Here is a 111,434-nt window from a genome sequence, read left to right as displayed (position 1 = left end):
CGATCTCCTTGTGGCCCGGTGCTCGCCCGGTAAACCTTCTTCGCGTCGGCGCGAGATGTTCCGGACCGACGGATCCGATTATCGCATGCATTCTCAGAGGCGCCGGTCCGGCGCGTGCCATAATCCCCCGGTGACCAGCGACACCGGGGCGCACGGCTCCCCCTCCCAGCCGCGCCCGGTCGCGTTCGCCGTCCTCCTCGTGGTGCTCGGCGCCATCGGCTGGACCGCCGCCTTCGCACTGACTCTCGACAAGTTCAGCGCCCTCGCGAACCCGACTGCGGCGCTCAGCTGCGACTTCAGCCTGCTGGTGCAGTGCAGCGCGAACCTCAACTCCGCGCAGGGCGCGATCTTCGGCTTCCCGAACCCGCTGATCGGCCTCGCCGCCTGGATCGCGCCGATCGTCGTTGGAGCGGGCCTGCTCGCGGGTGCGCGCTTCGATCGCTGGTTCTGGGCGCTGTTCACTGTTGGCTTCGCGCTCGCCCTCGTCTTCGTCGGCTGGCTCATCGCCACGAGCGTCTTCGCCCTCGGCACGCTCTGCCCGTGGTGCATGCTGACGTGGGCGGTCGTCATCCCGGGATTCTGGCTCGTCGCGCTCCGCAGCATTCGCGAGGGCGTCTTCCCCGTCGGCGAACGGCTGCGCCGCTGTGCGGGGGCCGCGTATGGCTGGATCCCGTTCATCACGATGCTCTGCTACCTGGCGATCGCGGTGCTCGCGCAGCTGCGCTTGAACGTCCTGTCCTACCTCTGACCCTCGGCGCGCTCGACGGGGCCTGTGGGAGGCGGCGCCGATCGAGGAGTCGCGCCGCCCGCGCGGCGGAGTCGGCGCTCAGGCCCGCGGACTGCTCGATCCGCGGGCCGCGCCGCCATCAGCGCCCGAGGAGTCGCGCGAAGAAGCCGCCCGCGCCCTGGCTCTTCTTCTCGGGGTGCCCAGGGCACCGGTCTGCGCGCGGCACGCCCCGCATCACGTCGTCGACGTGCTGGCCGCATCCCGCCCAGGTGGTCTTCCCGCAGGTGCGGCAGGTGGTCGCTCGGCACATCTCGTTCTCCTTCGTCCAGGGCTGCCACGGTGACCGCCTCCTCGACGAACTATACCCCCGGGGGTATAGTGCTCGATATGAGAACGATCATCATCGGCGGCGTCGCAGGCGGAATGTCCGCCGCGACCCGACTCCGGCGCCTCGACGAAGACCGCGACATCCTGGTCGTCGAACGGGGCGCCTACGTCTCGTTCGCGAACTGCGGACTCCCCTACCACGTGGGAGGAGTCATCGCGGAGCGGTCCGCGCTCCTCCTGCACACCCCCGAATCGCTCGCCCGACGCTTCCGTCTCGATGTCAGGGTCCGGCACGAGGCCGTCGCCATCGACACAGTCGCGAAGACGGTCCGCCTCCGCGACCTCGAGGCCGGAGTCGAGCGTGCGGAGCCGTACGACACGCTCGTGCTCGCGACCGGCGCGTCCGCGACGTCCGGGGTGGCGGCGGGAGTCGTGCCGAGCAGCACGCTGCGGAGCGTCGAGGACGTCGACCGAGTGATCGCGATCCTCGATTCCGCCCCCGGCCCCCGTCGCGTCACGGTGGTCGGCGGTGGCTACATCGGCCTGGAGGCCGTCGAGAACCTGCTCGCGCGGGGTGCTTTCGTCACGCTCGTGCAGCGTGGGAGCCAGATCCTCTCGCCACTGGACCCCGAGATGGCAGCGCCCGTCGAACAGCTCCTGCGCGACCATGGCGTCGAGGTGCGGCTGGGCGTCACCGTCACCGGTGCCCGCCCCGGCGCCCTCCTGCTCTCGAACGGCGACGAGGTGGCGACCGACCTCGTGCTCGAAGCGAGCGGCGTGCATCCCGAGACCTCGCTCGCCCGCGCCGCCGGGCTCGCCCTCGGGCCGATCGGCGGGATCGCCGTCGACGCCCGGCACCGCACGAGCGACGGCTCCGTGTTCGCGGTGGGCGACGGGGTCGAGAAGACCGATGCGCTCGACGGCCGCCCCACCCTCGTGACCATGGCCGGGCTCGCCAACCGACACGGCCGCTCTGCGGCCGACGCGATCGCGGGGCTGGAGGAGGAACCCGCGACCCCGGCACTCGGCACAGGCATCGTGGGAGTGCTCGGGCTGAGCGTCGCCTCGGTCGGCTGGAACGAGAAGCGCCTGCGCGCGGCGCAACGAGTGCCCCGCGTCATCCACACCCACCCGTCCTCGCACGCCGGGTACTACCCGGGAGCCGAGCAGATGGCGATGAAACTGCTCGTGGATCCTGCTGACGACCGCATTCTCGGCGCTCAGATCGTGGGACGAGGAGGCGTCGACAAGCGGATCGACGTGATCGCGACCGCGATGGCGGGCGGCATCACCGCCTCCGGACTCGCCCGGCTCGAACTCGCCTACGCTCCCCAGTACGGCTCGGCGAAGGACCCGGTCAACATGGCCGGCTACGTCGCCGACAACATGCGCTCGGGAGTCGTGAGCTCGACCCAGTGGCACGAGCTCGACGACCTCCTCGCCACGGGGGCGACGCTCGTCGATGTCCGGAGCGCGGCGGAGTTCGCGGCAGGATCGATCCCCGGCGCCGTCAACGTGCCGCTGGACGAGCTGCGGCAGCGGCTCGACGAGCTGCCCGGCGGCCGCCTGATCGTGCACTGCCAGGTGGGCCAGCGGGGGCACACCGCCGCCCGACTCCTCCTCCAGCGGGGCCGCGACGCGAGCAACCTCGACGGGGGCTACCTGACCTGGAGGGCCGGCGCGGCCGCCTCCGCCCCGATCTCGAAAAGAGACGCAGCATGAACGACACCGACCACGACGGCCGCCTCCGAGACGACGAGGCGGTGCGCAAGGTCGCGAACCGTCTCAAGAGGGCGCAGGGCCAGCTTGCCGCGGTGATCGCGGCGATCGAGAACGGGGGCGACTGCCGTCAGGTCGTCACCCAGCTCGCCGCGGTCTCGAGCGCGCTGGATCGGGCGGGCTTCGCGATCGTGTCCACCGCGTTGCGTCAGTGCCTCCTCGACGAGGACGCGACCGACGGAGGGGGGACATTCACCGTGGACGAGCTGGAGAAGCTCTTCCTCACCCTGGCCTGACGGTCGTCGCGGCTTCCCGATCGCCGTCCCGCGGTCAGCCCGCGGGACGGCGATCGCTCATGCGAACCAGAGGGCGAGCTCGCGCTCGGCGGACTCCGGGCTGTCGCTGCCGTGGACGAGGTTCTGCTGGACCTTGAGCCCCCAGTCGCGGCCCAGGTCTCCGCGGATCGTTCCCGGGGCCGCGGTCGTCGGATCGGTCGTGCCTGCGAGGGCACGGAAGCCCTCGATCACGCGGTCTCCCGCGATCCGCAGGGCGACGAGGGGGCCGCTCTCCATGAACTCCACGAGCGGCTCATAGAACGGCTTGCCCTCATGCTCGGCGTAGTGCGCGGCGAGAAGGGAGCGGTCGGCCTCGACGAGGCGGATGTCGACGAGCGAGTAGCCCTTCGCCTCGATGCGGCGCAGGATCTCGCCGGTGAGGTTGCGCGCGACGCCGTCGGGCTTGACGAGGACGAGTGTCTCCTGGGTGGCCATGGTTCAGAGGTCTCCTTCGATGGGATCGGTGGGCTCCGCGGCGCGGCGCGCCTGAGCGTCGAGGCGGGTCCCGGTAACCATGCAGTAGGTCCAGAGAGCGACGAAGGCCGCGCCGATGGCGAACATGATCGGGACCAGCAGGCCCGAGGCCACGATAACGAACTGCAGCACCCAGCCAACCCGGAAGCCGAGGGGACGTCGAAGCAGCCCGAGGGTCGCGACCAGCGCGACGCACACCACGGCTCCTCCGACGAGCACCACTCCGGGGTCCGCTGCCTTGAGCCCGAAGGCGACCAGCGTGGCGAGGAACACGATGATCGCCTCGAAGCCGAGGACGATCGAGCCCAGGCTCTCGCGCACCGTCCTGCTCCGGCGCGCGCGTCCCGCCCTCACGCGCCGAGCCAGTTCTCGTCGCGCGCCACGGTGAGGGTGCGCCCGACGAGGGTGATCGACCCGGTCACCAGCAGTGCACCCTTGTCGGAGCGGGCGGCGAGGAGGCGGCCCGCCGTGAGCGCGCCGTGCACCTCGTCGGCGACATGCACCGCCTCCTCCGGGAACACAGCGCGAGCGAGGACCGCGAGATCAGCCGCAGGCATCGCCCGCTCACTGGGCGCGGTCGTGACGATGAGCTCGTCGACGACGGGACGCAGCTCGCGAAGGATGCCCTCCGCGTCCTTCTCGGCGAGCACGCCGAGCACCGCGGTGACGCGATCGAAGTCGAAGTAGCGACCCAGCGCGAGGGCGAGGGAGGCGGCACCGTGCGGGTTGTGCGCGGCGTCGACGATCGTGCGCGGCGAGTGTCCGACGACCTGGAGGCGCCCGGGTGAGCTCGCCCCCGCGAAGCCCTCGTCGAGGACGTCTCTGGCGAGCTCGTGCGAGCCTCCGCCGAGGAACGACTCGACGGCGGCGACCGCCACCGCCGCGTTCTCGGCCTGATGATCGCCGAAGAACGGTAGGAGGAGCTGCTCGTAGGTGCGGGCCAGTCCGCGCACCGTGACGAGCTGGCCGCCGACGGCCACCGTCGTGGAGGCCACCGCGAAGTCCGCGCCCTCCACGACGATCGAGGACTCGGTGGCCTCGGCCGCATGCCGGAGGACCGCCTCCGCCTCGGGGGCCTGCTTCGCCGAGACGACAGAGGCGAGCGGCTTCACGATGCCCGACTTCGTGCGCGCGATCTCCTCGATCGTGGAGCCGAGACGATCGGTGTGATCCAGAGCGATCGGAGCGAAGACGGCGACCTGGGCGTCGGCGACATTCGTCGAGTCCCACTCGCCGCCCATCCCGACCTCGATGACGGCGACATCGACCGGCGCGTCCGCGAACGCCGCGTAGGCAAGCACGGTGATCACCTCGAAGAACGACAGCGGCGCCTCCCCCTGTTCGACGAGCTCGGCGTCGGTCATCCGTACGTAGGGCTCGATGTCGTGCCAGTTGTCGACGAGGCTCCGGTCCGAGATCGGCTCCCCGTCGATGACGATCCGCTCGGTGAACCGCTCGAGGTGCGGGCTGGTGAACAGGCCCACGCGCAGGCCGTGGGCACGCAGCAGGCTCTCGATCATGCGGCTCGTGGACGTCTTGCCGTTCGTGCCCGCGACCTGGATGACCGGGTAGGCCCGTTGGGGGTCTCCGAGGATCTCGACCGCGCGGCGGGCGGGCGCGAGCCGCGGACGGACGTTCGCCTCGCCGAGCCTCTCGAGCAGGGTCGCGTAGACGGCATCGGCCGCGGCGCGCTCCTCGTCGAACAGATCAGTCATCGCTCGCCTCGACCTTCTCGACACGGATGATGGCGGTTCCGGCCGGTCCGAAGGTGATCGCGCCTTCGCCGCCCTCGAGCGCGACGGTCAGCGGAGTGAACCCGAATCCGATCGCGAGCGTCTCCTCGGCGATCCACAGCGCATGCGGCTCGAGTGCAGCGAGGCTGGGCTCGTCGAGGACGACCTCCAGCAGGATGCGATCACTGACCTCGAGCCCGGCGGCCTTGCGGGCGTCCTGCACGGCGCGGATGAGGTCGCGGGCGAGACCCTCCGCCTCGAGCTCGGGGGTCGTCGCCGTGTCGAGCAGTACGAAGCCGCCGCCAGGAAGGAGCGCGATCGCGCGATCGTCGCCCGCCGCTCCACCGACCTCGAGGGTCAGCTCGTACTCGCCCTCGACGAGCTTCACTCCCCCGGCCGTGACCACGCCGTCGGCTTCGCTCCAGTCTCCGGCCTTCGCCGCTCTGATGACCGCCTGCACGCCCTTGCCTAGGCGCGGACCGGCCGCGCGAGCCTTGACCGCGAGCCGGGAGGTGACGCCGTAGTCGGCGGCGCTGGAGTCGACGAGCGGGACCAGCGACACGTCCTTCACGTTGAGCTCGTCGCGCAGGATCGCCTCGAAGGGGGCCAGCTCGGCCGCATCGGCCACGACGACGGTGAGGCGCGGGAGCGGCAGGCGCACGCGGAGACCGGCCTGCTTGCGGAGCGAGAGCGCCGTCGAGGAGAGGGTGCGCACGGCGTCCATCGCCTGCACGAGCGCCTCGTCGACCGGGAACTCGGCGGCGTCGGGCCAGTCGGTCAGGTGCACGCTGCGCCCGCCGGTCAGTCCCTGCCAGATCCGCTCGGTGATGAGCGGGAGGAGGGGCGCGGCGACACGGCAGACGGTCTCGAGGACCGTGAAGAGCGTGTCGAACGCCTCCGAGCCATGGCCCTCGGCATCGACACCCTGCCAGAAGCGGTCGCGCGAGCGGCGCACGTACCAGTTCGTGAGGACGTCGGAGAAGTCGCGTAGCGCGGCGGCGGCGAGGGTCGAGTCGAGCGCCTCGAAGTGACCCGTGACGGTCACGATCAGATCGTGCGTCTTGGCCAGCAGGTAGCGGTCGAGCACGTCCTCGGAGTCGGTGCGTCGCGTCGCGTGGTAGCCGCCCTCGGCGGAGGCGTTGGCGTAGAGCGAGAAGAAGTACCACGTGCTCCACAGCGGGAGGAGCACCTGCCGCACGCCCTCGCGGATCCCCTCCTCGGTGACGACGAGGTTGCCTCCGCGCAGGACCGGGCTCGACATGAGGAACCAGCGCATCGCGTCGGAGCCGTCGCGGTCGAAGACCTCGGCGACGTCGGGGTAGTTGCGCAGCGACTTCGACATCTTCTGACCGTCGTTGCCCAGCACGATCCCGTGGCTCACGACGTTGCGGAACGCGGGGCGGTCGAAGAGCGCCGTCGAGAGCACGTGCAGCGTGTAGAACCAGCCTCGGGTCTGCCCGATGTACTCGACGATGAAGTCGGCCGGATGGTGGCTGTCGAACCAGTCGGCGTTCTCGAACGGGTAGTGCACCTGCGCGAAGGGCATCGAGCCGGAGTCGAACCACACGTCGAGCACGTCGGTGATACGGCGCATGGTGGAGCGCCCGGTCGGGTCGTCGGGGTTGGGGCGGGTGAGCTCGTCGATGAACGGGCGGTGCAGATCCTCAGGACGCACGCCGAAGTCGCGCTCGAGCTCATCGAGCGAGCCGTAGACGTCGATGCGCGGGTAGTCGGGGTCGTCGCTCTTCCAGACCGGGATCGGGGAGCCGAAGTAGCGGTTGCGGCTGATCGACCAGTCGCGTGCACCCGAGAGCCACTTGCCGAACTGGCCGTCCTTGACGTTCTCGGGGACCCAGGTGATCTCCTGGTTCAGCTCTTCCATCCGGTCGCGGATCGCGGTGACGCGCACGAACCAGCTTGAGACGGCCTTGTAGATCAGAGGGTTGCGGCAGCGCCAGCAGTGCGGATACGAGTGCTCGTAGCTGGCCTGGCGCAGCAGCCGGTGCTCGGCACGCAGCAGCTGGGTGAGCGGCTTGTTGGCCTCGAAGACCTGCAGTCCGGCAACCTCGCCGATCTGCGGGAGGAAGCGGCCCCCGTCGTCGACGGAGATGATGACGGGGATACCGGCCGCCTCGCACACCTTCTGGTCGTCCTCGCCGTAGGCGGGCGCCTGGTGCACGATCCCCGTGCCCTCGCCGGTCGTCACGTAGTCGGCGACGAGGAGGCGCCACGCGTTCTGCGTGCCCCAGGTCTCGGTGTCGGCGTAGTGGTCCCAGAGCCGGTCGTAGCTGACGCCCTCGAGCTCGCTCCCGCGATGCGTGCGCGACACGGCCGCCAGCGCCTCGGCGGCGTCCGCGTAGCCGAGGTCCTTCGCGTAGGCGCCGACCTGGTCGAGGGCGAGGAGGTACTCGGCCGAGAGCTCGCGCTCCTCCGGCTCGCCCTTGCCGTCGGCGGCGCCGTTCGGGCCAGCGGGCACGACCGCGTACTCGATGTCGGGGCCGACCGCGAGGGCCAGGTTGGTGGGCAGGGTCCACGGAGTCGTCGTCCAGGCCAGCGCCCGCACGGCCGTGAGCTGCAGCGCCTCCGCCTTCTCGCCCACGAGGGGGAACGTGACGGTCACCGTCTGGTCTTGCCGCATCTGGTAGACGTCGTCGTCCATCCGCAGCTCGTGGTTCGAGAGCGGGGTCTGGTCACGCCAGCAGTAGGGCAGCACCCTGTAGCCCTCGTAGGCGAGGCCCTTGTCGTAGAGCTGCTTGAACGCCCAGATCACCGATTCCATGAACGAGGGGTCGAGCGTCTTGTAGTCGTCGTCGAAGTCGACCCAGCGCGCCTGACGGGTGACATAGTCCTGCCACTCTCCCGTATAGCGCAGCACCGACTCCTTCGCCGCGGCATTGAATGCGGCGACGCCCATCTCCTCGATCTGCGACTTGTCGGTGATGCCGAGCTGCCGCTCCGCCTCGAGCTCCGCGGGCAGGCCGTGGGTGTCCCAGCCGAAGCGCCGGTGCACCTGCTTGCCGCGCATCGTCTCGAAGCGGGGGAACAGGTCTTTTGCGTAGCCCGTGAGCAGGTGACCGTAGTGCGGCAGCCCGTTCGCGAACGGCGGCCCGTCGTAGAAGACCCACTCCGGTGCGCCCTCGCGCCGGCGGATCGACTCCTGGAAGGTGTCGTCGGCCTTCCACCAGGCGAGCACCTCCTCCTCGATCGCGGGGAAGCGCGGCGACGGCGTCACTCCGCGGCCGAAGGCCGAGACGTCGGGAGTGGACCCGTCGGGCGTGGGCGGGTTCAAGGGGTAGGTCACGTGCGGTCTCCTGGCAGGGCTGCTGGGCTCCACGAGGACGGCCCGCCCGATTCTCACCTCGGGCCGGGTCGCGGTACCACCTCGCTTGGACCGGTCGTCGGCACCCCCGGAGGAGCGCTCGTCGCCTGTCCCACTCGATCGGCTGTCACGGGCCGCACCCGTCCGGTTCTACTGGGCCTCGGCCGGAGCCTGCGCCGTTCTTCCGAAGACTCACCGGTGATAGCCGGGTCGAAGTCGTCCACCGGATATCCTAGCGCGGCGGGGAGGCCTCGGGCGGGATCGGACGGAGCCCGCCGACGCCGGCCGAGCGGTGGGACCAGCGAGGAGCACGATGATGCGAGGCACGCAACGCGGTCGGCCTCGCGCCTCCTCCCGGTCGATGCTCGAGGACGCGGCGCTCGACCTCTTCGTCGAGCAGAGCTATGCGGGCACGACGATCGAGCAGATCGCGCAGCGCGCCGGCGTCTCGCGCAACACCTTCTTCAACTACTTCGAGTCCAAGAGCGACGTCTTCTGGGTGCTCGTCGACGACCGCCTGTCCGGGTTGCCGGCGGCGCTGGCCGCGATCCCCGCCGAGCGGAGCGTCATGGAGGGACTGCGCGAGGCCCTGCTCGCCGTCGGCGCCGGCTTCGGTCCGGCGACCGTCCCGTGGGTGCTCACGCAGTCCGAGCTGATCGGGAGCGTGCACGAGCTGCAGGCCTCGGCCCTCTCTCGCCTCGCCCGCCAGGCTGCGGTGATCGCCGGCTTCGTGGAGGCGCGCGCCACGCGTCCCCTCCCCTCGCATCTCGCGCGAGCGGTCGCCTACGCGAGTGTCGGAGCCGCCGTGGCCGCGGCGCAGACCTGGGCCGCTGTCGGCCCGACGCGCGGCGAGCTCGTCCCGTACCTCGACGAGGCGCTCGCGCCCGTCTGCTCCGGCTTCGCCCCCCTCGTCTGAGGCGTTGCGGCCCTCCGTTAGAATCGTCACGGCCGCCAGCGCGGCACCATCCAGGCACCATCACCACCGACGCGGTGCCGCCCAGAGCGAACCGGAGAACCATGACCCTCGCCGACCGTCTTCCCGCGAAGCCCGCCCTCGAGGGCCTCGAGGGCAAGTGGGGCCTCGTCTGGCAGACCGACGGGACCTACCGGTTCGACCGCACAGGACTGACCCGCGACGACGTCTACTCGATCGACACGCCACCGCCTACCGCGTCGGGCTCGCTGCACATCGGACACGTCTTCTCGTACACGCACACCGATGTCATCGCGCGGTTCCAGCGCATGCTCGGCAAGAGCGTCTTCTACCCGATGGGCTGGGACGACAACGGTCTGCCGACGGAGCGTCGGGTGCAGAACTACTACGGCGTGCGCTGCGACCCGAGCCTTCCCTATGAGGCCGACTTCACGCCTCCCTTCGAGGGCGGTGACAACAAGAGCAGCAAGGCCGCCGATCAGAAGCCCATCTCGCGCCGCAACTTCATCGAGCTCTGCGAGCGCCTCACCGTCGAGGACGAGAAGCAGTTCGAGGACGTGTGGCGTTCGCTCGGCCTGTCTGTCGACTGGTCGCAGAGCTATCGCACCATCGGCGACGAGTCGCAAGCGGCGTCGCAGCGGGCGTTCCTCCGCGCTCTCGCCCGCGACGAGGCCTATCAGGCACAGGCGCCCACCCTGTGGGACATCACGTTCCGGACCGCCGTGGCCCAGGCCGAGCTCGAGGACAAGGACCAGCCCGGCGCTTACCACCGTCTCGCGTTCCACCGCGAGGGCGGCGAGGACGTCGTCATCGAGACGACGCGCCCGGAGCTGCTCCCCGCCTGCGTCGCCCTGGTCGCGCACCCCGACGACGAGCGCTACCAGGCCCTCGTCGGCACCACCGTGCGCACCCCGCTCTTCGACGTCGAGGTGCCCGTGCTCGCCCACCACCTCGCTCAGAAGGACAAGGGCTCGGGCATCGCCATGATCTGCACCTTCGGCGACGTCACCGACGTCGTGTGGTGGCGCGAGCTCGACCTGCCCAATCGCGCGATCATCGGCTTCGACGGCCGCCTCCTCTCGGAGGCGCCCTCCGCGATCGCGAGCGAGGCAGGCCGGCAGGCCTATGCACAGCTCGCGGGCAAGACGGTGTTCTCGGCGAAGCAGGCCGTCGTGGCGCTGCTCGCGGAGTCGGGCGAGATGCTCGGCGAGCCGCGGCCGATCACGCATCAGGTGAAGTTCTTCGAGAAGGGCGACAAGCCGCTCGAGATCGTGTCCACCCGCCAGTGGTACCTCACCAACGGCGCCCGCGACTCCGCCCTCAAGGAGCGCCTCCTCGAGCTCGGCCGCGAGGTCCGCTTCGTGCCGGAGTTCATGCGCGTCCGCTACGAGAACTGGGTGAACGGGCTCTCGGGCGACTGGTTGATCTCCCGCCAGCGTTTCTTCGGCGTGCCGATCCCCGTGTGGTATCCGCTCGACGGCGACGGCAACCCCGTCTTCGACGCACCGATCGTGCCGGCGGAGGCGTCGCTGCCCGTCGATCCCTCGAGCGATGCCGCGCCGGGCTACACGGCGGAGCAGCGCGGCGTCCCCGGCGGTTTCCAGGGCGAGCTCGACGTGATGGACACGTGGGCGACCTCCTCGCTGACCCCCCAGCTGGCAGGAGGCTGGGAGCGGGACGATGAGCTCTGGCAGCTCGTCGCACCTTTCGACCTGCGCCCGCAGGGCCAAGACATCATCCGCACCTGGCTCTTCTCGACGCTTCTGCGCTCCCAGCTCGAGGATGGCCGCGCCCCGTGGCGCAACGCCACCATCTCGGGCTTCATCGTCGACCCCGACCGCAAGAAGATGTCGAAGTCCAAGGGCAACGTCGTGACTCCGGCCGCGATGCTCGAGCAGCACGGCTCCGACGCGGTCCGCTATTGGGCGGCCTCCTCGCGCTTGGGAACCGACGCGGCCTTCGATCCGCAGAACCCGACGCAGATCAAGATCGGCCGCCGTCTGGCGATCAAGATCCTCAACGCGGCGAAGTTCATCCACGGATTCGCACCGGCCGAGGGCGCCGAGATCACCGAGGCTCTCGACCTGAGCATGCTCGCGACCCTCGACGCCGTAGTGGCGGAGGCGACGGGTGCGCTCGGTCGTTACGACCACGCCCGCGCGCTCGAGACCACTGAGGCGTTCTTCTGGACCTTCTGCGACGACTACCTCGAGCTGGTGAAGGAGCGCGCCTACGGGGAGGACGGCTCCTCCGCGGCCGCCGCGCTGCACCTGGCACTCGACGCCCTCCTGCGGCTCTTCGCACCGTTCCTGCCGTTCGCCACGGAGGAGACCTGGTCGTGGTCGCACGAGGGCTCGGTACACACCCAGCCCTGGCCGGTGGCGACCGGGCTCGGCGGCGACCCCGCCGTGCTCGCGACGGCCAGCTCGGTCCTCACCGCGGTCCGTCGCGCGAAGACCGACGCGAAGGCCTCGCAGAAGACTCCGGTCCGCTCGGCGGTCATCACCGGCCCCGCCGAACTCCTCGCCTCACTGCGTCTCGCCTCCGGCGACCTCGCCGCCGTCGGCCGGATCGCCGAACTCGACTTCGCCGAGGGCGAGGCACTCGCAGTGAGCATGGAGCTCGACGCCGACGCGTAGCGCTCCCCGGGGAGGCGGCGAGTCCGTCGCCTCCCTCCGCACCCACGAGAGGACCCACGGATGCAGCTCGGAACCCGATGGACCGTCGGCGGCACACCTCCGCAGACCCTGCCGGAGCTCGTCGTCACCGCGGTGCGCGCCGTCGAGGACGATCTCGCCGGCACGGCGACCGCCGAGTGGCGCTGGCAGCTGACGTGGCTGGAGGGGAGGCCGGTGGTCGAGCTCGACGACGGGACCACGATCACATACCGCCCCGACGAGGACGCCGCGTACATCACACAGCCGCACGACGCCGACGAGGACGACGATGACTGGGGATGATCGCCAAGCGCCCTAAGCTCGCGGAGTGAGCGCCACCGATTCCGTCGCCGTCCTGCTCGAGCACAGCGTGCTCCCCCACGGCCTCCCCGACTTCGCCGCCGTCGACCCCGAGGCGTATCGCCCCGCGTTCCTCGAGGCGCTGCGGAGGCACCGGGCTGAGATCGAGGCGATCGCCGGCTCCACCGAGCGGCCCACCATCGAGAACACTCTCGTTGCGCTCGAACGCGCGGGGCGCGCCCTGCGCCGCGTGAGCGCCGTCTTCTTCACGGTGAGCGCCTCCGACCGCACGCCGCTGACCGATGCGCTGCAGGTCGAGCTGGCGCCGCTGCTGTCGGCGCACGACGACACGATCACGCTCGACCCACGCCTCTTTGCACGCCTCCGGGCCCTCGCCGAGCAGGCTCCGGAGCTCGACCTCGACGATGAGACCGCCTACCTCCTCGAGCGGAGGATCGCCGGGTTCGAGCGGGCGGGCGCCCTGCTCGACGAGGCAGGCAAGGCCCGCCTGCGCGAGCTCAACGAACGGCTGTCGAGCCTCACCACCCTGTTCGAGAAGGAGCTGCTCGCCGACACCAACGACCGCGCCGTCCTCCTCACCGACGTGGCCGAGCTGGAGGGCCTCGACGCATCCGAGATCTCTGCTGCGGCGAGGGCAGCGGCCGAGCGCGGAGAGCGCGGCTGGCTGGTGACCCTGCCCCTGTACTCGGGGCATCCGTGGCTCGCGCGACTGCGGCGCCGCGAGGTGCGAGAGCGGGTGCTACGCGCCTCCGTCGGTCGCGGCGGCGAGGGCGGGCCGCATGACACGACCGCCGTGCTGCACGAGATCGTCGCGGCGCGAGCCGAGCGCGCACGGCTGCTCGGCTACTCCTCGCACGCCGAGTTCGTCATCTCGGGGCAGACCGCGGGCTCCCCCGAGCGCGTCCTCGAGCTCCTGCACGAGCTGGCAGCCCCGGCCGCGCGCAATCGACGGCTCGAGCTCGATCGGATGCAGGACGTCGCCGACGCCGAACAGGACACCGCAGGTCTCCCTCGTTTCGCGCTCGAAGCGTGGGACCGGGCTTACTACGAGGAGCGGGTGCGCGCCACCTCCTTCGCCGTCGACTCCAGCGTGCTGCGGCCGTACTTCGAGCTGGAGCGTGTCGTGCAGGACGGCGTCTTCGCGGCGGCGACCGGTCTCTACGGCGTCCGGTTCGAGGAAAGGCGCGACCTCGTCGGGCAGAGCGCTCCTGTGCGCGTCTTCGAGGTGTTCGAGGAGGACGGCACGGCGCTGGGCCTGTTCCTCTTCGATCCCTTCACCCGCGACTCCAAGCGCGGAGGGGCCTGGATGACCTCTCTCGCGACGCGGACGTCCCTGCTCGGCACCTCCGCCGTCGTCGTGAACACCCTGAACCTCGCGGCGCCGGGCCCCGGCGATCCCACGCTTCTGAGCCTCGACGAGGTCGAGACCCTGTTCCACGAGTTCGGGCACGCCCTGCACGGGCTCTTCGCGAGCACGCGGTACCCGCGTTTCGGAGGCACGGCGGTGTTCCGCGATGTCGTCGAGTTCCCGAGCCAGGTCAACGAGATGTGGGCACGTCGGCCCGAGCTGCTCGAGGCGTATGCCCGCCACGTCGAGACCGGCGAGGCCCTGCCCGCGGGCACGGTCGAGCGCCTGAAAGCGGCAGCTCTGTGGGGCGAGGGCTTCGCGACGACCGAATACCTCGCCTCCGCCCTGCTCGACCTCGGCTGGCACTCGCTGCACGCGCCCGTCGAGCCGGTCGACGTCGCCGAGTTCGAGCGACGGGTGCTCGAGGAGGTGGGCCTGCTGTTCCCGTCCGCTCCTCCGCGCTACCGCAGCAGCTACTTTGCCCACGTGTTCTCCGGCGGCTACTCGGCGGGCTACTACTCCTACATCTGGAGCGAGATCCTCGACGCCGACACCGTCGAATGGTTCGACGAGAACGGCGGTCTGGATCGTGCCGCGGGCGAGCGGTTCCGCCGCGGGTTCCTCCAGCTCGGAGGCTCGCGCGACCCCCTGGAGGCTTATCGCGCGTTCCGCGGGCGCGACGCCCGCACCGAACCGCTTCTGCGCCGACGTGGACTGGCCTGAGCGGAGGCGCGGGGGACGAGCCACGCGAGCACGATCAGGCCGACCACGAGCCCCCAGAACGCCGAGCCGATCCCTGCGATCGCCGACCCGGAGGCGGTGACGAGCAGGGTCGAGACGGCGGGCAGCCGCAGGGTCGCGTCCTCGACCGACGCCTGCACCGCCGAGACGAAGACCCCCAGCAGCGCGAGCCCGGCGACCGCCTCGATCAGCAGCGGGCTCGCCGAGGACACCAGAGCCGAGGCCGCGCCGGCGACGACCCCGAGCACCAGATAGGAGGCACCCGCCGAGACCGAGGCGATCCAGCGTCGCTCCGGCTGCGGCGACGCCTCCGGCCCGGCGGTCAGAGCGGCGCTCAGCGCCGCGAAGTTGATCGGGACTCCCCCGAAGAGAGCCGAGATGCCAGAGAGCACCCCGGTCGAGACGATGCCCGGACGCGAATGCGCATCGAAGCCGAAGCTCGAGAGCACGGCGATGCCGGGGATGTTCTGCCCCGCCATCGTCACGACGTACAGCGGCAGGCCGATTCCGACCATCGCGCCGATCTCGAACACGGGAGCCACGAACTGCGGAGCCGGCACGAGCGACGCGCCCCGGAGAGCGCCGCCGTCCGTGACGAGGAGGAGGACGATCGCCAGCGCGATCGCGGCCGGTACCGCCCAGCGAGGCGCGAGTCGCACGAGGAGGAGCCAGAGCACGATGACCGGGAGCGCCAGCGCGGGGATCTCGACCGCAGCGTGCACGGGCGCCAGCACGAGCGGGAACAGGATGCCGGCGAGCATCGCGTTGGCGATCGGGCGCGGGATGCGGGCGACGAGCCTCCCCAGCGCAGGCCAGAGTCCGGTGAGCACGAGCAGCACGGAGGCGACCAGGAACGCGCCGACGGCGCGATCGAAGCCGCCGGGGAGGGTCGCGGTCGCGGCGAGCAGCGCGGCACCCGGCGTGCTCCACGCGAAGGTCATCGGCACGCGGTAGCGGATGCTCAGCGCGATGCACAGCACGCCCTGCAGCACGCAGACTGCGAGGAGTCCCGACGCGGCCTGAGCATCGGTCGCGCCCACGGCGACGACTCCGGCCAGGACGATGGCGAACGAGCTCGAGAAGCCGGTGAGGGCGGCGACGATCCCGGCGAGCAGCGGCTGGACCATGGCGAACCTCCCGGAGCGTCGACCGCAGGCTCAGGCCGGCGGGCACACCGGAGGCGCGCATCGCCAGAGTAGAGACCGACCCGACGTCCGGCCCCGCGATCGGCGGGGCCAATCGGAGCGAACTGGCGGTGAGACTCGCCGACCGAGCAGGGTCAGGCGCTCTTCTCCTGTCGACGCGGAGCGTGCGGCACGATCGTCGGCGCGGCATTGTCGAGCACGGCCGCGCGAGTGACGACGACACGCGCGACCTCGTCCGAGGAGGGGACCTCGAACATGATCGGCCCGAGGACCTCCTCGAGGATCGCGCGCAGGCCACGGGCACCGGTCTGGCGCAGCACCGCCAGATCGGCGATCGCCTCCAGGGCGCCACGGTCGAACTCGAGCTCGACCCCATCGATCTCGAACATGCGCTGGTACTGCTTGACGAGCGCGTTGCGCGGCTCCGTGAGGATCTGCATGAGCGCGTGCTGGTCGAGCTGCGTGACGGTCGTCACGACCGGGAGGCGGCCGATGAACTCCGGAATGAGCCCGAACTTGTGCAGATCCTCGGGAAGGACCTCGCTGAAGATGTTGATCTCGTCGTGCTTGTTGTGCAGCGGGGCACCGAAGCCGATGCCGCGTTTGCCCGCCCGTGAGGAGATGATGTCCTCGAGTCCGGCGAAGGCTCCCGCGACGATGAAGAGGACGTTCGTCGTGTCGATCTGGATGAACTCCTGGTGCGGATGCTTGCGCCCACCCTGCGGCGGGACCGAGGCGACCGTGCCCTCGAGGATCTTGAGCAGCGCCTGCTGGACGCCCTCGCCCGAGACATCGCGCGTGATCGAAGGGTTCTCGGCCTTGCGAGCGATCTTGTCGACCTCGTCGATGTAGATGATGCCCGTCTCGGCGCGTTTGACGTCGTAGTCGGCCGCCTGGATCAGCTTGAGGAGGATGTTCTCGACGTCCTCGCCGACATAGCCCGCCTCCGTGAGGGCGGTCGCGTCCGCCACCGCGAACGGCACGTTGAGGCGCTTCGCGAGTGTCTGCGCCAGGTACGTCTTGCCGCAGCCGGTCGGGCCGATCAGGAGGATGTTGCTCTTGGCGATCTCGACCTCGTCGTGGATCGCATCCGCGGCCGTGATGGTGGTGCGGGCCCGCACGCGCTTGTAGTGGTTGTAGACCGCCACCGCGAGAGCGCGTTTGGCCTGCTCCTGCCCGATCACGTACTCCTCGAGGAAGCCGTAGATCTCTTTGGGCTTGGGGAGATCGAACTCGTGGCTCGTCTCCTCGCTCGACTCGGAGAGGCGCTCTTCGATGATCTCGTTGCAGAGTTCGACGCACTCGTCGCAGATGTAGACGCCCGGTCCTGCGATGAGCTGCTGGACCTGCTTCTGGCTCTTGCCGCAGAAGGAGCACTTCAGCAGGTCGGCGCTTTCGCCAATACGTGCCACGGGGATGCCCCACTTCCTTGTCGTGCGTCTGTCGTGCTGAGGTCGGGTCGTGCGCCGGTGTCCGTGGACCCCGGGGGGAGGCGGGCGGTCGGTGGGACGCCCGATCTCTTGTCCGAGCCTAGCCGCTGTCTGCGGGAGGCTCGGCAGGCGGGCCGTATTCGGCCGCCTTCGCGACGCGCGGCGAAACAGGGCGGACGACAAGGGGCCGGGATCCGGATCGCTCCGACTCCCGGCCCTCTTCCGCTCAGGTGGTGGGCGCTCAGACCGTGAGCGCTCAGACCGTGAGCGCCGGGACGCCCTTGCGGCTCGTGAGCACCTGGTCGATCAGGCCGTACTCGAGGGCATCGCTCGCGCCGAGGATCTTGTCGCGGTCGATGTCCTTCTTGACCTGCTCGGGCGATCGGTTCGAGTGGTGCGACAGCGTCGCCTCGAGCCACTCCCGCATACGCATGATCTCGGCGGCCTGGATCTCGATGTCCGAGGCCTGTCCCCCGCCCTGCTGCACGGCGGGCTGGTGGATGAGGATGCGCGCGTTGGGCAGAGCGAGCCGCTTGCCCGGCGTGCCCGCCGCGGTCAGCACGGCCGCGGCGGAGGCTGCCTGGCCGAGCACGACCGTCTGGATGTGCGGACGGATGTACTGCATCGTGTCGTAGATCGCCGTCATCGCGGTGAAGGAGCCGCCTGGCGAGTTGATGTACATGACGATGTCACGGTCCGGGTCTTGGCTCTCGAGCACGAGCAGCTGGGCCATGATGTCGTCGGCCGACGCGTCGTCGACCTGGACGCCGAGGAAGATGATGCGGTCCTCGAAGAGCTTCGCGTAGGGGTCCTGACGCTTGTAGCCGTAGGCCGTGCGCTCCTCGAACGTCGGGAGGATGTAGCGCGAGGACGGCGCGGCCTGCGAGCCGAAGGCCGTTCCGCCGAAGGTGGGTGTGGTCATTGTCTGTTCCTGATCTCTCGGCGCGTCTGGTGGGCTAGTCGTCGGAGGCGGTGCCGCCACCGCCGGCCACGTCGCTCGCGGAGGAGCGGATGTGGTCGACGAAGCCGTAGGCGAGTGCCTCTTCGGCGCTGAACCAGCGATCGCGGTCGCCGTCCTCGTTGACCTGCTCGACGGTCTTGCCTGTCGCCTTCGCGGTGATCTCGGCGAGGCGCTTCTTCATGTCGAGGATGAGCTGCGCCTGGGTCTGGATGTCGGACGCCGTGCCTCCGAAGCCGCCGTGCGGCTGGTGGAGCAGCACTCGCGCGTTCGGGGTGATGTAGCGCTTGCCCTGCGTGCCGGCGGTCAGCAGGAGCTGGCCCATCGATGCCGCCATGCCGATGCCGACGGTGACGATGTCGTTCGGCACGAACTGCATCGTGTCGTAGATCGCCATGCCCGCCGTGATCGAACCGCCGGGCGAGTTGATGTACAAGTAGATGTCCCGCTCGGCGTCCTCGGCCGCGAGGAGCAGGAGCTTCGCGGCGATCTCGTTCGCGTTCTCGTCGCGCACCTCCGAACCGAGCCAGATGATCCGGTCCTTGAGCAGGCGGTCGAAAACACTGTTGGGCATAACCATGTCGGCCATGTATTGCTCCGTTTCAGTTGTCGCTTCGGAGGCGAATCTATCGGACGGCACTCGGCCGACCCTGCCGTGTTCGCCGGGGGCGGAGCGGGAGCCGCCGCTGTTCGCCCGCGGCGGACCGGGCGCTACGACGAGCGAGAGCCGCCCCCGACGGATCGGGGACGGCTCTCGCTCGTCGGCGGTCGGCTCAAGCCGACCGGTGGGGCTACTCGGCGGAGGCGGGGGCCTCGGCCGCGTCCTTCTTCTTGGCCGGCGCGCGCTTCTTCCGAGGAGCGGGCGCGGCCTCCTCCTCGGCGGGCGCCTCGGCCGCGGCCTGAGCGTCGTCGGCAAACTCGGGCTCGTCGTCGGCCAACGCGGTGAAATCGGACAGGTCGACGGCGTTGCCGTCGGTGTCGGTCACCGTTGCCTTGCCCAGGACGATCGCGAGCGCCTTGTTGCGGGCGACCTCGCCGACCATCTGGCCAATCTGGTTGTTCTCGGAGAGGATCTTGATGAACTCGTTCGGCTCCATGCCGTACTGCGCGGCACCCTGGATGAGGTACTGCGTGAGCTCGTCCTGGCTGACCTGGATCTTCTCCTGCTCGACGATGTAGTCGAGGAGGATCTGGGTCTTGAAGGTCTTCTCGCTCGCCTCGGTGACCTCGGCGCGGTGCTCGTCGTCCTCGAGTCGGCTCTCCCCTTCGAGGTGGCGCTGCACCTCGTCCTCGACGAGGGAGGCGGGCACGGGGATCTCGACGAGCTCCAGCAGGGCCTCGACGAGCTTCTCGCGCGCCTGGCCTCCCTGGCCGAAAGTCTTCTGCTGGGCGGCCTGCTCGGCGAGCGACGCGCGCAGCTCGGCGATGGTGTCGAACTCGCTCGCGATCTGGGCGAAGTCGTCGTCGGCGTCGGGAAGCTCGCGCTCCTTGACGGCGGTGACGGTCACGGCGATCTCGGCCTGCTCGCCGGCGTGGTCTCCTCCGAGCAGGGGGGCGGTGAAGGTCGTGCTCTCGCCCGCGGTGAGCGAGTCGAGCGCCTCGTCGATGCCCTCGATCAGCTCGCCGGAGCCGATCTCGTACGAGATCGCGTTGGCCGTGTCGACCTCGACCCCGTCGATCGTCGCAACGAGGTCGATCTGCGCGAAGTCGCCGGTCGTGGCGGGCCGGTCGACCGTGACGAGCGTGCCGAAGCGGCTACGGAGCTTGTCGAGCTCGGCGTCGACATCGGCGTCGGCGACCGCGGCGGCGTCGACGGTGAGGGCGATGCCGGAGTAGTCGGGAACGGTGATCTCGGGACGGACGTCGACTTCGATGGCCAGCTCGAGGTCGCCGCTGAAGTCTTTGTCGCTGGGCCACGAGACGATATCGGCCTGGGGACGACCCAACGGACGCACGTCGCTTTCGCGGACGGCCTCGCGGTAGAACCCGTCGAGCCCCTCGTTGACGGCGTGCTCGAGCACGGCGGCCTTGCCCACACGCTGGTCGACGATCGCCGGCGGGACCTTGCCCTTGCGGAAACCGGGGACGTTGATCTGCTCGGCGATGTGGCCGTACGCGTGCGTGATGCTGGGGCCGAGCTCGTCCGGGGTGACCGAAATCGCGAGCTTCACGCGGGTCGGGCTCAGCTTTTCTACCGTGGTCTTCACGTGAGGGGATCTCCTGTGCTGGTTGGTGTCGGCGCCGTGTGACCGGTCGTCACGGGTCGAGGTCGTCACGATGAGTTCTCGTGGTCGGGGCGACAGGATTCGAACCTGCGACCTCCCGCTCCCAAAGCGGGCGCTCTAGCCAAGCTGAGCTACGCCCCGGATGCGCGGACCGGGGACCGCACGGCGAAAGACTCTCGTCGAGCCCTCCCCGCCTGCCCTCTTTCGCGGCACGCCGAAATGGCCTTCGCAAGTGTACTCCACCCGAGCATGCGCCTTCGGATCATCGCGCCGGACGAGGACCGAACGGCGGAGCAGGTCTCGCGCGATGCCCACGGAGAGAAGACGCTCCCGGAAGCGGCGGTCACGAGAGGCCGCGGGCGTGTACTACGCTGTCCTGGTGCCTGCCGCACGACAGGCCGCGGGGATGTAGCTCAATGGTAGAGCCTCAGTCTTCCAAACTGATCACGCGGGTTCGATTCCCGTCATCCCCTCCACTCCGATGACAAGCCCCTCGACCGGGGCTTTTCTCGTCTGGGCTTCGTCTCCGGCTTTTCTGTCCAGAGACCTTCGCGCTCCTCAGCCCGGCGCGTGGGCGTCACGGTGGTCGTCCGTGTGCGCGAGATACGAGGCGGCGTTGCGAGCGATGCCGGCGCGCTCCTCCTCCGTGAGCGCGCGACGCACCGTGGCCGGGACACCGGCGACCAGCGAGCCGGGCGGGACGACGGTCCCCTCCAGCACCACAGCCCCGGCCGCGACGAGGGAGCCTGCGCCCACGACGGCTCCGTTCAGCACCGTCGAGTTCATGCCGACGAGCGCCCCGTCCTCGATCGTGCAGCCGTGCAGCACGGCGTTGTGCCCGACCGAGACGCCGGCCCCGATCGTCGCGTCGAAGCCCGCGTCGACGTGCACCACCACGCCGTCCTGCAGGTTGCTTGCCGCACCGACGACGATGCGGGCGCGTTCGGCGCGTAGCACCGCGCCGTACCACACGCTCGCACGATCGCCGAGCTCGACCGCGCCGACGAGCGTGGCCCCCGGAGCCACCCACGCGGAGTCGGCGAGGATGGGCGTCCGGCCGCCGGAAAGAACAAGGATGCGGGCTCCCGCGGGGGTCGATGTCATGTCGCTGGTCCTCTCGGTGGGGTGAGGTGCTCGGGCTGCCGGCCGGGAGTCAGCGGCCGGCGCGCAGCCAGGTCAGCACGGCGAGCACGCGCCGGTGGTCGGAGCCCGAGTCCTCGAGCCCGAGCTTCTGGAAGATCGACGTCACGTTCTTCTCCACGGCGCCGACGCCGATGAAGAGAGCCGTGGCGATGCCCGCGTTCGTCCGTCCCTGCGCCATCGCCTCCAGCACTTCGCGCTCGCGCGGCGTGAGCGCGGCCAGCGGGTCGCGGTGGCGCTGCAGAAGGGAGGCGACCACCTGCGGGTCGAGGACTGTTCCGCCCGCAGCGACCCGCTCGACCGCGTCCCGCAGCTCCTCGACCGAAGCCACCCGGTCCTTCAGCAGATAGCCGAGCCGTCCCTCCCCCGAGCCCAGCAGCTCCTGCGCGTAGGTGACCTCGACGTACTGGCTGAGCAGGAGAACCGCCACTCCGGGATACCTGCGACGGATCTCGAGTGCCGCGCGGACGCCCTCGTCGCGGAAGGTCGGGGGCATTCGCACGTCGAGGACCGCGACGTCGACCGCGCCGGGATCGCGGGCGAGGTCGGCGAGCAGCGTCTCGGCATCGCCGTGCACGCCGACCGGGACGAAGCCCGCGTCCTCGAAGAGACGGACCAGGCCCTCGCGCAGGAGCACCGAGTCCTCGGCGATGGCGATGCGGATCGGGGAGTCGGACGACACCCGCTCAGGATACGGCGAGCGGTCGGAATGGCACGTGCACGCCCGCCGTCGTCGGACCGCCGGGCGGGGACTGCAGGGTGAACACGCCCCGCAGTCCGCTGACGCGTCCGTTCACGCCTTCGATCCCGTGGCCGTCGAGCGCGACCGCGCCGCCGACGCCGTCGTCGATCACCCAGGTGTCGAGCCAGCGCTCCCCCGCCGGTGCGTCACGGACGTCGACGTGCACCCAAATGGACCTCGCCTCGGCGTGCTTCGAGGCGTTCGCGAGCAGCTCGGCGACGACGAAATAGACGCTGCGCTCGACCTCGGGCGGAACTCCCACGACCGGATGCTCGACGAGCAGCTCGACGGGCGTGGCGCTGAGGGCCGCGAGCGAGCGCAGCGCTGCCTCGAAGCCGCGGTCCTGGAGGATCGGCGGCGCCACTCCGCGCGACAGCGCCCGGAGCTCGTCCAGAGCCTCGCGGACGTGATCGCGCGCCTCCTCGAGGAGAACGGCGGCCGAGGCCGGGTCTCGTTCCAGGCGTGCACGAGCCGAGCCGAGATCCATCTGTACGCGGAGCAGGCGCTGCTGAGGTCCGTCGTGGATGTCGCGTTCCAGTTGGCGCAGGGCACGGTCCTCCGCCGCGACTGCAGCGCCGCGGGAGGCACTGAGCTCGGCCACCTCGCGCTGGAGCGCCTCCGAGCTCCACGGACCGAGCAGGAGACGGTCGACGAGGTAGCGCGCGAGGGTGAGCCCGCGCGTGAGAAGGGGCAGGGTCACGACGAAGAGAACGGTCATCGCGATGGTCGCCGCGACGACGAGACCGGGAGGCGGCTCGGGCACGTCGACGACGAGCCTCGCGGCAGCGGTGAGGAAGGACGCGAGGCCGGAGTTCGCTCCGGTGCCATCGACCGCCGAGACGACCGTGCCGATCCCCGCCCAGCCCCAGAGCCACAGGAGGATGCCGAAGACCACCGCGATCAGCGGTGCGAGCACGACGGTGTGGAGCAGTGCCAGCCAGTAGTGACCATCGAGGACCGGCCCGTAGAGCGCGAAGGCCGCGGGCGCCACGGAGGCGGGAGGTCGTCGCCACCGGGGACGCGCGATGGCGGGACGGCCGGCGAGCCGGTCGAGACCGACGGCCACCCGCGAGAACCAGCGACTCGCGACGAGGGCGGCCGGCAGGAAGACCAGCCCGATCACGACACCGACGAGCGCGACGGCCAGCCCGAGAAGGAGGCCGACGATGAGGGCACCGACGAGGGCGACAGGCACGGAGAGCGCGAGTGCGAGGACTTCTCGAGGCAACTCGCGCCACAGCCGGACGTAGGCGCGGCTCGCCTCACCGAGTGCGGTCGGTGACGAGGGCATGCGAGCCTCCTCTCCTTGCCTCACCCGTCCCGGAGGCCCGACCGAGCCTAGCCTCGCGGTCACCGGTCGCGCCCGGGGGCATGCCCCCGCCTCCGCGTCGCCCTTCGAGGTGAGCCTGCCCTTCGCTCGACTCAGCCGAGCCTGCGCTTGCTTGCGGCGTGTGGCGATCTGCGTAGTGTTGACGATCAGTCACCCCACGCGAAAGGACCAGACGATGTCCACCACATCCGTCACGCCGCTCACCTCGTCGAACCCGGATGTCGCATCCGGAGTCGCCCAGTTCCTCAGCCCTGTCGTCGTCGAGATGACCGCTCTCGCCGTGAACGGCAAGCAGGCGCACTGGCACGTCCGCGGCGCGAACTTCATCGGCATCCACGAGCTCCTCGACTCCGTCGTCGCCCACGCGATCGAATGGGCCGACCTCGCCGCAGAGCGCGTCGTCGCCCTCGGACTCCCCGTCGACGCCCGCATCCAGACGGTCGCCTCGGGCACCCGCTCGGAGCCGCTCACCCCCGGTTTCCGGCGCTCGGAGGACGTGATCGTCGAGATCATCCGCCAGATGGACATCGGCATCGCGACCGTGAACCTGGCCATCGCCGAGCTCGCCGAGATCGACGCCTCCAGCCAGGACGTCGCCATCGAGATCGGCCGCGGCCTCGAGAAGGACCGCTGGTTCCTCTTCGCGCACGTCAGCGAGAGCTGAGATCGACCCCGCGCAGTGAAAGGCCCGCCGAATCCGGCGGGCCTTTCGCCGTCTCAGCGGCCGTACGTGAGGCGACCGCCCAGGAGGGTCGCGGTGACCGGCATCGACAGGAGCCCCTCCGCGTCGGCCGTCAGCGGGTCGCGCTCGACGATCACGAGGTCGGCCGCATCACCGGGCTCGGGGCGGAGGCGACGCACGCGGTTCGAGGCGATGATCGCCTCCTCGACGCTCACCCTCTGCTCGGGATGCCAGGGCTCGTCGCCGGGTCGCGAGCGAGCGACGGCCGCCGCGATCGCGACCCACGGATCCAGCGGGGCGACGGGCGCGTCGGAGCCGAACACGACCTCCGCCCCCGAGTCGAGAAGCGAGCGCAGCGGGAAGGCGCGATCGGTCTGCCCCGCCCAGAAGCGCTCCGCCACCTCCCGATCGTCGAGAGCGTGGGCCGGCTGGACGCTCGCGGTCACTCCGAGGCGGGCGAAGCGGGGCACGTCGGCCCGACTCACGAGCTGGGCGTGCTCGATCCGGCCGCCGCCGATCCGGCCCAGTGCGTCGAGCGCGAGGGTCGTCGCGGCATCACCGATCGCATGAACGGTCGGGCGGATGCCACCGGCGCCCGCGTACGCGAGGAGGGAGTCGAGCTCCTCGGGGTCGACGGTCAGGACGCCGCGACCGTCGTCGTCGGGATAGTGGTGCTCGCAATAGGCGGTCCGGGTGTTGAGCGAGCCGTCGATCAGCACCTTGAGCGGCCCCATCCGGAGCAGGCCCTCACCCCCCGCGAGCTCATCGCCCGTGCGCAGGCCCTCGGCGAGGGCACGGTCGAGATGGTCGCGGTAGACCCCGGTGTCGACGCGGAGGCTCCGCGTCCCGCGCGCGACGCGGCGCCGCCAGTCGACGGTGTTCTCGCGCATCTCGAGATCGACGACCCCCACGACTCCTCGCGCCGTCGCGCGGAGGGCCGCCTCCTCGACGAGAGCGTCGAGCTCCTCGTCCTCGATCGCGCCGAGGGCGCTGACCAGCTGGAAGCACGGGTCCTCGCGGATCACGTCGTCACCGACCGGCAGCCCGTAGCGCCGACGGGCGGCGGAGTTGACCCACGCGCAGTGCAGATCGCCGCTGACGAGGACCACAGGGCGCTCGGGCGCGACCTCATCGAGGAGCGCCGAGGTGGGGACGTCCGGCCAGAGGCCGTCGCGGAACCCATAGCCGACCAGGGTCGCGGAGACACCGCGCGCCTGCGCGAGCCGAGCGCGTACCGCGGCGACCACCTCCCCCGCCGAGCTCGCCCCCGACACGTCGAGCCGCGGCGCCGTCATGGCCCACTGCGAGACGTGCACGTGCTCGTCCCACAGGCCCGGGAGGAGCCAGCGGCCGTCCAGCTCGCGCACCTCGTCTCCGGCGCCCGCGACGACTCCCGCACCGACCGCGCCGACGCGGCCCTCGCGTAGCAGCACCGACACGGGAGCATCGACGCCGAGCAGCCGCGCTCCCCGCAGCAGCAGACCGCCGCTCACGAGTCCCCCGCCGACGTCGTCCTGACGGCAGGGGTGCGGGAGGCGGTCACGACTGGCACACCGGACACCAGTAGAGCTTGCGCGATCCGATCTCCTCGAGGAGGACGTTCGTGCCGCACACCCGGCACGGCAGCCCCTCGCGCTTGTACACGTCGTTGCGCTCGGCACGATGGCGGACCGCGCTCGCATACTCGCTCGGGGTGAGGCCCCGCCGAGTGATCATCATCCCGGTACGGATGCCCTCGTCGAGCAGCAGCGCCCAGTCGGCCCACAGCGCGCGGGCCACCTCGAGCGGAACCTGCCTGCCCGGCGTGTGCGGATCGAGGCGAGCCCGGTAGAGCAGCTCGGCACGGTAGATGTTGCCGATGCCGCTCACCACCGACTGGTCCATCAGAACGAGGCCCACCGGTGTGGCCGTCCTGCGAAGACGCTCCACGAAGCGATCGCGCGCCTCATCGGAGTCGTCGACCGCAGGATCCGGCCCGAGCCGAGCGAGCAGCGTCTGCACCTGCGCGTCGTCCATCACCTCGCAAGCGGTCGGACCCCGCAGATCGGCGACGGTCTCCTCCGTCTGGATCCGCACTCTCACCGCGCCTACGGGAGGCGGCGGGAACTCGTCGAGGTCGCCGTCGGTCTCGTGCTCGGTCTCGGAGAGGCGGACCGCCCGGCGACGGCGAGGGGCGCCGATGCTGCTTCCCGCCTCGGCGTCGGCGAAGAGCGGCGAGACGTGCCCGAGGAAGTCCCACGCCCCGTACAACCCGAGGTGCACGTGCAGGGTGAGCGGGCCCTCGAGACGCAGCAGGAGGTGCTTGCCCACGGCCATCGACTCCACCACGGTGCGCCCGGTGAGGACGGCCGCGCCCTCGGCGAAACGGCCCTGCGGGCTGCTCACCTCGACGCGATGCCCGACGACGTCGCGCTCGAACTGGAGCGCGATGCGGTGGACGGAATGCCCCTCCGGCACTCAGTCGCCGATCGGAGCGGAGTCGATCACGCGGCCGGCGATCGCTCCTGTCGCCTCGTACTCGGCGAGCTGCGCGATGCGACGAGCGTGACGCTCCTCGAAGCTGAACGGCTCGGCGACGAAAGCGTCGATGAAGCTCGTCGCCTCCTCGACCGAGTGCTGACGCGCGCCGATCGAGATCACGTTCGCGTCGTTGTGCTGGCGGGCGAGCACCGCGGTGCTGAGGTTCCAGACCAGCGCCGCGCGCACGCCGACCACCTTGTTCGCGGCGATCTGCTCGCCGTTGCCCGAGCCTCCGAACACCACGCCGAGCGCCTGCACGCCTGCCTCTTGGTCGCGGACGACCGCGACCGCGGCGTTGATGCAGAACGAGGGGTAATCGTCGAGCGGGTCGTAGGAGGTGGGGCCGTGGTCGACCACCTCGTGGCCCGCCGCACCGAGGTGCTGAATCAGGTGCCGGCTGAAATCCAGCCCTGCGTGGTCCGTTGCGATGTGGATGCGCACGCGCTCGTCCTCCGGGAGTGCCGTCTGAGGCCCGTGCAGCCCGGGCCGGGAGTCAGAGTACCGCGTCAGCCGAACTGCGGATCGCGGGTGCGCGAGCGCTTGAGCTCGAAGAAGCCGTCGTAGGAGGCGGCCATCGCGATGCCGTCCCAGAGCGCGAGCGCCTGCTCACCGCGAGGAGCAGGCGAGATCACCGGGCCGAAGAACGCCACGTCGCCGATCGCGATCACGGGGGTGCCCACATCCTGGCCGACCCGCCCGATGCCGTCGGCGTGGGAGGCGCGCATCGGCTCGTCGTACTCTCCCGAGTCCGCGAACGCCGCGAGCTCGGCGGGAAGGCCGAGCTCGGCGAGCGACTCGGCGATGACCGTGTCCGCGTCGGTCCGGCCGCCGACGTGGATCCGCGCGCCGAGCGCGTCATACAACGGTTTGATGCGCTCGCGGCCCTCGCGCTCAGCGACGGCGGTGACGAGGCGCGTGTAGCGCAGCGCGCGCGGGAGGAATGCGCGGTAAGAGTCATCGACGTCCTTGTCCTCGTTGAGGACCGCGAGGCTCATCACATGCCAGTGCACGTCGAGCTGGCGGGCCGGCGTCACCTCGTCCACGAAACGCGAGGTCATCCAGGCCCACGGGCAGGAGGGATCGAACCAGAAATCGACGGAGGTCATGGCCACCACGGTACGCCGCTTCAGCTCGAAGAAGCCGCGCACTCGTGCCCGTCGCCTCCCGTGCCGCAAGCTGCGGGTTCCGCGACGGAAGGCGCCCGGCTCTAGGGTGGATCGGCGGCGTCCGCACCAAGGCGCCCCGCGGCAGCGCCCGAGACGAACGGATGGAGCACCCTGTGCCAGGAGACAACCTCACGCGGAGCGAGGCGCAGGAGCGCGCCTCGCTGATCCAGGTCCACGACTACGACATCGCCCTCGACCTCACGCGGGGAGCCGAGACCTTCCTCAGCACGACGACCGTGCGCTTCTCGGCCACCGACGGCGCCTCGAGCTTCCTCGACGCGATCACCCGCACGGTGCACTCCGTGACCCTGAACGGCGTCGAGCTCGACCCTGCCGAGGTCGCCGACGGCGTCCGCATCCGCCTCGACTCGCTCGCCGTCGAGAACGAGGTGACGGTCGTGTCCGACGCCGCGTACACCAACACCGGCGAGGGCCTGCACCGCTTCGTCGACCCGGTCGACGGCGAGGTCTACCTCTACACGCAGTTCGAGGTCCCGGATTCACGCCGCGTCTTCGCCGTGTTCGAGCAGCCCGACCTCAAGGCCGAGTTCCGCTTCACGGTCACAGCGCCCGCCACCTGGCAGGTCGTCTCGAACCAGCCCACCCCGGCGCCGGTGCCCGCGGGGGACGGGATCGCGACGTGGAGCTTCGATCCCACCCCGCGCATCTCCTCCTACATCACCGCCCTCATCGCGGGCCCCTACGTCGTCGAGACCGACTCGCTCGTCTCCTCCGACGGCCGCACCATCCCGCTCGGCGTCTTCGCGCGCGCCTCGCTCGCCCCGTTCCTCGACGCCGACTACGTCTTCGAGAAGACCAAGCAGGGCTTCGCCTTCTACGAGGAGAAGTTCGGCGTCCCCTACCCGTTCGCCAAGTACGACCAGCTCTTCGTCCCCGAGTTCAACGCCGGGGCGATGGAGAACGCGGGAGCCGTCACCTTCACCGAGACCTACGTGTTCCGTTCGAAGGTCGCCGACGCCGTCAAGGAGCGCCGGGTCGTCACGATCCTGCACGAACTCGCGCACATGTGGTTCGGGGACCTCGTGACGATGACGTGGTGGAACGACCTCTGGCTGAACGAGTCGTTCGCCGAGTACGCCTCCACCCTCGCCACCGCCGAGGCGACCGAGTGGAACGAGGCATGGACGACCTTTGCCGCGATGGAGAAGAGCTGGGCCTACCGTCAGGACCAGCTGCCCTCGACACATCCGATCGTCGCGACGATCAACGACCTCGAAGACGTCCAGGTCAACTTCGACGGCATCACCTATGCCAAGGGCGCCTCGGTGCTCAAGCAGCTCGTGGCATGGGTCGGCGAGAAGGAGTTCCTCGCCGGCGTGCACGAGTACTTCGTCAAGCACGCGTTCTCGAACACGGAGCTGCACGACCTGCTCGTCGAGCTCGAGGCGACGAGTGGCCGCGACCTCGGTGACTGGGCGGCACAGTGGCTCGAGACCGCCGGGGTCAACACGCTGCGACCCGAGATCGCGGTCGACGAGTCGGGGGCGATCGCGTCGTTCGCGATCCTGCAGAGCGCCATCGAGGAGTACCCGACGATCCGCCCGCACCGTCTCGCGGTGGGCCTGTACGACTTCGACGGCGATCGGCTCGTGCGGGTCGACCGGCTGGAGCTCGACGTCGACGGAGTGCGCACCGAGGTGCCCGAGCTGATCGGTCGCGCCAGGCCCGCCCTCCTCCTCCTCAACGACGACGACCTCGCCTACGCCAAGATCCGCCTCGACGAGCAGTCGCTCGCCGTGGCCATCGAGCACCTCGCCGACATCGAGAGCCCGCTCGCCCGCTCGCTCGTGTGGGGCTCGGTGTGGGATGCGACCCGCGACGCCGAGTCCGCGCCTCGTGACTTCGTGCGCCTGGTGCTGGGCAACATCGCGACCGAGACGGAGTCGACCACTCGGCGCACCGCGCTCAGCCAGTTGGTGACCGCAGCGACGCAGTACGTGGCGCCCGAGTACCGTGCCGAGGTCGTCGAGGAGGCCGGGGACCAGCTGTGGTCGCTGGCCCAGCAGGCCGCGGCCGGCAGCGACGCGCAGTTCCAGTTCGTGAAGTTCTTCGCCGCGATCGCCTCGACGCCGGCGCAGCTCGACGCTGTTCAGGCGCTCCTCGACGGGAGCGCCACGCTCGAGGGCCTCGACATCGACACCGACCTCGGCTGGGAGCTGCTCATCGCGCTCGCCGCCGGCGGGCGGGCCGACGCCGACACGATCGACGCGATGCTCGCCTCCGACAACACCGCGACCGGACAGCAGTCGGCGGCGCATGCGCGCGCCGCTCTGCCCACGGTCGAGGCGAAGCGCGTGGCCTGGGAGTCGGTCACCAGCGACGACTCGGCGCCCAACACGATCGTGCGCTCCACGGGTCTGGGCTTCCGTCGCGTCGCGGACCCGCATCTGCTCGACGCGATGATACCGGTGTACTTCGGAGCGCTCCGCTCACTGTGGGAGTCGAAGAGCTACAAGATCGCGGAATACGTGATCGTCGGGTTCTACCCTGCGGCCTCCCCATCGCAGCAGATCGTCGACGCGACCCGGGAGTGGCTCGACGCCAACCCGGAGGTGCCGGCCCTGCGGCGTCTCGTGATCGAGAACCTCGCCGATGTCGAGCGTGCGCTGAGGGCGCAGGAGCGCGACGCACGGGGCTGACGCTCCGAACAGGGCCACCCGACCGGCATCCCCGGGTCGGGTGGCCCTGTCGTTCAGTCCTGCGGGACCTCGCGCCGCTCCGCTCCGACGTAAGCGGACAACGGCCGGATGAGGGCGTTCGACGCGCGCTGCTCCAGCACGTGCGCCGTCCAGCCGACGACACGGGCCGCAACGAACAGCGGCGTGAAGATCTCGGTCTCGAAGCCCATCAGGCGATAGGCCGGGCCGGAGGGGTAGTCGAGGTTCGGGAGTATCCCGGTGCGCTCCCTCATCGCCGCGGCCAGCGCGTCGTAGAGCTCGATCAGCTCGTCGGCGCCCTCGTGCTCGGCGAGGCGGCGCAGGGAGGCGTCCATCGTCGGCACCCGGGAGTCGCCCGTCTTGTAGACGCGGTGCCCGAAGCCCATCACCTTGCGCCGCTCGCCGAGCGCGGTGCCGAGCCACGCCTCCGCCCGCGCGGGGGCATCGGGACCGATGCCGATCTCGTCGAGCACGTGGAGGACCGCCTCGTTCGCGCCTCCGTGCAGAGGACCCTTGAGCGCGCCGACCGCGGCCGTGACGGCCGAGTACACGTCCGAGAGCGTCGACGTGACCACGCGGGCCGTGAAGGTGGAGGCGTTGAAGGAGTGCTCGGCGTAGAGGATGAGCGAGACGCGGAAGGCGTCGATCACGACCGGAGCCGGAACGTCGCCGAGCGTCATCCAGAGGAAGTTCTCGGGGTAGTCGAGATCGGCGCGCGGCTCGATCGGCTCCTGACCCTGGCGGCGTCGTTGCGCGTAGGCGACGATCGCGGGGAGAGCCGCCCAGAGCAGCACCGAACGCTCGAGGATCGCCCCCGGACCGTCGGCGTCGGGCTCCGGGTCGAGCGCACCGAGAGCGCTGACGGCGGTACGCACGACGTCCATCGGATGCGCCGAGACGGGCAGCAGGTCGATCACCGCGCGCACCTCCGGCCGCAGCGCACGGTGCGCTCGCTCGACCGAGGCGAGGCCCGCGGCCTCCGCGGCACTCGGCAGCTCGCCCTGCCAGAGGAGCCATGTCACCTCCTCGAAGGAGCACCGTGCGGCGAGCTCCTGCACCGGGTAGCCGCGGTAGAGAAGGGAGTTCGACTCGGGGTCGACCTTCGAGACGGCCGTCGTGTCGACGACGACTCCCACGAGCCCCTTGTGGATGTCCTGGTCGGTGGTGCGCATCCTTCGCTCCTTCGCGAGAGAGGGCGACGGCGTCGGATGGCGCCGTCGGGTCGTGCAGTGCGGTTTCGTCCCGCCCGGCTCAGGCGCCGTAGTGCTCGGCGAGCGAGAAGTCGAAGACGTTCTCGTCGAAGCGGCTATAGGCGGCGTAGTCGAGCAGCTCGTAGAGCTCTGCGCGCGTCTGCATCGCCGGCACCTCGCTGCGGAGGGAACCCTCGGCCTTCAGCGTGTCGAGCGCGCGCATCGCCGCCCCCATCGCGATCCGCAGGAGGGACACGGGGTGGATCACGACGTTCACTCCCGCGTCGGCCAGCTGCTGCGCGGTGAACAGCTCGCTCTTCCCGAACTCGGTCATGTTGGCCAGGATCGGCACCTCGACCGCGGCGCGGACGGCCTCGAACTCGTGGAGGTCGCGCATCGCCTCCGGGAAGATGGCGTCGGCGCCCGCATCGACGAGGAGCTTCGCGCGGTCGATCGCGGCAGGCAGGCCGTCGAGGGCACGGATGTCGGTGCGTGCCATGACCACGAGGTCCGGATCGCGGCGAGCGTCGACGGCCGCCGCGATCCTCCGCACCGAGGTGGCCTCGTCGACCACGGCCTTGCCGTCGAGGTGCCCGCACCGCTTGGGATTCACCTGGTCCTCGATGTGCAGGCCAGCGACTCCCGCGTCCTCGAGGGTCTGCACCGTGCGGGCCACGTTCAACGGCTCGCCGAAACCCGTGTCGGCGTCGACCAGCACGGGCAGTTCGGTCATCCGTGCGATCTGCTGCGCGCGGCCGGCGACTTCGGTCAGCGTGGTCAGGCCGATGTCGGGCAGGCCCAGCTCAGCCGAGAGCACCGCGCCCGAGACGTAGACCCCGTCGAAGCCCTTCGCCTCGATGAGGCGGGCCGAGAGCGGCGTGAACGCGCCCGGCAGCTGGAGCAGCTCGCCCGAGGCCAGACGCTCACGGAACGCTCGGCGCTTCTCGGCGGGGGTCCGGGTGGAGTGGAGCATCGGGCGTCCTTCCCTGAAGCGATCGGGCCGACGCGGGCCCTCCTCGAATCTATACGCGGCCGTCCGTCGAAGGGCGAGGTCGCATCGGCCTCGCAGGCAGGCGTCCCGTAGCCTGGAGGGGTCATGCTGCTTCTCGAGACCTCCACTCCCGACCCCGTCGCCGCCACTCTGTCGTTCTTCGACTCCGACGCCTTCTGGAGGATCGTCTGGGTCGTGTCGATCATCGTGGGGGCGCTGATCGCCCGAGTGATCGCGCACTTCGTCGTGGGTCGCGTCGTCGACCAGATCGTCTCGGGAGTCAAGAGACGCCAGCGCGTCGAGGACACTCAGTCGATCGCCGCCTCCCCCCTCGCCGCCGTGCGCGTGGTGCAGCGCACGCGCACCCTGGGCTCGATCCTCAACAACATCAGCTCGATCCTGATCATCGTCATCGCCGTGGTGATGGTCGTGAACACGATCGACAACACGCTCATCGGCTCCTTCGCGCTGCTCACCGCGGCCCTCGGCGCCGGCCTCGGTTTCGGCGCCCAGAACATCGTCAAAGACGTCCTCAACGGGCTGTTCATGGTCGCCGAAGACCAACTCGGCGTGGGCGACGTGGTCGACACCGGGCAGGCCACCGGAGTCGTCGAGTCGGTCGGTGTCCGGGTCACGCAGATCCGGGATGTTAACGGCACGCTGTGGTTCGTGCGCAATGGCGAGATCGTGCGAGTCGGCAATATGTCGCAGGGCTGGTCCCGCGTCATCGTCGATCTCGCCGTCCCTTACGAGACGGACCTCGAGCAGGTGCAGTCCACTGTCCTCGCCACCGCCAACGAACTGGCCGCCAGCAGCCGCTGGCGCGCGAGGATCATCGACAAACCCGAGCTCTGGGGACTGGAGTCGATCGCCGACGACGCTCTCGTCATCCGAGTCGTGGTCAAGACCCGCACCACCGCGAAGGACGACGTCGCGCGGGAGTTGCGGCAGCGCCTGAAGCGCGCTCTGGACGCTCTCGACGTCAAGCTGCCCTCGCTCACCACCGTCGTGCTGCAGGGCTTCGAGGGCGCGACGAGCGTCGGAGGAGCGAAGCCGCCGCGCACCACCCCGTCGCCGGTCGTGACGACCGAGCGCGGCAAGCCCGTCCGCCTCCCCCGCGCTCTGCGTCGCGCGAAGGACGCGCCGGGTGAGGGCGCGACCCCCGAGAAGGGACCGCGATCGTGAGCGGCCTGCAGATCGGCGGCACGCCACCGATGCGGAGCTTCTGGGAGCACATCGGCGGCCGGCCGACCTTTGAGCGGCTCGTGCGCCGCTTCTACGAGGGCGTCCGAGAGGACGACGTACTGTGGCCCCTCTACCCCGCCGACGACCTCGAAGGGGCGATCCAACGCCTCACCGGATTCCTCGAGCAGTACTGGGGCGGCCCCACCACCTACAGCCAGGAGCGCGGCCACCCTCGGCTGCGAATGCGGCACCAGCCGTTCCGCGTGAATCCTGCTGCGCGCGACCACTGGCTGCAGCACATGCGCGTGGCCGTCGACGAGCTCGAGCTCGCTCCCGCCGATGACGCCCTGCTGTGGGACTACCTCGAGCGGGCGGCGCACGCGATGGTCAACACCTTCGAGGAGTAGGCGCGTCTCAGCCCGGAGTCCGTACGAGCACGTGGCCGCGCCGCGACGTCAGCCGCCGCCACGCCCCGCTCTCGAGGACGGCCACCGGGTCGTTCGCCTCGAGGAACCCGAGGGCGAACAGAGCGAAGGCGGCCCCCGCCGGGACACCGTCGAGCCCGTCCAGCGGGCGCCCCCAGATGCTCGACCGCACGCGGCCGACGATCTGCTCTCCTGTCTCTGAGCCCACCGCCCCGGCGATCTCGTCGATCCCGTCGCGGGCCACGCGCTCGAGCATCACGGGGTCCACGGGCTCCCGACGCGTCCATCCGCCGCGGGGAGGAGACACGCCCGCCCACGCACCAGCGGTCGCGTCGTCGCCGTCGGGCAGGGTGACGGGTTTGCCGTCCGCGCCGCCGGGGGCCCACTGCAGGCGGGCGAGCCTGTCCGAGAGGGCGCGGATCGTGACGACCCGGTCGAACGCGGCCGGCTCCGCGAGAGCGAACACACGCAGCCCGAGCACGGTGGCCGAGCGGTCGAGCAGCCCGCGCGGCTGGAGGATCGGCGTGTAGACCGCGAGCACCCGCCCGTCGGCGAGGAGACGGACCGCGCCATCCTCGACGCGAGCCGAGCGACCGAGGAACACCCGGAGATCGGACAGGCTCGGCGGGTCGGCCAGGGAGAAGGACGCAGTCATCGCGTCGATAAACTTACCGGAGGCCGCTCTCCCCACCGCCCACCCCCGGAGGTACCGTGCCCGATCCCCTGTCCTCGTTCCTCACCGCCCTCGACCTCGTCGACTCCGGGGCGCGCACCAGCGAGGACATCTCGACCGGACCGTCGCAGTGGATGCCAGAGGGGCGGGTCTTCGGCGGCCAGGTGCTCGCCCAGTCGCTCGTCGCTGCGGGGCGGACGGTGCAGGACCGCGCCGTCCATTCGATGCACGGCTACTTCCTCCGCCCGGGCGATGTCTCTCTGCCGATCACCTTCTCGGTCGACCGGATCCACGACGGCCGATCGTTCTGCACGAGGAGGACGCAGGCGTACCAGAACGGCCGACCGATCCTCTCGATGATCGCCTCGTTCCAGACCGAGGACGAGGGTCTCGACCACCAAGCGGCGATGCCAGAGGGGGTTCCCGATCCGGAGTCGTTGCCCTCCACGGCGGAGGTCCTCGCCGGAGTCGACCATCCCGTCGGGAGCTTCTGGGCGACGCAGCGGCCTTTCGACGTGCGCCACGTCGAGCAGCCCGTCTATCTCCGGGCCGACCCGCATCCGGCGGCACACCAGAGCGTGTGGATGCGAGCGCTCGGTCCTCTCCCGGACGACCCGATGCTGCATCGCGCGGCTCTCGCCTACGCGAGCGACTACACGATCCTCGAGTCGACCCTCCGCCGCCATGGCGCCGCCTGGACGACGCCTGGGCTGCGCATCGCAAGCCTCGACCACGCGATGTGGTGGCATCGCCCCGCGCGGGTCGACGAGTGGCTCCTCTACGTTCAGGAGGCGCCGAGCGCCTCAGGCGGACGAGGCCTGTCTCTCGGTCGCATCTACTCGCGAGACGGGCGCCTGGTGGCGAGCGTCGCCCAGGAGGGGATGATCCGCGTCCCGTCCGTCTGATTCCGCGGAAGGGCTCATGAGGGGCGGCCCCGGGATGCCGCTCGCTGGATCAACCCCGCTTCGAGAACGCGACCGGCTCTTCGACGTAGGGCGCCCAGATCTGCCGCAGCTCGTCGGGGATGCGCTCCGGCCGGCCCGTGGCGGCGGTCACCAGGACGAGGGTGGTCGCCGCCCGCGTGTAGAGCACTCTCGGTTCCACCCCGCTCGGCGAGAAGAGCTCGTAGCAGACCTCGAGGCTCGCTCCCCCGATCCGGCCGATCCAGAGCTCGACGTCGATCGGCGCGCGCATGTACGGGATGGGGGCGAGGTATTCGATCTCTTGGCGGGCGATCAGGGTGATCGACGCTGCTCCCGGCCGTGCGTCGAGCACCGCCGTCGCCATCCCGCCCGCCTGCGGTGTGTCGGGTCGCCAGAACGCCTGGATGCGCGCCTCCTCGAGGAGACGCAGCATCTCGGCGTTGTTGACGTGCGCGTAGGCGTCGAAGTCGGACCAGCGCAGCGGAATGGCGACGTGCAGTCGCATCAGTCGCGCGTGAGCTTGCGGTAGGCCGAACGGTGCGGCTTGGCCGCATCCGGTCCGAGGCGCTCGATCTTGTTCTCCTCGTACGCCTCGAAGTTGCCCTCGAACCAGTACCAGTTGGCCGGGTCCTCCTCGGTGCCCTCGTAGGCGAGGATGTGCGTGGCGATCCGGTCGAGGAACCACCGGTCGTGGGTGATGACCACGGCGCATCCCGGGAACTCGAGCAGGGCGTTCTCGAGGCTGCCGAGCGTCTCGACGTCGAGGTCGTTGGTGGGCTCGTCGAGAAGGAGGAGGTTGCCGCCCTGCTTGAGGGTCAGCGCGAGGTTGAGGCGGTTGCGCTCTCCACCGGAGAGGACCCCGGCCTTCTTCTGCTGGTCTGGCCCCTTGAAGCCGAACTGGGAGACGTAGGCGCGCGAGGGGATCTCGGTCCTGCCGACGGTGATGTAGTCGTGGCCGTCTGAGACGACCTCCCAGAGGTTCTTGTTGGGGTCGATGCCGCCGCGGCTCTGGTCGACGTAGGAGATGTCGACGGTCTCGCCGATCGTGAGATCGCCGGAGTCGAGCGGCTCGAAGCCGACGATCGTCTTGAAGAGCGTGGTCTTGCCGACGCCGTTCGGACCGATGACTCCGACGATGCCGTTCCGCGGGAGGGTGAAGCTGAGGTCGTCGATGAGCACACGCTCACCGAACTGCTTGTGCAGCTTCTTCGCCTCGATGACCTGCGCCCCGAGTCGTGGGCCTACCGGGATCACGATCTCCTCGAAGTCGAGGACGCGCGTCTTCTCGGCCTCGCTCGCCATCTCCTCGTAGCGGGCGAGGCGCGCCTTCGACTTCGCCTGACGACCCTTCGCGTTGCTGCGCACCCACTCGAGCTCGGTGCTCAGGCGCTTGGCGAGTTTCGCGTCCTTCTTGCCCTGCACCTCGAGGCGCGCGCGCTTCTTCTCGAGGTAGGTGGAGTAGTTGCCCTCGTAGGGGTAGAGGTGGCCGCGGTCGACCTCGGCGATCCACTCGGCGACGTTGTCGAGGAAGTACCGGTCGTGGGTGACGGCGAGCACGGCGCCGGGGTACTTCGAGAGGAACTGCTCGAGCCAGAGCACGCTCTCGGCGTCGAGATGGTTGGTGGGCTCGTCGAGCAGCAGCAGGTCGGGCTTCTGCAGGAGGAGCTTGGTGAGCGCCACGCGACGCTTCTCGCCTCCCGAGAGGTTCGTGACGAGGGAGTCGCCGGGCGGCGTCCTCAGAGCGTCCATCGCCTGTTCGAGCTGCGAGTCGAGGTCCCACGCGTCCGCGGCGTCGATCGCCTCCTGGAGGGTCCCCATCTCGGCGAGGAGGCTGTCGAAGTCGGCGTCGGGGTCCGCCATCGCCAGGGAGATCTCGTTGAAGCGGTCGATCTTCGCCTTGATCTCGCCGACGCCCTCCTGCACGTTCTCGAGCACCGTCTTCGTCTCGTCGAGCTCAGGCTCCTGCATGAGGATGCCGACCGAGTAGCCGGGGCTCAGGCGGGCCTCGCCGTTGCTCGGGGTGTCCAGGCCCGCCATGATCTTGAGGATCGTCGACTTGCCGGCGCCGTTGGGCCCGACCACGCCGATCTTCGCGCCGGGTAGGAACGACATCGTGACGTCGTCCAGGATCAGCTTGTCGCCGACCGCCTTACGGGCGCGCACCATCGAGTAAATGTATTCAGCCACTTGTGTCCCTCAACCGCTCGTACGTTCTCGGAGCCCCGCCCTCGACCCGGGCGCCTCCCGTTCGAGGAGGCCGCCGGCCGGATGTCGCCGGTCCTCGACCGCCGCACGCGAGGGTGCGCGCGGGAGGCTCAGGAGCCGGGGCCTGTTCGAGGATAGCGTCTGCGGCTCCGCGTCCGTTCAGCCTCGGCCACCCGGAGGGGGCGAGATCGCGGCGCTGGCGAACGCGTTCAGTCAGCCAGGGAGACGGTCCGGCCGACGAGACAGGCGCCCGTCGTGATCGGGGCGGCGACGATGGCGCGCACACCGTCGCTCTTGGCCCCGTACTGCCCAATGAGGCAAGCGTCCGACATCTTGACCGACACCTGGACGGAATCGGCCGTGAGCCCGACGGAGGTCTCGTCGGCCGTCAGCTGCATCGCGTCCTTCGAGAAGCCGGCGGCGACGAGCGCGTCGACCACCGCGCGGCCCGGCGCCTCCGGTGCGGGGTCGACGACCGAGTGCAGCACTTGCTCGAAGTAGGGCAGGTTCTCGTCGGCGGTGCCGTCCGGCACCAGTGCTACCGGAGCGGCTGGCGTCTCGGCCGGAGACGAAGCGGCGGAAGTCGGCGTGTCCGTCGGGGTGGGCGCAGTGCAGCCGGCGAGCGGGAGCGCGGAGGCGAGGAGCAGCGTGGCCGCCGACAGGAGACGTGTGGGCGAACGTCGCGCGGCGATCGTCGTCACTCGGCTCCTCCCGGCGGCAGCGGATCTCGCGCCCCAACCCGCTTCACAAAGGGGTGTCGACCGATTCTAACGACGCCTCCCGCTCGCCCCACTCCGGCGATGGCATCGTCGGCGCCCGGCCGGAGGGAGACGCGCCCCACTCGGAGAGTGCCTCCGAAGGAGCCGAGGGCGGTGCCTCCGCGCTCCATCCCACCGCTTCCGGGCCCGTCGACGGAGCCGGGGCGGCAGACCTGCCGACCGTCTTCGAGAAGCTCGTGGTGCCCCAGGCGAGGTCATGGCCTATTCCCTCGGCGTTGACGGTGACGTCTGTGCCGGACTTGCCTCCCGCCTCCCAACTGCGCACGGCGAGACGCCCCGTGACGATGACACGGTCGCCGCGAGCGAGCGAGCCCAGAGCATTGCCGGCCAAGCCGTTGAACGCGTTCACGGTGTACCAGTTGGTCGAGACGTCGACCCAGCGCTGCTCTCCCCGGTCGTAGCGCCTCTGCGCGGAGGCGAGGCGGAAGCTGGTCATCGCGGTACCGTTCGCCGTGTCGATGCTGCGGGGCTCGGTGCCGATGACTCCGATGACGGTCAGTGTGTCGGTCATTGTCGTGTCCTCTCTTGTTCGTCGCACCGTCGCCGGTGCGACGGGCACGGCGCCCGAACGGAGGGGGCTGGTACCGCTCGGGCGCCGCAGAGATAGTGTCGCGACGAGGGGCCCGCCTCCGAGAGAAGGCGGGCCTGTCTGTGGAGAGACCGACGAAATCGCTCCTGTGGAGAAGAGCTGCGAGGCCTACGAAGCGGTGATGTAGGACGAGTAGGACTTGCGGATCTTGTTCACCTTCGGGAGCGCGACCGCGAGGCAGTAGCCCTGGCCGGGGTTCTTCGCGAAAAAGTCCTGGTGGTACTCCTCTGCCGGGTAGTACACGCCCAGCGGCGAGATCTCGGTGACGATCGGCCCCTCCCACCAGTCGGCGGCGCGGTCGCGCGCGGCCTCGAAGAGCTCCTTTTCTGCCTCGGTGGCGTAGAACATCGCCGAGCGGTACTGCGTGCCGATGTCGTTGCCCTGCCGATTGAGCTGACGCGGGTCGTGCAACGTGAAGAAGACGTCGAGGATGACGTGCTCGGGAATCACGTCGGGGTCGAACGTGACGGCAACGGCCTCGGCGTGCCCCGTGCGGCCGGTGCAGACATCCTCGTAGTCAGGATCGGTCGTGCGGCCGCCGGTGTAGCCCGAGACGACGTCGCTCACGCCGTCGAGGACGCGGTAGACGGCATCGAGACACCAGAAGCATCCTCCGGCGAGTACAAATGTGCGCATTGCGTGTGACTCACTTCCTGTCGCATCGACGCATCCGGAACGCCGGACGCGTCCTCGAATCCAACACCCTCCGCCCCGTACGCATTCCGACAGCCGTGAGCGCTGGAATAGAGTCGGCGGGTGAGCTACACCGCCGCCCCCGCCCGCTACGACCGCATGGACTATCGCCGAACGGGACGCAGCGGGGTGAAGCTCCCTGCCCTCTCCCTGGGTCTCTGGCACAACTTCGGGTCCGACCGTTCCCTCGACTCCCAGCGCGCGATCCTCCGACGCGCCTTCGACCTCGGCGTGACCCACTTCGATCTCGCCAACAACTACGGGCCGCCGTACGGTGCCGCCGAGACGACGTTCGGTCGCATCGTCGCGGAGGACTTCCGCGGCTATCGCGACGAGATGGTCCTCTCGACGAAGGCCGGCTACGACATGTGGCCGGGGCCCTACGGCGACGGAGGATCGCGCAAGTACCTGCTGTCATCGCTCGACCAGAGCCTGCGGCGCCTGGGAGTCGACTACGTCGACGTCTTCTACTCGCACCGTCCCGACCCCGAGACGCCGATCGAGGAGACCATGGGCGCGCTCGTCTCGGCCGTCCAGCAGGGCAAGGCTCTGTACGTCGGGATCTCGAACTACAGCCCCGAGCAGACGCGGGCGGCGGAGGCGGCGCTCGCCTCCTTGGGAGTCCCCCTTCTGCTGCACCAGCCGCGCTACTCGCTCTTCGACCGCGCCCCCGAGGAGGGGCTCTTCCCCGTCCTCGACGAGCTTGGCGTGGGATGCATCGTCTTCTCCCCGCTCGCGCAAGGCCTGCTGACCGACAGATACCTCGACGGCTCGGTCCCCGAGGGATCGCGTGCCGCGACCTCGCGGTTCCTGTCGTCGGATCGGATCGATGAGGCCTACCTCGACCGCGCGCGCGGCCTCACCGACATCGCGCGGCAGCGGGGCCAGACGCTCGCGCAACTCGCACTGAGCTGGGTGCTCCGCGTGCCGACCGTGACGAGCGCGATCATCGGTGCCTCGAGCGTCGCCCAGCTCGAGCAGAATGTCGCCGCGCTCGACGCCGGACCGCTCTCCTCCGACGAGATCGAGGCGATCGAGGAGTTCGCCGTGCACGGGACGACGCTCCTCTAGTCGCGATGTCGGTGGTCGCTCCTAGTCTGCGAGAGCACTCGACAGACGGGTGCTTCACGACTGAACGGACGGAAACCGATGTCCCTGTCCACGCTCCACGCGATCCGCATGCCGCCCACTCTCACCCGAGTCAACGGACGACTCTGGCGCGTGAGCTCGGCCTCGGGGGCGGTCGTCGGCCACATCGAGTCGGTCGACGATCCGCAGGGCGAGCGCTTCAAGGCTCGGCTGCTCCGCGCGGGAATGCCGTCGGGAGCCGAACTCGGCGAGTTCTGGAACGTCGACGATGCGATCGAGGTGTTCCGGGTCGCCTGACGCGAGCCGACTCCGAACTGCCGTCGTCGCCCGCCGATCCACCGACGGTCGGCGTGCCGACGCGGAGGTGCCACCCTGCGCCGATAGCGTTCGCTTCATGCAGTGGTGGAACGAGTTCTCGTTGTGGCTTCAGTCGGCCGATGGCCATCAGGCCGTGTTCCTGGCGGTCGTGCTCCTGCTCGCCGTCGTCATGGGAGGCATCGTCGCGGCGGCCGTGTTCCGCGCGTCGATCTCGCGCCTCCTCCGGCAGCAGGATCACGAACGCAAGAACGCGGTCATCGCAACCCTGATCGACGCGGCGGTCGACGCCTCCGCGTGGAACGTGCTCGGCCCGCAGGAGCGGGTCCTGAGCGACCGTGCCAGCGCCCAGGCCGAGACGCACCTCCGCCTTCTGCCGATCAAGGGCTCCGGAGTCGCCGCCAACTGGGCGTCGCACGAGCTTGCCGAGCTGAAGCACTCGGCGACGACCGGAGGCTACCAAACGCACGCTGGCGTCGCTGAGTTCCGAGACCGCCTCGTCCAGTGGCGCGACAAGCCCAACCGCGCCCGCAAGGCGTTCCTGGCCGACCTCGAGCGCTGGCGGTTCTCCGAGACCGGTCGCCCGAGCGCGACCGAGCTTGCCGAGGCTACCTCGTCGCTCGAGCCCGCTCCGGAGGCGGCACCCGCAGCCTCGTCCGCCGGCTCGGTCGTCGTCGGCGCAGGTCGCGCGGAGGCTCCCGCCGAGTACCAGCGTCCCGCCGAAGCGACGATCGTCCTTCCCCCTGCCGAGACGACTCCCGCCCACGCCGAAACGCGTCAACTTCTCGATGATGTCGAGCGCCTCGACGTGCCCTCGCGCGAGCGTCCTGTCGAGGAGCTACCGGCCGTCGAGAACGCGGCGCCTGCCGACCCCGGCACTGAGCACGAGGCTCCGTCCGAGCGAGCCGCTGAACGAGAGAGCGGCACGCCCGCTCGCCCCACCGAGTGACGTCGGCGGCTCGTCGACGCCCGTAGCAGAGAAGGCCCCGATCGCGAGGATCGGGGCCTTCTCTGTGGTGCGAGTGATGCGTTCCGTACGCCTCAGCTGTGTGCGTCTCGCGCACGAGCAACTCGGCCGACCAGCACGGCGAGGGGCGCCGCGACGATCGTCCACGCGACGGCGATTCCACCGAGGATGGCGAGGAGCAACATGGTCGTACCTCCGTTCCTTACGTCGTTGTAATTCCGGACACCCACACACTAGGGGTCCTTTCGCGACAAAAACGGACTCTGCTCAGAAACACGCCGATTTTGCCTGCATTCTCGCAGTGTGTTAGCGACTCGACGCCCGCCCCGAGGAGGTCTCCACTAGGTCTCCCAGACGGACACTGACACCCGGCGCAAAGGACACGGGTCGACCGCTCGTCGAGTGGCCGTACCGCCTCGGCGCGTGCCGAGGTGCCCTCGACAGGAATCGAGCCCCACCCCCTGGCCGCATGCGCGTCCCTCGCCCGCGGTGTCTAGCGTTGGATCGCCGCTTCTCGCCCTGTTTCTTCCGCCCAGAAGATGACGAGCGCCCCGACCTTCGTCACCCTGCCGCTACGAGCCGCGGGCGCGCGCTCAGACGAGCTACTGGCCGCGACTCTCGAGGCGTTTGCGCAGGCGGCCTGCGGGCTGCTCGACGGCGCGATAGATCAGCTCGGCCAGCGCGACCGTGAGCGCGAGGGACGCAAGGTCGATGAGCGGGGCGACTTCAACGAGCTGAGCGACCAGGCCGAGCACGAGCCGGTGCACGAGGTAGATCGAGAAGGACAGCACGCCAAGGCGCACCGCGACGGGGTGGTTGAGGAGCCGACCGACCCCAGAGTTCGGCAGGGTAATGATCAGCCAGAAGATCGGCACCAGGCAGGCGTACTGGATGGAGTCGGCGACCGTGAGGCGCAGCGTGTCCGGGAAGAGGGCTGTCACCGCGAACACGACAACGCCAATCGGGGCGAGCACGCGAGTCATCAGGGATTCGGAGAGACCGAACGGCGGGCGGTCGCCGAGCGCAGGATTCCAGGCGAGCGCGAGGGCGGCGCCGATGATCAGGCCGTCGAAGCGGGTATCGGTGGAGACGTAGAGGCGGAAGAAGCTCGCGTCGAAGACGACGTAGAGCACGAGCCGCCAGACGAGCACGGCGGCCGCTGTGCCGAGGAGGACGTAGGCGATGCGCTGGTAGTTGAGCTTGCGCCATAGCAAGAGGATGAGCGCTGCAGGGAAGAGGAGATAGAAGTGCTCCTCGACGGCAAGGGACCAGAGCATGCTCGACTCCGGCGGGAGGCCTTCTCGGCCGGCGACGACCAGGTAGTAGTTGGTGTAGTTGAAGACCTCGGCGAGGACCCCCCCACCCGGTCGTCGTGGCGGGAAGCAGGCCGACCGCGCCGGCGGCCACGCAGAGTGCAATCGCTATGAGCGCGGGCGGGGTGATCCGCAGGAGTCGGCGGAGGTAAAAGCGGGAGAGGGCGATACGACCCGTGCGCTCGTGCTCGCGCCGGAGGAGGGTAGTGATGAGGTAGCCGCTGAGAAAGAAGAAAATTGTGACGCCGACGTGACCGGGCCAGGCGGTAGGCGCCGTCGCTCCATGACCGATGAAGACGATCATCACCGCGATCGCTCGGACGCCGTCAAGCGACGGGATGGTGAAGGTTCCGTGAGCACGGGGCAAAGTGGAGGTCACGGCGTGAGCATAGCGAACCGCACCTTTCCCCATTAGGGGGGCGGATTACCTCGACGGCTCGCGTGCCTGCTCGTCACTTCCGAGAAATAAACGATGGCCGAGCCCCCAAGTCGCCGCAATCGGCGGCCTTGACCTCGAGTAGATACGTGCCCCCGGCAGGAATCGAACCTGCGACCAAGAGATTAGAAGGCTCCTGCTCTATCCGCTGAGCTACGGGGGCGTCGGAGAATCAGACTACCGAACGCGCGGAGGGCGCCCTTCGCGACGCGGAGGTGTGGGCGCGCGCAGCCGTATCGAGGCCTCAGGCGCCGCTCGCGAGGCCGACGATCCCTGCCACCAGCGATACCGCGGCGAGCACGAGCGACACGCCGATCAACACCGTGTGCACGCGGAGGAAGGTCGTCGCGCGACCAGCCGCGTCGCGAGCACGCGGGTCCTTGCGGACCCTGCGGAGGAAGGGGGGCCAGACGACCGCGTTCCATACGGCGTTGGCGATCAGGATCCAGCAGACGAACGTCATCACGGGGAACCAGTGTAGGGCGATGTCGGCGTCTCCAGCCGGTGTCAGTGCCCGTCGATAGACTCCCAGCATGAGTAGCTCCCCCGACCGTCTTGTCTGGATCGACTGCGAGATGACGGGGCTCGACCTCTCCGTCGACGAGCTCGTCGAGATCGCCGTGATCGTCACCGACTTCGAGCTCGAGCCGCTCGACGAGGGGCTGTCCATCGTCATCCGACCCGATGCCTCTGCCCTCGCCACCATGGGCGAGTTCGTGCGGACGATGCACGAGACCTCCGGGCTGCTCGCCGAGATTCCGTCGGGCGTCAGCGTCGCCGAAGCCGAGTACCAGGTCCTCGAATACGTCCTCAAGCACGTCCCTGCTGAGCAGCACGCGCCGCTCGCTGGCAACTCCATCGGCACCGACCGCGCGTTCCTCGCGAAATACATGCCGCGCCTCGACGGGCAGTTGCACTACCGCAACGTCGATGTCAGCACCGTCAAGGAGCTCGCCCGTCGCTGGTTCCCACGCATCTACTTCAACGCTCCGGCAAAGCACGGCGGCCACCGCGCGCTGGCCGACATCCTCGAGAGCATCCGCGAGCTCCGGTACTACCGGCGCGCCGTCTTCGTCGCCCCTCCCGGTCCTTCGACGAGCGAGGTCCAGGCCGTCTCGGCCGCCGTCGTGGACGAGTTCGCGTCACGGATGTAGTAGTCTCGTACAGTTGCTTCGCGGGGTACATCCTGCGGAACACGCTCCTGGTGGGTATAGCTCAGTTGGCAGAGCGCCTGGTTGTGGTCTAGGAGGTCGCGGGTTCGAGCCCCGTTACTCACCCCAGTTGCCGCATGTGCGGCGTAGACGCGCCGCAGCGTCGCGAGAAGGAGTGCCGGAGTCAGCGACTTCCGGCCCTCCTTCTCTTTTCCGTTTCATCGACTCTCGTCAGGGGCTCACCCGATCGGCGCAGGGAGGCGGCCAGAGATGCTCAACCTCGACGAGACCGCCTTCGAGAAACTCGTCGTCGACGAACTCGACGCGCTCCCCGACGAGATGGTCGACGGTCTCGAGAACGTGGTGTTCGTGGTCGAAGACCGCCCCGAAGACGGCTCCCTCGACGTGCTCGGGCTCTACGACGGGGTCGCCGTCACCGAGCGCGAGCGCTACGGCTTCGGCGAGATGCCCGACCGAATCGTCCTCTACCGCGAGCCCCATCTGGCCGCCTGCGCCGACCTCGACGAACTACGCGACGAGATCCACGTCACCCTCGTGCACGAGATCGCGCACTTCTACGGCATCGACGACGGACGCCTCCACGAGCTCGGCTGGGCCTGACCTCCGCGCTCACCGACGGGGATCGCTCGAGTCGAGGACGAGATCCGCGCCCTCGCGCGGACGCTCTCGCGCACAGTAGGCGCGGAACTGGTCGTCCCACACCTCCCAGTGCGGCGCGAAGAGATCGCCGTCGCGCGCGAGCGCCCTCCGCTTGCGCTCCCCCTCGTCGGCCTCGAGCCAGAGCGTCACGTCGGCAGCGGCTCGGGAGGCGGCACTGGCCGCACCACACCCCTCCAGCAGGAGGATCGGCGCGCGCACCATCCGCGTTCCCGCGGTCGTCCCACTCGCCCAATTCCAGGGCCGCCAGTGGGCGGGCTGCCCGAGCGAGTGCGATCGCACCAGCGATCGAGCGACGAGGTCGGCCGCCTCGGCGAGACCGGACCATCCGCGGTACAGATCGTCCATGTGCACGAGCTCCGCCTCCGGCGCGTGCGCGTCCCGTAACGCGAGCAGCATCTGCCGGGCGAACGTCGATTTGCCCGAGCCGCTGGGACCGTCGAGCAGAACAGTCCGGGCGCGTCGAGCCACGAGCTCGAGCGCCAGATCCCTGGCCGTCCTGCGCAGGAGACCGATCGTCCTTGCCGGTGGGGGCGGTGGCACGAGTTCAGGCATGCAACACGAACGTCCACGTCCCGGAGGCGATCGCCGCGGCGACCGCGATCGCCGCAATCGCGATTCCCCCCACCACCAGCAGGGTGTCGAACGTCCCGAACCGCGACTCGCGCGCCCACGTGCGGGGCATCTCGGTGCCGAAACCCTTCGCCTCCATCGCCGTGGCCAGACGGCTCCCCCGACGGATGGCGAGTATCAGCAGAGTGAAGGCGCGCGCTCCCCAGCTACGCACTGCGGCGATCGGCCCGCGATCGTCCGCGACGCCGCGAGCCCGACGGGCCATCGCGAGGGTGCGCCAGTCGTCGACGAGAAGCCCCACGAGCCGCATGCCCGCCAGCGCGCCGAGCACGAAGCGTGGCGGGAGCCGGAGGATCTGCGCGAGACCGTCGGCGAGATCGGTCGGGTCGGTCGTCGCGATGAGCACGACGCTCGGCAGGCCGATCGCCAGCAGGCGCAGGGCTACCGAAAGGCCGAGGGCGACCGATCCCTCCGTCACCGAGACGAAGAGGAAGCTCCCGAGCACCGAGCCGCTGTCCCGCCCGTAGAGCACCATGGTCACGCCCGCGAGGGGTGCGGCGATCCACAGCGGAGCCGTGCGCCGGAGCAGCTCGCCGGGACGGAGCCCCGCGAACGGGAGGACGAGCAGCTCGAGCACCAGTGCGGTGGTCGCGGAGACCGGGTCGACGGTGAGCACCAGGACGAGCGCGATGATGAGGCTCGCCAGGAGCTTCGCCACCGGGTTGGCCCTCGCGACCCGGCCCCGGGCCGGCACGGCGTCGAGGAGGCTCACGATGCCACCTCCGCGGGAGCGTCGAGGACGATCGTCGCGTCGGCGAGGGCGCTGATCAGATGCTCGTCGTGGGTGACGGCGACGACGGCTCTGCCCTCGTCCCGCAGTTCGGCGAGCAGGTCGACGAGCGTCTCCCAGGTGCGTCGGTCCTGGCCGAACGTCGGCTCGTCCAGGACGACTACGTGTGGGCGCCGTACGAGAGCGGACGCGACGGCCAGGCGACGCTTCTCGCCTCCCGACAGCGTGAAGGGGTTGGCCTCCGCGAGTCGCGCGAGCCCCAGGCGTTCAAGCAGTTCGTCGGCACGGCGGCGTTCGGCATCGTCGCGGCTGCCGAGCGCGAGCTCTTGCCGGACTCTCGCGGTCAAGAACTGGTGCTCCGGCTCCTGGAAGACCAGGGCGACCCGGTCGGCGAGCTCGCTCGACGTCCACTGAAAGGGATGCGCGGCGGCGCCGGAGCGCAACGACTCGGAGGCGACCACCTCTCCTCCCCCGGGAGGGAGCAGCCCGGCGAGCGTCAGCGCGAGGGTCGACTTGCCGGCTCCGTTGGGACCCGACACAGCCGTGACCCGAGCGGAGTCGATCTCGACCTCGAGTCCCGAGCGGATCGGAAGGGCGCGTCTGCGGCCGAAAACCGGACGCGCGAGGTCGAGCGCACGAGCGCTGAGGAGTGCCGGGGTCGGCAGGCCGCTCGTCGTCCGACGGGCGGGCGCGGCTCCCGGCACCCACACTCCGGCGTCACGCAGGACGTCCTCGGCGCGGTGCAGTACCGCCTCCGGATCGCCGTCGGCCACGACGGTGCCGTCGCGCCCGAGGACCACGACACGGTCCACGAGGTCGACCCAGACGTCGACACGATGCTCGACGACGATGAGCGTCGCCCCGGCGCGGGAGACGCTGCGCTCGACGGCCGCGCGCACCTCCTGGACACCCGTCGGGTCAAGGTTCGCCGTCGGTTCGTCGAGCAGGAGCAGCCTCGGCCGCATGGCGAGCACTCCCGCCAGCGCCAACCGCTGTTTCTGTCCGCCGGACAGCGCAGAGGTCGAGCGGTCGAGGGAGACGTCGAGTCCCACATCGTCGAGCGCCTCGCGGACGCGGGCCCCGATTTCGGCTCGGGGCACGCCGAGGTTCTCGCACGCGAAGGCGACATCGTCGCCCACTCTCGCGAGGACAGCCTGCGTGTCGGGGTCCTGCAGGACGAGGCCGGCGACACCGCGGCGCGACGCGGGCGAGGCGCCGTCGATCTCGAGCTCGCCCGAGCCCGCGCCGTCCTCCTCTCCTCCGAGGACGCCGGCGAGGGCGTGGAGCAGCGTGCTCTTTCCCGCGCCGGAGGGGCCGAGGAGGAGCACACGCTCGCCCGGTCCGACAGCGAGGTCGAGGCCGGTGACGGCGGCGCTGGAGCGCCCCGCGTGCCGCCAGCTCCACCCGCGCGCCCGGACCGAGGCTCCGCTCATCGGGCGCCCGCGCCGACTCCCTCGACGACGCGGCTCTCACGGCCGGAGGCGAATCGGTCGAGTGCTCCGGAGGCGGCCAGACCGCGCACCGCGAGCCACGGCAGCAGACCGGCGAGGACGGCTCCGGACACGATCGACGAGATCAGGTAGACCGACGCGAAGAGGCCGTCGGCACCCGCGTACCACGAGAGCAAGTCGTTGATCGCGAGCGCGACTCCTGCCGCCGCTCCGGCCAGAAGGGCGACGAGCGGACGACCGCTGCGGTAGAGGAAGAGGGCGAAGACAACCTCGGCGCCGAGTCCCTGGACGAGTCCGGAGATCAGGACGAGGAAGCCCCACTGGGTGCCGATCAACGCCGAGACGACGGCAGCGAGGAGTTCGGTGTAGAGCGCGGCGCCGGGCTTGCGGATGATGAGGCCGCCGAGGACGCCGGCGAAGAGCCAACCGCCGCCGAGGATCCCGCCGAGGCCGGGGAGGAAGTCGAAGGCGAGCCCGAGGACGTTCGTCGCGAGGCCCCAGGCCCAGAAGACGATGCCGCTCGCGACGGCGACGACGCTCGCGACGACGATGTCGACCACCCTCCAGCGGAGGTCGCGCGGACCAGGCCGCGGGGCGGGGACGGCGGAGGAGTTGTCTGCGCTGGTGTGCGCGGTGTTGTTCTGCACTGGCGTGCCCTTTCGAAGTGGCGAAAAGAGGGCACGGGTCAAGAAGAGGAGATCGAAACGTTCCTTCGCTGGCATGACCCAGATCAGGTTCGACGGTCGAAGGCTGCTGCCTTCCTCTCAGTCCGGTGCACCGGACTCCCGTGTTCGTCAGCAATCATAGACACCATGTCGTGGTCGGTCGTCGTCGTTCTCGCCGCGCTGCTGCTGGTGCTCCTGCAGGTCATGCTCTGGCAGCGCCGCGCTCGCATCCGTCGGGAGCTGCTGAGCTATGGCACTCGAGTGTCGGCGCAGATCGTGCGGAACGACCCGGCGCGAGGTGACGCCGCAGCGGCGCGGGAGTTGGGGCGCCTGCTCGTCGCCTACACGACGGCCGACGGCGAGCAGAAGCGCGCGCTCAAGGTGCCCCAGCGGCGCGGCGACGCGTGGATGGCGGGAGAGCCGGCAGCCGTCATCTACGACGCGCGGCGCCCGAACGACTCCGAGCGCCTGATCGTGGGTTTCGGCCGTACGAAGAAGAAGTGGTTCGCGGCGCGGCAGCAGCGTCTGCCCTGACCGCTCCTCCTACTTCTTGAGGGCTCGGATGATGCGCGCGAGGGCCTTGCCGGTGACCCAGACGAAAGGGATGCCCACCGCGAGGACCGAGACGACGTTGGGCTGGAAGCGCAGTCCGAGATCGTCCTTGATATAGGCGCCGATCGGCACGACCGCGCCGCCTCCGCCTCCGCCGCCAGCCTCCTGGCCGTCCTCCGCCCCACTGCCACCACCGAAACCGAACCAGCGCAAGGCCACCGGGACGAGTGAGACGCCGTCGACCGTCACGGGTTCGCCGTAGATCGTCGCGGTTCCCGCGGACGTGACTTTGTCGGCCAGGGACACAGCGATGTTGGGCATGGGACCGACCGTACTCCGCGGGTCTCGGGCGCGACAAGCTCCGGCCGGCCGTCCACAGGAGTCGCCCACCTCACCGGCGCGACCAGCGGTCATACTCGACGGATGCCCTCGCGAACCCGCCGACGCAGCACGGCGCGCACGGCCGTCGTCACGGGAACGAGCCTCGCTCTCGCGGGGTTCCTCGCGTTCCACCGTGTGCTCCCGGATCCGTTCGGCTGGCTGTCGGTCGTCGAGACGGCGATCCCGTGGTCGGGTCTCGCGGTCGTCCTGTTGCTTACCGGCGCGATGTCGTTGCGCTCACGCCGGGCCGCCGCCTCCGCGATCGTCCTCGCGATGGTGTACGGCGTGCTGGTGCTCCCCGTCGCCCTGCCCGGACCACCGGTCGAGTCGGGCGCCTTCACCGTGCTCAGTCAGAACATCGGGACGAGTGGCGATGCCGGCGACGTGGCGCGGGCGCTGGCCGCCCGCGGGCCCGACGCCATCGCGCTGCAGGAGGTCGACGGCCAGGCCAGGGACGCCGTGGATGCGGCGCTCTCTGCCGACTATCCCTACTCCTTCGTGACCAGCACGGTGGGACTCTGGAGCCGCACCGAGCTCTCGAACGAGGAGCCGCTCGACCTCGGGCTCGGCTGGGATCGCGCGCTCGCGGTCGACGTCGACACTCCGCTCGGGAGCACTCGGGTGTTCGTCGTGCACCTCGCATCGTTCCGGCCGGGCGACCACGCCGAGCGCGACACGATGCTGAGCGGCCTCGCCTCGACGCTCCACGCTGACGACTCCGCGCGGAAGGTGGTGATCGGCGACTTCAACACCCCGATCGACGACCATCTCTTCGCCCCCGTCCTCGCGGAGGCGAGGCTCGTGCGCAGCGGGGGGATCGGGTTTCCGGCGACATGGCCGTCGCTCCTGCCCGTCGTCTCCCTCGATCACGCGCTGGCGCAGGGCATTCCGGCGTCCACCCTCGCCGTGCTGCCGCCGAACGGTTCGGACCATCGACCCATCAGTCTGACGATCGGCTCCGCGTAGCGAGCGTGTCGCTGAGGTCGATCCCCTTGGCCGACTCCGGGGCCGAACGCGCCAGAAGCGACGCGGGCCGGACGGCGCCCGAGCCGAAGCGGGCGGACACGCCGTCGACCGCGAGCTCGGCGTCGCGCCAGTCGTCGGAGTCGCTCCACAGCGAGAATGCGACGTCGTCACCCTCGACAAGCTGCTCGCCGCGCACCCCGATGAGGCGCACCGGGCGGTGCAGCGGATTCGCCGCCTCCAGCAGGGCAGAGGCGGCCTCGAAGAGCACGCGCGCCACGTCGCTCGCCTCGGCGAGGGTCCGCGAGCGCGTCAGCGTGCTGAAGTCGCCGAAGCGCACCTTGACCGCGACGGTGCGGCAGCGCACGCCCGAGCGGCGCATCCGCACCGCGACCTTGTCGCAGAGGCGCAACAGCTCACGGCGAACCAGCTCGGGATCGGCGACATCGGCGGCGAAGGTGATCTCGTGCCCCGCGCTCTTCTCGATCTGACGGGTGTCGACCGAGCGGGGATCGACCCCGTTGGCGAGTGCGTGGAGACGGCGGCCGGCGGCATCGCCGAGGCCGGCGACGAGGGAGGCGAGCGGGGCGGAGGCCACATCGGCGACGGTACGCAGCCCTCGTCGCACGAGCGCCTCCTCGGTGGAGGCGCCGACACCCCAGAGAGCACTCACGGGGAGGGGATCGAGGAACTCGCGCACTCCGTCGGAGGGCACCACGAGCAGGCCGTCGGGTTTGGATCGGCCCGAGGCGAGCTTGGCGACGAACTTGGTGCTTGCGATGCCGACCGAGCAGGTGAGCCCCAGCTCGTGGTGGACGCGGGCGCGGATGGCCGTGCCGATCGCGAACGGCGAGCCCGCGATGCGGCGCGCACCCGAGACGTCGAGGAACGCCTCGTCGATGCTGAGCCGCTCGACCAGGGGCGTGAACGACTCGAAGATCGCCATGACCGCACGGGAGGCGTCGCGATACCGCTCCATATGCGGCTCGAGGACCACGGCCTGCGGACAGCGCCGTATTGCGAGAGCCATCGGCATCGCCGAATTGACGCCGTAGCGACGCGCCTCGTAGGTGGCCGCCGTGACGACGGAGCGTGCGCCCAGGTGGCCGACGATGACCGGCCGGCCGCGCAGTTCTGGCCGATCGAGCAGCTCGACCGAGGCAAAGAAGGCGTCCATGTCGATATGCAGAATGTTCGCGCGCGGGTCGTCGAGCGGGGTCGTCGTGACCTGTCGCCCCGTGCCATCCTGCTTGCTCATGCCTCGCCCTGCTCGCTCGTCTGCGCCCCTCGCCATCGTCGCACGGACCCCCGACATCGACGCCGTCCGGCGACGAGGGGAATGACGGGAGCCGTCATCGAGTTGTCCCGAGCACCCCGACGTACGGAGAGACCATGACGCACGCGCAGCCCGACTTTCCCGACCGCTCCCCGCTGACCCGCTGGCTCGCCCTGCAAGACCTCGCCCACGAGGCCTTCGCGACTCGGCTCGCCGCGGTCGAGGACTGGTCGGCGCCGACCCCCGACACCGAGTGGGACACCCGAGCGCTCGTGCTCCACGTGATCCGCGAGCAGCAGCGCGCGCACACCCTCCTGTCGGGAGGGGAGGACTCGCCGATCCGCCTCGAGTCGGTCGGAGCCGATCTGCGTAGCGAGTGGCAGCGGGTCACTGCGAGGCTGCGGGAGGCGACGCTCTCGGCCGATCCCGCCGCCGTCTTCCACCTCGGCCGCGACACGGTGAGCGCGCTCGAGCTCGTTCAGGAGCAGGTCGCCGACGTGACCGTGCACGCCTGGGACCTCGCTCGCGCCACGGGAAGCGACGAGCGGCTCGACGACTCCCTCGTGGGCGCCGTGTGGGAGATGTTCGCTCCGCAGGAGGAGACGCTGCGCGCGAGCGGCCTGTACGCAGCACCGGTGCCGGTCGACGAGGACGCAGACCTTCAGAGCCGGCTCCTCGCGCTGACCGGTCGCGACGATCGCCTCGCCGCCTGACATCCGCCGGCCGAGCGGATGCGTCTCCCCCTCGACCCGGGGCAGGATGGACGCGAGTACCCACGAGGGGCGCCGCCCCGACCAGGAGGAGGAACGGACCATGACACGCGTCGCCGTCATCGGAGCCCACGGCAAGGTCGGGCAGCGGATCCTGCATCTGCTGTACGACGCCGGACACGAATCGGTCGGAGTCGTCCGCAACCCCGAGCACGCGGAGGACATCATCCGCCTCGGCAGCGAGCCCCTCGTGCACGACCTCGAGGACACTACTCCGGAGGCCTTCGCGGAGGCGCTCGGCCCTGTCGATGCCCTCGTGTTCACCGCCGGTGCCGGCCCCGACTCCGGCCCCGAGCGTAAGCGCACGGTTGATCTGGGCGCGTCGCTGCTCAGCCAGCAGACGGCGACCCTCGTGGGTGTGCAGCACTTCGTGCAGATCAGCGCCATCGGAGTCGACGAGCCGCTCCCCGAGGACACCGAAGAGGGCTGGCGCGCCTACGTCGAGGCGAAGCGCGACGCGGACACGGCGCTGCGCGACTCCGATCTCGACTGGACGATCCTCCGCCCCGGCGGCCTCACGACCGATGAGGGCACGGGCGCTATCACCCTTGGTGAGCACGTGGAGCGCGGCAGCATCCCGCGAGAGGATGTCGCCGCGACGGTACTCGCCGTGCTCGCTGAACCCACGTCCATCGGCAAGACCTGGGAGATCGTCTCGGGCTCCACGCCGATCGAAGAGGCCGTCGCGCAACGCTCTTAGGCCGCTCGAGAGCTGCACCTAGAGTGGGGCGGGTGAGTTCTCATCCGCCCCGACCCTGGCTCCGGAGCTACGCGCCCGGAGTGCCCACGGAGCTGGAGCTCCCGACCGGTTCGCTGGTCGACATCGTCACGGAGTCGGCGCGCCGGTACCCGCGGCATGTCGCGCTGGAGTTCTTCGGTCGCTCGACGAGCTACTCCCAGCTCGCCGACGAGGTCGAACGAGCGGCGGAGGGCCTGCGCCGACGAGGCGTGCGCGCGGGCGACCCGGTCGCGCTCATCCTCCCCAACTGCCCGCAGCACGTCGTCGCGTTCTATGCGGTGCTCCGACTGGGCGCGGTCGTCGTCGAGCACAATCCGCTCTACACGCCGCGCGAACTGCGCCACCAGTTCGAGGACCACGGTGCCCGCACAGTCATCGCCTGGAACCGCGTCGTCCCGACCGTGCAGGAGCTGCCGGAGGATCTGGGCGTCGAGACCATCATCGCGGTCGACCTCACCCACGCGATGCCCGCGCACTTGCGTGCGGCGTTGCGCTTGCCCCTGCGTCGAGTCCGGGAGTCGCGCGCTGCGCTCACGGGCCGCTCGCGCGGCGCCGTCGAGTGGGAGTCTCTCCTCCGCCGTCGTCTCGACCCCGCGCATCCCCGGCCCGCGGCCGAGGACCTCGCCGTCATCCAGTACACGAGCGGCACGACCGGCACGCCCAAGGGCGCCGAGCTGACGCACGCGAACCTCACCGCGAACGCCGCGCAATCGCGCGCGTGGGTGCCGCAGGTGCGACGCGGCGATTGCGTCGTCTACGCGGTCCTGCCCATGTTCCACGCCTACGGGCTCACCCTCTGCCTCACCTTCGCGATGAGCATGGGCGCACGTCTGGTCTTGTTCCCGAAGTTCGACCCCGACCTCGTGCTCGCCGTCGTGCGGAAGCACCCCGCGACGTTCCTGCCCGCGGTCCCACCGATCGCCGAGCGGCTGGCCGCCCGCGCCCAGGATCGCGGCGTCTCGCTGAAAGGCATCGAGATCGCGATCTCGGGCGCGATGCCGCTCGACCCTGCGCTCGTCGACTCGTTCGAGGCGCAGACGGGGGGCACGCTCGTCGAGGGTTACGGGCTCTCCGAGACCTCGCCCGTCCTGATGGCCAATCCGGTCGGCCCGACCCGCCGCGCCGGAACAGTCGGCCTCCCGCTACCCGGCACGGATGCGCGCATCGTCGACCCCGACTCCCCCGAGATCGAGCTCGCGCCCGGTGAGCAGGGCGAGCTCGTCGTTCGTGGTCCACAGGTCTTCCGCGGCTACCACCGCAAGCCCGACGAGACGGCACGCACGTTCACCCGCGACGGCTGGTTCCGCACGGGCGACATCGCGACGATCGACGAGGACGGCTTCGTGCGGATCGTGGATCGGATCAAGGAGCTCATCATCACCGGTGGGTTCAATGTCTCGCCGACCGAGGTCGAGGAGGTGCTCCGCCGGTTCTCGGCCGTCCGCGACGTCGCCGTCGTGGGGCTACCCCATCCGCACAGCGGCGAATCGATCGCCGCGGCGGTCGTGCTCGAGCCCGGCGCCTCCTTCGATCCGGAGGCGGCGCGGGCGGCCGTGCGCGAGGCGCTCACGCCCTACAAGGTGCCGAAGCGGATCGTGGTCGTCGACGAACTGCCGCGGAGCATGATCGGCAAGGTCCTCCGACGCGAGGTGAAGGCGCTGCTGCTCGACGAAGGTCGCGGCTGACGACGAGAGCACGAAGCCCCCGGCGCCGTCAGCCGAGCGATCGTCGATGGCCGATCGGCGGCGGCCCTAGAAGCCGAAGTCTCCGCCGCCACCGAAATCGCCACCCGAGTCGCCCCAGCCGCCGTCTCCTCCCCAGCCGCCCTCGTCTCCGGCACCCGCTCCGGCGTCGCCTCCCTCGCCGGACGCCATGTCGGCTCCGGCATCGGGGAGGAACGCGTCGGCGACCAGGGAGCCGATCGCGAAGCCTGCGATCGTTCCGAGCATCGACGTCGCGAGGACGCCTCCGAAGCCCATTCCGCCTCCCCCGGCGAACCGACGTTCCATGAAGCCCGGCTGACGCAGCTCGCTACGGGTCGCCGACTGCGCCAGAGTGCTCGGAGAGTCGTCGCGCGGCGCGTCCCCCACGGGCGCGTTTTCGCTGAGCTGACGGAACACCTGCTGCCGCTGCTCGGGCGTGAGCTTCTCGAAGGCCTCGCGATGCACCTGCTCGAGCGCTTCAGGGGGCGCGGTGCGCAAGAGATAGCGATAGCGCTCGATCGCGATCTCGTCCTCGCTACGGGCCGAACGGCCCGGGGGCGTGCCGTACGCCGGAGACACTCCGGCATCGGAGGCGGCAGGCGCTCGACGCGCGCCCTCGGGCTGCTCGTCGCGGCCCAGCAGTCGGTCCAGGAATCCCATGATCTCCTCCTCGGCGCCACGACGTGGGGCGCACAGCGCAACCGTAGGCCCCGCACCGCGGCTGCCGCTGAGCGTTCTCTCAGAGGAAGCGGTGGAAGCCGAGCCGTCTACTTCTGCTTCGGGATCACGATCCACAGGATGAGGTAGGCGATGATCTGCGGCCCGGGAAGAAGGCACGAGAGCACGAACAGCAGGCGCACCACGAAGGGGCTCCAACCGAAGCGGCGGGCGAGAGCGGCGCAGACGCCGGCGATGATCTTGCCCCGACGGGGGCGCACGAGAGTAGCCATGACTCCACTCTGGCGGACCGCGCCTGTGCGCGGCATCCGGGTAACCCCCGCACTCGCGCCGACAGCTCAGCGACGGCCGCCGGCGCCGACCGTGATCGCGTCCCCCGCGTCAGCCGGCCGCGCGCTCCAGGACGAGCTCGCGGACGCGGGCCGCGTCGGCCTGACCCTTCATGGCCTTCATCACGGCGCCGATCACGGCACCCGCGGCCTGCACCTTGCCGTCGCGGATCTTCGCGAGCACGTCGGGCTGCGAGGCCAGGGCCGCGTCAATCGCCTCGATGAGCGCCCCGTCGTCCGACACGACGGCGAGCCCGCGGGCGTCGACGACCTCCTGCGGGGTGCCCTCTCCGGCGATGACGCCCTGGAGGACCTCGCGGGCGAGGCGATCGGTCAGGGTGCCGCTTTCGATGAGTCGGGCGAGCTCGGCGACCTGGGCCGGTGTGACGAGAGCCGAAGGGTCGCCTCCCGCGACGTTGGCCAGCCGGGCGATCTCGCCGGTCCACCATTTGCGTGCGGCCTGCGGGCTCGCGCCGGCGGCGACGGTCTCGGCGATCTCGAGGAGCAGACCGCTGTTGGCGACGTCCTGGAACTCGAGATCGGTGAAGCCCCAGTCGGCCTTGAGCCGACGGCGGCGGACGGCGGGCTTCTCGGGGAGCGCGGCGCGCAGCTCCTCGATCAGCTCGGCGCTCGGCACGACCGGCAGCAGGTCGGGCTCGGGGAAGTAGCGGTAGTCGTCGGCATCGCTCTTCGGGCGCCCCGCGGACGTGCGGCCCGTGTCCTCGTGCCAGTGGCGCGTCTCCTGCGTGATCGTGCCGCCGGCTGCGAGGATCGCAGCCTGCCGCTGGATCTCGTAGCGCACGGCGCGCTCGACCGAGCGCAGCGAGTTGACGTTCTTGGTCTCGGTGCGCGTGCCCAGCTTCTCTTGGCCGAGCGGGCGGAGGGAGACGTTGGCATCGCAGCGCAGGTTGCCGCGCTCCATCTTGGCGTCGGAGATGCCGAGGGCGAGCACGATGTCGCGGATCGTGGCGACGTAGGCCTTCGCATACTCGGGGGCACTCTTGCCGGCGCCATAGATCGGCTTCGTGACGATCTCGACGAGGGGAACTCCGGCGCGGTTGTAGTCGACGAGCGAGTACTCCGCCCCCTGGATGCGGCCGGTCGATCCGCCCACGTGCGTGAGCTTGCCGGCGTCTTCCTCCATGTGGGCGCGCTCGATCGGAATCTCGACGAGCGTGCCGTCGGCCAGCTCGATCTCGACGGAGCCCTCGAAGGCGATCGGCTCGTCGAATTGCGAGATCTGGTAGTTCTTCGCGAGGTCCGGGTAGAAGTAATTCTTCCGCGCGAAGCGGCTCGACGGCGCGATGGAGCAGCCGAGCGCGAGGCCGAGACTGATCGAGTAGCGCACGGCCTGCTCGTTGACGACGGGAAGAGAGCCCGGGAGACCGAGATCGACCGGGGTGACGTTCGTGTTGGGCTCGGAACCGAACTCGTTCGGTGCATCCGAGAACATCTTGGTCTTCGTGTTGAGCTCGACATGCACCTCGAAACCGAGGACCGGCTCGAAGCGCTCGAACACCTCGTCGTAGTCCATGAGGGCAGGGGCGGACGTGTGCGCGGAGGCCATCAGACGGCACCTTCCTCGGTGGCGGAGAGCACGGAACGGGCGAGATCGGGCGCCTTCGCGAGCAGAGGGTGGCCCCATTTCTCTTCGAGGAGCGTCTCGAGCGCCCCGCCGACGGTGTAGAGGCGGACGTCGTGGCGAGCCGGCGCGAGGAACTGGATGCCGACCGGCAACCCATCTTCGTCGGCGAGGCCCGCCGGCACCGAGATGCCCGGAATGCCGGCGAGGTTCGCCGGGATCGTCGCGATGTCGCCGCGGTACATCGCCAGCGGGTCGTCGAGCTTCTCGCCGAGGCGATAGGCGGTCGTCGGGGCGGTGGGAGAGGCGATGACGTCGACCGACGCGAAAGCCGCGTCGAAGTCGCGCTGGACGAGCGTGCGCACCTTTTGGGCGCTGCCGTAATACGCGTCGTAATAGCCCGCCGAGAGGGCATAGGTGCCCAAGATGATGCGGCGCTTCACCTCGGGGCCGAAGCCCTGTCCGCGCGTGGCCGCCATGACCTGCTCGACAGTGCCTCCGCCGGGAGGAGCGACCCTGAGACCGAAGCGCACCGAGTCGAACTTGGCGAGGTTGCTCGAGGCCTCCGCGGGGAGGATCAGGTAGTAGGCGGCGACGGCGTGCTCGATGCTCGGCGCGCTGACCTCGACGATCTCCGCTCCGGCTCCCTCGAGCACCGCGAGGGCCTCGTGGAAGCGAGCAAGCACGCCGGGCTGGAAGCCCTCGCCTCCGTCGAGCTCGGTGAGCACGCCGATGCGCAGGCCCTTCACGTCGGCGCGTCGCACCGCGTCGGCGAACGACGGCCAAGAGTCGCGCAGTGAGGTGGAATCACGCGGATCGTGGCCCGCGATCACGTCGTGCAGGAGCGCCGAGTCGAGGACGGTGCGCGAGACCGGGCCGATCTGGTCGAGGCTGGAGGCGAGCGCGATCGCTCCGTAGCGCGAGACGCCGCCGTAGGTCGGCTTCACGCCGACGGTGCCGGTCACGTGAGCGGGCTGGCGGATCGAGCCTCCGGTGTCGGAGCCGAGCGCGAGCGGGGCTTCGTAGCTGGCGACGGCGGCCGCGGAGCCGCCTCCCGAGCCGCCCGGGATGCGGTCGAGGTCCCACGGGTTGTGCGTGGGACCGTAAGCCGAGTGCTCGGTGGTCGAGCCCATCGCGAACTCGTCCATGTTGGTCTTGCCGATCGGCACAAGACCTGCCTCGCGGACCTTGCGCATGACCGTCGCGTCGTAGGGCGGGCGCCAGCCCTCGAGGATCCGTGAGCCGCCAGTCGTGGGCATGTCGTTCGTGACGATGACGTCCTTGACGGCGAGCGGGACGCCGGCCAGGGGGTGAAGGGTCTCGCCCTCGGCACGGCGACGGTCGATGGCCTCGGCCGTCGTGAGAGCGGTAGAGGAGGCGACGTGCAGGAAGGCGTGCACGGCACCGTCGACGGCGTCGATGCGCTCGAGGTGGGCGCGGGTCACCTCGACGGAGGAGATCGAGCCCTCGCCGAGTCGTCCGGCGAGGGCGGAGGCGCTCAGGCGGACGATCTCGTCGCCATGCGCGCTCACTGCTCCTCCCCCAGGATCGCCGAGACCTGGAAGCGGCTGCCGTCGTGCTCCGGCGCGCCGGAGAGCGCCTGCTCGAGGGTCAGCGTCTCGCCGACGACATCGGCTCGGAACACGTTCTCGAGCGGGAGGGGATGGCTCGTCGCCGGTACCTCGGGGGTGGCGACGGCCTGCACCGCGCGCACGGAGTCGACGATCTGGCCGAGCTCGCGGGTGAGGTTCTGGACCTCGTCCTCGGTGAGGTCGATCCTGGCCAGCTGGGCCAGATGGGCGACCGTATCGGCCGTGATCTCGGACATGCGTCTCCGTCTGGTGGTTCGTGAGGATTCGGCGGTCAGTCTACCGGGGGCCGCGGAGGCCTACGGCGGCGGGGCCCGCTCAGGACGACGCCGGCTCGGCCGTGGTCGGAGGGGTGCCCGCGGTCTCGGCGGCAGGCGCCTCCTCGAGCGGTGGGAGCGCCAAGGGACCCTCGGTCACGAGAAGGTGGAACTCGGCGGCCGTGATGATCCGCACGCCGAGCTGCTCGGCCTTGCCGAGCTTGCTGCCGGCGCCCGGGCCCGCGGCGACGTAGTCGGTCTTCTTCGAGACGCTCGAGCCGGCCTTGCCTCCCGCGGCCAGGATCGCCTCTTGCGCTCCCTCGCGGGAGTAGCCCTCGAGCGAGCCCGTCGCGACGACCGTGAGCCCGGCGAGCACTCCGCCCGCCGCATCGGCGGCTCCCGGACCGGGGTGCCCCGGGGTGGCGAATCGTACGCCGGCCTCCGCCCAACGCTCGACGATCTCGACGTGCCAGTCGACCTCGAACCAGGCCAGCAACGCGTCGGCGATGATGCCGCCGACTCCATCGACGGCCGCCAGCTCGTCGCGACTCGCCGCCCGGATCGCCTCCAGCGACCCGAAGTATCCGGCCAGGGCACGCGCGGCGACGGGGCCGACATGGCGGATGCTGAGGGAGACGAGCAGGCGCCAGAGCTCTTTCGTCTTCGCCCGCTCGATGTTCTCGATGAGCCGCAGCGCATTGGTCGAGGGCACCGAGGAGACGTCGCCCGCGAACGACGCGGCCTCAGGGTCGAAGGCGCCGTCTTTGGCGAGCTGCCGCTTGCGCTTGAACGGCGTGACGACCTTCGGCTCGCCCGAGGCGTCGAGCTTCTGCAGCCCCGTCTCGGAGTCTCGGACCACGACCTCGATCGGAAACAGGTCGGCCACCGTCAGCTCGAAGAGCGCGGCCTCGGTGCGCAACGGCGGTTCGGCGGGCACCAGCGGCTGGGTGAGCGCCGCGGCGCTCACCTCGCCCAGTGCCTCGATGTCGAGGGCTCCGCGGCTGCCGATGTGCTCGACGCGCCCCCGTACCTGCGCGGGGCAGGACTTCGCGTTGGGGCAGCGGAGATCGACGTCGCCTTCTTTGGCCGGAGCGAGGGCGGTGCCGCACTCGGGGCACCGCGTCGGCATGACGAACTCGCGCTCGCTGCCGTCTCGCAGCTCCACGACCGGGCCGAGCACCTCCGGGATGACATCACCCGCCTTGCGCAGAACCACCGTGTCGCCGATGAGCACACCCTTGGCGCGCACGACGTCGGCGTTGTGGAGGGTCGCCTGACGGACCTCGGATCCGGCGACCTTGACCTTCTCCATCTGCGCGAACGGGGTGGCCCGGCCCGTGCGGCCGACGCTCACCACGATGTCGAGGAGCCTCGTGTGCACCTCCTCAGGAGGGTACTTGTAGGCGATCGCCCAGCGCGGCGCCCGGCTCGTGGCGCCCAGCTCGTCGTGCAGGGCGAGCTCGTCGACCTTGACGACGACTCCGTCGATCTCGTGCTCAACCGAATGGCGCTCACGGCCGTACCTCTCGACGAAGGCGAGGACCTCGTCGACCGACTCCGACACGCGATTGTGCGCACTGACCGGGAGGCCCCAGGACGCGAGCAGCCCGTAGACCTCGGACTGGGTCGCGACAGGCGGATCGGGCCACGCGCCGATGCCGTGCACGTAGAGGGCGAGCGACCCGACCCGGGCCTCGCCCGCGCGAAGGTCGAGGCCCGCCTTCTTGTCGAGCTGCTGGCGCAGGCCGCCGCTCGCGGCGTTCCGCGGGTTGGCGAAGGTGGGGAAACGGCGCAGCGCGCTCAGCCGCGCCTTTTCGTCGTCGAACTCGCCGCGGGTGGAGGCGGGACGTGCTGCCCAGCGGGCGCGCGTCTCTGCGACCGCCTCGTCGCGCAGCGACTCCTGCAGGCGGTTGAGCGCCTCGAAGGCGGCGACCGGGATGAACACCTCGCCGCGCACCTCGACGAGGGCGGGGTGGCCCTCGCCCCCGAGATGTTCGGGGATGCCCGCCACCCGCAGGGCGTTGACCGTGACGTCTTCGCCGGTGCGGCCGTCGCCGCGGGTTGCCGCCGTCACGAGGCGACCGTGCTCGTAGCGCAGAGAGAGGGCCAGGCCGTCGATCTTGAGCTCGGTGAGCCAGCGGATCGGGCGGGCGGAGGAGGCGACCGTCTTCTCGCACCACTCGCGCAGCTCCTCGGCCGAGAACACGTTGTCGAGCGAGAGCATCCGCTCGGCGTGGTCGATGGGAGCCAAGCCCGCGCCCACGATGCCGCCGACGGTCTGGGTGGGCGAGTCGTCGCGCGCCAGCTCGGGGTGTTCGGCCTCGAGGGCGGCGAGCTCGTGCACGAGGGCGTCGTACTCGGCATCGGACAGCGGCGACGCATCCGCCGCGTAGTAGCTCTCGCCCGCCGCCCGGATCTGCGCGCGCAGCTCGTCGACGCGGGAGGCCGCGCTCACCGGGCCACCGCGGCGCGCGCCGCCACCGCGTCTGCGGGGACCGTGCGGTCGATGGTGCACTGGCCCAGCACGCGAGTGCCGAGGTACACGACGGCCGTCTGACCGGGGGCGACGCCGTCGAGAGGAGAAGCGGGGGTGATCACGAGCTCCACCCTGCCATCGACCTCCGACACTCGGGCCTCCGCGGGTACCGGGTCGGCGTGCGCGCGGATCTGGACGTGGCAGGCGAACGGCATGGACGCCTCCTCGGGGGCCGAGCCGGCCCACGTGAAGCGCTCGCCGGCGATCTCGCCGATGCGCAGAGCCTCCCGCGGACCCACCACCACCTCGTTGCTCGTCGGGCGCACCTCGAGCACGAAGCGCGGGCGACCGTCGGGCGCAGGGACGCCGAGGTGCAGCCCCCGCCGCTGGCCGACAGTGTAGCCGTGCGCGCCGTCGTGCGTGCCGACGACCGCGCCGTCGCGATCGAGGATCGCGCCCGCCTCCGGCGTCACGCGCTCGGACAGCCACCCGCGCGTGTCACCATCCGGGATGAAGCAGATGTCGTAGCTGTCGGGCTTGCTCGCCACGCTCAGGCCGCGCTCGGCGGCTTCGGCGCGGACGAGCGCCTTCGACGGAGTCGAGCCGAGCGGGAACATCGAGTGAGCGAGCTGCTGGGCCGTGAGGACGCCGAGCACATACGACTGGTCCTTCGCGGCATCGCTCGCACGGTGCAGCTCGAGCGCGCCGTCCGCGCCGCTGCGGAGGGACGCGTAGTGGCCGGTGCAGACGGCGTCGAATCCGAGATCGAGCGCCTTCTCGAGCAGCGCGGCGAACTTGATCCGCTCGTTGCAGCGCATGCAGGGGTTGGGGGTGCGTCCGGCCGAATACTCGGCGACGAAATCGTCGACCACGTCGACCTTGAAGCGCTCCGAGAAGTCCCACACGTAGTAGGGGATGCCGAGGACGTTCGCGGCGCGTTGCGCATCCATCGAGTCCTCGATCGTGCAGCAGCCGCGACTGCCGGTGCGCAGCGTGCCGGGCATTCTGCTCAGCGCGAGATGCACGCCGACGACCTCGTGCCCCGCCTCCACCGCTCGTGCCGCGGCGACCGCCGAGTCCACTCCACCGCTCATCGCCGCAAGAACCTTCACCGGAGAAGTCTACGAGCGAGCGGCCACCCGCGAGGAGCTCTGGCCGGATCGCGCGCCGGCCTCCCGTGTTCGGGCACCCTCGGGGCGGGTACGCCGCTCAGCGCGCGGGCAGCACCGTGCGGTTCGAGAGCCCTGCCCGAGAGGCGCGGGCGTACGCCTCCGGCAGTGCCGCGTGCAGCGCATCGACATCGGAGGCGGTGGAGGTGCGGCCGAGCGTCAGCCGGAGGACGCCGCGCGCCTCGTCCTCGCTGCGACCGAGGGCCATCACCACGTGCGAGGGCTCGGGGATGCCCGCGGTGCACGCCGAGCCGGTCGACACCGAGAGGCCCGCCTGATCGAGGAGGAAGAGGAGCGAGTCGCCCTGGGCCCCGGGGAAGCTGACGTGCGCGTTGTTCGAGACGCGACGCCCGGAGTCGAGGGGCGGCCCGGTGAGGGTCGCACCGGGAACCGCGGCCAACACTCCCGCGACGAGACGGTCGCGGAGGGCGGCGACACGCGGAAGCTCCTCGGGCAGCTCGGCGACGGCCTCCGCGATCGCGACGGCGAGGGCGGCCGCGCCTGCGACGTCCTGAGTGCCGGAGCGGATGCCCCGCTGCTGGCCGCCTCCGTGCAGCAGCGGCACCACCTGCGCCGCGCGGCCGAGCACGAGGGCGCCCGTCGCGACGGGGGCGCCGACCTTGTGGCCCGAGACGCTCACGGCGACGAGTCCCGCTCCCCCGCGGGTTCCGGAGGCACGCCGCACCGCCCCGACGTCCACCGGGAGGTGGCCGAGCGCCGCGACGGCATCGAGGTGCAGGGGCACTCCGGCCTCTGCGCAGACGGAGGCCAGCTCGACCACCGGTTGGATGGTGCCGATCTCGTTGTTCACCCAGAGCGCCGTGACGAGCGCCACTGACTCGGGGTCGCGGGCTATCGAGGCAGCCAGCACCTCCGGATGCAGCACGCCCTCGGAGTCGAGCGGCAGCCAGTCGATCTCGGCACCCTCGTGCTCGGCGAGCCAGGCGGCGCTGTCGATCGTCGCGTGGTGCTCGCCCTCGGGAACGAGGACGCGACGTCGCGCTGGGGCCGCTCCCACCCGCGACCAGTAGAGGCCCTTGACGGCGAGATTGATCGCCTCCGTCCCGCCGGCAGTGAGCACGATCTCGATCGGCTCGCAGCCCAGCGCGTGGGCTATCGTCGAGCGGGCGTCCTCGAGCCGGCGCCGGGCCTCCTGGCCAGCGCCGTGCACGGAGGAAGGATTGCCCGCGTGGGCGGACGCCTCAGCGAACGCGGCGAGCGCGCTCGGTCGCAGAGGCGTCGTCGCGGCGTGGTCGAGGTAGATCACGACAGCCCCTCCTCCGCTCGCCGAGAGAGGTCGGCGGCGCTCACTACTGTATGTCGCATGACCTCTCACGATCCTTTGGACCGGCTCGGCGTCACCGTGGACGACGAGGGAGGCGAGCTGCGGGTGTGGTCCGAGAACGCGCACGCGATCGACCTGCTCCTCTACGACGAGAAGGACCCGAGTTGGATCACACGCACGGTGCCTCTCGTGCGCGGCGACGCGGCGGTGTGGTCGGCGAGTTCCGAGCTGCTCACCCCCGGGCGGCGCTACGCCCTGCGCGTGGACGGTCCGAAGGGCCCGCGCCACCGTTTCGACCCCGGCCGTGCCCTCCTCGAACCGTACTCGCGGGGGCTGTACCGGGTCGCCGAGAACGAGTGGCGCTCGGTCGTCGTCGACGACTCCTTCGAGTGGGGCACGTCGACGCGCCCCAAGACGCCGCTGGCGCAGTCGGTGATCTACGAGGCGCACGTCAAGGGCCTGACCAAGCTCAATCCGGCGCTCCCGGTGGGACTGCGCGGCACCTACGCCGGACTCGCGCACGAGTCGACGGTCGCTGCGCTCCTCGAGCTCGGCGTCACGGCGATCGAGCTGCTCCCGGTGCACGCCTACCTCTCGGAGCAGCGCCTGCTGCGGCAGGGACTGAGCAACTACTGGGGCTACAACACCCTCAACTTCTTCAGCCCGCACGCCGGCTATGCCTCGACCGCGGCCCAGCGCGGAGGTCCGACGGCTGTCCTCCGCGAGTTCAAGGGCATGGTCAAGCTGCTGCACGAAGCGGGTCTCGAGGTCATCCTCGACGTCGTCTACAACCACACCGCCGAGGAGGGGCCGGACGGGCCGATGTCGAGCCTGCGCGGCATCGACGACGCGAGCTACTACCGGCAGACGGTCGAGGGCCACTACGTCGACGTGACCGGATGCGGCAACACCATCGACTTCGGCCGGCCGGCCGCCCAACGGCTCGTGCTCGATTCCCTGCGCTACTGGTCGGGTGAGCTGGGGATCGACGGGTTCCGGCTCGATCTCGCCGCAACCCTCGGCCGCGACGAGATCGCTCACTTCCGCCCCGACCACCCGCTGCTGCGCGCGGCGGTCGAGGACCCGGCTCTCGCCGACGTGAAGATGATCGCCGAGCCGTGGGACGTGGGCATGGGCGGTTGGCAGACCGGCAACTTCCCGAGCGGCTGGTCGGAGTGGAACGACCGCTACCGCGACCGGGCCCGCAACTTCTGGCTCTCGGACATCGACTACGCCCGCCGCGCCGGCACGGCTCCGGTGGGCATCGGCGGGTTCGCGACGAGGCTCGCCGGGTCCTCCAACACGTTCTCGGCGGAACGCGGCCCGCTCGCCTCCGTGAACTTCGTCACGGCGCACGACGGATTCACGCTCGCAGACCTGGTCTCGTACAACGTCAAGCACAACATCGGCAACGGCGAGTCGAACCGCGACGGAGCCGACCAGAACCGCTCCTTCAATCACGGCTTCGAGGGCCCCACGACGGACGAGGCCATCACGCGCGCCCGACACAAGGCCATCCGCAACCTGCTGGGCACCTTGCTGCTCTCGGCGGGCGTCCCGATGATCACGGCGGGCGACGAGGCGGGACGCAGCCAACGCGGCAACAACAATGCCTACTGTCAGGACTCCGACCTGACCTGGCTGCGGTGGGAGGGGCTCGCCCCGTGGCAGCTCGCCCTGCGCGAACACACCCGGACGCTGATCCGCCTCCGCCGCGAACACCCGGCCCTGCGCCCCTCGCACTACGCCCGCGAAGGCGAGGAGGTCGCCGGTGCGAGCACCATGCGCTGGTTCGACGCGCACGGGCACGGGATGTCGGAGCACGACTGGACCTCGGCCGCGAACCGCACCCTGCAGTATCTCGCGGCGGCGACCGAGGCGGATCCCTCCGGCGCCCCCCGGACCGACCGCGTGCTCCTCGTCGTGCACGGGGTCGAGCACGACACGAGCGTCGTCCTCGCCGAAAGCGACGGAGTCACGGGCTACACCCGTCTCTGGAACAGCGAGGAGACGGAGCCCCTCGAGCACGGCGAGTCGTTCGATCCGGGGCAGATGATCCGGGTCGGCGGCACCTCGATGCAGCTCTTCGTCGCGCACGGGGGCGGGGAGACGGCCTGATGGCGTCTCTCCGTGGACCGGGCACCCCGGCCACGCTCGCGCTCGCGGCGGCGGGCATTCGTTTCGTCCCTCGGGAGTACCGACACGATCCGTCGGCCGGCAGCTACGGCCTCGAGGCGGCGGAGGCGCTCGGCGTCGAGCCCGAGCGCGTCCTCAAGACGCTCATGGTCGACGCCGACGGTGAGCTGGTGGTGGGCATCGTGCCGGTGACCGGCTCGCTCGGTCTCAAGGAGCTGGCCGCGGCGGTGGGGGCGCGGCGAGCCGCGATGGCCGATCCAGCGCTGGCACAGCGCCGCACCGGCTACGTGCTCGGAGGCATCTCGCCGATCGGACAGCGGAACCGTCACCGGACCGTGCTCGACGAGACGGCCGAACTCTTCGACACGGTGTTCGTCTCGGGAGGCAGGCGTGGCTTCGACATCGAGCTTGCACCCGCCGACCTGGTCGCGGCGACGGGCGCGCGGCTCGCCGACATCGCACGCTGATCGGCCGATCTCCTCCGTTCAGCCGGCGGTCGCCGCCAGTCCGAGCTCGGCCGACCGCGCGAGCAGGACATGTTTCGGCACGACCCGCACGGTGTAGCCGAACGACCCGCTGCGGTCCAGGGTCACGACCCCCGCGTACGTCACGCGACCCACCGCATCCGCCGGGACGACGACTCCCGACTGGGCGGCGAGCTCGAGCTCCTGGTGACTCACCTCGCTCAGCGACCCGTCGGCGGCCGCAGTCCCGTAGACGAGCTGCACGGTGACGTCCTCGGGCGACAGCTCGCCGAGGAGCACGCCCGCCCGCACGGCAAGCCGGTCGCCCCGCTGCGGCACCGCGTCGATGCCGCCCGACTCGACGGAGGCGACCGAGACGCCAGGCCAGCCCGCGCGCACCCTGCGCTTCCAGGCGGCGAGCTCCTTCGCGGGCTCGAAGTGGTCGGCGGCCACGGCGCGCGCCGCGAGCGCTGCCGGCGCGTAGAGCGCCTCCACGTACTGCCGCACCATGCGCTCGGCCGAGAGCTCGGGAGACAGCGTCGCGAGGGTGTGCCGGATCGACCGTACCCAGCGGCGCGGGACTCCGTCGTGGTCGCGCTCGTAGAACCGCGGGACGACCTCGGTCTCGAGCAGCTCGTAGAGCGCGTCGGCCTCGAGCGTGTCGCGCGCCGCGGGGTCGAGGGCCCGGTCGGAGGAAGGGATCGCCCAGCCGTTCTCGCCGTCGAAGTACTCGTTCCACCAGCCGTCGAGGATCGAGAGGTTGAGCGATCCGTTGAGTGCCGCCTTCATGCCGGACGTGCCGCACGCCTCGAGCGGACGCAGCGGGTTGTTCAGCCAGACGTCGGTGCCGGGGTAGAGCCGCTGCGCCATCGCGATGTCGTAGTCCGGCAGGAACACGATCCGCCGCCGCACGTCAGGCTCTTGGGCGAACCGGACGAGCCTCTGGATGAGTCGCTTGCCCTCCTCGTCGGCGGGGTGGGACTTGCCCGCGATCACGATCTGGATCGGATGCTCCGGATGCGTCAGCAGGGCGCGCAGACGCTCGGGGTCGTGCAGCATCAGGGTAAGACGCTTGTAGGTGGGGACGCGTCGAGCGAAGCCGATGGTCAGCACGTCCGGGTCGAGCAGCTCGTCGAGCCAGCTCGGAGTCAGACCTCCCGGGTTCTGCTCGCGCCACGACCGAGCCGCGCGTCGCCTCGCATCGGCGACCAGCTGCTCCCGCATGGCCCGCCGCGCGCGCCACAGCTCGTCGTCGCCGAGGGCACCGGAACGCCAGTCGGCGGCCGTCGTGTCGTCGGCGCCGAGCCGCTCCTTCGCCAGGGCACTCAGGATCGGATCGGTCCAGGTCGCGGCGTGGACGCCGTTCGTGACCGAGCCGATCGGGACCTCCGCCGTCTCGAAGCCCGGCCACAGGTTCGCGAACATCGAGCGGCTCACCTCGCCGTGCAGCGTCGAGACACCGTTCGAGCGCTGAGCCAGACGCAGACCCATGTAGGCCATGTTGAACACCTGGTCGGAGCCGTCGGGCGACTCCTCGCCCAGCGCGAGGACGTCCTCGACTTGCACGCCCGGGAGCAGCTCGGTCGAGAAGTAGCTCGCGACCAGCCCGCGGTCGAAGCGATCGATCCCGGCCGGCACCGGCGTGTGCGTCGTGAAGACGGTGCTCGCGCGCACCACCTCGAGCGCCTGGTCGAAGTCGAGACCCGCGCCGATGAGCGCCGAGATGCGCTCGAGCCCTTGGAAGCCCGCGTGCCCCTCGTTGGTGTGGAACACCTCCGGGAGCGCGGTCCCCGAGAACTCGGCCCACAGCTGCACCGCTCGTACTCCCCCGATGCCCAGAAGGAGCTCTTGGAGGAGGCGATGCTCGCCTCCTCCGCCGTACAGCCGGTCGGTGACCGAGCGCAACGTGCCCTCGTTCTCGGGGATGTCGGTGTCGAGCAGGAGGAGGGTGACCCGGCCGACCTCCGCCCGCCAGACGCGCGCGTAGAGCGCACGACCCTCGGGGAGCGCGAGGACGATGCGGGCAGGCGAGCCGTCGGCCCGACGCAGCACCCGCAGCGGCAGACCGTCGGGATCGAGCGAGGGATAGGACTCGAGCTGCCAGCCGTCGGCCGACAGCCCCTGCGAGAAGTAGCCGGAACGGTAGAACAGACCGACGCCGATGAGCGGCACTCCGAGATCGGAGGAGGCCTTGAGGTGATCGCCCGCGAGGATGCCCAGGCCGCCAGAGTATTGCGGCAGCGCCGCGGCGATGCCGAACTCGGGCGAGAGGTAGGCGATCGAGCGGGGCGCCGACTCCGGGAGCGACTGGTACCACCGCGGCTCGGAGCGGTAGCGCTCGAGTTCGTCGAGGAGGCGCCACGCGTCGTCGACGAAGCCGCGGTCGCCGGCGAGCTCGGCGAGGCGCTCGGGGCTCACGGCTCCCAAGAGCGCCGTCGGATCCGCTCCGCCACGGTTCCACAGCTCTGGATCGACGCGCTCGAACAGTCTCCTCGTCGGCTCATGCCAGGCCCAGCGCAGGTTGCCGGCCAGCTCGCCCAGCGCCGAGAGCTCGGGAGGAAGCACAGATCGGACGGTGAAGCGGCGGATCGCCTTCACGGCACTCCTCGACTCTCTACAGACGGGGTCTCTCGGCGGGGCGGGCTGCGACGTCGGCGGACGGGGCCAGGCCGGTCGCTTCCACGCCGGAGTGGGCGGGTCCGCACACCCTAGCGGACGTCGGGGACGAGAGATCTGCGGGCGGACGAGCGCTCCTTCCTCCCCGCTCGCAGAGGGCGTCGAGCGAGCTTGCACAGGCCCGCTGACCGACGCAAGCGGCGTGCCAAAGGCACCACCGGTCGCTACTGTCGTGACGTGGCTCAGACACCTTTCGGCAAGGCTTCGCACGGCAAGGACGCACGACGGGCGGCTCGGGGACGGCCCGCGGAGGTGACTCCGACCCCCGCCGCGCCGGTCGCCGAGGCCGCTCAGGACGTCGTTCGACCCGAGGGCAGCGGATACCGGGTGCGCGCCGAGCGCATTCCGATCATCGACCCGCAGCCCCGCCTCGAAGACGACCGCTGGCCCGCGAAGGCGTTCGTCGGCGAGGTCGTACCGTTCGCCGCCACGGCGTTCCGCGAGGGGCACGACCTCATCGGCGTCGACCTCCTTCTCACCTCGCCGTCCGGCACCGAGTCCGAGCACCGGATGTCGCTGCTGGCGATCGGCACCGACCGTTACGGACGGCTCGTCAGGCTCGACGAAGAGGGCGACTGGAGCTATCGCATCCGCTCCTTCGCCGACGACTGGGCGACCTGGCTGCACACCGCCGAGGTCAAGATCCCGGCTGGACTCGACGTCGAGGTGACCTTCGCGATCGGCGCAGGCCTGCTGCGCGCCGGCTCCGACGACACGACACGCTCGGGCGCCGAGCGGGCACTGCTCGCCGACACCGCCTCCCGGGTCGCCGACGCCGCGGTGAGCCGCGAGGAGCGCCTGACTGCCGCCGCCGACTCCGCCGTGCACGGCGCTCTGAGTGCCCGCCCGGTGAGGAGCCTCCACAGCGAGTCGGAGCCGCGCATCGTGCACGTGGAGCGCACCCGAGCGGGCGTTGGCGCCTGGTACGAGTTCTTTCCCCGCTCGGAGGGGGCCGTGCGCCACGAGGACGGCTCGATCACGAGCGGCTCGTTCCGCACCGCGATCGAGCGCGTGCCGGCCGTCGCCGCGATGGGCTTCGACGTCCTCTACCTCCCGCCGATCCACCCGATCGGGCGCGCCTTCCGCAAGGGGCCGAACAACACGCTGAACGCCTCCGAGACGGACCCCGGGTCGCCGTGGGCGATCGGATCGGCCGACGGCGGCCACGACGCGATCCACCCGGACCTCGGCACCCTCGACGACTTCCGCGCCTTCCACCGGGCCGTCACCGACGCTGGCCTCGAGCTCGCGCTCGACTTCGCCCTGCAGGCCTCGCCCGACCACCCGTGGGTCACGAGCCACCCGGAGTGGTTCACGACCCTCCCCGATGGCACCATCGCCTACGCCGAGAACCCTCCGAAGAAGTATCAGGACATCTACCCGATCAACTTCGACAACGACCCGGACGGCATCAGGCGGGAGGCGCTGCGCATCCTGCACCACTGGATCTCGCTCGGCGTCCGCATCTTCCGCGTCGACAACCCGCACACGAAGCCGCTCGACTTCTGGGAGTGGGTCATCCACGAGGTCAACGCTGAGTACCCCGATGTGGTGTTCTTGGCGGAGGCGTTCACTCGCCCCGCGATCATGCGTGCGCTCGGCAAGGTGGGCTTCCAGCAGTCGTACTCCTACTTCACCTGGCGCAACACCAAGGAGGAGCTCTCGGAGTTCTTCACGAGCATCTCGCAGGAGACAGCCGACTACATGCGGCCGAACCTGTTCGTGAACACCCCGGACATCCTCACGGAATATCTGCAGTACGGCGGGCGGGCGGCGTACAAGGTGCGGGCGGCGCTCGCCGCGACCGCGTCTCCGCTCTGGGGCGTCTACGCCGGATACGAGCTCGTCGAGAACGTCGCACGCCCGGGTGCCGAAGAGAACATCGACAACGAGAAGTACGAGTACAAGCTGCGCGACTGGGCGCAAGCCGAGGCCTCCGGGCACTCGTTGGCGCCGTACCTCACGCGCCTCAACGAGATCCGTCGGGCGCACCCCGCCCTCGGGCAGCTGCGCAACCTGCGCGTGCACGGGAGCGACGACGACGCGATCCTCGTCTACTCGAAGCATCTCGAGCGTCCGTTCACCGGCACCGGCGCAGCCGACACCCTCCTCGTCGTCGTCAACACCGACCCGCACTCGGCCCGCGAGACCACCGTGCACCTCGACCTGGCGGCGATCGGCCTCGACGACGACGCGAGGTTCGAGGTCGAAGACCTCATCACCGGCTCCGTCTGGACCTGGGGCCGCGACAACTACGTGCGACTCGACTCCTTCGTCGAGCCCGTGCACATCCTGAGAGTGAAGGCGGACAAGCGATGAGCGGCACTGATCCCGAGGCCACGACTCCCGAGGCCGCGCACCGGGTCGAGGCCCGTGCCGCGACCGTCGCAACGACCGGCACGAGCGCGGCGACCACGACGGCCGCTCCCATCGAGCGTCCGTCGGTGCCCCTCGACGGCTCCGGCGCGACCACGCTGCCCGAGATCCCGGAGTGGGTGCTCCAGCAGCTCGCGAGCGGCAGCAATGCGCTCCCCCACGAGGTCCTCGGCCAGCACCTCGTCTCGGCACCGGGGGTCTCGGACGAGGTCACCGTCGTCCGCGTGCGGCGCCCGCTCGCCGAGAAGGTCGCGATCGTCCTCGGCAACGGCGCGCAGATCGAGCTCAGCCACCTCGGCCACGGCATCTGGCAGGGCTTCCACGTGCTCGGACCGCAGTCCTACACCGTCGAGGCCCGCTACGGCGACGGCGGACAGTGGTCGGCGGAGGACCCGTACCGCTTCTCGAAGACCGTGGGCGACTTCGACCTCTACCTCATCGGCGAGGGCCGTCACGAGCGGCTCTGGGAGGCGCTCGGCGCGCGGCATCGCGAGCACGAGGGCGTCTGGGGCGCGTCCTTCGCCGTGTGGGCTCCGCACGCGCAAGCGGTGCGCGTGGTCGGCGACTTCAACGACTGGAACGGCGAGGGACACGCGCTGCGCAACCTCGGCGTGAACGGCGTCTGGGAGATCTTCGTGCCCGGCATCGAGCCCGGGGCGAGCTACAAGTTCGATCTCCTCTCGCGCGGAGGCGAGTGGGTGCGCAAGGCCGACCCGATGGCGCGAGCGACGGAGGTCCCCCCGGCCACCGCCTCCCGCGTGCCGGTCTCGCACCACCAGTGGGGCGACTCCGAGTGGATGCGCGAACGCGCCGCGAGCGACCCGCACGGGCAACCGCTCAGCGTCTACGAGATGCACCTCGGCTCGTGGCGCCCGGGCCTCGGCTACCGCGACCTCGCCGATCCGCTGATCGAGTACGTCACCGCGCTCGGCTTCACCCATGTCGAGTTCATGCCGCTCGCCGAGCACCCCTTCGGAGGCTCGTGGGGCTACCAGGTGACCGGCTACTACGCCGCCTCCAGCCGCTTCGGCACGGCCGATGACCTCAAATACCTGATCGACCGCCTCCACCAGGCCGGCATCGGGGTGATCGTCGACTGGGTTCCCGGGCACTTCCCCAAGGACGACTTCGCGCTCGCCCGCTTCGACGGAGAGCCGCTCTACGAGCATCCCGACTGGCGTCGCGGAGAGCAGATGGACTGGGGCACCTACGTCTTCGACTTCGGCCACACGCAGGTGCGCAACTTCCTCGTCGCGAACGCGCTGTTCTGGCTCGAGGAGTTCCACGTGGACGCCCTGCGCGTGGACGCGGTCGCCTCGATGCTCTACCTCGACTACTCCCGCAAGGAGGGCGAGTGGCTGCCGAACCAGCACGGCGGGCGTGAGCATCTCGAGGCCATCAGCTTCTTGCAGGAGGTGAATGCCACCGCCTACAAGCTGCATCCCGGCATCATGATGATCGCCGAGGAGTCGACGAGCTGGCCCGGCGTCACGCAGCCCACGAGTTCCGGCGGCCTCGGCTTCGGGCTCAAGTGGAACATGGGCTGGATGCACGACTCGCTGAGCTACATCGCGAACGACCCGCTGTGGCGCCATTACCACCTCGGCGAGCTCACCTTCTCGTTCGTCTACGCGTTCAGCGAGAACTTCATCCTGCCGATCAGCCACGATGAGGTCGTGCACGGCAAGGGCTCGCTGATCCAGAAGATGCCAGGCGACCACTGGCAGCAGCTCGCGAACGTCCGCGCCTATCTCGCCTTCATGTGGGCGCATCCCGGCAAGCAGCTGCTGTTCATGGGGCAGGAGTTCGGGCAGTACTCCGAGTGGAGTGAGGAGCGCGGGCTCGACTGGTGGATCCTCGACCAGCCCAGCCACCGCGGGCTCTGGAACCTCGTCGGCCAGCTCAACCGCGTCTACCGCGACACGGCCTCGCTCTGGGAGCTCGACAACGACCAGGCGGGCTTCGAGTGGATCGACGGCGGTGCGGCGACCTCGAACGTCGTCTCGTTCCTGCGCAAGGACCGGGAGGGCCGACCGATCGCGATCGTCGCCAACTTCTCGGGTGCGCCGGTGCACGGCTACCGGGTAGGCCTGCCGCACGCGGGGCGCTGGGAGGAGCTCGTCAACACGGACGCCGAGATCTACGGTGGCAGCGGGGTCGGCAACCTCGGTGCCGTCGAGGCGCGCGAGGAGCCGTGGGCCGGTCGCCCCGCCTCCGCCGAGCTCGTCCTGCCCCCGCTCGGCGTCCTCTACCTCCGCCCCGCCTGAGCGGCCGTCCGACGCGCGCGACGCGGCGTCAGTAGAGCAGGCCCGTCAAGCGGGCCCGAGCCTTCGTGACTCGGGGATCGGTCGTGCCGACGATCTCGAAGAGTTCGAGGAGGCGCGCCCGCACGGCCGCCTTGCCGTCGGCGTCGAGCCGAGGGAACAGCGACAGCAGCCGGTCGAACGCGTCCTCGACGTGGCCCCCCGAGACGTCGAGGTCGGCGACGGCGAGCTGCGCGTCGAGGTCGGACGGCTTCGCCGCGGCGGTCGAGCGGATGTCGTCGAGCGTCCGCCCCTGGAGGCGCTGGAGCAGCTTCACCTGCGCGAGCCCGGCGACCGCCAGATCGTCGCGCGGATTCTGGGCGATGGCCGTCTCGTACTCGGTGATCGCGCTCGCGTAGTCGCCGCGATCGATCGCGTCGTACGCCTCCTGGTGATGCGGAGGCAGCGGGGCCGGCTCTGGTTCCCCCTGATCGGGCTCGCCCGCCACCGGGACCGTGCCGGTGACTCCGTTCTGCGCCGCGAGCTGCAGCACCTGCTCGAGGAGGTCGCGGAGGGCCTCCTCCGCGAGGAGCCCGCTGAACAGCGGGACCGGCCGGCCGCCGATGATGGCCGCGACCGTGGGGACCGACTGCACCTGAAACGCCTGCGCGAGTTGAGGACTCGACTCGACGTCGACTCCCACGAGCACGAACGCCCCGGCGTACGAGACGACGACCTTCTCGAGCAGCGCCGTCATGCTCGTGCTCTGCTCGGCCCAGGAGCCGCGCAGGTCGACGATCACGGGCACCCGCGACGAGAGCTGCACGATCTGGTCGAACTCTGCGTCGCCCGCGGTCAGCAGGAGCGGGTTGGCGCCGGGCGCGCCGGGCGCCGCGTCACCGGCGGGGGCAGCGGGCGGAGGCGTCCGCCGGTTCACGAGCGAGGACAGGTCGACGGCGCCGCGAAGGTTTCCGGGCAGGGGCGGGACGTTGCTCACGGCAGCTGCACCACCGAGACGAGTCCCTGGCTCCATCCAAGCATGACGATCTTCTCCTCCGATCCGACAGGCGGTACATAGAACAGCAACTGATAACCGTAGGTGGTCGCGATCCCCGTGGTCGACTTATCGATGCCGAGCAGCGTCTGCGAGGCGCCCGAGGTCGAGACGGTGGACCCTTCGGCGGTGGGCTTCACGGTCGACGTCTCCGCGATGCTCGCGGCGACGAGGGCGCCCGAGTTGTTCGTGGCCAGGGCGATCGTGGGCGACGCGCCGGCCGCGTTCGTGAAGTCGAGGGAGGCGGTGCCGGGCAGCGCCTGCCGGTCGGCGTTCTTCTTCTCGAGGCCCACCTGGCCGCGCAACGTGTCTCCGTCGGCCGAGAACGCGCCCGCGTACTGGCTCGCATCCCCATTGGCGAGGATGTCGGCGTAGGCGGAGCCCACCGTCTGCGGGGCGAGCTTCATGAGCTTGGAGTCCGGGGCGACGATCGACGTGCCCACGGTGACCGGCGCGACGTCGGGGATCCGGGCGTTGGCCTCGAGGGAGATCGCGTAGTCGACCAGGTAGTCGACGCGGGGGCTCGCCTGGGTCAGCATGAGCGCGATCGGCGGCTGGGTCGAGTCGGCCTGGTTCTGCACCACGGCAGTCACACGCCGCGGCCACGACGTGGTGTCCTGCGGCAAGACGAGGCTCACGGGCGAGGCGGGGATCGTCTGGGGCGCGTCGACCGTGCCTCCCTTCGCCGCGATCTGGTAGTTGGTCGTCCGCTCGGTCAGCGCCTCGCCCTGGAAGCGCTGCGCCAGGGCGGAGGCGTCGCGGGTCGAGTCGGCGTTCGCGGCGACCTGCGAGACGGAGGCGACGATCGCCTCCGCCTGCTGGGTCGTCACCACGGGCGTCGGGTCGGCGGCGACCGGCTGGCCACCGGGCGTCGCCGTCGCGGACGCTGTGGGCGCCTCGGTCGCGTCGGCGGAGAAGTCGGGCCAGTAGTCGGAGCTGCAGCCCGCGAGGAGCACGGTCGAGCCGAGCACGATCGGCAGCACGAGCGCCGCACGACGACGGCGAGGCACGACCGCGATCGACGCTCGGATTCCCGCGCGGACCCGCGGGCGACCCGCTCCGCGCGGAATCCGGCCCTGCGGGCCCTTGCGCCGCGGGCCATGTTGCCGGCGCAGGTGCACGAACGCCCAGATGTAGAGCGCGAGGCCCACGAGGAGGAAGAGGGCGCCTCCGAGCAGCAGCGGGCCAGCGAGGGGCGTCGAGGTGTCGACCGGCCAGCTGACGGTCACGTCGCGTGCGGCCGGCTTGCTGCCGTCGCTCGCGACGATGACCGAGACGTCGGAGGGGACATCGAGGGAGACCGTCAGCGAGCCCGTGCCTTCGAACTGCTCGAGCCACAGATCGGAGCCTCGCGGGTTGACGACGGCAGCGTTTGCCGTCGCGACATCGGAGGCGAGTTCGATGCTCTTCGCCGTCTCCTCCTCGGCGGTGAGGGCAGCGGTCCGGGAGTCGAAGCCGATCGCGTCGTAGGAGGAGCCGGCCACCCAGCCGGTCACGTCCGAGGTGCGCGCGTACGCGAGCACGAGATCGCCGTCGCCCCGCACGGTGATCGTCTGCAGTCCGGGGTTCGCGTCCAGCGCGCTGCCGTCGATCACGGCATACGGCGCGGAGCCGAGGGACGTCGTCGCCGTGAGCGACTCGGGAGGCGCCCAGATCGTGCGCTGACCGATGCCGAGCACGATCATCGCTGCGGCGATGACGGTGGCGATGATGGCGAGAACGAACCGCACGAAAGTACTCCTCCTGCGTTGCCGGATCGGGGTGGCGGCCTCAGCCGGCTCGGGGACACAACCGGACCGGGGCGCGACGGCAACAGACAAAGACAGTCCACGATAGCCGATCACCTCCGAGGACGCCGGGAGATCGCCCGGGAGAGGCCGCCCCGAGGCGCGCCGCTCGGGTGTCGGCCCGGCCCTGGCGGCACCCGCTGGCTACACTTCCGGGAGTGCCGCGAGCCCTCCGCGGACCTGCTCTGAAGGAGACGACGTGGCAAGCGACGAGGCCGAATTCACCCAGGTGTTCCGCGGATACGACCGAGACGAGGTCGACAAGGCAGTGCAGGGACTGCGCCGCGAGCTGATTCAGGCGAACACGCAGGCGGCCGAAAGCGGCCGAGAGGTGAAGCGGCTCGCCTCCCGCATCGAGGGGCTCGAGAAAGAGTTGCAGCAGGTCGGCGCTCCGACGTACGCGGGTCTCGGCGCGAAGCTCGAGCACACCCTCCGCGTCGCGGAGGAACAGTCGGAGCGCATCATCGCGCAGGCCGAGAACGACGCCTCGGCGCTGCGGCGTTCCACGCGCGACGACTCCGACCGGATCGTGCAGGAGGCGCGGGACGAAGCCGACCGCCTCATCACGGAGGCGCGCCGTCGAGCCGACCGCACCCGTCTCGAGTCCGAGGCGCAGGCCGCCGCGACTCTCGGCAAAGCGGCCGACGACCGCGACGTGATGACCCAGGATGCTGTGCGCGAGGCAGCGGCGATCCGCGGCACCGTGGCGACGGAGGCGGCCGAGACGCGCGCGAGCGCCAAGCGCGAGGCCGCCGCGGTCCGATCCGAGGCGGAGCGCGAGGCCGCCGAGATGCGTGCCGTCGCCGCCCGCGAGATCGAGGTGGCCCGCGCCGAGGCCGCACGTCTCGCCCAGGCCAACGAGCTCGTGCGGGCCGAGGTCGCCTCCGAGGTCGACCGCTTGCGGGCGGCCGTCGCCGCCGAGGTGGCCGAGGCACGCTCCTCCGTCGAGGCCGAGCTGCTCTCGACGCGCGCCGCGCTCGATGCCGAGGTCGCTACCGCTCGCGCCGAGGGTGCCCGCGAGATCGCCGACCAGCGCACGCGCCTGGCGCAGGAACGGGCGGAGGCGGTCGCCCTCCTCGACGCCGAGCTCGCGGGCCTGCGCGCCGCCTCTGCCGACGAGGCCGCCGCCCTGGCCCGGGAGGTCGAGCAGGCTCGCATCGACCTCGTGGTCGAGCTCGCCGCTCGGCGCGAGGAAGCCGACCGCGAGGATCTCCTCCGCCACCAGGAGGCGGTCGCCCAGACCCAGCGTTACCTCGACGAGTCGAACCTCCAGCTCGCCGACGCCATCCGTCGCGCCAACGACAAGCGGCTCGAGGCGGATGCCCTCCGCAGCGACGCGATCGACGACACCACGCGCCTCCGCCGCGAGAGCCAGGACGAGGCCGACCGGCTCGTCGACCAGGCACGCGAACAGGCGCGCGAGATCGTCGCGGACGCCGAGCGGCGCACTCGCCAGTTAGTAACGACGGCGGAGGAGCGGCTCGACGAGATCCGCACCGAGCGCGACGCGATCGCGGGCTACGTCTCGGGCCTGCGCGGGCTGATCGGTCACATCGGCGACCTCGCGGAGGACACGGACGGCCGTGATTCCGCGAACCAGCAGGACTCCGAGGACGTCGACGGGCAAGAGGGCGGCCGCTAACCGCCCGGGCGGGCTCAGTCGAGCTCGCCCTCCCACTCGCTGGGCAGCGGGAACGACTCGGGGGCCACCACTCGCACGATCTCGTCGAGCACGCGCCGGGTCTGGCTCTCGCCAACCCAGAGGTGCTTTCCGCCCTCGACGGCGACGAGCTCGAGCTGCGGCACCGAGGCGAAGCGCTCGGCCGCCTCCTCGGGGCGCAGGTAGTCGTCGAACTCGGGGATGAGCGCGACGAGCGGCCGTCCGTCGGCCGCCCAGGCCGCGACGTCCTCGGCCGAGGCGCGGTGCAGGGGCGGCGAGAGCAGGATCGCGCCCTCGATCGGGTGCTCCCGCCCCCACTTCACCGCGAGCTCGGTGCCGAACGACCAGCCGACGAGCCACGGATGCGGGAGCCCTCGCTCGGCGACGAAGCGCATGGCGGCGGCCACGTCCGCCCGCTCCGCTACGCCGTCGCCGAAGGCACCGTCGCTGGTCCCGCGTGGCGAACTCGTCCCACGGGTGTTGAAGCGCAGCACGGCCAGACCGGCGAGAGCCGGCAGTCGAGCCGCCGCCTTGCGCAACACGTGCGAGTCCATGAAGCCGCCGTGTGTGGGCAACGGGTGCAGGGTCACCAGCGTCGCCGTCGGCTCTCGGTCGAGCGGCAGGGCGAGCTCGCCCACGAGGACCAGGCCGTCGGACGTGCGCAGCTCAACGTCCTCGCGGCGGGCGGGGAGGGTGATGCCTCCGCGGATCTCGTGGGTCATCGTGCTCCTCGGATTCTCCAGCAGTGGGTGTGCCAGTGGCGGCGGCCGGCCAGGTCGGCGGCGTCGCCGAGTGCACCGTCGGCCCGCCAGGTGACGAGGTGCGCCTGGCCGATGTCGATCGTGAGACCACAGCCCGGGCAGAGGTAGTCCTTGACCGCGCGGGCGGAGGAGACGGGCTGCACGTTCCACTCCCGGCCGGCGTGCAGCTCAGTGCGGCGCCAGCCGGCGAGCATCTGCGAGAGATCGCGAGGCCCCTCGTCGTCCTCGCGGCGACTCCCCCGGGGTCGATTGCTGCGCGGCATTGCTCCAGTCTACGAGCGCCCCGAGCCGTCCGGCCCGGCGAGGGACGGTCGTGCGCGCATCAGTGTGTGCTGTCGTCGAGGTCGAGCCGGGCTTCCTCCGCGTCGAGCATCGATTGCGCGCGGCGCAGGATGCGCGAGGAGTAGACGCCGCGGCCCCGCGCCTCCAACAGCGCCTCCCGCTCCGAGAGCAGCACGGCACGACGCAGCTGCAGGTATTGCGCATGCGGTCCGAGCGGAGCATCCGGCTCGCGCTCGACCTGCTCCCACGCGACTTGAGAGCGGGTCAGGGTGTCGCGGCGCACGCGCTCGAGCACCCGCGGCTCGGCACGGCCCCCCGGAAGGCCCGCCTCCGCCTCCGCGAGCGACTGGATGCCGGTCGAGGCGACCTCGTCGAGCAGGGTCGCGAGCTCGCGCCGGTCGGCATCGCCGTCGCTGCCCTGGATGCCGGTCAGACGGATGAGCCCCGGCAGAGTCGCACCCTGGAGCAGGAGGGTGGCGACGGCGACCGTGAAGGCGATGAGGATCAGCTGTCCGCGGTAGGGAGTCTCCTCCGGCAGCGACTGCGCGGCCGCCAGCGTCACCACGCCGCGCATGCCCGACCACGAGAGGATCACGCCTCCGCGCCAGCCGAAAGCCTCGTTCGTCGTCGCGGCCAGGTCGGTCTCGCGCCGCTGATACAGCCGCTCGGCGCGCTGGTGACGGCGGACGAAGCGCTCGTCGCTGCTCGCGCTGTTGCGGAGCCGCATCAGCCCGACGGCGAGCCGCCGGTTGATCCGCTCCGCCCGTCGACCGGAGCCGCGCAACCACAGCAGGAGCGGCCAGACGAACAGGGTCCGGAGGACGATGAGAATCACCACGACGATCAGGCCCACCAGCACCGCCGCCCCTGTGCCGAACTCCCCCGGGGCCACCTCGCCGACGATGGCCTTGATCTCGGCACCCATCACCAGGAACACGCCGTTCTCGAGCAGGAACTGCACGGTCCGCCAGTTCACCCGCTCGCTGATACGCGACTGCGAGCTGAGGAACCGGGCGCTGTTATGCCCGGTGTAGATCCCCGTGACGACCACCGCGAGCACTCCGGAGGCGCCGAGCTCCTCGGCCGGAATGTAGGCGAGGAAAGGGACGACGAACGAGACGGCCGTGTCGAGCACGGGATCGCGGAGGGTCGACCGCACGAAGACCGTGAGCATTCCGATCGCCAGACCGACCGCGATCGCCATCACGACCGAGTAGGTGAACAGCACTCCGACCTCGCCGACGTCAAGTGCGTCGGTGGTGACGGAGGCGCCCACCACCGCTGCCGCGGCCGTCGCGGCCCGCAGCAGCACGAGCGCCGACGCGTCGTTGACGAGGCTCTCGCCCTCGAGCACTGTCACGAGTCGCGGAGGCAGTCCGAGTCTCTTTCCGATCGAGGTCGCCGCCACCGCGTCCGTCGGGCTCACCACCGCGCCCAGGGCGATCGCCGCGGGGAGGCTCAGCTCGGGGAACACCAGCCAGAGGAAGCCGCCGACGACGAGCGCCGTGACCACCACGAGGAGCACCGAGAGCCCGAAGATCGAGCGCAGATTGCGACGGAAATCAGTCAGCGGCACCTGGATGGCGGCCGAGTAGAGCAGCGGCGGCAGCACGCCCGCCAGGATCAGCTCGGGCTCGACCTCGATGTCGGGCACACCGGGCAGATAGGAGGCGACGATCCCCACCACCACGAGGATGAGCGGTGCCGCGATCCCCAGCTTGCTCGAGAACCGCGCGACGGTGACGACGGTGATGATCCCGACGACCCCGAGCAGCGCGTAATCCACTGGACCAGGCTAGCGACGATGGTCCTCCCTACCCGGCGACGCTCGGGCGGGAGGCGCGGATCAGCCCGTCGGGACGCCTTGGGGACGCAGGGACGTCAGTACCAGCCGTTGGCCTCGGAATGCGCCCAGGCGCCGCACGGCGAGCCGTAGCGGCCGGTGATGTAGCCGAGACCCCACGTGATCTGGGTGCTCGCGCTCGACGCCCAGTCGCCGCCCGCCGTGGCCATCTTGGATCCGGGAAGGGCCTGGGGGATGCCGTAGGCGCCGCTCGAGGTGTTCTCGGCGTAGACGTTCCAGCCCGATTCGCGGTTCCACAGGAGGACGAGGCAGTCGTACTCGCTGTCGGCCCAGCCACGCTGCACGATCATGTCGTACGCGATCGCCTTCGCCGAGCCGGGATCGGGGGCCGCGGCTCGCGCGACGGGCGCCGCCGCGGACGAGGACTTGTCGCCACCGCTCTGCGTCGGGGTGGGAGTAGGAGTCGGGGTCGGGGTCGGCGTGGGCTTCGCTTCGGCTCCGAAGGAGTCGCGCTGGACCGTGCGCTCGACGGTGTCGGCGACGACGAGTCGTTGCGCCGAGTCGCCGTTAAAGCGAACGGGCGCCTGGTAGTACGGCGAGGCCACCGCCCCGCTGGACGGATCGACGACGTTCACCATAACGAAGGCGATCGATGCCGCGAAGGCCAGCACGGTGAGCGGGACTCGAGCCCATGAGCGCCGGACCGGGGTCTGACGAGGGACCGCCGGACGCTCGGCGGAGTACCGGACGACGGGCGGCTGGGCAACGGGGAACTCGGAATGCTTAGCCACGATCACGAAAGCATAACGGACGATGGCCTGATCGGCCAGCAGATCGGAGGCGTGGCGCCTCTCAGCGCACCGCGAGCATGACGTCGATCACCGTGTCGAGCACGAGATCGACCTGCGACTCGGAGTAGCCGCCCCGCTGCGGCGCGAACGAGACCGTGCGCACGTCATCGACGGTCAGCACCGACCCGTCACGGAAATAGCCCGAGATCCGGTCGGCGAAGGCATCGACCTGCCGGATGTTGTAGCCGGTGGTGAGCAGTCCCGCGCGAGTGAAGCGCTCACGCGCCGGACGCGCGAGGCGGTTGACCAGCTCCTGAGCGGTCGCGCGCGCGTCGGCGAGCCACGCCGCCTCGCCGCGCGCAGCGATGGCGTACTGCCGCTCGCGTAGCGCGAAGGCATCCTCGAGTCGTTCGAGCGCCGCGTCGACATGCGGAGCCGAGTAGCCGCCCTTGCGCAAAGAGAACGCCGTGTGGCGCAGATCCGCCGCGCGCAGATCGGCGGGGCCCCCCGAGAGCTGCGCGTACGCCTCACGAGCCGAGGCGAGGAACGAGTCGACCTCGCCGATGTCGTAGCCAGGGCGGGAGTCGCGCGCGCGGGGAAAGGGAGCGTTCATCCCGTCATTCTGCCAAGAGCTGCGGGCGCTGCCGACCACGACCCGGCCGAGCGAGCACTCCGAAGGAGAGCCAGCTCAGTGGGCGAAGACGAAGTAGAGCACGTAGGCGGCCGCCGCCGAGGGGAGGATCGAGTCGAGACGGTCGAGCACTCCCCCGTGACCGGGCAGCCACGAACTCATGTCCTTGATACCGATGTCGCGCTTGATCAGCGATTCCGCGAGGTCGCCGAGCGTCGCCGTGAGGAGGATCACGGCTCCGAACACCGCGCCGACCCACCACGGCTGCCCGAGGAGCAGCACGGCGAGGAGGATGCCCGCCACGATGCCAGCGGCGCCGGCCCCCGCGAAACCCTCCCAGGTCTTCTTCGGGCTGATCCGCGGTGCCATCGGGTGACGGCCCCAGGTCAGGCCGCTCGCGTAGGCACCCGTGTCGACCACGATGACGAGCACGAGGAACGAGAGCGTCCAGAGCTGACCGCCCGGCTCGGCGACGAGGCGAATCGCGAAGGCACCGAGGAACGTGACGTAGCTCTGCACGAAGGCCCCGAGTTCGAGATCGAGCACCAGGTCTCGACGGCTCGACGTCGTCTGCCGGAAGAGCTGCTCGCCGAGCCGCCAGAGACCCACCAGCGCCGATCCGCCGAGAACGGCGAACCACGCGCCGGCGATGCCTCCGTAGTATGCGGCGGGGACCGCGACGACCGCGACGACACCCGTGGGGATCCGCGGGATGTCACGCCCTGCGTGACGGAGTGCATTCGAGAGCTCGAGGGCCGCGAAGAGGACCAGGACGCCGGCGAGCACCATGAACAGCTCTTTGACGACGAGGAGGCTGACGACCATCGCGCCGCCGCCCACGAGACCGATGGCCGTCGCCGAGACCAGATTGCGACCGGAACGGGCCGTCAGACGCTCGTTCGTCGCTTCGAGCTGCGCCCGCGTCGCCTCGAGCTGGCGCTCGACATCGGCGCGCCCCTGCTGCGCTCTCGCGCGCAGCGTCTCCCGCGTGACCATCCGCAATCCCCGGGCACCCGGGACGTGCGGAAGCGGTCTCTTCTCGCCGTCGTCGGGGCCAGCGGGGATCTCGGGCACGCTCTACACCTCGGTGAGTTCGTGTTCCTTGCGCTTGAGCGCCTCGTCGATCGCGTCGACGTGGTGCTTCGTCAGCGACTCCAGCTCCTTCTCGCCGCGAGCGACCTCGTCGTCGCCGAGCTCACCCTTCAACGCGTCGAGGTCGTCCTTCGCCTTCCGGCGAATGTTGCGGACAGCCACCTTCGCGTCCTCGGCCTTCGTGCGGACGATCTTCACGAACTCCTTGCGACGCTCGGCGGTGAGCTCGGGCAGGGTGACGCGGATGAGCGTGCCGTCGTTCGTGGGGTTGGCGCCGAGGTTGGGCATATCGCGGATCGCCTGCTCGATGTCGCGCAGCGAGCTCTTGTCGTAGGGCGTGACGAGGAGCGTGCGCGCCTCCTGGTTCTGCAGGGACGCGAGCTGGCTGAGCGGCGTCGGCGTGCCGTAGTAGCTCACCAGCACCTTCTGGAACATGGCGGGATTCGCGCGTCCGGTGCGGACCGTCGAGAAGTCTTCCTTGGCGACCTCGACGGCCTTGCCCATCTTGGTCTTCGCGTCGGCAAGTACATCCGAGATCACAGGGGGCTCCTTAAGAGACGTGGAGTGGTCAGTCTAGTTCGAGACGAGGGTGCCGAGATCGGCGCCCCGGATGGCCGCCGCGACGTTGCCGGCGGGCTCCATCCCGAACACCTGCATCGGCATGCCGTTGTCCATGCAGAGGCTGAAAGCGGTGGAGTCGACGACCTTGAGGCCACGCTGCAGCGCCTCCTGATAGGTGAGCGCGTCGAGCTTCTTGGCCTCGGGATGGGTGCGCGGGTCGGCGTCGTAGACACCGTCGACGCCGTTCTTGGCCACGAGCACGACATCGGCGTGCGTTTCGAGGGCGCGCTGCGCGGCGACCGTGTCGGTCGAGAAGAAGGGCAGGCCGGCGCCCGCGCCGAAGATGACGACGCGACCCTTCTCCATGTGGCGGATGGCGCGGCGGGGGATGTACGGCTCGGCGACCTGCGTCATCGCGATCGCCGACTGGACACGCGTCTCGGCTCCGGCCTGCTCGAGGAAGTCCTGCAGGGCGAGAGCGTTCATCACCGTGCCCAGCATGCCCATGTAGTCGGCTCGGCCCCGATCCATTCCGCGCTGCGAGAGCTCGGCGCCGCGGAAGAAGTTGCCCCCGCCGACGACGACAGAGATCTCGACCTCGGTCGCGGCATCGGCGATCTCGCGCGCGAGGGCGCTAATCACGTCGGGATTCACGCCGAGAGTCCCGGCCCCGAATGCCTCCCCCGACAGTTTCAGAAGCACCCTTCGGCGCTTGCCCGTCGTCATCGCATCCGTCTCCGTCATCGACGTTTCCTCCCGTAGACCCGTACAAACTTATCCCGCGCGGAGCATGCCCCGCGACCACGCGCGGCGTCCCGGACCGGGAGCCGAGACAGAGCGAAGGGAGCCCGGGTCGATGGAACGACCCGGACTCCCTTCGCGTGCTGTCAGGCGCCGACCTTGAAGCGGGCGAAGCCCGACACGGTCAGTCCGGCGTCGGCGAGAACCTTGCTGACGGACAACTTGTTGTCCTTCGCGTAGTCCTGGTCGAGCAGCGCGACCTGCTTGAAGTAGGCGTTGACGCGACCCTCGATGATCTTCGGCAGCGCGGCCTCCGGCTTGCCCTCGCCACGCGAGATCTCCTCGACGATGCGACGCTCGTTGTCGACCTCCGACTGCGGCACGTCCTCGCGCGAGAGGTAGGAGGGGTTCGCGAACGAGATGTGCTGCGCGACCGAGCGAGCCGTTTCCGCGTCCTCGCCTGCATAGCCGACGACCACGCCGACCTGCGGGGGCAGGTCCTTATTGGTCTTGTGCAGGTAGATGGCGAAGTGCTCGCCCGAGACGGAGGCGACGCGGCGCAGCTCGACCTTCTCGCCGAGGATCGCGGCCTCGTCGTTGATGAGGTCGGCGACGGTCTTGCCGTTGGCGGACGCGGCGAGCGCGTCCTCGACGGTGGTGGCGCCGGCGGCGACGACCGCGGCGAGCACGGCGTCGGCCAGAGCGATGAACTTGGTGCCCTTGGCGACGAAGTCGGTCTCGCACGCGAGCTCGATCATCGTGGCGACGCCACCGTTCTCGGCGGCGGCGACGAGGCCCTCGCTCGTGGAGCGGTCGGCGCGCTTCGCGTTGCCCTTGGCACCCTTGAGGCGGAGGATCTCGACCGCCTTGTCCAGGTCGCCGTCCGCTTCGACGAGCGCGTTCTTCGTGTCGACCATGCCGGTACCGAGCTGCTCACGCAGCGTCTTGACGTCAGCGAGGCTGAAATTTGCCATGGTTCTTCGAACTCCTCTTGGTTCTGAGACTCTGCGGTGCCGATCTCCGGGCCAGGAGGGATCCCAGTACACCGAGATGTCGGCTGTTGTGACTCGTGGTGAACGTGCACCGACCGAGCGGGGGCCGGACGTCCGCTGCTGCGGCGCATCCGACCCCCGTCACGGAACGGGGTATCAGACGGTGGCGGTCTCGTCGTTCGAGGCCTCGGCAGCCGGAACCTCGTCAGCGGTCTCGGCCTCGACGACGGCCTCATCGGCGGTCTCGGCCTCGGCGTCGGCGACCTTCTCGGTCTCCGCGCCGGCCTGCTCGTCCGACTCCTGGACGTCGGTGGCGGGGGTGCTCGTCGCGAGCAGCTCCTGCTCCCACTCAGCCAGCGGCTCGACGGCGGAGACGTTGCCCTCGGCCTCGGGCTTCTGGTGACGCTGGATGAGGCCCTCGGCCGCCGCGTCGGCGACGATGCGGGTGAGCAGGCTCACCGAGCGGATCGCGTCGTCGTTGCCCGGGATCGGGTACTGCACCTCGTCCGGGTCGCAGTTGGTGTCGAGGATGCCGATGACCGGGATGCCCAGCTTCTTCGCCTCGTCGATCGCGAGGTGCTCCTTCTTGGTGTCGACGACCCAGAGAGCCGACGGCGTCTTCGAGAGGTTGCGGATTCCACCGAGCGACTTGTGCAGCTTGTCGAGCTCGCGCTTCTTGATGAGGAGCTCCTTCTTCGTGAAGCCGCTCTTCGAGGTGTCGTCGAAGTCGAGCTCCTCGAGCTCCTTCATGCGCGCGAGGCGCTTGGAGACCGTCTGGAAGTTGGTCAGGAGGCCACCGAGCCAGCGCTGGTTGACGTAGGGCTGACCCACGCGGGTCGCCTGCTCCGAGATCGCGTTCTGCGCCTGCTTCTTCGTGCCGACGAAGAGGATCGTGCCGCCGTGGGCGACCGTCTCCTTGACGAAGTCGTAGGTCTTGTCGATGTAGGCCAGCGACTGCTGGAGGTCGATGATGTAGCTGCCGGAGCGCTCGGTCAGGATGAAGCGCTTCATCTTCGGGTTCCAGCGACGGGTCTGGTGCCCGAAGTGGACGCCGCTGTCGAGCAGCTGGCGCATGGTGACGACTGCCATGAGTCGTTCTCCTTCTCTCGGGGTCCGAGCGCACGACGGCGCCGAACTCCCGTTCGGTTGTCTGCGACGGCCGGTCGGCACGTCGCCCTGGCGCCCGGCTCGCTCCCACCTCGACCGCAGGAGCGGAGGAGGACCGTGGGGAGTGGAGGCCGAATGGGCGCGCGTAGTCACCCCGACGAGCGAGGTGCTCCGAGAATGCTAGCACCACGACGGCCGCCCTCCCCGCTCGTGCGGGAGGGCGGCCGTCGTGGTGCTGTCGTGTCGCCTACTTGCGCGCGGACTTCATCACGGTGCGGATGTGGAGCGTGTCCATCTCTTCGAGCGAGCGCCCCTTGGTCTCGGGCACGAACATGAAGACGAAGACGAACGAGATCGCCGCGAACGCCGCATACAGGCCGTACGCGAGGGTGAGGGAGACGTCCTGAGAGAGGATCGGGAACGTCACGGTGATGAGGAAGTTCGCGATCCACTGGGCGGACGCCGCGAGGCCGAGCGCCGCGGCGCGGATTCGGTTGGGGAAGATCTCGCCGAGCAGTACCCAGACCAGCGGCCCCCACGTCGCTCCGAAGAAGACGACGAAGGCGTTGGCAGAGACCAGCGCGATCGGCCCCCACGCACCCGGCAGCGACACCTGCTCGCCGCTGATCGTCGACTGGCTGAACGCGATGGCCATCAGCGCGAGCGTGATCGCCATACCGGCCGAGCCGACGAGCAGCAGCGGCTTCCGGCCGACCTTGTCGACGAGGAAGATCGCCACGAAGGTCACGACGACGTTGACGATCGAGGTGAAGACCGAGATCGCGAAGGAGTTGGACTCGTCGAAACCGACGGCGCTCCACAGCGACGTGGAGTAGTAGAAGATCACGTTGATGCCGACGAACTGCTGGAACACCGAGAGCAGAATGCCCACCCAGACCACCGGGAGCAGGCCGAGCGCCGGACCACGCAGACTCGAGCGCTTCGCGTTCTCGGCGTCCTCGTCGATCCTCTTCTGGATATCGGCGAGGGCCTCGTCGACCTCGTCGCGCGGGGTGACCGTCGCGAGCACCTTGCGGGCGTCGGCGGACCGGCCGCGCGTGGCGAGGTAGCGGGGCGACTCCGGCAGCGTGAGCGCGAGGAGGCCGTAGACGACCGCGGGCACGGCGCACGCGATGAACATCCACCGCCAGGCGGCGACGCCGAACCAGTACGGCTCGGAGGCGCCGTTCGCGCCGTTCGCAATGAGGGTGTCCGAGAGGAGGGCGGCGAAGATGCCGAGCGTGATCGCGAGCTGCTGCAGCGACGCGAGCGCGCCGCGGATCGCCTTCGGCGCGATCTCCGAGATGTAGGTCGGCGCGATGACCGAGGCGATGCCGATGCCGAGGCCGCCGACGACGCGCCACAGCACGAGGTCCCAGACCGCGAAGGCTGCTCCTGCGCCGATGGAGGAGATGAAGAAGAGACCGGCGCCCAGCAACATCACCTTGATGCGTCCCCACCGGTCGGCCAAGCGTCCTGCGACGTAGGCGCCGACGGCGCAGCCGAGCAGGGCGGAGGCGACGGCGAAGCCGATCAGCGCTGCCGACAGCTCGAACTCGCCCTGCACCGCCTCGACGGCGCCGTTCACCACCGAGGAGTCGAATCCGAAGAGGAAGCCGCCGACGGCCGCCGCGATGGCGAGGAAGATCACCTTCGCCCGTAGATTCGCCGCCGAGGGATTCGGGGTGGTGTCAGATCGTCCGCTGGTCATGGTCGTCTCCGATTCTCGCCGCCGGTGGGCGCGAGGATGCCGCGCCCGCTCCGGATCACAGGCACGTTACTCCGCCCTGCGAATGCGCCGGGACGGCTTGCGCTCGAGCGCGACAGCTGAAGCCCCCTCCACACGAGGTGATCCTGCTGTTTTCTCCCCCGATCAACACGCGGCCCGACCAGGACCGCATCGGGTACGGGAGGGTGACCGCATGCCACTGCTCTCCCTTCTCCGCCCGGGCGTATTCGCCCTGCTCGTCCCGTTCCTGCTCGGCGTGGCGGTTCCCGTCGCTCCGGCCGAGGCCCCTCCACGAAAGACGTCCGCGTCTGCGCCGTGGGTGTCCCCCGTCTCCGGATTCACGGTGCTCGCGCCCTGGGCGGCCCCCGCCCATCGCTATGCGGCGGGGCACCGCGGCATCGATCTCGCCTCGTCACCCGGCCTCAGCGTGGTGGCGCCCGCCCCGGGCACAGTGTCGTTCGCGGGAAGGGTCGCCGGTCGGGGGGTCGTCTCCCTCAGGCATCCCGACGGCCTGGTGTCGAGCCTGGAGCCGGTCGACGCGACGGTGACGGAGGGTCAGCTTGTCGTCGCCGGCGAGATCCTCGGCGTCGTGGGCTCCGGAGGCCACTGTGACGGACGATGCGTGCATCTCGGGGTGCGCGAACACGGCGACTACATCTCGCCTCTACGCTTCTTCGGAGGCATCCCGCGGGCCGTGCTGCTTCCCCTGGGCGCGGTCGCGTCACGCGCGCGGATGAGCGAGCCGATAGGCCTCCCGGATCCGCTCGGTCGAGACGTGCGTGTAGATCTGCGTGGTTCCCAGGCTGGCGTGTCCCAGCAGCTCCTGCACGGCCCGCAGATCGGCTCCTCCGTCGAGGAGGTGGGTCGCCGCCGTGTGGCGGAAGGTGTGCGGACCGGAGGGTCCGGAGCCCTCGCCCGCGCCGAGCAGCCGGGCCACGACTCCGTAGACCGTGCGCGGGGTGAGCCGACCGCCGCGCCGGCCGAGCAGGAGGGACCGGGCGCTGTCGGCCGTCGCGAGGGCGGGGCGGGCCTTCTCGAGGTAGGCGACGAGCGCCTCCTTCGCGGGCACGCCGAAAGGGACGACCCGTTGCTTCGACCCCTTTCCGGTGACGAGCACGGTGAGGCGGCTGAGATCGAGGTCGCCGAGGTCGACCGCGACGAGTTCGGAGACTCGGATGCCTGAGGCGTACAGCAGCTCGACGATGGCGAGGTCGCGCAGCGCCACGGGGTCGTCCTCCGCCCCGCGCGCCGCGACGACGTCGATGACCTGCTCCGTCTGGGGCCTCGTCAGCACACGAGGGAGGGTCCGCCCGGTCTTCGGCGTCTTGAGCCGGGCCGCGACGTCGGTCGCCAAGCGCTCGGTCCGATGCGCCCACGACGAGAACGATCGGACGGCGGCCGTGCGTCGCGCCAGGGTCGATCGTGCGATACCCGACTCCGACTCCTGCCACAGCCAGTCGCGCAAGAGCTCCAGATCGAGGTCGGAGGTCAACCGGCTCTCGCGGGCCTCGGCGAACGCGACGAGCCGCATCAGGTCGCCCCGGTAGCCCTTGGCCGTCGCGGACGCGAGGGAACGCTCGTCGAGCACATAGCAGAGGAACCCCTCGACCGAGGAGGCGAGCGTCTCCTCGGTCATGATCCGTCCGGCATCCGTGACCAGAGGTCGATGCGTCCCTGCTCGTCGAGCGCTTCGAGCTGTTCGATCAGCTCGGTGCCGAAGCGCGTGGCGATCGGTGCGGTCGAGGAGGGGACGAGAGCCGTCGCGACGGTCTCGGGATGGACATGGACGAGCGAGAAGCTCTGCGCCCCATCGATGCCCGCGAGCTCACGCTCCGGAGCGCCCAAGTCCATCGTGTAGCTGGTCGCACCGGCAACGAACACGGGGACGCCCCCGAAGGTGGCGGATGTGGGGTAGTGGAGGTGACCACCGAGGATCGCGCGTACGTCGGTGCCGCGGACCGCCTCCTCGAGGAAGTCCATGCCCCGCAGCTCGAGCACCGTCATGGCACCGAGCGGCGTCGGGAGTGGCGGGTGGTGCAGAGCGAGCACGGTGCCGAGAGGTGCCGGTCGCTCGAGCTCCGCGCGGAGGCGGCCCACCTGCTCCTCTCCGAGCTCGCCGTGGTGGAAGCCCGGTACCGCGCTGTCGAGCGCGACGAGGCGGAGTCCGCCGAGATCGACCACCTGGTAGACCGGCGCGTCGGACCCGCCGTCCTCGTCGAGGAGGACTCTGCGGAACGCCCGGCGTTCGTCGTGGTTGCCCATGACCCAGACGATCGGGCAGTCGAAGCGCTCGGCGACCGGATCGAGCGCTCTCCGCACCCTTCGATAGGCGTCTTCCTCGCCACGGTCGGCGATGTCGCCTGTCACGAGGATCGCGTCGACTCGGCCGCCCCGATGCAGGAGCCGCTCAAGCGCCTGCCGAAGCCGCGCGACCGTGTCGACGCTGCCGTAGAGCGGCGCGCCTCCCGCCAGGAGGTGCGTGTCGCTCACGTGAGCGATGACTCGCTCGGCCGGCCGGAACCTGCCGAGCTGGGGTCGAGCCGACCCTCCGGCCGCCATCGTGTCGTCCATGCCGCTCCCCTCGTGGGCTTGTTCCCAGAGTAGGCCGGACGACCGACACCGTCTGCTGACCGAGCGCGCTGCGAGCGAGCAGCGCACTCGGTCAAAGCCTCTCAGGTGATGGCAAGCGCAGCGATTGGCGACACTGTGGTCGCCCTGCGGGCCGGGATCACGGCCGAGACCCCGGTGATCACGACGGCGGCCAGCAGAACCTCCAGCAGGAGGGAGACGGGGATCACCGGCGGCACGAGACCGTGGCGCGCCCCCGGCAGGGAGCCGAACACGGCCTCCGCGCCGCACCAGCCGTAGCCGATGCCCAGAACGACTCCGACGAGCGCGGCGGCGAGGATCATCTGCGCCGCCTCGAGCAGCACCATCCACCGCACCTGGGCGCCCGTGAAACCGAGGGTGCGGAGGAGGCCGAGCTCCCGTCGGCGCTGCAGCACGCTTTGAGAGAGCGTGTTGACCATTCCGACCGCCGCGATGACGATCGAGAAGGAGACCAGGACGCTGAGGATCGCCATGCTGAAGGTGATGAACCCCTTCAGTTGTTCGAAGACTTCGGGGCGCTCGATTCCCGCCTCACCGACCATCGAGTCGAACATCGCCGCGAGGACGGCGAAGGTGGTCACGAGGGTCGTCCCGATCATCAGGCCGATCACGGATCGTGCGCTTCGAGCGGGGTTTCGGATCGCGTTCGCGGCGGCGAGACGAGCGACCGCTCCCCTCCCGAAGACCCGGCCGACGAGGGCGGTCAGCGGAGGCAGCAGGACAGGTGCCACGAGGATCAGACCGGTGAAGGAGACCATCCCGCCCAGGACACCCGGGAGCACGCCCTCGGGGGTCTTGTGACCCAGCACGACCCCGACGGCCAGCAGCGCAGCTCCGAGGAGGAGGAGAAGGATCGCCACGCTGGTACGACCGCGCCGGCGGCGGAGGTCGTCGTAGCGCGGTTCGGCCACGGAGCCAGTCGCCTGCGAGGGCGCCACGTTCAACACACCTCGGGAACCCGCCCAGGAGGCGACCACGGTCGAGAGGAGGACAGCGACGAACGGCAGGAGCAAGCCGGGCGAGGCCAGGGGGTAGTCGGCCGGTTCGATGAGGTGCGCCTGAACGGCGAGCTGGGCTCCCGCCGCAACCAACGCCGAGCCTGCGAGGAGGCCGAGGGCGGCTCCGACGATCCCCTGCGTGAAGCCCGTCCGCACGACGTCTTTCCGCAGGGACGATCCGGAGGCACCCAGCAGGCGCAACAGCGCGATCTCGGCGGTGCGCCCCGCAATCACCGTCGAGACGGTGTTCGCCGTGACGACACCGCCGACGTAGACCGCAATGGCGAAGAACGCGACGCCCGTGAACTGGAGCATTCCGGCGACGAGGGAGACGACGGGGTTCGTCGAGACCTCGACGGCGAGCTGCAGGACCGCCGTGACCTGCACGAGGACGGCGCCGAACATCGATGAGAGCGCGGCGACGGTGACGACGGCGCCGCCACCCTGGCGCGAGCCCGTCCGCACGCCGCTCATGCGACGTCCTCCATCGCGAGCATGGTGCGCGAGATCTGCTCGGAGCTCATGCCGCGGCGGTCGTCGACGAGTGCTCCGTCGCGGAGGAACAAGATTCGATCCGCGTAGGCCGCGGCGATGGGATCGTGGGTGACCATGGCGATCGACTGTCCGTACTCGCGGGTGGAGGCCCGGAGGAGTGTGAGCACCTCTCGACCGGTTCGGGAGTCGAGGTTGCCGGTGGGTTCGTCGGCGAAGATCAGCTCCGGGCGGGACGCGAGGGCGCGAGCGATGGCGACGCGCTGCTGCTGGCCGCCGGAGAGCTCGTAGGGCCGGTGCGTGAGGCGCTCGCGCAGGCCGAGCGAGTCGATGAGTCCGTCGATCCACTTCGCCTCCTCGGCGCTGATCTTGCGGCCGTCGAGCTCGAAGGGAAGGCGGATGTTGCCGCGCACATCCAGCGTCGGCACGAGGTTGAAGGCTTGGAACACGAAGCCGACCCTGCGGCGGCGCAGCACGGTCAGCTGAGCGTCGTCCATCGCGCTGATCTCGAGGTCGCCGAGGAACGCTCGGCCGGATGACACGGTGTCGAGCCCGGCGAGCACATGCATCAACGTCGATTTGCCGGAGCCGCTCGGACCCATGATCGCCGTGAATTCGCCGCGCTGGATCGACAGAGATACGTCATCGAGGGCGACGACGGCAGGCGTGCTGCCGTAGAGCTTGCGCACGTTCTCGACGCGCGCCACAACGGAAGAGGTTTTGTTCTGCATGTCCTCGACGCTACGAAGTCGGATCCGTCGCGCCCATCGCACGAAGGGGGTCCTCGGCTCATCCCCGCGGAGGACCCTGGGCGGGCCTGCATGCGGTCTGGTGGGGTCGAGGCGAGGATGGCCGCGCCTCGGCCTCTGCTCATGGCGGGCCTGCTGCCTTGGTCCAGGTGCCGTCGGCGTGGCGACTGACCGCTCCCTCGCCGAGGAGGCCGCCGAGGACGGCGAGGGCGTCGCGGACGGACAGCCCCGTCTGACGGGCGAGACCCTCGGTGTCATGCGCCGTCCGTCCGCGGAGCGCGTCGAGGACACGAGTCGCCGAGCCGCTCCCCTCGGAGGGAACAGCAGTGGGTACCTCGATGCCGGCGAGTTCGAGGACGTCTGCCACCGACGTCACGCAACTCGCCGCGTATTCACGGAAGAGGCGATGGCAGCCCGCGGACGACGCACTCGTCACGGGACCGGGGACGGCCCCGAGCGGGCGACCGAGGGCGGCCGCGTGCCCGGCGGTGTTCAGCGAGCCTGAGCGCGCGCCCGCCTCGACCACGACCGTCGCCCCGGTCGACGCCGCAATGAGACGGTTGCGCTGAAGGAACCGCCAGCGGGTGGGGGTGGTGCCCGGCGGCACCTCCGCTGCGACGGCGCAGCCGGGGGTGGCGATGAGACGCTGCAGCAGCTCGGAGTGAGCGGTCGGATACAGGCGGTCGGCTCCCCCGGCGAGGAAGGCGATCGTACGGCCGCCGGTACCGAGCGCGGCGCGGTGGGCGACGGCGTCGATGCCGAAAGCTCCTCCCGAGACCACCGAGAGGCCGCGGCCGGCGATGCCGGCAGAGAGCTCGGCGGCCACGTGTTCGCCATAGCCGGTCGCGGCACGTGCGCCGACGAGCGCGAGAAGGCGCGGCACGGCGAACGCGGTCGGATCGCCGCGGACCCACAGGAGCAGCGGCGCGTGCGAACCGAGATCGTCCAGGGACTCCAGCCAGCCCTCGGAGCCGGGCACGAGGAGTCGGACGTCGATCCGCTCGGCGATCTCTAGACGACGCAGCAGGAGCGGACGATCGAGGCGCGGACGCCAGCGTTCGAGTCCCGCAGCGAGGGCCGAGACCTCGGCGTCCGAGGGCGCAGGCTCAGCCGGATCAGCCGGCTCAGCCGGAGAGGCTTCCCCCGGTCGCAGAGCGGAGATCTCGGCGGCCGAGGCCGTCGACACGACCCGGGCGAACGCCTCCGCGGCACCGAGTCGCTCGATCAGGACCGCGGCGACCGAGTCCCCCGGTTCGGTGAGCGAGCTCCACGCGGCACGAGCGGCAGCCGCGACGGGATCGCCGGGCACCGTCATCAGACGATGGACAGCGCCTAGCTCGGCCTGGTCGAACAGGCGGGCGACGGGGATCATGACGCTCCTCCCCGCAAGACGAGTGCGCGTCCGAGATGGTCGGCGGTCGGCCGCTCAGCACCGTCGAGGTCGGCCAAGGTCCACCCGAGACGCAGTACGCGGTCGTAGCCGCGCATCGTCACCAGTCCTCGCTCGAGGGCACGATCAAGCGAGCGCGATTCGGACGGCGTCGGCCGGGTGTCGGGCGACCGCAGCCAGGTTCCGGCGACCTCGGAGTTCGTGGTCCACGGAGTCGCCGACAGCCGAGCCGCTGCTCGAGCGCGAGCCGCGGTCACCCTCGCTCGGGCCTGGGCGCTGGTCAGGCCTGGAGTATCACGGCGGGCGGCGAGCTGTGCTGCTCCGATCCGGCGTACCGTCAGGCGGATGTCGACCCGGTCGAGGAGCGGGCCACTGAGCCTCGCGAGGTAGCGACGGCGCAGGACCGGAGCGCACGTACACGTCTCGCCGGGAATGCCGAAGCGACCGCACGGGCACGGGTTGGCCGCGAGCACGAGCTGGACGCGCGCGGGGAACTCGGCGACCGCGTTCGCCCGATGGATGCGGATCACTCCGGATTCGAGCGGCTGACGCAGAGCGTCGAGTGCCACAGAGGAGAATTCTGGTGCCTCGTCGAGGAACAACACTCCGCGGGTGGCGCGCGCGACGGCACCGGGGCGGATGCGCCCGCTGCCGCCTCCCACGATCGCCGCAGGCGACGCCGAGTGATGCGGGCTCTCGAACGGCGGGCGCCGCACGAGAGCGCCACCGGTGGGCTCGCCCACGAGCGAGCGCATGCAGGTGGCCTCGAACGCGGCCTCGTCGTCGAGGTCGGGGAGGATCCCGGGCAGACGGGAGGCGAGCATCGTCTTGCCCGCGCCAGGCGGCCCCAGGAGGAAGACGTGGTGGCCGCCGGCCGCAGCGATGATCATCGCCTCCGCCGCCTCCTCGTTGCCCACCACGTCCGAGAAGTCGAGGTGGGGTGCCTGCGGGGAGCTGATGCTCGGCGCGGGAGGACGCTCGGACAGCACGGGCACCTCCCACTCGGCGCCGTGCCAGACGGCCGCGGCGGCGAGGCAGGACACCGCGATCACCTCCACGCCCTCGACGAGTTCGGCCTCGAGACGGTCCTCGGCGGGGACCATGACCCGACGACGCCCCTCCCGTGCGGCGGCGAGCACCGCCGGCAGCACGCCCGGCACCGAGCGGAGGCGACCGTCGAGTCCCAACTCGCCGACGTGCACGATCGACGCGACCGACTCCGCGTCGACCTCGCCGAGCGCAGCCAATGCGGCCATCCCGATCGCGAGATCGAAGGCGGAGCCGTGCTTCGGCATCGCGGCCGGCGACAGGTTCACCGTGATCTTGTATTCGGCGACGGCGCTTCCGGAGTTGATCGCGGCCGAGCGCACCCGCTCCTTCGCTTGCGAGAGCGCCGCGTCGGGGAGTCCGATGATCACCATGCCGGGCGTGCCGTCGGCGGAGTGCGCCTCGACTCCCACCACTGCTCCGGCGAAGCCGACGAGGCCCACGGCGGAGGTCCGTCCGAGACCCATCACGCCACCGCCCGATGGTGGCGGAGTTGCTCGGTGACGCCTCCCGGCGCGACGATGCCCACCGCGTCGATTCGGAGGTGCCGCGACCGTTCGCCGTGCTCGCGCGCCCAGGCGTAGGCGAGCCGCCGCAGCCGCTGCGCCTTGGCCCGCGTGATCGCCTCGACCGGCAGCCCGAAGCGCGTCGACGAGCGCGTCTTGACCTCGACCACGACGAGCGCGGCTCCCTCGCGGGCGACGATGTCGAGCTCGCCCTCGCGGACCCGCCAGTTGCGGTCGAGGATCTCGAATCCGTGCGCTCTCAGGTGCGCCGCCGCGATCTCCTCGCCACGTCGTCCCAGTTCGTCCTTGTCCATGAGACCTCCCGCAGGAAGGCTCCCGCGGCGGCGTGCCGCGTCGAGGCCGCGTCACGGAATCTGTGGACTACTCCGCGAGTCCGGAGCTGTGGAGGACGAAGGCCCGCTCGTCGAGAGTCGAGGTCCGTCGCTGCTGTAGCGACGCGCGCAACCTCTCGACTCAGCGCGCTACTCGTCGAGCGCGAGTTCCTTGGGCAGCTCGAACTCCTTGCGGGAGAGCTCCTCGACATTGACGTCCTTGAACGTGAGCACCCGGACCGACTTCACGAAGCGGTCGGAGCGGTAGACATCCCACACCCACACGTCGCGCATCGTCAGCTCGAAGTAGAAGTCGTGCTCGGTGTCTCGACGCACGAGATCGACCTCGTTGGCGAGGTAGAAGCGACGCTCGGTCTCGACGACGTACGAGAACTGCGAGACGACATCTCGGTACTCCCGGTACAGTGCCAGCTCGACCTCGCGGTCGTAGTCCTCGAATTCGTCGTCATCCATCGTCCGCCAATCCTACGCCGACGCGGGGGTCGCGGGCGCCGGAGGCGGCTCCACGTCGGGGGCGAGCGCTCGCGACAGCCACGTCACCCGGTGCAGCGGAGACGGCCCGACACGGTCGATCCCCGCCCAGTGTGCAGCGCTCCCGTAACCCTTGTTCCTGTCCCACGCATAGTCGGCGAAATCGTCGTGGTGCCGCACCATCTGGCCGTCCCGTCCCACCTTCGCCAGTACGGAGGCGGCCGAGACAGAGGCGCAGTCACGGTCGGCTTTCGTCCGGGTCACGATGGTCAGCTCTGCGGCCCACGAGCCCAGCGCCGGAGTGAGCCAGTCGTGCGAGCCGTCGAGGAGGACGACGGCGGTGGCGAGGTCGACGCCTTGATCGACCAGCCGTTCGATCCCCCGCGCGGCCGCTCGACCCAGCCCCGCGACGATACCGGTGTCGTCGATCTCGTCGGCCGACGACTCCCCGATCGCCCAGCCTGACACCCACTTCACGACGCCCGGCAGCAGGGCCTCCCGGCGGGCGGGGGCGAGCATCTTGGAGTCGCGGAGTCCCTCCGGGAAGCGCCCGCAGCGAGAGCGGATCGCCACCACGCCCACGGAGACCGGCCCCGCGATCGCACCGCGCCCGACCTCATCGCACCCGATGACGCTCTCGTACCCCTGGCGGAACAGGCGACGCTCGAAGGTCAGCGTCGGATCGGCGACGACCATCGGGGCACGTCCGTTCTCTCGAGGGGATGAGGGAGGCGCCTGCGTCGGGCGACGCCGCGCGTTCCCTTCGGCGTGGCGAAAGGTCGCCGGAAACAGGTCGAACCCCGGTCCATCAGGCGTGGACCGGGGTTCGGGAGTCGCTGGCGAGCCGATCAGGCGTCGCGCTTCTCCTTGATCTTGGCCTTCTTGCCGCGCAGGTTGCGGAGGTAGTAGAGCTTCGCGCGACGCACGTCACCGCGGGTGACGAGCTCGATGTGGTCGATGACCGGGGAGTGCACGGGGAAGGTGCGCTCGACGCCGACCTGGAAGCTCACCTTGCGGACCGTGAAGGTCTCGCGGACGCCCTCGCCGGAGCGACCGATGACGACGCCCTGGAAGACCTGGATGCGCGAGCGGGTGCCCTCGACGATGTTGACGTGAACCTTGACGGTGTCGCCCGCGCGGAAGTCGGGGACGTCGCTGCGGAGGGACGCCGCATCGACGGAATCGAGGATGTGCATGCTGTATCGCTCTCCGTGCCCGCCACAGGTCGAACACCGTTTGGTTGATGGAAGTCGGTTGGTGCGCCCGCGTCATCGCGGCTCCCCTGCGGCAGAGCCTGCGCGAGGCACAAGCGCTCATTCTGCCATGCGGCAGCGACCGCCGTCAAAGCGGGCCCGGGAGGAGCGCCACAGCCTCCCGCGGGGTCCTCGCGTCAGAGGACGATCGTCTGCCCGTCCTGCGGACGCTCCGGGTCGAAGCCGTCGCCCGCCACTCGATGCGGCGTGCCCTCGGCGCGCACGGCCGACGCCTCCGCGAAGGCGAGCAGGGTCGCCCGCGCGTCGCCGAAGAAACGCCAGACCGAGTGCCAGAAGGCGACCAGCCCGAGCACCACCGACAGCAGACCAATCGCCCACGCGCCCGGCGGGAAGAAACCGAAGACCACGAGGGAGGCGTGCCACGCGCCGAGCGCTGCCACGTCACCCCACGCGGGCGTGCGCGTCGGCCGCACGGTCACCCGGAATGCGACGATGCTCGCCACGACCACGAGGCAGACCGCCAGAATGGGAAGGGCGATCACGAGACCCAGCACGGTCCAGCCGCTTGATCCTCCGAAGAGGCCGTAGCCGAGGAGGATCCACAGGGGCAGCACGATCGCCGCAGGATACTGCCAAGAACCGAATGCCCGTCGCGTGCGCATGCACCGACCGTACCCACCACCGCTGAGCACGGCCTCAGCGGACCCCGAGAGGATCAGGATGATCGAGCTACGCACCCCCGCCGAGATCGAGGAGATGCGTCCCGCCGGCCGCTTCGTCGGCGAGGTCCTGACGGCCACCTCCGCCGCGGCCTCCGTCGGAGTCAACCTGCTCGAGCTCGACCGCCTCGCCCACGACATGATTCGAGCGGCCGGCGCCGAGTCGTGCTACATCGACTACCACCCCTCGTTCGGTGCGAGCCCGTTCGGCAAGGTGATCTGCACCTCCGTCAACGACGCGGTGCTGCACGGCCTGCCCTTCGACTACAGCCTGCGCGACGGCGACCTGCTGACCCTCGATTTCGCCGCCTCCATCGGCGGGTGGGTGGCCGATTCGGCGATCAGCGTCGTGGTCGGCACCCCGCGGCCCGACGACGTCGCCCTCATCGACACGACCACGCGAGCCCTGGAGGCGGGTATCGCCGCAGCACAGCCCGGCGGACGGATCGGCGACATCTCCGCGGCCATCGCGGCGGTCGCACGGGCCGACGGGCTCAGCATCAACACCGACTTCGGCGGCCACGGCGTCGGCCGCACGATGCACGGCGACCCACACATCGCGAACGACGGGCGAGCGGGCCGCGGCTACCCGCTGCGCCCCGGACTTGTCATCGCCATCGAGCCGTGGTTCTTGCAGAGCACCGACAAGATCTACACGGACAAGGACGGGTGGACGCTCCGCAGCCGCGACGGCTCGCGCGGAGCCCACATGGAGCACACCGTCGCGATCACCGAGACCGGCAACATCGTCCTCTCGGCGCGCGCCTGAGCAGACGGCTCACCCCCTGCCGTCGGCGTGCCCCGGTCGCTGCACCGCCTGACCTCGAATCACATGAATCAAGCTGGACTCCACTCGCTATCATTCAGATAGTATCCGGGATTCGGCAATGATATCGGGGGAGCTGAGCGCATACCCAACTCCCCCGATGTATATTTCTTTCCCGTCATTCTCTGGCGCTTATATCCTGCGTACGCGTGACGTGCCGAGGTGACAACGGATAAAATATGAAATAGATCTCCGAGATCGAAGAGTTAAGTTTTTCGCTCCTCAGACACCGAAGATAGCGCCCGCTGACATAGCCAGCGGGCCACTTCAGGGGCAGGTGGGCTCTACGGCATAGGTGTAAACATTCTGGCTGGCCGTGCCTCTATTAGCCTGATTGAAGTACCAGTAAGCGGAATCTGTGCCAGAGAGCACCTTGGTGTCCCACTGGTGCACGTCTCCGTTCGGAGCCAAGAAGATACGATCCCCGATCGCAGTCGAGTTCGAAGACACCGTATAAGTGGTGACCGTCCCGTCGTTGTCCCGACGATATCCTGTCGTACCCTTCACATATGTGACGATGCTGTATCCGGACGTACCACCAGCGAAGCGGTTGTATGTCCAGTAAGCACTGCTCGCGCCGGTCGCGACAACCGTGTTTCCGTGGTAGATATCACCGTTCGGAGCAAGGAAAGAGCTGTCGCCGATCGCCTTCGAGCCCGAAGGGACACTGGCATACGAACTCATATTACCGTCGCCGTCACGCCGGAAGGCAGAAGGCTTGCTGGTTCCCGAGACGACAGCGGAGGCGGACAGTGTCGTCGAGCTTGCGCTGAAGGCAGAGTCGCCGCCCTTCGCGGGAACCGTGATGTCCGGCAGGGTGATGAGCCCGTTCGAGTCGGTCGTGCCCGAGTAGGTGGTGGAGCCATCAGCGAAGGTGTAGCCGTCGGGGACGGCGAACAGGAGGCTCGGCGCAACCGCTCACGAGGTTCGTGTTGACGTAGCGGTCAGTTCGCCTTCGCGCGAGGCGTCCGCTCGCGACAGCGATCTGGAGAAGATCAAGCGGGCGCTATCGACCGACGTGGCGTCCGAGAACGGGGAACCGGATGCTACGCGGTATCGGGGAGGCGGATTCAGTCGACCACCGGGTCGCCCTGCAAGGAGAACCCGCCATCCGGTGGATGGCAGACCTCGGGTACGAGGTCACGAGCGATTCCCCACGGATGCGGGCGGGAGGCGACGTCATCCGAGGTGGCAGCTTCGCCGTCGCACGGCTGTGGCACGACGCCGCCTCCGTCACCCGTCGACCAGCGGGAGGGACCGCCGTCAGCCTGGTGGTCGAGGGCACGATCCGCGTGACCTGCGGAACCACGTCGATCGAGGTGGGGAAGGGCGAGGGCTTCGTCGACACCCTCGACAGCCCGACCGGGGTCGAGGTGGAGAACTCGGTCGGCTCGATCGAGCTGCGGGTAAACGCCTCCTTCGCTCAGCGTTACGGCGTCTCGCCGACGGAGGGAGTGCAGTGGCTGGGGCCGGACCTCGACTCGCTGCCCAAGCTCCTCACCCTCGCGAATGCGACGCTTGCCTCGCGGGGGGGGGCGCACCGTGACCTGGGCTTTCACCCGTGCCTCCCTCGAGAACCTGGTCGCGCCGGTCCTGATCGAGACGAACGAGCCGACGGCCGACTCGATCGCGGACCGCGCGCTCGCCGAGATCCGCCTCTCGTGCCGGGATCCGTCGTTCGACGTCGCCGCCCTCGCCGCCAGCCAGCGGATGACGACGCGATGGCTGCAGGCGGCATTCGCCGAACGGGGACTCACTCCCCGTCAGGCGATCCGCCTGGAGCGGACCCGCATCGCCCTCCAGCTCGTCGAGACCCATCGACCTCTCGCCATCGATGACGTCGCCCGACGAGCCGGCTTTCCCTCTTCACGGGCGCTGCGGGACGCCTTCAGGGCGCTCGGCGGGCCGGGGTCAGAAACCGACACAGCGCCTCGTCGATGACAAGGTCGTTCCAGGAACGCGGACCGGAGTCAGGCCCTCACCCCACGGGTCACGCCACGCCCTCCGCGGACGTCACCGCTCAGGCAGCAACTCGGGACGGACGCGGCGGGTGCGCTCGACGCTCTGCTCGTGGCGCCACGCGGCGATGGCTCCGTGATTGCCGCTCAGCAGCACGGGAGGCACGTCGAGGCCGCGCCACGACGCGGGCTTGGTATAGCTCGGGTACTCGAGCAGCCCGTCGGAATGGCTCTCCTCGACGAGGCTCGCCGGGTTGCCGACCACCCCGGGCACGAGGCGGCCGACGGCCTCGATCATCGCCATCGCCGCGACCTCTCCCCCGTTGAGCACGTAGTCGCCGAGGCTGATCATCCGCACCCGGGAACGTTGGGCGGCGTGGTCGATCACGCGCTGGTCGATGCCCTCGTAACGACCGCAGCCGAAGACGAGCGACGACTCCTCGGCGAGCTCGCGGGCGGTCGCCTGGGTGAACAGCTCGCCCGCGGGCGACGGGAAGACCACCACCGGGTCCTCGGCGCGCGCGAGGATCGCGTCGAGCGCCTCGCCCCACGGCTCGGGACGCATGACCATGCCGGCGCCGCCTCCGTAGGGCGTGTCGTCGACAGTGCGATGCCGGTCGTGGGTGAAGTCGCGCAGATCGTGCACGCCCAGCTCGATCACTCCGCTCCGGCGCGCGCGCCCGAGCAGGCTGATGTCGAGCACTCCGAAGAACTCGGGGAAGATCGTGACGATGTCGATCTTCACGACCGCGGCTCCTCCTCGGAGGCGGGAGTCGCAGCGGGATCCGCATCGGCGGGGCCGGGCGCCGCGTCGGCCTCGGCGGGCGTGCTGAGCGACGGGTCGGCGAGGTCGATGCCCGACAGGTCGATGGCGGCAGGCTCCTCCTCGGGCGCCTCCTCGAACAGGCCGATCGGAGGCGTCACCGTGACGACTCCCGCGACCGGGTCGATGGAGGGGACGATCGCCTTCACGAACGGCACCATCACCTCGCCCGCGGGCGTGGCGACGATGAGCAGGTCTTGCGCGGGGAAGTGGTCGACGCGGCGCACGGTGCCGACCTCGATACCGTCGCGGACGACCTTCATGCCGACCAGCTGGTAGTCGTACCAGGAGTCGTCCTCGCCGGGCTGGGTCTGCACCTCCTCGTCGATCCAGAGGATCGCCTTGAGGAGGGTCTCGGCCGCGCTACGGTCGGCGACGCCCTTGAAGAACGCGACCGGATGGCTGTTGTACCAGCGCAGCTCGACGAGCTCGAGCGTCTTCCCGTGCCACTCGGAGGTGCGGGGCACCTGCAACGTGAACGTGGAGCCGGGGGTGAAGCGCCTGTCGGGCTCGTCGGTGTAGAGCTCGAGCTTGATCGCGCCCTTGAGCCCGTGGGCCTTGGTGAGCCGGGCGACGCGGAGTTGCGTCGTGCCCGTGTCGGAGAGCGACACCTCTACTTGTCGGTGTCGACGACGTCGACCCGGACGCGGCGACCGTCGGCGAGGGCGGCGACCAGGGTGCGGACGGCCTTGGCGGTGCGACCGGAGCGTCCGATCACGCGACCGAGGTCCTCGGGGTGCACACGCACCTCGAGGACCTCGCCGCGCGGGGAGCTCGTCGCCACGACACGGACCTCGTCGGGGTTCTCAACGATCCCCTTGACGAGGTGTTCGACGGCGGGAGCGAGCATGGACTAGGCCTCGGGGGAGGTCTCGTCGGCGGCGGCCTCGGGCTCGGCGGCCTTGGCCGGAGCCTCGGTCTTCGGCTTGAGGACGGGCTTCTTCTTGGCGTCGATGACGAACGGAGCCTTGGGCTCCTTCACCTGGACGGTGCTGACGGCGTCGGCATCGCCCTGGAAGCGGCCCCAGTCACCGGTCAGCTTGAGGATCGCGGCAACCTGCTCGGTCGGCTGCGCGCCGACTCCGAGCCAGTACTGCGCGCGCTCCGAGTCGACCTGGATGAAGGAGGGCTGCTCGGTGGGGTGGTACTTGCCGATCTCCTCGATCACGCGACCATCGCGCTTGGTGCGCGAGTCGGCGACGACGATGCGGTAGTAGGGCGCGCGGATCTTGCCGAGGCGCTTGAGACGAATCTTGACAGCCACAATTCTCCTGTGTGGTCGTTGACCGAGTTCGGTCGAGGATGGATGAACATCGCCGTGAGCGTGGGGGCACACTCGGCGGAAGCTCGAGGGGGTTTCGTCGGCGGTGAGTAGAGGGTCGACCGCCTCGGACCCGACGGATCATTCTGCCAGAAAAAAGGCTGGTCTGCGGGCCGACTCCGCAGCGAGTCGTGCGCGCCTCCGCCCGCGAGCCCGGCCGTACACCTCACACCCGGCCGCTGCCTGCCCGCCGACTCCCTGAACGCCACTCCTGTGCCCCTCGGCCACCACCCCGGCAGCGAGTGGGAGGATTTGATATCGAGCGTCCCGATTCGGGGGACGCCGGACCCGACGGGGACGATGTCATGCAGATCAGCTTCGCCGCTTCCGAGCGGTCGACCCTCGGGATCGAGTGGGAGGTCGCCATCGTCGATCGGCAGACCGGTGACCTCGCCAACGTCGCCGATGTCGTCCTCGACGCGCTGCGCAACGACGACGGCACCCCGCATCCGCACATCACCGGAGAGCTTCTGCGCAACACCGTCGAACTCGTCTCGAGCGTGCACCACACCGTCGGCGACGCGGTGATCGACCTCCGAGACCAGCTGCGCCAGGTGCGCGAGATCACCGATCCGATGGGCCTGGACCTCGTGTGCGCGGGCACGCATCCGTTCGCTCAGTGGTACGACCAGACCATCACCGACAAGGAGCGTTACCACCGCCTCATCGACCGCACCCAATGGTGGGGACGCAACATGATGATCTGGGGCATCCACGTGCACGTCGGAATCGAGGACCGCGAGAAGGTGCTGCCGATCCTCAACTCCCTGCTCGACTACTACCCGCACCTCCAGGCGCTCTCGGCCTCGAGTCCGTTCTGGGGCGGAGTCGACACGGGTTACGCCTCCAACCGCGCGCTGATGTTCCAGCAGCTTCCGACCGCGGGGCTGCCGCCGCAGTTCGGCGCGTGGGCGAACTACGAGGAGTACGTCGACGACATGATGCGCACGGGAGTCATCGACGACCACACGGAAGTGCGCTGGGACATCCGCCCCTCCCCGCAGTGGGGGACGCTCGAGATGCGCGCATGCGACGGCCTCTCTTCGGCCGAGGAGATCGGAGCGGTGGCGGCGCTCATCCAGTGCCTCGTCGAGTACCTCTCCTCGCGGCTCGACGCCGGCGAGGACCTCCCGACCATGCAGCCCTGGTACGTGCGCGAGAACAAGTGGCGTGCGGCACGCTACGGACTGGACGCCGAGATCATCCTCGACGCCGCCGGCAACGAACGCCTCGTCACCGACGACCTCCGCGACCTGATGGTGACGCTCGCGCCGGTCGCCGAGCGTCTCGGCTGCAGCGCCCAGCTGGCCGACGTCGAGCTGATCCTCGTGGGCGGGGCCAGCTACCAGCGCCAGCTGCGCACCGCTGCGGCACACGACGGCGACCTCACGGCCGTCGTCCGGGCGCTCGCGGGAGAGCTGCGCGACGGGCTGAGGGACCCACGATGAGGGCGCGCAGACTTTACACCGCGCCGGCAGCGCTCGCGGTGGGCGCGCTCGCGCTCGCGGGGTGCGCCTCGCTCTCGGTCACGCAGCAGGTGCCGGGGCCCGCGGGCGAGCCGGCCACGGACTCCGCGACCGCGACTCCCCCAGACACTTGGATCAACGTGGCTGCGCTTCCCGCCGGCTCACGCGTCGCCGTCGTCGGCGACAGCATCGTGCGAGGCCTGAACGTCGAGCCGGAGCAAGCCTGGCCCGCTCTCGTCGGCAACGACTTCGGCTGGGACGTCACCAACCTCGGTTGCGACGGCGGCGGGTTCGTCGAGCCGGGCGACTGCGACGCGGCGATCGGCGACCGTGCCGCAGAGATCGCCGACACGCATCCCGACGCCATCGTGCTGATCGCCAGCAGCAACGATCTCGGCTGGCCGTCGGACACCGTCGACGAGGCGATCGCCCCGGCGGTCGACGCCATCGCCGCCGCCTCTCCCTCGGCCCGCCTCCTCTCGATCGACTCCGTGTGGGGTCCCGACCCGCGGCCGACAGACCTCAACGACTACGATGCGGCCCTCGCAACCGCCGTCACTGACGCCGGAGGCGTCGCGCTGCAGTACCCCGACCCCTTGGAGGCCGGTGACCTGCTCGGCGACGACGGCGTGCATCCGACAGTCGAGGGACAGGAGGCGCTGGCCGCCGCCTTCGAGCTCGCCGCCGAGAAGGTCGGACTCGCCGCGCCGGTGCAGACCGACCAACGCGCGACACACGCCCCAGACGGGACGGACGGAACCGACGGGACCGAGAACTCAGACGGGACGGACGGAACCGACGGGACCGAGAACTCGGACGGGACCGACGCGGTAGACGGAGCGGACGCCCCGAACTGAGAGCTGCCCCGACCGACCGAGGCGATCTCGGCCGGCGGAGGCGCGGTCAGCGCGGGGAGACGTTCTTCCCGTCACGCCACGAGAGCAGTTCGCGCACCGGCGCGAGATCGATGTCCGGCCCCGTGATCCCGAGTGTGAACAGGCGCGCACCGAGGTCGTGCTGCTGGTCGAGCACCTCGAAGGAGGCGTCCCCCACTCCCCCGCGCACGCTCGCTCCGGTCGAGATCTCGATCGCCGCCGGATCGCGTTCGACACGCGCGCACCAGTCGTTCAGCACGCCGAGCTTGCGCTCGAGCGTGGGGACGTCCGAGAAGCTGTGCCAGATGTCGGCGTGCTGCGCCACGATACGCAGGGTCTTCTTCTCGCCTCCGCCGCCGATCATCACGGGGATGTCGCGGGTGGGAGCCGGGTTGAGCCTGGTCCAGCGGCTCCGGATGCGCGGCATCGCCTCCGAGAGCTCGTCGAGGCGCGAGCCGGCCGTGCCGAACTCGTAGCCGTACTCCTGGTAGTCGCGCTCGAACCAGCCGGAGCCGATGCCGAAGATCAGGCGGCCCTCCGCACCCTTGGCGCTGATGTGGTCGACAGTGCGGGCCATGTCGGCGAGCAGGTCGGGGTTGCGGTAGCTGTTGCAGGTGACGAGCGGGCCGAACTCGATGCGACTGGTCTGCTCGGCCCAGGCGGCGAGCATGCTCCAGCCCTCGAAGTGCAGACCGTCGGGCTCGCCCGAGAGCGGGTAGAAGTGGTCCCAGTTGAAGGCGACATCGACGCCGAGGTCTTCGAGCTCGGTCAGGGTGTCACGGATGACCTCGTAGGGCACGTGCTGGGGAGCGATCTGAACGCCGATGCGGACGGGACGAGAGAGAACGGTTGTCATTCCCTCACGCTAGCGAGCGGAGTCGCCGGTGGGGACGGCCTGCGGGGATCCTCCAGCCGCGATGGAGCCTCGCGACCGCAGCTCTCAGGCGACGGGATCGCCGCCGGGCGCCTCGGGCGACGCCGGAGGCTCGTCGCTCGTCGAACGGGCGAGCTTCACGACGGTCGCGCCGGCCTCATCGAAGAGGCGGAGGCGTCCGCCGTCGATCGACGCCCGCGCCGCCTCCGCGAAGAACGCCGGCAGATCGACACCCGAACACCCGATCTCCGTGTGCCGGCCCGACTCGATCGACAGCTCGCCGCCCACGCCGATCGACCACTCGCCCTGAGCGCCGCTGCAGCCGTCGGAGCCCGTCCACGTGCCGTCCGCCGCGAGGAGGAGGAACGGGACGCCGGGCGAGGAGTACGAGAGGCCGGTCACCCAGCGGCCGACCAGCTCCTCGGGAGCGGGAGCCGACGCGGCGTCGATGCCGGAGCTTTCGGCGCACCCGCTCACGCCGAGGACGACGAGAAGCGCGACGGCCGCCGCGACGGTGCCGCGCCGCCTCCTCATCGCCCGAGGAGCTTCTGCAGCTGCTCGAGCTCTTCGGGCGTGGGCTGCGCGCCCTTGGCGGCGCCGCCTCCGAGACCGAAGCCCGAACCGCCCGCGTCGGAGGCGCGGGGTGACGTCAGTGCCGCGTTCTCGGCGGCGCGCTTGGCCGGGTTGCCCGACTTCGAGCTCTTCTTCTTCTGCGGCTTGGGCCGACCGTTGTAGCCGGCGCCGGGCACCGGGCCCATGCCGGGCACGTTCGGGACGCCTCCCTTGGCCACGGTCTTCATCATCTTGGCGGCCTGCTCGAAACGCTGAACCAGCTGATTGACGTCGGTGACCGTCATGCCCGAGCCGCGGGCGATGCGCAGTCGACGCGAGCCGTTGAGCAGCTTGGGGTTCTGCCGCTCGGCCTTCGTCATCGACTGGATGATCGCCTCGGTGCGGACGATCTCGCGCTCGTCGAACTGGTCGAGCTGCTCGCGCATGCCCTTCGCGCCGGGCAGCATGCCGATCATCTTCTTGAGAGAGCCCATGTTGCGCAGCTGCTGCATCTGCCCGAGGAAGTCGTCGAGCGTGAACGAGTCGCTCATGATCTTCTCGGCGACCTTGCGCGCCTCGTCCTCGTCGAACGCGGCCTGCGCCTGCTCGATGAGGGTCAGCACATCGCCGAGGTCGAGGATCCGACTCGCCATGCGGTCGGGGTGGAACTGCTCGAAGTCGTCGAGCGACTCGCCGGTGGAGGCGAAGAGGATCGGGCGGCCGGTGAGCGACGCGACCGAGAGCGCAGCGCCTCCGCGGGCGTCGCCGTCGAGCTTCGAGAGCACGACGCCCGTGAAGTCGACGCCCTCCTGGAACGCCTTCGCCGTCGCGACCGCGTCCTGGCCGATCATCGCGTCGATGACGAAGAGCACCTCGTCGGGGTCCGTGACGCGGCGGATGTCGGCGGCCTGCTTCATCATGTCGGCATCGACGCCCAAGCGTCCAGCCGTGTCGATGATGACGGTGTCGTACTGCTTGTCGGTGGCGAAGCGGATCGCGTCCCGCGCGACCGCGACCGGGTCGCCGACTCCATTGCCGGGCTCGGGCGCGTACACCGCGACTCCAGCCTGCTCGCCGACGACCTGGAGCTGCTGCACCGCGTTGGGGCGCTGGAGGTCGGCCGCGACCAGGAGCGGCGTGTGGCCGTCCTTGCCCAGGTACTTGCCGAGCTTGCCGGCGAGGGTCGTCTTTCCGGCGCCCTGGAGGCCGGCGAGCATGATGACCGTCGGCGGGCGCTTGGCGAACTCGAGGCGGCGCGTCTGCCCGCCGAGGATACCGACCAGCTCCTCGTTGACGATCTGGACGACCTGCTGCGCCGGGTTGAGGGCCTTGTTGACCTCATCGCCGAGGGCACGGTCGCGCACCTTGCCGGTGAACTCCTTCACGACCTCGAGCGCGACGTCGGCGTCGAGGAGCGCGCGTCGGATCTCGCGGACGGTGCCGTCGACGTCCGAGGCCGAGAGCTTGCCCTTCGTGCGGAGGTTCTTGAAGGTCTCGACGAGTCGATCGGAGAGCGTGCCGAAAGTAGCCATGATGCGGGGAATTCTACCGGAGGCGCGGAAGGGCTCCCACGGGTCGCGCGCGATCGCGCGTGGGGCCACGTCGCACAGCGTTCGCGCCTTTAGTGGTCGCGGTCCAACAACGCGGCTAAGGTGGTGCGGGTGATCGAGACACTCGTCGCGGGCGACTCCGCGCATCCCCTGGACTACCGCGACGGCTGGGAGCTGCAACGCCGCCTCCACGCCGAGGTAGCGAGCGGAGAACGGCCGAACACGCTCGTGCTCTGCGAGCACGCCTCCGTCTACACCGCAGGCAAGCGCAC

At 70.2% G+C, this 111,434-nt stretch carries 106 protein-coding genes, 4 tRNA genes, 2 pseudogenes and 1 riboswitch (1 of these 113 only partly in view); of the genes and pseudogenes, 36 read left to right on the top strand and 76 right to left on the bottom strand.

Features of this window, described 5'->3' with window-relative positions:
- Positions 1 to 130: 130 nt before the first annotated feature.
- Positions 131 to 748: a vitamin K epoxide reductase family protein gene (locus tag ITJ45_RS06860; protein WP_323742904.1), complete on the top strand. Its 618-nt coding sequence runs from the start codon at positions 131 to 133 to the stop codon at positions 746 to 748.
- A gap of 118 nt (positions 749 to 866) precedes the next feature.
- On the opposite strand, the gene ITJ45_RS06855 is transcribed toward ITJ45_RS06860, so the two are convergent.
- Positions 867 to 1,037 (bottom strand): hypothetical protein, encoded by a 171-nt coding sequence (locus ITJ45_RS06855; RefSeq protein ID WP_194608300.1) that lies wholly within the window; start codon positions 1,035 to 1,037, stop codon positions 867 to 869.
- A 77-nt stretch (positions 1,038 to 1,114) separates the two neighbouring features.
- Here ITJ45_RS06855 and ITJ45_RS06850 point away from each other — a divergent pair, with 77 nt between their 5' ends.
- The gene (locus tag ITJ45_RS06850; RefSeq protein WP_194608302.1) at positions 1,115 to 2,776 is read left to right on the top strand and encodes an FAD-dependent oxidoreductase; all 1,662 of its coding nucleotides are present in this window, start codon (positions 1,115 to 1,117) and stop codon (positions 2,774 to 2,776) included.
- Positions 2,773 to 3,069 (top strand): metal-sensitive transcriptional regulator, encoded by a 297-nt coding sequence (locus tag ITJ45_RS06845; RefSeq protein WP_194608304.1) that lies wholly within the window; start codon positions 2,773 to 2,775, stop codon positions 3,067 to 3,069. Before ITJ45_RS06850 ends, ITJ45_RS06845 begins: the two co-directional genes overlap by 4 nt.
- Before the next feature lie 57 nt (positions 3,070 to 3,126).
- Here the strand turns inward: ITJ45_RS06845 and ndk are convergent, their stop codons facing one another.
- The 4 genes from ndk to ileS are packed head-to-tail and all read right to left on the bottom strand — an operon-like array spanning position 3,127 to position 8,616.
- Positions 3,127 to 3,543, bottom strand: a complete 417-nt coding sequence (gene ndk / locus ITJ45_RS06840; RefSeq protein ID WP_194608306.1) for a nucleoside-diphosphate kinase — start codon at positions 3,541 to 3,543, stop codon at positions 3,127 to 3,129.
- A 3-nt stretch (positions 3,544 to 3,546) separates the two neighbouring features.
- Positions 3,547 to 3,903, bottom strand: a complete 357-nt coding sequence (locus ITJ45_RS06835) for a DUF4233 domain-containing protein (protein ID WP_323742905.1) — start codon at positions 3,901 to 3,903, stop codon at positions 3,547 to 3,549.
- A gap of 29 nt (positions 3,904 to 3,932) precedes the next feature.
- A complete protein-coding gene (locus ITJ45_RS06830) occupies positions 3,933 to 5,297 on the bottom strand; it encodes a bifunctional folylpolyglutamate synthase/dihydrofolate synthase (RefSeq protein WP_194608308.1) in 1,365 nt (454 codons plus the stop codon).
- Positions 5,290 to 8,616, bottom strand: a complete 3,327-nt coding sequence (gene ileS, locus ITJ45_RS06825; protein WP_194608310.1) for an isoleucine--tRNA ligase — start codon at positions 8,614 to 8,616, stop codon at positions 5,290 to 5,292. The genes ITJ45_RS06830 and ileS overlap by 8 nt, the downstream gene beginning before the upstream one ends.
- A gap of 331 nt (positions 8,617 to 8,947) precedes the next feature.
- Here ileS and ITJ45_RS06820 point away from each other — a divergent pair, with 331 nt between their 5' ends.
- The 4 genes from ITJ45_RS06820 to ITJ45_RS06805 all read left to right on the top strand — a co-directional run bounded on the left by ITJ45_RS06820 (position 8,948) and on the right by ITJ45_RS06805 (position 14,617).
- Positions 8,948 to 9,550, top strand: coding sequence for a TetR/AcrR family transcriptional regulator (locus ITJ45_RS06820; RefSeq protein WP_194608312.1), 603 nt, complete (start codon positions 8,948 to 8,950; stop codon positions 9,548 to 9,550).
- 101 nt (positions 9,551 to 9,651) lie between these two features.
- A complete protein-coding gene (gene valS / locus ITJ45_RS06815; RefSeq protein WP_194608314.1) occupies positions 9,652 to 12,207 on the top strand; it encodes a valine--tRNA ligase in 2,556 nt (851 codons plus the stop codon).
- Between the two features lie 60 nt (positions 12,208 to 12,267).
- Entirely contained in the window at positions 12,268 to 12,528 is a 261-nt protein-coding gene (locus tag ITJ45_RS06810) for a hypothetical protein (RefSeq protein WP_194608316.1), read from the top strand.
- A gap of 25 nt (positions 12,529 to 12,553) precedes the next feature.
- Complete coding sequence (locus ITJ45_RS06805; RefSeq protein WP_194608318.1) at positions 12,554 to 14,617, top strand: M3 family metallopeptidase; 2,064 nt, start codon at positions 12,554 to 12,556, stop codon at positions 14,615 to 14,617.
- On the opposite strand, the gene ITJ45_RS06800 is transcribed toward ITJ45_RS06805, so the two are convergent.
- The 6 genes from ITJ45_RS06800 to ITJ45_RS06775 form a co-directional block, all read right to left on the bottom strand.
- Complete coding sequence (locus ITJ45_RS06800; RefSeq protein WP_194608320.1) at positions 14,551 to 15,762, bottom strand: benzoate/H(+) symporter BenE family transporter; 1,212 nt, start codon at positions 15,760 to 15,762, stop codon at positions 14,551 to 14,553. The two genes, ITJ45_RS06805 and ITJ45_RS06800, sit on opposite strands and share 67 nt — an antisense overlap.
- 152 nt (positions 15,763 to 15,914) lie before the next feature.
- Positions 15,915 to 17,192, bottom strand: coding sequence for an ATP-dependent Clp protease ATP-binding subunit ClpX (clpX, locus tag ITJ45_RS06795; RefSeq protein WP_194608322.1), 1,278 nt, complete (start codon positions 17,190 to 17,192; stop codon positions 15,915 to 15,917).
- A 274-nt stretch (positions 17,193 to 17,466) separates the two neighbouring features.
- Positions 17,467 to 18,132: an ATP-dependent Clp protease proteolytic subunit gene (locus tag ITJ45_RS06790; protein ID WP_194608324.1), complete on the bottom strand. Its 666-nt coding sequence runs from the start codon at positions 18,130 to 18,132 to the stop codon at positions 17,467 to 17,469.
- A gap of 34 nt (positions 18,133 to 18,166) precedes the next feature.
- The gene (locus ITJ45_RS06785; RefSeq protein ID WP_194608325.1) at positions 18,167 to 18,757 is read right to left on the bottom strand and encodes an ATP-dependent Clp protease proteolytic subunit; all 591 of its coding nucleotides are present in this window, start codon (positions 18,755 to 18,757) and stop codon (positions 18,167 to 18,169) included.
- A 202-nt stretch (positions 18,758 to 18,959) separates the two neighbouring features.
- On the bottom strand, positions 18,960 to 20,375 hold the full coding sequence (tig, locus tag ITJ45_RS06780) for a trigger factor (protein ID WP_194609067.1): 1,416 nt from the start codon (positions 20,373 to 20,375) through the stop codon (positions 18,960 to 18,962).
- 81 nt (positions 20,376 to 20,456) lie between these two features.
- Positions 20,457 to 20,534, bottom strand: a tRNA-Pro gene (locus ITJ45_RS06775).
- A gap of 261 nt (positions 20,535 to 20,795) precedes the next feature.
- Between ITJ45_RS06775 and ITJ45_RS06770 the strand changes: the two genes are divergently transcribed.
- Positions 20,796 to 20,869, top strand: a tRNA-Gly gene (locus tag ITJ45_RS06770).
- A gap of 82 nt (positions 20,870 to 20,951) precedes the next feature.
- Here the strand turns inward: ITJ45_RS06770 and ITJ45_RS06765 are convergent.
- From ITJ45_RS06765 to ITJ45_RS06755, 3 genes are read right to left on the bottom strand one after another with little or no spacing between them, the layout of a single operon-like run.
- Positions 20,952 to 21,497 carry a gamma carbonic anhydrase family protein gene (locus ITJ45_RS06765; RefSeq protein ID WP_194608327.1) on the bottom strand — a complete coding sequence of 182 codons (546 nt, stop codon included), beginning with the start codon at positions 21,495 to 21,497 and terminating at the stop codon, positions 20,952 to 20,954.
- Positions 21,498 to 21,546: 49 nt separating this feature from the next.
- Positions 21,547 to 22,215, bottom strand: a complete 669-nt coding sequence (locus tag ITJ45_RS06760; protein WP_194608329.1) for a response regulator — start codon at positions 22,213 to 22,215, stop codon at positions 21,547 to 21,549.
- A gap of 4 nt (positions 22,216 to 22,219) precedes the next feature.
- On the bottom strand, positions 22,220 to 23,566 hold the full coding sequence (locus tag ITJ45_RS06755; RefSeq protein ID WP_194608331.1) for a sensor histidine kinase: 1,347 nt from the start codon (positions 23,564 to 23,566) through the stop codon (positions 22,220 to 22,222).
- A gap of 214 nt (positions 23,567 to 23,780) precedes the next feature.
- Here ITJ45_RS06755 and ITJ45_RS06750 point away from each other — a divergent pair, with 214 nt between their 5' ends.
- On the top strand, positions 23,781 to 24,269 hold the full coding sequence (locus ITJ45_RS06750; protein ID WP_194608333.1) for a Dps family protein: 489 nt from the start codon (positions 23,781 to 23,783) through the stop codon (positions 24,267 to 24,269).
- A 53-nt stretch (positions 24,270 to 24,322) separates the two neighbouring features.
- On the opposite strand, the gene ITJ45_RS06745 is transcribed toward ITJ45_RS06750, so the two are convergent.
- From ITJ45_RS06745 to ITJ45_RS06730, 4 genes are all read right to left on the bottom strand, one after another.
- A complete protein-coding gene (locus tag ITJ45_RS06745) occupies positions 24,323 to 25,780 on the bottom strand; it encodes an amidohydrolase (protein ID WP_194608335.1) in 1,458 nt (485 codons plus the stop codon).
- Positions 25,781 to 25,826: 46 nt separating this feature from the next.
- Entirely contained in the window at positions 25,827 to 26,744 is a 918-nt protein-coding gene (locus ITJ45_RS06740) for an Fpg/Nei family DNA glycosylase (RefSeq protein WP_194608337.1), read from the bottom strand.
- Complete coding sequence (locus tag ITJ45_RS06735) at positions 26,745 to 27,248, bottom strand: ribose-5-phosphate isomerase (RefSeq protein ID WP_194608339.1); 504 nt, start codon at positions 27,246 to 27,248, stop codon at positions 26,745 to 26,747. It abuts the gene before it with no gap.
- A gap of 65 nt (positions 27,249 to 27,313) precedes the next feature.
- Positions 27,314 to 27,913, bottom strand: a complete 600-nt coding sequence (locus ITJ45_RS06730) for a DsbA family protein (RefSeq protein WP_194608348.1) — start codon at positions 27,911 to 27,913, stop codon at positions 27,314 to 27,316.
- A 173-nt stretch (positions 27,914 to 28,086) separates the two neighbouring features.
- Between ITJ45_RS06730 and pepN the strand changes: the two genes are divergently transcribed.
- Complete coding sequence (pepN, locus tag ITJ45_RS06725; RefSeq protein WP_194608350.1) at positions 28,087 to 30,633, top strand: aminopeptidase N; 2,547 nt, start codon at positions 28,087 to 28,089, stop codon at positions 30,631 to 30,633.
- Between the two features lie 53 nt (positions 30,634 to 30,686).
- On the opposite strand, the gene ITJ45_RS06720 is transcribed toward pepN, so the two are convergent.
- A complete protein-coding gene (locus tag ITJ45_RS06720) occupies positions 30,687 to 31,823 on the bottom strand; it encodes a bifunctional 2-methylcitrate synthase/citrate synthase (RefSeq protein ID WP_194608352.1) in 1,137 nt (378 codons plus the stop codon).
- 79 nt (positions 31,824 to 31,902) lie between these two features.
- Entirely contained in the window at positions 31,903 to 32,814 is a 912-nt protein-coding gene (gene prpB / locus ITJ45_RS06715; RefSeq protein ID WP_194608355.1) for a methylisocitrate lyase, read from the bottom strand.
- Positions 32,815 to 32,937: 123 nt separating this feature from the next.
- On the opposite strand from prpB, the gene ITJ45_RS06710 reads away from it, so the two are divergent.
- Both ITJ45_RS06710 and ITJ45_RS06705 read left to right on the top strand, forming a co-directional pair.
- Positions 32,938 to 34,017, top strand: coding sequence for a mechanosensitive ion channel family protein (locus ITJ45_RS06710; protein ID WP_194608357.1), 1,080 nt, complete (start codon positions 32,938 to 32,940; stop codon positions 34,015 to 34,017).
- A 29-nt stretch (positions 34,018 to 34,046) separates the two neighbouring features.
- The gene (locus ITJ45_RS06705; RefSeq protein ID WP_194609069.1) at positions 34,047 to 34,424 is read left to right on the top strand and encodes a globin; all 378 of its coding nucleotides are present in this window, start codon (positions 34,047 to 34,049) and stop codon (positions 34,422 to 34,424) included.
- 7 nt (positions 34,425 to 34,431) lie between these two features.
- Here the strand turns inward: ITJ45_RS06705 and ITJ45_RS06700 are convergent, their stop codons facing one another.
- On the bottom strand, positions 34,432 to 35,097 hold the full coding sequence (locus tag ITJ45_RS06700) for a hypothetical protein (protein ID WP_194608359.1): 666 nt from the start codon (positions 35,095 to 35,097) through the stop codon (positions 34,432 to 34,434).
- 56 nt (positions 35,098 to 35,153) lie between these two features.
- Here ITJ45_RS06700 and ITJ45_RS06695 point away from each other — a divergent pair, with 56 nt between their 5' ends.
- The gene (locus ITJ45_RS06695) at positions 35,154 to 36,020 is read left to right on the top strand and encodes an acyl-CoA thioesterase II (protein WP_323742906.1); all 867 of its coding nucleotides are present in this window, start codon (positions 35,154 to 35,156) and stop codon (positions 36,018 to 36,020) included.
- 49 nt (positions 36,021 to 36,069) lie between these two features.
- Here ITJ45_RS06695 and ITJ45_RS06690 read toward each other — a convergent pair whose 3' ends face one another.
- From ITJ45_RS06690 to msrA, 5 genes are all read right to left on the bottom strand, one after another.
- Positions 36,070 to 36,543 (bottom strand): acyl-CoA thioesterase, encoded by a 474-nt coding sequence (locus tag ITJ45_RS06690; protein WP_194608361.1) that lies wholly within the window; start codon positions 36,541 to 36,543, stop codon positions 36,070 to 36,072.
- Positions 36,543 to 38,225 (bottom strand): energy-dependent translational throttle protein EttA, encoded by a 1,683-nt coding sequence (ettA, locus tag ITJ45_RS06685; RefSeq protein WP_194608363.1) that lies wholly within the window; start codon positions 38,223 to 38,225, stop codon positions 36,543 to 36,545. Before ettA ends, ITJ45_RS06690 begins: the two co-directional genes overlap by 1 nt.
- A 227-nt stretch (positions 38,226 to 38,452) precedes the next feature.
- On the bottom strand, positions 38,453 to 38,944 hold the full coding sequence (locus ITJ45_RS06680) for a DUF6993 domain-containing protein (RefSeq protein ID WP_323742908.1): 492 nt from the start codon (positions 38,942 to 38,944) through the stop codon (positions 38,453 to 38,455).
- Between the two features lie 43 nt (positions 38,945 to 38,987).
- Positions 38,988 to 39,533 (bottom strand): single-stranded DNA-binding protein, encoded by a 546-nt coding sequence (locus tag ITJ45_RS06675; RefSeq protein ID WP_194608365.1) that lies wholly within the window; start codon positions 39,531 to 39,533, stop codon positions 38,988 to 38,990.
- A gap of 186 nt (positions 39,534 to 39,719) precedes the next feature.
- Positions 39,720 to 40,247 (bottom strand): peptide-methionine (S)-S-oxide reductase MsrA, encoded by a 528-nt coding sequence (gene msrA, locus ITJ45_RS06670; protein WP_194608368.1) that lies wholly within the window; start codon positions 40,245 to 40,247, stop codon positions 39,720 to 39,722.
- Positions 40,248 to 40,367: 120 nt separating this feature from the next.
- Here msrA and ITJ45_RS06665 point away from each other — a divergent pair, with 120 nt between their 5' ends.
- The 3 genes from ITJ45_RS06665 (at position 40,368) to ITJ45_RS06655 (ending at position 42,657) form a co-directional block, all read left to right on the top strand.
- Complete coding sequence (locus ITJ45_RS06665) at positions 40,368 to 41,375, top strand: aldo/keto reductase (protein WP_194608370.1); 1,008 nt, start codon at positions 40,368 to 40,370, stop codon at positions 41,373 to 41,375.
- Positions 41,376 to 41,453: 78 nt separating this feature from the next.
- A complete protein-coding gene (locus tag ITJ45_RS06660) occupies positions 41,454 to 41,690 on the top strand; it encodes a hypothetical protein (RefSeq protein WP_194608372.1) in 237 nt (78 codons plus the stop codon).
- 97 nt (positions 41,691 to 41,787) lie between these two features.
- Entirely contained in the window at positions 41,788 to 42,657 is an 870-nt protein-coding gene (locus ITJ45_RS06655) for a hypothetical protein (RefSeq protein WP_194608374.1), read from the top strand.
- 620 nt (positions 42,658 to 43,277) lie between these two features.
- Here ITJ45_RS06655 and ITJ45_RS06650 read toward each other — a convergent pair.
- The 4 genes and pseudogenes from ITJ45_RS06650 to ITJ45_RS06635 form a co-directional block, all read right to left on the bottom strand.
- The gene (locus ITJ45_RS06650) at positions 43,278 to 43,952 is read right to left on the bottom strand and encodes an acyltransferase family protein (protein WP_194608376.1); all 675 of its coding nucleotides are present in this window, start codon (positions 43,950 to 43,952) and stop codon (positions 43,278 to 43,280) included.
- 124 nt (positions 43,953 to 44,076) lie between these two features.
- Positions 44,077 to 44,400: pseudogene (locus ITJ45_RS14450) on the bottom strand (acyltransferase family protein); the annotation flags it as partial.
- Between the two features lie 114 nt (positions 44,401 to 44,514).
- Positions 44,515 to 44,587 (bottom strand) — tRNA-Arg (locus ITJ45_RS06640).
- Between the two features lie 81 nt (positions 44,588 to 44,668).
- Positions 44,669 to 44,887 (bottom strand): SCO4848 family membrane protein, encoded by a 219-nt coding sequence (locus tag ITJ45_RS06635; protein ID WP_194609074.1) that lies wholly within the window; start codon positions 44,885 to 44,887, stop codon positions 44,669 to 44,671.
- A 70-nt stretch (positions 44,888 to 44,957) separates the two neighbouring features.
- Between ITJ45_RS06635 and orn the strand changes: the two genes are divergently transcribed.
- From orn to ITJ45_RS06620, 3 genes are all read left to right on the top strand, one after another.
- On the top strand, positions 44,958 to 45,578 hold the full coding sequence (gene orn / locus ITJ45_RS06630) for an oligoribonuclease (protein WP_194608378.1): 621 nt from the start codon (positions 44,958 to 44,960) through the stop codon (positions 45,576 to 45,578).
- 50 nt (positions 45,579 to 45,628) lie between these two features.
- Positions 45,629 to 45,704, top strand: a tRNA-His gene (locus ITJ45_RS06625).
- A 141-nt stretch (positions 45,705 to 45,845) separates the two neighbouring features.
- Positions 45,846 to 46,196: a metallopeptidase family protein gene (locus tag ITJ45_RS06620; RefSeq protein WP_194608380.1), complete on the top strand. Its 351-nt coding sequence runs from the start codon at positions 45,846 to 45,848 to the stop codon at positions 46,194 to 46,196.
- Between the two features lie 9 nt (positions 46,197 to 46,205).
- Here ITJ45_RS06620 and ITJ45_RS06615 read toward each other — a convergent pair whose 3' ends face one another.
- The 4 genes from ITJ45_RS06615 to ITJ45_RS06600 are packed head-to-tail and all read right to left on the bottom strand — an operon-like array spanning position 46,206 to position 49,714.
- The gene (locus ITJ45_RS06615; RefSeq protein ID WP_228493614.1) at positions 46,206 to 46,808 is read right to left on the bottom strand and encodes an ATP-binding protein; all 603 of its coding nucleotides are present in this window, start codon (positions 46,806 to 46,808) and stop codon (positions 46,206 to 46,208) included.
- A complete protein-coding gene (locus ITJ45_RS06610; RefSeq protein WP_194608383.1) occupies positions 46,801 to 47,598 on the bottom strand; it encodes an energy-coupling factor transporter transmembrane component T family protein in 798 nt (265 codons plus the stop codon). The genes ITJ45_RS06615 and ITJ45_RS06610 overlap by 8 nt, the downstream gene beginning before the upstream one ends.
- Positions 47,595 to 49,049: an ABC transporter ATP-binding protein gene (locus ITJ45_RS06605; RefSeq protein ID WP_194608393.1), complete on the bottom strand. Its 1,455-nt coding sequence runs from the start codon at positions 49,047 to 49,049 to the stop codon at positions 47,595 to 47,597. Before ITJ45_RS06605 ends, ITJ45_RS06610 begins: the two co-directional genes overlap by 4 nt.
- Entirely contained in the window at positions 49,046 to 49,714 is a 669-nt protein-coding gene (locus ITJ45_RS06600) for an ECF transporter S component (protein ID WP_323742910.1), read from the bottom strand. The genes ITJ45_RS06605 and ITJ45_RS06600 overlap by 4 nt, the downstream gene beginning before the upstream one ends.
- A gap of 43 nt (positions 49,715 to 49,757) precedes the next feature.
- Positions 49,758 to 49,865: riboswitch (TPP riboswitch) on the bottom strand.
- 14 nt (positions 49,866 to 49,879) lie between these two features.
- On the opposite strand from ITJ45_RS06600, the gene ITJ45_RS06595 reads away from it, so the two are divergent.
- The gene (locus ITJ45_RS06595; protein ID WP_194608397.1) at positions 49,880 to 50,266 is read left to right on the top strand and encodes a DUF3592 domain-containing protein; all 387 of its coding nucleotides are present in this window, start codon (positions 49,880 to 49,882) and stop codon (positions 50,264 to 50,266) included.
- Positions 50,267 to 50,275: 9 nt separating this feature from the next.
- Here the strand turns inward: ITJ45_RS06595 and ITJ45_RS06590 are convergent, their stop codons facing one another.
- Positions 50,276 to 50,605, bottom strand: a complete 330-nt coding sequence (locus ITJ45_RS06590; RefSeq protein ID WP_194608399.1) for a hypothetical protein — start codon at positions 50,603 to 50,605, stop codon at positions 50,276 to 50,278.
- 102 nt (positions 50,606 to 50,707) lie between these two features.
- Here ITJ45_RS06590 and ITJ45_RS06585 point away from each other — a divergent pair, with 102 nt between their 5' ends.
- Complete coding sequence (locus ITJ45_RS06585) at positions 50,708 to 51,631, top strand: endonuclease/exonuclease/phosphatase family protein (protein WP_194608401.1); 924 nt, start codon at positions 50,708 to 50,710, stop codon at positions 51,629 to 51,631.
- Here ITJ45_RS06585 and dinB read toward each other — a convergent pair.
- Positions 51,606 to 52,886 carry a DNA polymerase IV gene (gene dinB / locus ITJ45_RS06580; RefSeq protein WP_194608412.1) on the bottom strand — a complete coding sequence of 427 codons (1,281 nt, stop codon included), beginning with the start codon at positions 52,884 to 52,886 and terminating at the stop codon, positions 51,606 to 51,608. The two genes, ITJ45_RS06585 and dinB, sit on opposite strands and share 26 nt — an antisense overlap.
- A gap of 134 nt (positions 52,887 to 53,020) precedes the next feature.
- Between dinB and ITJ45_RS06575 the strand changes: the two genes are divergently transcribed.
- The 3 genes from ITJ45_RS06575 (at position 53,021) to ITJ45_RS06565 (ending at position 56,098) form a co-directional block, all read left to right on the top strand.
- Positions 53,021 to 53,617, top strand: a complete 597-nt coding sequence (locus tag ITJ45_RS06575; protein WP_194608414.1) for a TIGR03086 family metal-binding protein — start codon at positions 53,021 to 53,023, stop codon at positions 53,615 to 53,617.
- A 100-nt stretch (positions 53,618 to 53,717) separates the two neighbouring features.
- A complete protein-coding gene (locus ITJ45_RS06570) occupies positions 53,718 to 54,374 on the top strand; it encodes an SDR family oxidoreductase (protein WP_194608416.1) in 657 nt (218 codons plus the stop codon).
- A gap of 32 nt (positions 54,375 to 54,406) precedes the next feature.
- Entirely contained in the window at positions 54,407 to 56,098 is a 1,692-nt protein-coding gene (locus ITJ45_RS06565) for a long-chain-fatty-acid--CoA ligase (RefSeq protein ID WP_194608418.1), read from the top strand.
- A gap of 66 nt (positions 56,099 to 56,164) precedes the next feature.
- Here the strand turns inward: ITJ45_RS06565 and ITJ45_RS06560 are convergent, their stop codons facing one another.
- The 8 genes from ITJ45_RS06560 to ITJ45_RS06525 all read right to left on the bottom strand — a co-directional run bounded on the left by ITJ45_RS06560 (position 56,165) and on the right by ITJ45_RS06525 (position 65,463).
- Complete coding sequence (locus ITJ45_RS06560) at positions 56,165 to 56,776, bottom strand: hypothetical protein (RefSeq protein WP_194608420.1); 612 nt, start codon at positions 56,774 to 56,776, stop codon at positions 56,165 to 56,167.
- Positions 56,777 to 56,883: 107 nt separating this feature from the next.
- Positions 56,884 to 57,066: a PspC domain-containing protein gene (locus ITJ45_RS06555; protein WP_194608422.1), complete on the bottom strand. Its 183-nt coding sequence runs from the start codon at positions 57,064 to 57,066 to the stop codon at positions 56,884 to 56,886.
- Positions 57,067 to 57,175: 109 nt separating this feature from the next.
- Positions 57,176 to 58,690 (bottom strand): Asp-tRNA(Asn)/Glu-tRNA(Gln) amidotransferase subunit GatB, encoded by a 1,515-nt coding sequence (gene gatB, locus ITJ45_RS06550; RefSeq protein WP_228493615.1) that lies wholly within the window; start codon positions 58,688 to 58,690, stop codon positions 57,176 to 57,178.
- Complete coding sequence (gene gatA, locus ITJ45_RS06545) at positions 58,690 to 60,237, bottom strand: Asp-tRNA(Asn)/Glu-tRNA(Gln) amidotransferase subunit GatA (RefSeq protein ID WP_194608424.1); 1,548 nt, start codon at positions 60,235 to 60,237, stop codon at positions 58,690 to 58,692. The genes gatB and gatA overlap by 1 nt, the downstream gene beginning before the upstream one ends.
- Positions 60,234 to 60,533 carry an Asp-tRNA(Asn)/Glu-tRNA(Gln) amidotransferase subunit GatC gene (gene gatC / locus ITJ45_RS06540; protein ID WP_194608426.1) on the bottom strand — a complete coding sequence of 100 codons (300 nt, stop codon included), beginning with the start codon at positions 60,531 to 60,533 and terminating at the stop codon, positions 60,234 to 60,236. The genes gatA and gatC overlap by 4 nt, the downstream gene beginning before the upstream one ends.
- A gap of 79 nt (positions 60,534 to 60,612) precedes the next feature.
- On the bottom strand, positions 60,613 to 63,006 hold the full coding sequence (ligA, locus tag ITJ45_RS06535) for an NAD-dependent DNA ligase LigA (RefSeq protein ID WP_194608428.1): 2,394 nt from the start codon (positions 63,004 to 63,006) through the stop codon (positions 60,613 to 60,615).
- Entirely contained in the window at positions 63,003 to 64,139 is a 1,137-nt protein-coding gene (mnmA, locus tag ITJ45_RS06530; RefSeq protein WP_194608430.1) for a tRNA 2-thiouridine(34) synthase MnmA, read from the bottom strand. The genes ligA and mnmA overlap by 4 nt, the downstream gene beginning before the upstream one ends.
- Before the next feature lie 97 nt (positions 64,140 to 64,236).
- A complete protein-coding gene (locus ITJ45_RS06525) occupies positions 64,237 to 65,463 on the bottom strand; it encodes a cysteine desulfurase family protein (RefSeq protein WP_323742912.1) in 1,227 nt (408 codons plus the stop codon).
- A 57-nt stretch (positions 65,464 to 65,520) separates the two neighbouring features.
- Between ITJ45_RS06525 and glgX the strand changes: the two genes are divergently transcribed.
- Positions 65,521 to 67,599 (top strand): glycogen debranching protein GlgX, encoded by a 2,079-nt coding sequence (glgX, locus tag ITJ45_RS06520; protein ID WP_194608433.1) that lies wholly within the window; start codon positions 65,521 to 65,523, stop codon positions 67,597 to 67,599.
- Positions 67,599 to 68,084 carry a Cys-tRNA(Pro) deacylase gene (ybaK, locus tag ITJ45_RS06515; protein WP_194608435.1) on the top strand — a complete coding sequence of 162 codons (486 nt, stop codon included), beginning with the start codon at positions 67,599 to 67,601 and terminating at the stop codon, positions 68,082 to 68,084. The genes glgX and ybaK overlap by 1 nt, the downstream gene beginning before the upstream one ends.
- Before the next feature lie 18 nt (positions 68,085 to 68,102).
- On the opposite strand, the gene glgP is transcribed toward ybaK, so the two are convergent.
- On the bottom strand, positions 68,103 to 70,679 hold the full coding sequence (gene glgP, locus ITJ45_RS06510) for an alpha-glucan family phosphorylase (protein ID WP_194608437.1): 2,577 nt from the start codon (positions 70,677 to 70,679) through the stop codon (positions 68,103 to 68,105).
- A 255-nt stretch (positions 70,680 to 70,934) separates the two neighbouring features.
- On the opposite strand from glgP, the gene ITJ45_RS06505 reads away from it, so the two are divergent.
- Together ITJ45_RS06505 and glgB are read left to right on the top strand one after the other, a co-directional pair.
- Positions 70,935 to 73,076, top strand: coding sequence for an alpha-1,4-glucan--maltose-1-phosphate maltosyltransferase (locus tag ITJ45_RS06505; RefSeq protein WP_416365275.1), 2,142 nt, complete (start codon positions 70,935 to 70,937; stop codon positions 73,074 to 73,076).
- Positions 73,073 to 75,400: a 1,4-alpha-glucan branching protein GlgB gene (gene glgB, locus ITJ45_RS06500; protein WP_194608439.1), complete on the top strand. Its 2,328-nt coding sequence runs from the start codon at positions 73,073 to 73,075 to the stop codon at positions 75,398 to 75,400. The genes ITJ45_RS06505 and glgB overlap by 4 nt, the downstream gene beginning before the upstream one ends.
- A gap of 28 nt (positions 75,401 to 75,428) precedes the next feature.
- Here the strand turns inward: glgB and ITJ45_RS06495 are convergent, their stop codons facing one another.
- Together ITJ45_RS06495 and ITJ45_RS06490 are read right to left on the bottom strand one after the other, a co-directional pair.
- A complete protein-coding gene (locus tag ITJ45_RS06495) occupies positions 75,429 to 76,373 on the bottom strand; it encodes a tetratricopeptide repeat protein (protein ID WP_194608441.1) in 945 nt (314 codons plus the stop codon).
- Positions 76,370 to 78,160 carry a hypothetical protein gene (locus ITJ45_RS06490; RefSeq protein WP_194608443.1) on the bottom strand — a complete coding sequence of 597 codons (1,791 nt, stop codon included), beginning with the start codon at positions 78,158 to 78,160 and terminating at the stop codon, positions 76,370 to 76,372. The genes ITJ45_RS06495 and ITJ45_RS06490 overlap by 4 nt, the downstream gene beginning before the upstream one ends.
- 256 nt (positions 78,161 to 78,416) lie before the next feature.
- Here ITJ45_RS06490 and ITJ45_RS06485 point away from each other — a divergent pair, with 256 nt between their 5' ends.
- A complete protein-coding gene (locus ITJ45_RS06485; protein WP_194608445.1) occupies positions 78,417 to 79,859 on the top strand; it encodes a DivIVA domain-containing protein in 1,443 nt (480 codons plus the stop codon).
- Positions 79,860 to 79,873: 14 nt separating this feature from the next.
- On the opposite strand, the gene ITJ45_RS06480 is transcribed toward ITJ45_RS06485, so the two are convergent.
- The 11 genes from ITJ45_RS06480 to ITJ45_RS06430 form a co-directional block, all read right to left on the bottom strand.
- Complete coding sequence (locus ITJ45_RS06480; RefSeq protein WP_194608447.1) at positions 79,874 to 80,599, bottom strand: alpha/beta hydrolase; 726 nt, start codon at positions 80,597 to 80,599, stop codon at positions 79,874 to 79,876.
- On the bottom strand, positions 80,596 to 80,901 hold the full coding sequence (locus ITJ45_RS06475; RefSeq protein WP_194608449.1) for a hypothetical protein: 306 nt from the start codon (positions 80,899 to 80,901) through the stop codon (positions 80,596 to 80,598). Before ITJ45_RS06475 ends, ITJ45_RS06480 begins: the two co-directional genes overlap by 4 nt.
- 59 nt (positions 80,902 to 80,960) lie before the next feature.
- Positions 80,961 to 82,706, bottom strand: coding sequence for a cation:proton antiporter (locus ITJ45_RS06470; RefSeq protein WP_194608451.1), 1,746 nt, complete (start codon positions 82,704 to 82,706; stop codon positions 80,961 to 80,963).
- A gap of 95 nt (positions 82,707 to 82,801) precedes the next feature.
- Entirely contained in the window at positions 82,802 to 83,515 is a 714-nt protein-coding gene (locus ITJ45_RS06465; RefSeq protein ID WP_194608453.1) for a lytic transglycosylase domain-containing protein, read from the bottom strand.
- 61 nt (positions 83,516 to 83,576) lie between these two features.
- Complete coding sequence (locus ITJ45_RS06460; protein WP_194608455.1) at positions 83,577 to 84,128, bottom strand: DivIVA domain-containing protein; 552 nt, start codon at positions 84,126 to 84,128, stop codon at positions 83,577 to 83,579.
- 75 nt (positions 84,129 to 84,203) lie between these two features.
- Positions 84,204 to 85,220, bottom strand: coding sequence for a phosphatidate cytidylyltransferase (locus ITJ45_RS06455; protein WP_323742913.1), 1,017 nt, complete (start codon positions 85,218 to 85,220; stop codon positions 84,204 to 84,206).
- Positions 85,221 to 85,223: 3 nt separating this feature from the next.
- The gene (frr, locus tag ITJ45_RS06450) at positions 85,224 to 85,778 is read right to left on the bottom strand and encodes a ribosome recycling factor (protein WP_194608456.1); all 555 of its coding nucleotides are present in this window, start codon (positions 85,776 to 85,778) and stop codon (positions 85,224 to 85,226) included.
- A 33-nt stretch (positions 85,779 to 85,811) separates the two neighbouring features.
- Positions 85,812 to 86,525, bottom strand: coding sequence for a UMP kinase (pyrH, locus tag ITJ45_RS06445; RefSeq protein ID WP_416365287.1), 714 nt, complete (start codon positions 86,523 to 86,525; stop codon positions 85,812 to 85,814).
- Between the two features lie 161 nt (positions 86,526 to 86,686).
- Positions 86,687 to 87,514, bottom strand: a complete 828-nt coding sequence (gene tsf / locus ITJ45_RS06440; protein ID WP_194608459.1) for a translation elongation factor Ts — start codon at positions 87,512 to 87,514, stop codon at positions 86,687 to 86,689.
- 174 nt (positions 87,515 to 87,688) lie between these two features.
- On the bottom strand, positions 87,689 to 88,621 hold the full coding sequence (gene rpsB / locus ITJ45_RS06435; protein ID WP_194608461.1) for a 30S ribosomal protein S2: 933 nt from the start codon (positions 88,619 to 88,621) through the stop codon (positions 87,689 to 87,691).
- 265 nt (positions 88,622 to 88,886) lie between these two features.
- Positions 88,887 to 90,350, bottom strand: coding sequence for a sugar porter family MFS transporter (locus ITJ45_RS06430; protein ID WP_194608463.1), 1,464 nt, complete (start codon positions 90,348 to 90,350; stop codon positions 88,887 to 88,889).
- On the opposite strand from ITJ45_RS06430, the pseudogene ITJ45_RS14315 reads away from it, so the two are divergent.
- A pseudogene (locus ITJ45_RS14315) lies at positions 90,274 to 91,020 on the top strand (M23 family metallopeptidase); the annotation flags it as partial. The gene ITJ45_RS06430 and the pseudogene ITJ45_RS14315 sit on opposite strands and share 77 nt — an antisense overlap.
- A 69-nt stretch (positions 91,021 to 91,089) precedes the next feature.
- Here the strand turns inward: ITJ45_RS14315 and ITJ45_RS06420 are convergent.
- The 11 genes from ITJ45_RS06420 to ITJ45_RS06370 all read right to left on the bottom strand — a co-directional run bounded on the left by ITJ45_RS06420 (position 91,090) and on the right by ITJ45_RS06370 (position 100,860).
- A complete protein-coding gene (locus ITJ45_RS06420; RefSeq protein WP_194608466.1) occupies positions 91,090 to 92,004 on the bottom strand; it encodes a tyrosine recombinase XerC in 915 nt (304 codons plus the stop codon).
- Complete coding sequence (locus ITJ45_RS06415; RefSeq protein WP_228493616.1) at positions 92,001 to 92,939, bottom strand: phosphodiesterase; 939 nt, start codon at positions 92,937 to 92,939, stop codon at positions 92,001 to 92,003. Before ITJ45_RS06415 ends, ITJ45_RS06420 begins: the two co-directional genes overlap by 4 nt.
- A gap of 101 nt (positions 92,940 to 93,040) precedes the next feature.
- Positions 93,041 to 94,450 carry an ABC transporter permease gene (locus tag ITJ45_RS06410; RefSeq protein WP_194608468.1) on the bottom strand — a complete coding sequence of 470 codons (1,410 nt, stop codon included), beginning with the start codon at positions 94,448 to 94,450 and terminating at the stop codon, positions 93,041 to 93,043.
- The gene (locus tag ITJ45_RS06405; protein ID WP_194608470.1) at positions 94,447 to 95,199 is read right to left on the bottom strand and encodes an ABC transporter ATP-binding protein; all 753 of its coding nucleotides are present in this window, start codon (positions 95,197 to 95,199) and stop codon (positions 94,447 to 94,449) included. Before ITJ45_RS06405 ends, ITJ45_RS06410 begins: the two co-directional genes overlap by 4 nt.
- Positions 95,200 to 95,338: 139 nt before the next feature.
- On the bottom strand, positions 95,339 to 96,589 hold the full coding sequence (gene dprA, locus ITJ45_RS06400; RefSeq protein ID WP_194608472.1) for a DNA-processing protein DprA: 1,251 nt from the start codon (positions 96,587 to 96,589) through the stop codon (positions 95,339 to 95,341).
- Complete coding sequence (locus ITJ45_RS06395) at positions 96,586 to 98,121, bottom strand: YifB family Mg chelatase-like AAA ATPase (protein ID WP_194608474.1); 1,536 nt, start codon at positions 98,119 to 98,121, stop codon at positions 96,586 to 96,588. Before ITJ45_RS06395 ends, dprA begins: the two co-directional genes overlap by 4 nt.
- Positions 98,121 to 98,474, bottom strand: a complete 354-nt coding sequence (locus ITJ45_RS06390) for a YraN family protein (RefSeq protein WP_194608476.1) — start codon at positions 98,472 to 98,474, stop codon at positions 98,121 to 98,123. The genes ITJ45_RS06395 and ITJ45_RS06390 overlap by 1 nt, the downstream gene beginning before the upstream one ends.
- A gap of 168 nt (positions 98,475 to 98,642) precedes the next feature.
- Entirely contained in the window at positions 98,643 to 98,966 is a 324-nt protein-coding gene (locus ITJ45_RS06385; RefSeq protein ID WP_194608479.1) for a DUF2469 domain-containing protein, read from the bottom strand.
- Positions 98,967 to 98,978: 12 nt separating this feature from the next.
- On the bottom strand, positions 98,979 to 99,680 hold the full coding sequence (locus ITJ45_RS06380; protein ID WP_194608481.1) for a ribonuclease HII: 702 nt from the start codon (positions 99,678 to 99,680) through the stop codon (positions 98,979 to 98,981).
- 152 nt (positions 99,681 to 99,832) lie between these two features.
- A complete protein-coding gene (gene rplS / locus ITJ45_RS06375) occupies positions 99,833 to 100,180 on the bottom strand; it encodes a 50S ribosomal protein L19 (RefSeq protein WP_194608483.1) in 348 nt (115 codons plus the stop codon).
- A gap of 194 nt (positions 100,181 to 100,374) precedes the next feature.
- Entirely contained in the window at positions 100,375 to 100,860 is a 486-nt protein-coding gene (locus tag ITJ45_RS06370) for a hypothetical protein (RefSeq protein ID WP_194608485.1), read from the bottom strand.
- Between the two features lie 58 nt (positions 100,861 to 100,918).
- Here ITJ45_RS06370 and map point away from each other — a divergent pair, with 58 nt between their 5' ends.
- The 3 genes from map (at position 100,919) to ITJ45_RS06360 (ending at position 103,684) form a co-directional block, all read left to right on the top strand.
- The gene (gene map, locus ITJ45_RS06365) at positions 100,919 to 101,686 is read left to right on the top strand and encodes a type I methionyl aminopeptidase (protein WP_194608487.1); all 768 of its coding nucleotides are present in this window, start codon (positions 100,919 to 100,921) and stop codon (positions 101,684 to 101,686) included.
- Positions 101,687 to 102,461: 775 nt separating this feature from the next.
- Positions 102,462 to 102,596, top strand: a complete 135-nt coding sequence (locus tag ITJ45_RS14190; protein ID WP_267238147.1) for a hypothetical protein — start codon at positions 102,462 to 102,464, stop codon at positions 102,594 to 102,596.
- A gap of 689 nt (positions 102,597 to 103,285) precedes the next feature.
- Positions 103,286 to 103,684, top strand: coding sequence for a helix-turn-helix domain-containing protein (locus tag ITJ45_RS06360; protein WP_194608489.1), 399 nt, complete (start codon positions 103,286 to 103,288; stop codon positions 103,682 to 103,684).
- Positions 103,685 to 103,756: 72 nt separating this feature from the next.
- Here the strand turns inward: ITJ45_RS06360 and trmD are convergent, their stop codons facing one another.
- The 4 genes from trmD to rpsP are packed head-to-tail and all read right to left on the bottom strand — an operon-like array spanning position 103,757 to position 105,788.
- Complete coding sequence (gene trmD, locus ITJ45_RS06355; protein WP_194608491.1) at positions 103,757 to 104,446, bottom strand: tRNA (guanosine(37)-N1)-methyltransferase TrmD; 690 nt, start codon at positions 104,444 to 104,446, stop codon at positions 103,757 to 103,759.
- Positions 104,443 to 105,135, bottom strand: coding sequence for a ribosome maturation factor RimM (gene rimM, locus ITJ45_RS06350; protein ID WP_194608493.1), 693 nt, complete (start codon positions 105,133 to 105,135; stop codon positions 104,443 to 104,445). Before rimM ends, trmD begins: the two co-directional genes overlap by 4 nt.
- Before the next feature lie 2 nt (positions 105,136 to 105,137).
- Positions 105,138 to 105,374, bottom strand: a complete 237-nt coding sequence (locus ITJ45_RS06345) for an RNA-binding protein (RefSeq protein WP_055792605.1) — start codon at positions 105,372 to 105,374, stop codon at positions 105,138 to 105,140.
- A gap of 3 nt (positions 105,375 to 105,377) precedes the next feature.
- The gene (gene rpsP, locus ITJ45_RS06340) at positions 105,378 to 105,788 is read right to left on the bottom strand and encodes a 30S ribosomal protein S16 (RefSeq protein ID WP_194608495.1); all 411 of its coding nucleotides are present in this window, start codon (positions 105,786 to 105,788) and stop codon (positions 105,378 to 105,380) included.
- A 362-nt stretch (positions 105,789 to 106,150) separates the two neighbouring features.
- On the opposite strand from rpsP, the gene ITJ45_RS06335 reads away from it, so the two are divergent.
- Both ITJ45_RS06335 and ITJ45_RS06330 read left to right on the top strand, forming a co-directional pair.
- Positions 106,151 to 107,293: a glutamate--cysteine ligase gene (locus tag ITJ45_RS06335; RefSeq protein WP_194608497.1), complete on the top strand. Its 1,143-nt coding sequence runs from the start codon at positions 106,151 to 106,153 to the stop codon at positions 107,291 to 107,293.
- Positions 107,290 to 108,168 (top strand): SGNH/GDSL hydrolase family protein, encoded by an 879-nt coding sequence (locus ITJ45_RS06330; RefSeq protein WP_194608500.1) that lies wholly within the window; start codon positions 107,290 to 107,292, stop codon positions 108,166 to 108,168. Before ITJ45_RS06335 ends, ITJ45_RS06330 begins: the two co-directional genes overlap by 4 nt.
- Before the next feature lie 46 nt (positions 108,169 to 108,214).
- Here ITJ45_RS06330 and ITJ45_RS06325 read toward each other — a convergent pair whose 3' ends face one another.
- The 3 genes from ITJ45_RS06325 to ffh all read right to left on the bottom strand — a co-directional run bounded on the left by ITJ45_RS06325 (position 108,215) and on the right by ffh (position 111,144).
- Positions 108,215 to 109,042, bottom strand: coding sequence for an LLM class F420-dependent oxidoreductase (locus ITJ45_RS06325; protein WP_194608503.1), 828 nt, complete (start codon positions 109,040 to 109,042; stop codon positions 108,215 to 108,217).
- An 84-nt stretch (positions 109,043 to 109,126) separates the two neighbouring features.
- Positions 109,127 to 109,594 (bottom strand): META domain-containing protein, encoded by a 468-nt coding sequence (locus ITJ45_RS06320; RefSeq protein ID WP_194608505.1) that lies wholly within the window; start codon positions 109,592 to 109,594, stop codon positions 109,127 to 109,129.
- On the bottom strand, positions 109,591 to 111,144 hold the full coding sequence (gene ffh, locus ITJ45_RS06315) for a signal recognition particle protein (protein WP_194608507.1): 1,554 nt from the start codon (positions 111,142 to 111,144) through the stop codon (positions 109,591 to 109,593). Before ffh ends, ITJ45_RS06320 begins: the two co-directional genes overlap by 4 nt.
- Before the next feature lie 129 nt (positions 111,145 to 111,273).
- On the opposite strand from ffh, the gene lipB reads away from it, so the two are divergent.
- Positions 111,274 to 111,434 carry the 5' end (the start) of a lipoyl(octanoyl) transferase LipB gene (gene lipB, locus ITJ45_RS06310; RefSeq protein WP_194608509.1) on the top strand. Its footprint extends 502 nt past the window's final position, so 161 of the gene's 663 nt are visible here — the first part of the coding sequence; it begins with the start codon at positions 111,274 to 111,276; the stop codon falls past the right edge of the window.

This window comes from Rathayibacter sp. VKM Ac-2879 (genome assembly GCF_015351245.1).
Lineage (GTDB): Bacteria > Actinomycetota > Actinomycetes > Actinomycetales > Microbacteriaceae > Rathayibacter.
Note: the sequence above shows the minus strand (reverse complement) of the source record. Positions and strands in the feature narration are given on the sequence as shown.

What these genes read in the sequence shown, in the direction of transcription:
- ITJ45_RS06855 (WP_194608300.1), bottom strand. Translation starts at nt 1,037, where the DNA reads ATGTGCCGAGCGACCACCTGCCGCACCTGCGGGAAGACCACCTGGGCG.
- ITJ45_RS06850 (WP_194608302.1), top strand. Translation starts at nt 1,115, where the DNA reads ATGAGAACGATCATCATCGGCGGCGTCGCAGGCGGAATGTCCGCCGCG.
- ITJ45_RS06845 (WP_194608304.1), top strand. Translation starts at nt 2,773, where the DNA reads ATGAACGACACCGACCACGACGGCCGCCTCCGAGACGACGAGGCGGTG.
- ndk (WP_194608306.1), bottom strand. Translation starts at nt 3,543, where the DNA reads ATGGCCACCCAGGAGACACTCGTCCTCGTCAAGCCCGACGGCGTCGCG.
- ITJ45_RS06830 (WP_194608308.1), bottom strand. Translation starts at nt 5,297, where the DNA reads ATGACTGATCTGTTCGACGAGGAGCGCGCCGCGGCCGATGCCGTCTAC.
- ITJ45_RS06820 (WP_194608312.1), top strand. Translation starts at nt 8,948, where the DNA reads ATGATGCGAGGCACGCAACGCGGTCGGCCTCGCGCCTCCTCCCGGTCG.
- valS (WP_194608314.1), top strand. Translation starts at nt 9,652, where the DNA reads ATGACCCTCGCCGACCGTCTTCCCGCGAAGCCCGCCCTCGAGGGCCTC.
- ITJ45_RS06810 (WP_194608316.1), top strand. Translation starts at nt 12,268, where the DNA reads ATGCAGCTCGGAACCCGATGGACCGTCGGCGGCACACCTCCGCAGACC.
- ITJ45_RS06800 (WP_194608320.1), bottom strand. Translation starts at nt 15,762, where the DNA reads ATGGTCCAGCCGCTGCTCGCCGGGATCGTCGCCGCCCTCACCGGCTTC.
- ITJ45_RS06790 (WP_194608324.1), bottom strand. Translation starts at nt 18,132, where the DNA reads ATGACCACACCCACCTTCGGCGGAACGGCCTTCGGCTCGCAGGCCGCG.
- ITJ45_RS06785 (WP_194608325.1), bottom strand. Translation starts at nt 18,757, where the DNA reads ATGGCCGACATGGTTATGCCCAACAGTGTTTTCGACCGCCTGCTCAAG.
- ITJ45_RS06765 (WP_194608327.1), bottom strand. Translation starts at nt 21,497, where the DNA reads ATGACATCGACCCCCGCGGGAGCCCGCATCCTTGTTCTTTCCGGCGGC.
- ITJ45_RS06755 (WP_194608331.1), bottom strand. Translation starts at nt 23,566, where the DNA reads ATGCCCTCGTCACCGACCGCACTCGGTGAGGCGAGCCGCGCCTACGTC.
- ITJ45_RS06750 (WP_194608333.1), top strand. Translation starts at nt 23,781, where the DNA reads ATGTCCACCACATCCGTCACGCCGCTCACCTCGTCGAACCCGGATGTC.
- ITJ45_RS06730 (WP_194608348.1), bottom strand. Translation starts at nt 27,913, where the DNA reads ATGACCTCCGTCGATTTCTGGTTCGATCCCTCCTGCCCGTGGGCCTGG.
- ITJ45_RS06720 (WP_194608352.1), bottom strand. Translation starts at nt 31,823, where the DNA reads ATGCGCACCACCGACCAGGACATCCACAAGGGGCTCGTGGGAGTCGTC.
- prpB (WP_194608355.1), bottom strand. Translation starts at nt 32,814, where the DNA reads ATGCTCCACTCCACCCGGACCCCCGCCGAGAAGCGCCGAGCGTTCCGT.
- ITJ45_RS06710 (WP_194608357.1), top strand. Translation starts at nt 32,938, where the DNA reads ATGCTGCTTCTCGAGACCTCCACTCCCGACCCCGTCGCCGCCACTCTG.
- ITJ45_RS06705 (WP_194609069.1), top strand. Translation starts at nt 34,047, where the DNA reads ATGCGGAGCTTCTGGGAGCACATCGGCGGCCGGCCGACCTTTGAGCGG.
- ITJ45_RS06700 (WP_194608359.1), bottom strand. Translation starts at nt 35,097, where the DNA reads ATGACTGCGTCCTTCTCCCTGGCCGACCCGCCGAGCCTGTCCGATCTC.
- ITJ45_RS06690 (WP_194608361.1), bottom strand. Translation starts at nt 36,543, where the DNA reads ATGCGACTGCACGTCGCCATTCCGCTGCGCTGGTCCGACTTCGACGCC.
- ITJ45_RS06675 (WP_194608365.1), bottom strand. Translation starts at nt 39,533, where the DNA reads ATGACCGACACACTGACCGTCATCGGAGTCATCGGCACCGAGCCCCGC.
- msrA (WP_194608368.1), bottom strand. Translation starts at nt 40,247, where the DNA reads ATGCGCACATTTGTACTCGCCGGAGGATGCTTCTGGTGTCTCGATGCC.
- ITJ45_RS06660 (WP_194608372.1), top strand. Translation starts at nt 41,454, where the DNA reads ATGTCCCTGTCCACGCTCCACGCGATCCGCATGCCGCCCACTCTCACC.
- ITJ45_RS06655 (WP_194608374.1), top strand. Translation starts at nt 41,788, where the DNA reads ATGCAGTGGTGGAACGAGTTCTCGTTGTGGCTTCAGTCGGCCGATGGC.
- ITJ45_RS06650 (WP_194608376.1), bottom strand. Translation starts at nt 43,952, where the DNA reads ATGCTCTGGTCCCTTGCCGTCGAGGAGCACTTCTATCTCCTCTTCCCT.
- ITJ45_RS06635 (WP_194609074.1), bottom strand. Translation starts at nt 44,887, where the DNA reads ATGACGTTCGTCTGCTGGATCCTGATCGCCAACGCCGTATGGAACGCG.
- orn (WP_194608378.1), top strand. Translation starts at nt 44,958, where the DNA reads ATGAGTAGCTCCCCCGACCGTCTTGTCTGGATCGACTGCGAGATGACG.
- ITJ45_RS06620 (WP_194608380.1), top strand. Translation starts at nt 45,846, where the DNA reads ATGCTCAACCTCGACGAGACCGCCTTCGAGAAACTCGTCGTCGACGAA.
- ITJ45_RS06615 (WP_228493614.1), bottom strand. Translation starts at nt 46,808, where the DNA reads ATGCCTGAACTCGTGCCACCGCCCCCACCGGCAAGGACGATCGGTCTC.
- ITJ45_RS06605 (WP_194608393.1), bottom strand. Translation starts at nt 49,049, where the DNA reads ATGAGCGGAGCCTCGGTCCGGGCGCGCGGGTGGAGCTGGCGGCACGCG.
- ITJ45_RS06595 (WP_194608397.1), top strand. Translation starts at nt 49,880, where the DNA reads ATGTCGTGGTCGGTCGTCGTCGTTCTCGCCGCGCTGCTGCTGGTGCTC.
- ITJ45_RS06590 (WP_194608399.1), bottom strand. Translation starts at nt 50,605, where the DNA reads ATGCCCAACATCGCTGTGTCCCTGGCCGACAAAGTCACGTCCGCGGGA.
- ITJ45_RS06585 (WP_194608401.1), top strand. Translation starts at nt 50,708, where the DNA reads ATGCCCTCGCGAACCCGCCGACGCAGCACGGCGCGCACGGCCGTCGTC.
- dinB (WP_194608412.1), bottom strand. Translation starts at nt 52,886, where the DNA reads ATGAGCAAGCAGGATGGCACGGGGCGACAGGTCACGACGACCCCGCTC.
- ITJ45_RS06575 (WP_194608414.1), top strand. Translation starts at nt 53,021, where the DNA reads ATGACGCACGCGCAGCCCGACTTTCCCGACCGCTCCCCGCTGACCCGC.
- ITJ45_RS06570 (WP_194608416.1), top strand. Translation starts at nt 53,718, where the DNA reads ATGACACGCGTCGCCGTCATCGGAGCCCACGGCAAGGTCGGGCAGCGG.
- ITJ45_RS06560 (WP_194608420.1), bottom strand. Translation starts at nt 56,776, where the DNA reads ATGGGATTCCTGGACCGACTGCTGGGCCGCGACGAGCAGCCCGAGGGC.
- ITJ45_RS06555 (WP_194608422.1), bottom strand. Translation starts at nt 57,066, where the DNA reads ATGGCTACTCTCGTGCGCCCCCGTCGGGGCAAGATCATCGCCGGCGTC.
- gatB (WP_228493615.1), bottom strand. Translation starts at nt 58,690, where the DNA reads ATGGCCTCCGCGCACACGTCCGCCCCTGCCCTCATGGACTACGACGAG.
- gatC (WP_194608426.1), bottom strand. Translation starts at nt 60,533, where the DNA reads ATGTCCGAGATCACGGCCGATACGGTCGCCCATCTGGCCCAGCTGGCC.
- glgX (WP_194608433.1), top strand. Translation starts at nt 65,521, where the DNA reads ATGACCTCTCACGATCCTTTGGACCGGCTCGGCGTCACCGTGGACGAC.
- ybaK (WP_194608435.1), top strand. Translation starts at nt 67,599, where the DNA reads ATGGCGTCTCTCCGTGGACCGGGCACCCCGGCCACGCTCGCGCTCGCG.
- glgB (WP_194608439.1), top strand. Translation starts at nt 73,073, where the DNA reads ATGAGCGGCACTGATCCCGAGGCCACGACTCCCGAGGCCGCGCACCGG.
- ITJ45_RS06480 (WP_194608447.1), bottom strand. Translation starts at nt 80,599, where the DNA reads ATGACCCACGAGATCCGCGGAGGCATCACCCTCCCCGCCCGCCGCGAG.
- ITJ45_RS06475 (WP_194608449.1), bottom strand. Translation starts at nt 80,901, where the DNA reads ATGCCGCGCAGCAATCGACCCCGGGGGAGTCGCCGCGAGGACGACGAG.
- ITJ45_RS06460 (WP_194608455.1), bottom strand. Translation starts at nt 84,128, where the DNA reads ATGAACGCTCCCTTTCCCCGCGCGCGCGACTCCCGCCCTGGCTACGAC.
- pyrH (WP_416365287.1), bottom strand. Translation starts at nt 86,525, where the DNA reads ATGACGACGGGCAAGCGCCGAAGGGTGCTTCTGAAACTGTCGGGGGAG.
- tsf (WP_194608459.1), bottom strand. Translation starts at nt 87,514, where the DNA reads ATGGCAAATTTCAGCCTCGCTGACGTCAAGACGCTGCGTGAGCAGCTC.
- rpsB (WP_194608461.1), bottom strand. Translation starts at nt 88,621, where the DNA reads ATGGCAGTCGTCACCATGCGCCAGCTGCTCGACAGCGGCGTCCACTTC.
- ITJ45_RS06430 (WP_194608463.1), bottom strand. Translation starts at nt 90,350, where the DNA reads ATGACCAGCGGACGATCTGACACCACCCCGAATCCCTCGGCGGCGAAT.
- ITJ45_RS06420 (WP_194608466.1), bottom strand. Translation starts at nt 92,004, where the DNA reads ATGACCGAGGAGACGCTCGCCTCCTCGGTCGAGGGGTTCCTCTGCTAT.
- ITJ45_RS06415 (WP_228493616.1), bottom strand. Translation starts at nt 92,939, where the DNA reads ATGGACGACACGATGGCGGCCGGAGGGTCGGCTCGACCCCAGCTCGGC.
- ITJ45_RS06410 (WP_194608468.1), bottom strand. Translation starts at nt 94,450, where the DNA reads ATGAGCGGCGTGCGGACGGGCTCGCGCCAGGGTGGCGGCGCCGTCGTC.
- ITJ45_RS06405 (WP_194608470.1), bottom strand. Translation starts at nt 95,199, where the DNA reads ATGCAGAACAAAACCTCTTCCGTTGTGGCGCGCGTCGAGAACGTGCGC.
- dprA (WP_194608472.1), bottom strand. Translation starts at nt 96,589, where the DNA reads ATGATCCCCGTCGCCCGCCTGTTCGACCAGGCCGAGCTAGGCGCTGTC.
- ITJ45_RS06395 (WP_194608474.1), bottom strand. Translation starts at nt 98,121, where the DNA reads ATGGGTCTCGGACGGACCTCCGCCGTGGGCCTCGTCGGCTTCGCCGGA.
- ITJ45_RS06390 (WP_194608476.1), bottom strand. Translation starts at nt 98,474, where the DNA reads ATGGACAAGGACGAACTGGGACGACGTGGCGAGGAGATCGCGGCGGCG.
- ITJ45_RS06385 (WP_194608479.1), bottom strand. Translation starts at nt 98,966, where the DNA reads ATGGATGACGACGAATTCGAGGACTACGACCGCGAGGTCGAGCTGGCA.
- ITJ45_RS06380 (WP_194608481.1), bottom strand. Translation starts at nt 99,680, where the DNA reads ATGGTCGTCGCCGATCCGACGCTGACCTTCGAGCGTCGCCTGTTCCGC.
- rplS (WP_194608483.1), bottom strand. Translation starts at nt 100,180, where the DNA reads ATGCACATCCTCGATTCCGTCGATGCGGCGTCCCTCCGCAGCGACGTC.
- ITJ45_RS06370 (WP_194608485.1), bottom strand. Translation starts at nt 100,860, where the DNA reads ATGCGCACGCGACGGGCATTCGGTTCTTGGCAGTATCCTGCGGCGATC.
- map (WP_194608487.1), top strand. Translation starts at nt 100,919, where the DNA reads ATGATCGAGCTACGCACCCCCGCCGAGATCGAGGAGATGCGTCCCGCC.
- ITJ45_RS06345 (WP_055792605.1), bottom strand. Translation starts at nt 105,374, where the DNA reads ATGCTCGCTCCCGCCGTCGAACACCTCGTCAAGGGGATCGTTGAGAAC.
- ITJ45_RS06335 (WP_194608497.1), top strand. Translation starts at nt 106,151, where the DNA reads ATGCAGATCAGCTTCGCCGCTTCCGAGCGGTCGACCCTCGGGATCGAG.
- ITJ45_RS06330 (WP_194608500.1), top strand. Translation starts at nt 107,290, where the DNA reads ATGAGGGCGCGCAGACTTTACACCGCGCCGGCAGCGCTCGCGGTGGGC.
- ITJ45_RS06325 (WP_194608503.1), bottom strand. Translation starts at nt 109,042, where the DNA reads ATGACAACCGTTCTCTCTCGTCCCGTCCGCATCGGCGTTCAGATCGCT.
- ITJ45_RS06320 (WP_194608505.1), bottom strand. Translation starts at nt 109,594, where the DNA reads ATGAGGAGGCGGCGCGGCACCGTCGCGGCGGCCGTCGCGCTTCTCGTC.
- ffh (WP_194608507.1), bottom strand. Translation starts at nt 111,144, where the DNA reads ATGGCTACTTTCGGCACGCTCTCCGATCGACTCGTCGAGACCTTCAAG.